The sequence below is a fragment of the Mucilaginibacter sp. genome, assembly GCF_036568825.1.
GTDB lineage: Bacteria > Bacteroidota > Bacteroidia > Sphingobacteriales > Sphingobacteriaceae > Mucilaginibacter.
The window spans coordinates 1-95,961 of record NZ_DATCRU010000095.1 but is presented as its reverse complement, the minus strand read 5'-3'; the positions used below and the strand labels follow the sequence as shown (position 1 = coordinate 95,961).

Annotated in this window: 96 protein-coding genes; 35 read left to right on the top strand and 61 right to left on the bottom strand. The window is 42.2% G+C overall.

What is annotated here, in order from left to right; genetic code table 11:
- Nucleotides 1-264 precede the first annotated feature (264 nt).
- Nucleotides 265-744, bottom strand: a complete 480-nt coding sequence (locus VIM89_RS21565; protein WP_488158260.1) for a nuclear transport factor 2 family protein — start codon at nt 742-744, stop codon at nt 265-267.
- Nucleotides 745-928: 184 nt separating this feature from the next.
- A complete protein-coding gene (locus VIM89_RS21560) occupies nt 929-1,717 on the bottom strand; it encodes an alpha/beta hydrolase (RefSeq protein ID WP_488158259.1) in 789 nt (262 codons plus the stop codon).
- 160 nt (nt 1,718-1,877) lie between these two features.
- On the opposite strand from VIM89_RS21560, the gene VIM89_RS21555 reads away from it, so the two are divergent.
- The 6 genes from VIM89_RS21555 (at nt 1,878) to VIM89_RS21530 (ending at nt 10,948) form a co-directional block, all read left to right on the top strand.
- Nucleotides 1,878-2,585, top strand: coding sequence for an esterase family protein (locus tag VIM89_RS21555; protein ID WP_488158258.1), 708 nt, complete (start codon nt 1,878-1,880; stop codon nt 2,583-2,585).
- A 160-nt stretch (nt 2,586-2,745) separates the two neighbouring features.
- Nucleotides 2,746-3,855: an ATP-grasp domain-containing protein gene (locus VIM89_RS21550; RefSeq protein WP_488158257.1), complete on the top strand. Its 1,110-nt coding sequence runs from the start codon at nt 2,746-2,748 to the stop codon at nt 3,853-3,855.
- Nucleotides 3,856-3,953: 98 nt separating this feature from the next.
- Nucleotides 3,954-5,051: a carboxylate-amine ligase gene (locus VIM89_RS21545; RefSeq protein ID WP_488158256.1), complete on the top strand. Its 1,098-nt coding sequence runs from the start codon at nt 3,954-3,956 to the stop codon at nt 5,049-5,051.
- A gap of 93 nt (nt 5,052-5,144) precedes the next feature.
- A complete protein-coding gene (locus VIM89_RS21540; protein WP_488158255.1) occupies nt 5,145-5,972 on the top strand; it encodes a type 1 glutamine amidotransferase in 828 nt (275 codons plus the stop codon).
- Nucleotides 5,973-6,105: 133 nt separating this feature from the next.
- Nucleotides 6,106-7,299, top strand: coding sequence for a hypothetical protein (locus VIM89_RS21535; protein ID WP_488158254.1), 1,194 nt, complete (start codon nt 6,106-6,108; stop codon nt 7,297-7,299).
- A 271-nt stretch (nt 7,300-7,570) separates the two neighbouring features.
- A complete protein-coding gene (locus VIM89_RS21530) occupies nt 7,571-10,948 on the top strand; it encodes a trifunctional glycoside hydrolase family 18/polysaccharide deacetylase/glycosyltransferase family 2 protein (RefSeq protein WP_488158253.1) in 3,378 nt (1,125 codons plus the stop codon).
- Here VIM89_RS21530 and ispF read toward each other — a convergent pair whose 3' ends face one another.
- Together ispF and porV are read right to left on the bottom strand one after the other, a co-directional pair.
- The gene (gene ispF, locus VIM89_RS21525; RefSeq protein ID WP_488158252.1) at nt 10,949-11,431 is read right to left on the bottom strand and encodes a 2-C-methyl-D-erythritol 2,4-cyclodiphosphate synthase; all 483 of its coding nucleotides are present in this window, start codon (nt 11,429-11,431) and stop codon (nt 10,949-10,951) included. It abuts the gene before it with no gap.
- Nucleotides 11,432-12,559, bottom strand: coding sequence for a type IX secretion system outer membrane channel protein PorV (gene porV, locus VIM89_RS21520; RefSeq protein WP_488158251.1), 1,128 nt, complete (start codon nt 12,557-12,559; stop codon nt 11,432-11,434).
- A gap of 272 nt (nt 12,560-12,831) precedes the next feature.
- Between porV and VIM89_RS21515 the strand changes: the two genes are divergently transcribed.
- Nucleotides 12,832-14,544 carry an SUMF1/EgtB/PvdO family nonheme iron enzyme gene (locus VIM89_RS21515; protein WP_488158250.1) on the top strand — a complete coding sequence of 571 codons (1,713 nt, stop codon included), beginning with the start codon at nt 12,832-12,834 and terminating at the stop codon, nt 14,542-14,544.
- A 106-nt stretch (nt 14,545-14,650) separates the two neighbouring features.
- Here VIM89_RS21515 and VIM89_RS21510 read toward each other — a convergent pair whose 3' ends face one another.
- From VIM89_RS21510 to VIM89_RS21365, 30 genes are all read right to left on the bottom strand, one after another.
- Nucleotides 14,651-15,151, bottom strand: a complete 501-nt coding sequence (locus VIM89_RS21510; RefSeq protein WP_488158249.1) for an acyl-CoA carboxylase biotin carboxyl carrier protein subunit — start codon at nt 15,149-15,151, stop codon at nt 14,651-14,653.
- Nucleotides 15,152-15,281: 130 nt separating this feature from the next.
- Nucleotides 15,282-15,941, bottom strand: coding sequence for a DUF4159 domain-containing protein (locus VIM89_RS21505; protein WP_488158248.1), 660 nt, complete (start codon nt 15,939-15,941; stop codon nt 15,282-15,284).
- Entirely contained in the window at nt 15,938-16,648 is a 711-nt protein-coding gene (locus VIM89_RS21500; protein WP_488158247.1) for a 16S rRNA (uracil(1498)-N(3))-methyltransferase, read from the bottom strand. Before VIM89_RS21500 ends, VIM89_RS21505 begins: the two co-directional genes overlap by 4 nt.
- 11 nt (nt 16,649-16,659) lie before the next feature.
- Entirely contained in the window at nt 16,660-18,000 is a 1,341-nt protein-coding gene (locus VIM89_RS21495; RefSeq protein ID WP_488158246.1) for a hemolysin family protein, read from the bottom strand.
- Between the two features lie 7 nt (nt 18,001-18,007).
- Nucleotides 18,008-18,553, bottom strand: coding sequence for an inorganic diphosphatase (locus VIM89_RS21490; RefSeq protein ID WP_488158245.1), 546 nt, complete (start codon nt 18,551-18,553; stop codon nt 18,008-18,010).
- Between the two features lie 23 nt (nt 18,554-18,576).
- The gene (locus VIM89_RS21485) at nt 18,577-19,218 is read right to left on the bottom strand and encodes a DedA family protein (RefSeq protein ID WP_488158244.1); all 642 of its coding nucleotides are present in this window, start codon (nt 19,216-19,218) and stop codon (nt 18,577-18,579) included.
- A gap of 57 nt (nt 19,219-19,275) precedes the next feature.
- The gene (locus tag VIM89_RS21480) at nt 19,276-20,655 is read right to left on the bottom strand and encodes an NADH-quinone oxidoreductase subunit N (protein WP_488158243.1); all 1,380 of its coding nucleotides are present in this window, start codon (nt 20,653-20,655) and stop codon (nt 19,276-19,278) included.
- Between the two features lie 14 nt (nt 20,656-20,669).
- On the bottom strand, nt 20,670-22,160 hold the full coding sequence (locus VIM89_RS21475) for a complex I subunit 4 family protein (RefSeq protein ID WP_488158242.1): 1,491 nt from the start codon (nt 22,158-22,160) through the stop codon (nt 20,670-20,672).
- Between the two features lie 15 nt (nt 22,161-22,175).
- On the bottom strand, nt 22,176-24,077 hold the full coding sequence (gene nuoL, locus VIM89_RS21470; RefSeq protein ID WP_488158241.1) for an NADH-quinone oxidoreductase subunit L: 1,902 nt from the start codon (nt 24,075-24,077) through the stop codon (nt 22,176-22,178).
- Between the two features lie 90 nt (nt 24,078-24,167).
- Entirely contained in the window at nt 24,168-24,497 is a 330-nt protein-coding gene (nuoK, locus tag VIM89_RS21465; protein ID WP_488158240.1) for an NADH-quinone oxidoreductase subunit NuoK, read from the bottom strand.
- Entirely contained in the window at nt 24,497-24,994 is a 498-nt protein-coding gene (locus VIM89_RS21460; RefSeq protein WP_488158239.1) for an NADH-quinone oxidoreductase subunit J family protein, read from the bottom strand. The genes nuoK and VIM89_RS21460 overlap by 1 nt, the downstream gene beginning before the upstream one ends.
- A 58-nt stretch (nt 24,995-25,052) precedes the next feature.
- The gene (locus VIM89_RS21455; RefSeq protein WP_488158238.1) at nt 25,053-25,553 is read right to left on the bottom strand and encodes a NuoI/complex I 23 kDa subunit family protein; all 501 of its coding nucleotides are present in this window, start codon (nt 25,551-25,553) and stop codon (nt 25,053-25,055) included.
- A gap of 17 nt (nt 25,554-25,570) precedes the next feature.
- On the bottom strand, nt 25,571-26,602 hold the full coding sequence (gene nuoH / locus VIM89_RS21450; protein WP_488158237.1) for an NADH-quinone oxidoreductase subunit NuoH: 1,032 nt from the start codon (nt 26,600-26,602) through the stop codon (nt 25,571-25,573).
- Entirely contained in the window at nt 26,602-27,612 is a 1,011-nt protein-coding gene (locus VIM89_RS21445; protein ID WP_488158236.1) for an NADH-quinone oxidoreductase subunit G, read from the bottom strand. The genes nuoH and VIM89_RS21445 overlap by 1 nt, the downstream gene beginning before the upstream one ends.
- Nucleotides 27,613-27,744: 132 nt before the next feature.
- Nucleotides 27,745-29,106: an NADH-quinone oxidoreductase subunit NuoF gene (gene nuoF, locus VIM89_RS21440; protein ID WP_488158235.1), complete on the bottom strand. Its 1,362-nt coding sequence runs from the start codon at nt 29,104-29,106 to the stop codon at nt 27,745-27,747.
- Nucleotides 29,107-29,295: 189 nt separating this feature from the next.
- Complete coding sequence (locus VIM89_RS21435) at nt 29,296-29,484, bottom strand: hypothetical protein (RefSeq protein ID WP_488158234.1); 189 nt, start codon at nt 29,482-29,484, stop codon at nt 29,296-29,298.
- Complete coding sequence (locus VIM89_RS21430; RefSeq protein WP_488158233.1) at nt 29,484-30,008, bottom strand: NADH-quinone oxidoreductase subunit NuoE family protein; 525 nt, start codon at nt 30,006-30,008, stop codon at nt 29,484-29,486. The genes VIM89_RS21435 and VIM89_RS21430 overlap by 1 nt, the downstream gene beginning before the upstream one ends.
- A complete protein-coding gene (locus VIM89_RS21425; protein ID WP_488158232.1) occupies nt 30,001-31,212 on the bottom strand; it encodes an NADH-quinone oxidoreductase subunit D in 1,212 nt (403 codons plus the stop codon). The genes VIM89_RS21430 and VIM89_RS21425 overlap by 8 nt, the downstream gene beginning before the upstream one ends.
- Nucleotides 31,213-31,218: 6 nt before the next feature.
- A complete protein-coding gene (locus tag VIM89_RS21420) occupies nt 31,219-31,722 on the bottom strand; it encodes an NADH-quinone oxidoreductase subunit C (RefSeq protein WP_488158231.1) in 504 nt (167 codons plus the stop codon).
- Nucleotides 31,722-32,264, bottom strand: a complete 543-nt coding sequence (locus VIM89_RS21415; protein ID WP_488158230.1) for an NADH-quinone oxidoreductase subunit B — start codon at nt 32,262-32,264, stop codon at nt 31,722-31,724. Before VIM89_RS21415 ends, VIM89_RS21420 begins: the two co-directional genes overlap by 1 nt.
- A 195-nt stretch (nt 32,265-32,459) precedes the next feature.
- Nucleotides 32,460-32,831 carry an NADH-quinone oxidoreductase subunit A gene (locus tag VIM89_RS21410; RefSeq protein ID WP_488158229.1) on the bottom strand — a complete coding sequence of 124 codons (372 nt, stop codon included), beginning with the start codon at nt 32,829-32,831 and terminating at the stop codon, nt 32,460-32,462.
- A gap of 83 nt (nt 32,832-32,914) precedes the next feature.
- Nucleotides 32,915-34,672 (bottom strand): tetratricopeptide repeat protein, encoded by a 1,758-nt coding sequence (locus VIM89_RS21405; RefSeq protein ID WP_488158228.1) that lies wholly within the window; start codon nt 34,670-34,672, stop codon nt 32,915-32,917.
- Nucleotides 34,673-34,854: 182 nt separating this feature from the next.
- A complete protein-coding gene (locus VIM89_RS21400; protein ID WP_488158227.1) occupies nt 34,855-35,775 on the bottom strand; it encodes a PstS family phosphate ABC transporter substrate-binding protein in 921 nt (306 codons plus the stop codon).
- 234 nt (nt 35,776-36,009) lie between these two features.
- Entirely contained in the window at nt 36,010-36,837 is an 828-nt protein-coding gene (locus VIM89_RS21395) for an energy transducer TonB (RefSeq protein WP_488158226.1), read from the bottom strand.
- Between the two features lie 41 nt (nt 36,838-36,878).
- Nucleotides 36,879-37,418, bottom strand: coding sequence for an ExbD/TolR family protein (locus VIM89_RS21390; RefSeq protein WP_488158225.1), 540 nt, complete (start codon nt 37,416-37,418; stop codon nt 36,879-36,881).
- A gap of 9 nt (nt 37,419-37,427) precedes the next feature.
- Entirely contained in the window at nt 37,428-38,036 is a 609-nt protein-coding gene (locus VIM89_RS21385) for an ExbD/TolR family protein (protein ID WP_488158224.1), read from the bottom strand.
- A gap of 102 nt (nt 38,037-38,138) precedes the next feature.
- On the bottom strand, nt 38,139-38,978 hold the full coding sequence (locus VIM89_RS21380; protein WP_488158223.1) for a MotA/TolQ/ExbB proton channel family protein: 840 nt from the start codon (nt 38,976-38,978) through the stop codon (nt 38,139-38,141).
- Nucleotides 38,979-39,249: 271 nt separating this feature from the next.
- Nucleotides 39,250-40,854, bottom strand: a complete 1,605-nt coding sequence (gene pckA / locus VIM89_RS21375) for a phosphoenolpyruvate carboxykinase (ATP) (RefSeq protein WP_488158222.1) — start codon at nt 40,852-40,854, stop codon at nt 39,250-39,252.
- Nucleotides 40,855-41,008: 154 nt separating this feature from the next.
- Nucleotides 41,009-41,350 carry a translation initiation factor gene (locus VIM89_RS21370; RefSeq protein WP_488158221.1) on the bottom strand — a complete coding sequence of 114 codons (342 nt, stop codon included), beginning with the start codon at nt 41,348-41,350 and terminating at the stop codon, nt 41,009-41,011.
- Between the two features lie 83 nt (nt 41,351-41,433).
- The gene (locus VIM89_RS21365) at nt 41,434-42,333 is read right to left on the bottom strand and encodes a diacylglycerol/lipid kinase family protein (protein ID WP_488158220.1); all 900 of its coding nucleotides are present in this window, start codon (nt 42,331-42,333) and stop codon (nt 41,434-41,436) included.
- 232 nt (nt 42,334-42,565) lie between these two features.
- Here VIM89_RS21365 and metK point away from each other — a divergent pair, with 232 nt between their 5' ends.
- Nucleotides 42,566-43,816 (top strand): methionine adenosyltransferase, encoded by a 1,251-nt coding sequence (gene metK / locus VIM89_RS21360; RefSeq protein ID WP_488158219.1) that lies wholly within the window; start codon nt 42,566-42,568, stop codon nt 43,814-43,816.
- Nucleotides 43,817-43,878: 62 nt separating this feature from the next.
- On the opposite strand, the gene VIM89_RS21355 is transcribed toward metK, so the two are convergent.
- Complete coding sequence (locus VIM89_RS21355) at nt 43,879-44,079, bottom strand: YqaE/Pmp3 family membrane protein (protein ID WP_488158218.1); 201 nt, start codon at nt 44,077-44,079, stop codon at nt 43,879-43,881.
- 72 nt (nt 44,080-44,151) lie between these two features.
- On the opposite strand from VIM89_RS21355, the gene VIM89_RS21350 reads away from it, so the two are divergent.
- The 4 genes from VIM89_RS21350 (at nt 44,152) to VIM89_RS21335 (ending at nt 48,337) form a co-directional block, all read left to right on the top strand.
- On the top strand, nt 44,152-44,712 hold the full coding sequence (locus tag VIM89_RS21350) for an NUDIX domain-containing protein (RefSeq protein ID WP_488158217.1): 561 nt from the start codon (nt 44,152-44,154) through the stop codon (nt 44,710-44,712).
- A gap of 330 nt (nt 44,713-45,042) precedes the next feature.
- Nucleotides 45,043-45,699 (top strand): ABC transporter permease, encoded by a 657-nt coding sequence (locus tag VIM89_RS21345; RefSeq protein ID WP_488158216.1) that lies wholly within the window; start codon nt 45,043-45,045, stop codon nt 45,697-45,699.
- A gap of 123 nt (nt 45,700-45,822) precedes the next feature.
- Nucleotides 45,823-47,463, top strand: coding sequence for an FtsX-like permease family protein (locus VIM89_RS21340; RefSeq protein WP_488158215.1), 1,641 nt, complete (start codon nt 45,823-45,825; stop codon nt 47,461-47,463).
- Between the two features lie 139 nt (nt 47,464-47,602).
- A complete protein-coding gene (locus tag VIM89_RS21335; protein WP_488158214.1) occupies nt 47,603-48,337 on the top strand; it encodes a lysophospholipid acyltransferase family protein in 735 nt (244 codons plus the stop codon).
- Between the two features lie 224 nt (nt 48,338-48,561).
- On the opposite strand, the gene VIM89_RS21330 is transcribed toward VIM89_RS21335, so the two are convergent.
- On the bottom strand, nt 48,562-49,287 hold the full coding sequence (locus VIM89_RS21330) for a LytR/AlgR family response regulator transcription factor (RefSeq protein ID WP_488158213.1): 726 nt from the start codon (nt 49,285-49,287) through the stop codon (nt 48,562-48,564).
- Between the two features lies 1 nt (nt 49,288).
- Nucleotides 49,289-50,299 carry a sensor histidine kinase gene (locus tag VIM89_RS21325; RefSeq protein WP_488158212.1) on the bottom strand — a complete coding sequence of 337 codons (1,011 nt, stop codon included), beginning with the start codon at nt 50,297-50,299 and terminating at the stop codon, nt 49,289-49,291.
- 202 nt (nt 50,300-50,501) lie between these two features.
- Here VIM89_RS21325 and VIM89_RS21320 point away from each other — a divergent pair, with 202 nt between their 5' ends.
- The 3 genes from VIM89_RS21320 to VIM89_RS21310 are packed head-to-tail and all read left to right on the top strand — an operon-like array spanning nt 50,502 to nt 52,415.
- Nucleotides 50,502-50,711, top strand: coding sequence for a hypothetical protein (locus VIM89_RS21320; protein ID WP_488158211.1), 210 nt, complete (start codon nt 50,502-50,504; stop codon nt 50,709-50,711).
- On the top strand, nt 50,705-51,604 hold the full coding sequence (locus VIM89_RS21315; protein ID WP_488158210.1) for an ABC transporter ATP-binding protein: 900 nt from the start codon (nt 50,705-50,707) through the stop codon (nt 51,602-51,604). Before VIM89_RS21320 ends, VIM89_RS21315 begins: the two co-directional genes overlap by 7 nt.
- 4 nt (nt 51,605-51,608) lie before the next feature.
- On the top strand, nt 51,609-52,415 hold the full coding sequence (locus VIM89_RS21310; protein WP_488158209.1) for an ABC transporter permease: 807 nt from the start codon (nt 51,609-51,611) through the stop codon (nt 52,413-52,415).
- Between the two features lie 39 nt (nt 52,416-52,454).
- Here VIM89_RS21310 and VIM89_RS21305 read toward each other — a convergent pair whose 3' ends face one another.
- The 3 genes from VIM89_RS21305 to VIM89_RS21295 are packed head-to-tail and all read right to left on the bottom strand — an operon-like array spanning nt 52,455 to nt 57,640.
- A complete protein-coding gene (locus VIM89_RS21305) occupies nt 52,455-53,021 on the bottom strand; it encodes a hypothetical protein (RefSeq protein WP_488158208.1) in 567 nt (188 codons plus the stop codon).
- Nucleotides 53,022-53,065: 44 nt separating this feature from the next.
- Complete coding sequence (locus VIM89_RS21300) at nt 53,066-54,418, bottom strand: M28 family peptidase (RefSeq protein WP_488158207.1); 1,353 nt, start codon at nt 54,416-54,418, stop codon at nt 53,066-53,068.
- Nucleotides 54,419-54,469: 51 nt separating this feature from the next.
- The gene (locus tag VIM89_RS21295; RefSeq protein ID WP_488158206.1) at nt 54,470-57,640 is read right to left on the bottom strand and encodes an ATP-dependent DNA helicase; all 3,171 of its coding nucleotides are present in this window, start codon (nt 57,638-57,640) and stop codon (nt 54,470-54,472) included.
- 81 nt (nt 57,641-57,721) lie between these two features.
- Between VIM89_RS21295 and VIM89_RS21290 the strand changes: the two genes are divergently transcribed.
- Together VIM89_RS21290 and VIM89_RS21285 are read left to right on the top strand one after the other, a co-directional pair.
- Nucleotides 57,722-57,970: an addiction module protein gene (locus tag VIM89_RS21290; protein ID WP_488158205.1), complete on the top strand. Its 249-nt coding sequence runs from the start codon at nt 57,722-57,724 to the stop codon at nt 57,968-57,970.
- Nucleotides 57,967-58,269 (top strand): type II toxin-antitoxin system RelE/ParE family toxin, encoded by a 303-nt coding sequence (locus VIM89_RS21285; RefSeq protein ID WP_488158204.1) that lies wholly within the window; start codon nt 57,967-57,969, stop codon nt 58,267-58,269. Before VIM89_RS21290 ends, VIM89_RS21285 begins: the two co-directional genes overlap by 4 nt.
- Here the strand turns inward: VIM89_RS21285 and VIM89_RS21280 are convergent, their stop codons facing one another.
- Complete coding sequence (locus VIM89_RS21280) at nt 58,270-58,944, bottom strand: NAD-dependent epimerase/dehydratase family protein (protein WP_488158203.1); 675 nt, start codon at nt 58,942-58,944, stop codon at nt 58,270-58,272. It lies immediately after the preceding gene.
- Nucleotides 58,945-58,954: 10 nt separating this feature from the next.
- Nucleotides 58,955-60,685 (bottom strand): glycoside hydrolase family 3 protein, encoded by a 1,731-nt coding sequence (locus VIM89_RS21275; protein ID WP_488158202.1) that lies wholly within the window; start codon nt 60,683-60,685, stop codon nt 58,955-58,957.
- A 248-nt stretch (nt 60,686-60,933) separates the two neighbouring features.
- Between VIM89_RS21275 and VIM89_RS21270 the strand changes: the two genes are divergently transcribed.
- Complete coding sequence (locus tag VIM89_RS21270) at nt 60,934-61,602, top strand: porin family protein (protein ID WP_488158201.1); 669 nt, start codon at nt 60,934-60,936, stop codon at nt 61,600-61,602.
- A gap of 50 nt (nt 61,603-61,652) precedes the next feature.
- On the opposite strand, the gene VIM89_RS21265 is transcribed toward VIM89_RS21270, so the two are convergent.
- Nucleotides 61,653-62,636 (bottom strand): glycosyltransferase family protein, encoded by a 984-nt coding sequence (locus tag VIM89_RS21265; protein ID WP_488158200.1) that lies wholly within the window; start codon nt 62,634-62,636, stop codon nt 61,653-61,655.
- 152 nt (nt 62,637-62,788) lie between these two features.
- On the opposite strand from VIM89_RS21265, the gene VIM89_RS21260 reads away from it, so the two are divergent.
- Nucleotides 62,789-63,670 carry a glycosyltransferase gene (locus VIM89_RS21260; protein WP_488158199.1) on the top strand — a complete coding sequence of 294 codons (882 nt, stop codon included), beginning with the start codon at nt 62,789-62,791 and terminating at the stop codon, nt 63,668-63,670.
- 25 nt (nt 63,671-63,695) lie between these two features.
- On the opposite strand, the gene VIM89_RS21255 is transcribed toward VIM89_RS21260, so the two are convergent.
- From VIM89_RS21255 to VIM89_RS21230, 6 genes are read right to left on the bottom strand one after another with little or no spacing between them, the layout of a single operon-like run.
- Complete coding sequence (locus tag VIM89_RS21255; protein ID WP_488158198.1) at nt 63,696-64,622, bottom strand: glycosyltransferase; 927 nt, start codon at nt 64,620-64,622, stop codon at nt 63,696-63,698.
- Between the two features lie 13 nt (nt 64,623-64,635).
- The gene (locus VIM89_RS21250; RefSeq protein ID WP_488158197.1) at nt 64,636-65,526 is read right to left on the bottom strand and encodes a glycosyltransferase family 2 protein; all 891 of its coding nucleotides are present in this window, start codon (nt 65,524-65,526) and stop codon (nt 64,636-64,638) included.
- A 10-nt stretch (nt 65,527-65,536) separates the two neighbouring features.
- Nucleotides 65,537-66,355 carry a hypothetical protein gene (locus VIM89_RS21245; RefSeq protein ID WP_488158196.1) on the bottom strand — a complete coding sequence of 273 codons (819 nt, stop codon included), beginning with the start codon at nt 66,353-66,355 and terminating at the stop codon, nt 65,537-65,539.
- A gap of 29 nt (nt 66,356-66,384) precedes the next feature.
- A complete protein-coding gene (locus VIM89_RS21240; RefSeq protein ID WP_488158195.1) occupies nt 66,385-68,211 on the bottom strand; it encodes an ABC transporter ATP-binding protein in 1,827 nt (608 codons plus the stop codon).
- Between the two features lie 59 nt (nt 68,212-68,270).
- On the bottom strand, nt 68,271-69,194 hold the full coding sequence (locus VIM89_RS21235) for a glycosyltransferase family 2 protein (RefSeq protein ID WP_488158194.1): 924 nt from the start codon (nt 69,192-69,194) through the stop codon (nt 68,271-68,273).
- A 9-nt stretch (nt 69,195-69,203) separates the two neighbouring features.
- Nucleotides 69,204-70,199, bottom strand: coding sequence for a glycosyltransferase family 2 protein (locus VIM89_RS21230; protein WP_488158193.1), 996 nt, complete (start codon nt 70,197-70,199; stop codon nt 69,204-69,206).
- A 121-nt stretch (nt 70,200-70,320) separates the two neighbouring features.
- On the opposite strand from VIM89_RS21230, the gene meaB reads away from it, so the two are divergent.
- Nucleotides 70,321-71,235 (top strand): methylmalonyl Co-A mutase-associated GTPase MeaB, encoded by a 915-nt coding sequence (gene meaB / locus VIM89_RS21225; protein WP_488158192.1) that lies wholly within the window; start codon nt 70,321-70,323, stop codon nt 71,233-71,235.
- Nucleotides 71,236-71,246: 11 nt separating this feature from the next.
- On the opposite strand, the gene VIM89_RS21220 is transcribed toward meaB, so the two are convergent.
- Nucleotides 71,247-72,536 (bottom strand): aminopeptidase P N-terminal domain-containing protein, encoded by a 1,290-nt coding sequence (locus tag VIM89_RS21220; protein WP_488158191.1) that lies wholly within the window; start codon nt 72,534-72,536, stop codon nt 71,247-71,249.
- A gap of 152 nt (nt 72,537-72,688) precedes the next feature.
- Between VIM89_RS21220 and VIM89_RS21215 the strand changes: the two genes are divergently transcribed.
- The 6 genes from VIM89_RS21215 (at nt 72,689) to VIM89_RS21190 (ending at nt 79,812) form a co-directional block, all read left to right on the top strand.
- Entirely contained in the window at nt 72,689-74,101 is a 1,413-nt protein-coding gene (locus VIM89_RS21215) for an OmpA family protein (RefSeq protein ID WP_488158190.1), read from the top strand.
- Between the two features lie 16 nt (nt 74,102-74,117).
- Nucleotides 74,118-74,315 carry a DUF6728 family protein gene (locus VIM89_RS21210; protein ID WP_488158189.1) on the top strand — a complete coding sequence of 66 codons (198 nt, stop codon included), beginning with the start codon at nt 74,118-74,120 and terminating at the stop codon, nt 74,313-74,315.
- Between the two features lie 129 nt (nt 74,316-74,444).
- A complete protein-coding gene (locus tag VIM89_RS21205; RefSeq protein ID WP_488158188.1) occupies nt 74,445-74,825 on the top strand; it encodes a RidA family protein in 381 nt (126 codons plus the stop codon).
- Between the two features lie 9 nt (nt 74,826-74,834).
- Nucleotides 74,835-76,943: an ATP-dependent DNA helicase RecG gene (gene recG / locus VIM89_RS21200; RefSeq protein ID WP_488158187.1), complete on the top strand. Its 2,109-nt coding sequence runs from the start codon at nt 74,835-74,837 to the stop codon at nt 76,941-76,943.
- Between the two features lie 54 nt (nt 76,944-76,997).
- A complete protein-coding gene (locus VIM89_RS21195; RefSeq protein ID WP_488158186.1) occupies nt 76,998-78,380 on the top strand; it encodes a M20/M25/M40 family metallo-hydrolase in 1,383 nt (460 codons plus the stop codon).
- 127 nt (nt 78,381-78,507) lie between these two features.
- Entirely contained in the window at nt 78,508-79,812 is a 1,305-nt protein-coding gene (locus tag VIM89_RS21190) for an MFS transporter (RefSeq protein WP_488158185.1), read from the top strand.
- Here VIM89_RS21190 and VIM89_RS21185 read toward each other — a convergent pair.
- The 3 genes from VIM89_RS21185 to frr all read right to left on the bottom strand — a co-directional run bounded on the left by VIM89_RS21185 (nt 79,809) and on the right by frr (nt 82,426).
- Entirely contained in the window at nt 79,809-80,018 is a 210-nt protein-coding gene (locus VIM89_RS21185; RefSeq protein ID WP_488158184.1) for a PLDc N-terminal domain-containing protein, read from the bottom strand. The two genes, VIM89_RS21190 and VIM89_RS21185, sit on opposite strands and share 4 nt — an antisense overlap.
- Before the next feature lie 17 nt (nt 80,019-80,035).
- Nucleotides 80,036-81,790, bottom strand: a complete 1,755-nt coding sequence (locus VIM89_RS21180) for an ABC transporter ATP-binding protein (protein WP_488158183.1) — start codon at nt 81,788-81,790, stop codon at nt 80,036-80,038.
- A 72-nt stretch (nt 81,791-81,862) separates the two neighbouring features.
- Nucleotides 81,863-82,426: a ribosome recycling factor gene (gene frr / locus VIM89_RS21175; protein ID WP_488158182.1), complete on the bottom strand. Its 564-nt coding sequence runs from the start codon at nt 82,424-82,426 to the stop codon at nt 81,863-81,865.
- Nucleotides 82,427-82,584: 158 nt separating this feature from the next.
- Here frr and VIM89_RS21170 point away from each other — a divergent pair, with 158 nt between their 5' ends.
- Nucleotides 82,585-82,794: a hypothetical protein gene (locus VIM89_RS21170; protein ID WP_488158181.1), complete on the top strand. Its 210-nt coding sequence runs from the start codon at nt 82,585-82,587 to the stop codon at nt 82,792-82,794.
- A gap of 3 nt (nt 82,795-82,797) precedes the next feature.
- Nucleotides 82,798-83,094: a type II toxin-antitoxin system RelE/ParE family toxin gene (locus VIM89_RS21165; protein ID WP_488158180.1), complete on the top strand. Its 297-nt coding sequence runs from the start codon at nt 82,798-82,800 to the stop codon at nt 83,092-83,094.
- Nucleotides 83,095-83,107: 13 nt separating this feature from the next.
- Here the strand turns inward: VIM89_RS21165 and pyrH are convergent, their stop codons facing one another.
- The 7 genes from pyrH to rplM all read right to left on the bottom strand — a co-directional run bounded on the left by pyrH (nt 83,108) and on the right by rplM (nt 88,432).
- Complete coding sequence (gene pyrH / locus VIM89_RS21160; protein ID WP_488158179.1) at nt 83,108-83,812, bottom strand: UMP kinase; 705 nt, start codon at nt 83,810-83,812, stop codon at nt 83,108-83,110.
- A 55-nt stretch (nt 83,813-83,867) separates the two neighbouring features.
- Nucleotides 83,868-84,524 carry an ankyrin repeat domain-containing protein gene (locus tag VIM89_RS21155; protein ID WP_488158178.1) on the bottom strand — a complete coding sequence of 219 codons (657 nt, stop codon included), beginning with the start codon at nt 84,522-84,524 and terminating at the stop codon, nt 83,868-83,870.
- A 6-nt stretch (nt 84,525-84,530) separates the two neighbouring features.
- The gene (nagA, locus tag VIM89_RS21150; protein WP_488158177.1) at nt 84,531-85,640 is read right to left on the bottom strand and encodes an N-acetylglucosamine-6-phosphate deacetylase; all 1,110 of its coding nucleotides are present in this window, start codon (nt 85,638-85,640) and stop codon (nt 84,531-84,533) included.
- A gap of 103 nt (nt 85,641-85,743) precedes the next feature.
- A complete protein-coding gene (gene tsf / locus VIM89_RS21145) occupies nt 85,744-86,595 on the bottom strand; it encodes a translation elongation factor Ts (RefSeq protein ID WP_488158176.1) in 852 nt (283 codons plus the stop codon).
- 98 nt (nt 86,596-86,693) lie between these two features.
- Nucleotides 86,694-87,563, bottom strand: coding sequence for a 30S ribosomal protein S2 (gene rpsB / locus VIM89_RS21140; RefSeq protein ID WP_488158175.1), 870 nt, complete (start codon nt 87,561-87,563; stop codon nt 86,694-86,696).
- Nucleotides 87,564-87,583: 20 nt separating this feature from the next.
- Nucleotides 87,584-87,970: a 30S ribosomal protein S9 gene (gene rpsI / locus VIM89_RS21135; protein ID WP_488158174.1), complete on the bottom strand. Its 387-nt coding sequence runs from the start codon at nt 87,968-87,970 to the stop codon at nt 87,584-87,586.
- Between the two features lie 24 nt (nt 87,971-87,994).
- Nucleotides 87,995-88,432 carry a 50S ribosomal protein L13 gene (gene rplM / locus VIM89_RS21130; RefSeq protein ID WP_488158173.1) on the bottom strand — a complete coding sequence of 146 codons (438 nt, stop codon included), beginning with the start codon at nt 88,430-88,432 and terminating at the stop codon, nt 87,995-87,997.
- Nucleotides 88,433-88,655: 223 nt separating this feature from the next.
- Between rplM and VIM89_RS21125 the strand changes: the two genes are divergently transcribed.
- From VIM89_RS21125 to VIM89_RS21100, 6 genes are all read left to right on the top strand, one after another.
- Nucleotides 88,656-89,435, top strand: a complete 780-nt coding sequence (locus VIM89_RS21125) for a hypothetical protein (RefSeq protein WP_488158172.1) — start codon at nt 88,656-88,658, stop codon at nt 89,433-89,435.
- Nucleotides 89,436-89,589: 154 nt separating this feature from the next.
- Nucleotides 89,590-90,051 carry a MaoC family dehydratase gene (locus VIM89_RS21120; RefSeq protein ID WP_488158171.1) on the top strand — a complete coding sequence of 154 codons (462 nt, stop codon included), beginning with the start codon at nt 89,590-89,592 and terminating at the stop codon, nt 90,049-90,051.
- Nucleotides 90,052-90,206: 155 nt separating this feature from the next.
- Nucleotides 90,207-90,857, top strand: coding sequence for a hypothetical protein (locus VIM89_RS21115; protein ID WP_488158170.1), 651 nt, complete (start codon nt 90,207-90,209; stop codon nt 90,855-90,857).
- 197 nt (nt 90,858-91,054) lie between these two features.
- The gene (locus VIM89_RS21110) at nt 91,055-92,077 is read left to right on the top strand and encodes an LLM class flavin-dependent oxidoreductase (protein WP_488158169.1); all 1,023 of its coding nucleotides are present in this window, start codon (nt 91,055-91,057) and stop codon (nt 92,075-92,077) included.
- A 333-nt stretch (nt 92,078-92,410) separates the two neighbouring features.
- Nucleotides 92,411-92,872, top strand: a complete 462-nt coding sequence (locus VIM89_RS21105) for a ferritin-like domain-containing protein (RefSeq protein ID WP_488158168.1) — start codon at nt 92,411-92,413, stop codon at nt 92,870-92,872.
- Nucleotides 92,873-93,077: 205 nt separating this feature from the next.
- Nucleotides 93,078-94,334 (top strand): pyridoxal phosphate-dependent aminotransferase, encoded by a 1,257-nt coding sequence (locus tag VIM89_RS21100; RefSeq protein ID WP_488158167.1) that lies wholly within the window; start codon nt 93,078-93,080, stop codon nt 94,332-94,334.
- 38 nt (nt 94,335-94,372) lie between these two features.
- On the opposite strand, the gene VIM89_RS21095 is transcribed toward VIM89_RS21100, so the two are convergent.
- A complete protein-coding gene (locus VIM89_RS21095) occupies nt 94,373-95,071 on the bottom strand; it encodes a hypothetical protein (protein WP_488158166.1) in 699 nt (232 codons plus the stop codon).
- A 141-nt stretch (nt 95,072-95,212) separates the two neighbouring features.
- On the opposite strand from VIM89_RS21095, the gene VIM89_RS21090 reads away from it, so the two are divergent.
- Nucleotides 95,213-95,788, top strand: a complete 576-nt coding sequence (locus VIM89_RS21090) for an OmpH/Skp family outer membrane protein (RefSeq protein ID WP_488158165.1) — start codon at nt 95,213-95,215, stop codon at nt 95,786-95,788.
- Nucleotides 95,789-95,961: the final 173 nt, after the last annotated feature.

Sequence of the window (95,961 nt, the reverse complement as noted above, 5' to 3'; positions counted from 1 at the left end):
GAAAAGCTGTCCACCAACCTCCCATCTACCATTCAACTTAAAATAAGCGGCTTAGAGTCAGGGTTTGTAACGTAAACCACCATTCCAAGCTATAAGCGCATCTTTATTGACCTTCATCGATTTTTACCGGACAACAGTGAACTTGTTTCAGCACCCCATCATAAAAGTCTGCGATAAGGTAAGTCTGCTACATACAAACGTAGACCAAGCAAGCGTCGACCTGTACTGTGGGTTCCCGAAACAAGTTCGGGATGACGAGGGTGCCTAATGCAAACTAATCACCCTCGTCACCTGCCAGGTATCGCCTTTTTGCTGCCACACACAAATAAACTTATCCGGCTTGGATGGAGTTTCGCTTTCCTGATGATTAATAAAACGGTGCAAGCCTATCTCGACAGCTCCATAACCGGCTATAGGATAAACCTCTATGCTTCCTGGTACCAATACACGGGTCACTTTGCCACAGATATTTCTTTTAATAGCATCAAGCACATCTTTTTTGGAGGTAGATAAACCGCCTTTATCGTGGTAAAACTCCAGGTTATCTGAAAATATTTTGGCCTGCGTTTCCATGTCGCAGTTGTTGTAGGCGTTAAACAGCACGCTATCCATGTGTACGATTTTGGCGTATAGTTCTTTGGATTCGGGGACATATTTATAGCCATCCTGCGCATGTGCGGCCGACCAGGATGCGATAAAAGTAATTACCGCAAAAGCAGTTATGATTGGTTTTGACAGTTTCATTGCAATTTGATTAAACTGCAATATACCAATATTCTAAGATAAATTACTGCCTCACAAAGGGTGTCATGCTGAGGCACAAGCCTGTCCTGAGCCTTGTCGAAGGGAAGCATGGTGGGCAAAGGCCTCTACGCGCCGCACTTCGACTAGGCTCAGTGTGACACCCGATGTTTTGACACAAAGAAGATTACCTCCCAAATGCCCATACCAGGAACTTCGGCATAGCTTCAGCCCAGGTTTCCACATTGTGCGCACCGCCAACCATTTCCAGGTATTGAATATCCGTCGGGCGGGTGTAGCCTTTGTTTTCCAATTCTTTTATCAGGTCGATGGTGTCATCAATCGAGTCGATGATGCCGTTCATGTTTCTGTCGGCAGTTTCGTCTTTGGTGCCGGTTTGCAGCCAAATTTTCAAATCAGGTTTGCTTGCGGTATTGTGGATAATGCCGTGCATAATACGGTCGTTATCGGTATAGTTTTTACCCAGATCTTTGCTTCTCCACCAGAATGATCCTGAGAATACGCCCACCTTGTCAAACAACTCCGGATAGTGCCAGGTGATATCCATGGCAGATAATCCGCCTAAAGAGAATCCGGCAAAGGCAGTCGAATTAAAATCGGTTATACCGGTTTCCTTTTTTATGACAGGCAATAATTCAGTTACAATAAACTTGGTGTAAGCTGCTGCTTTAGAGCCGCGTTGTTTAAAGTCGGGAATTCCGGCAGTGCCGTATTCCTGTATGCGCTCGTCACCCGCATGGATAGCGGCAACCAGCACAGGTTTTATAGCGCCAATATTATATAAGCTTTCCAGGCTTTCTTTTATTTTTAGGTTATCGGCTTCCTGGCCATCATTCAGTAATAACAGGTTAACAGGTTCGCTTATTTCATTTTCTTCGGGTAGCAGCAATGTTATGGTAACCCCTCTTTTCAAAGCGTCAGAAGCAATGGTTATTTGGGTTTCTGTCAGGGTCATTTCGTTATCAATCCAGCTCAAATACATCTCTATCAAAATATTACAAGGTGGCAAAAATAGGTTTTATCTATTTATGAAATGACATGTACGGAATAATTTGACAGAATGTTGTCATTTTAAATCAAAGCACTTAACTTACACTTACTAAAGCAGCTATAGTTTGACAGAACAATATCACAAATGGTATTCGCACAACCTGGGCCTCGATGTAGAGATGCTGATCTTCGGCACGCGCGGCTACCCGGTTATCCTTTTCCCGACCTCTCAGGGCAGGTATTTTCAGAATAAAGATGAGGGGCTGATCGAGTCGGTACGATGGTTTGTAGAGGAAGGATTAGTAAAAATTTACTGTCCCGATAGCTTTGATTGGCTCACCTGGTACAACAAAGGCGTTCCCCCGGCGGATAGGGCCAGGAACTATAATTACTACGATAAAATGCTTTATGAGGAACTTGCTCCCTGGGCCATGCACGAAACCGGCGTAAGCAAAGTGGCCACAGCAGGATGCAGCTTTGGCGGCTACCATGCGGCTAACTTCGCGCTGAAGCACCCGGATAAAGTGGGGCACCTGTTCAGCATGAGCGGTGCGTTTGATGTGAAACAGTTTGTGGACGGGTATTATGACGATAATATATTTTATAACAATCCGCCAGACTACCTGCCGGGCAGTAATCAACCGGATTTATGGAATATGAATATCATCCTCGGCACAGCTGAACATGATATTTGCAGACCGGATAACGATCACCTGTCAAACATTTTACGGCAAAAGAACATTAATCATTGGCTGGATATCCGCGGCATAGGCGACCACGACTGGCCCATGTGGCGGGCGATGTTCCCGCATTATCTGTCCACTATCCCGTAGATGTGAGATTTGAGACGTGAGATTTGAGAATTGACTCTTTAGGATTTAGAAATTAGAGTTTAGAACTTCAAACAATATACCCATGAAACCATCATGAACTACAAATCAAATTAACACGGTTCATGATAGCTTCATTACCACTGAAAAACAAATTACGACAATGAAAAAAATAGGCATTCTTTTCGGTCAGGAAAATTCATTCCCCCATGCTTTTGTTGAACGGATCAACCAGAAGGCAGAAAAAAATATATCGGCAGAGTTTGTGCGCATCGATAAGGTGCTGCAGGCTGAGCCATTGAATTATGCGGTGATCATCGACCGTATATCGCAGGACGTTCCTTTTTACCGGGCCGCGCTTAAAAACGCTGCCATCTGCGGAACGGCGGTCATTAACAACCCGTTCTGGTGGAGCGCCGATGAGAAATTTTTTAATAATGCATTGGCGGTTAAGATCGGAGTGCCTGTTCCTAAAACGGTTATCCTGCCGTCAAAGGAATTGCCTCCTGATACAACAGATCAATCCTTCCGCAACCTGGCTTACCCATTGGATTGGGAAGGAATATTTAACTATGTAGGTTTCCCTGCTTATATGAAACCGTTCGATGGTGGCGGCTGGAAAGAGGTTTACCAGATCACCAGTTTGGAAGACTTGTGGCCAAAATACGATCAAACCAAACAATACGTAATGATGCTGCAGGAAGAGATCATCTTTGAGGATTACTTCCGCTGCTATTGCATTGGCGGCAAGCATGTGCGTATTATGCAGTACGAGCCTCGCAACCCGCATCACCTGCGTTATGAGCATGGCAAGGCTCCTGCTGAAAAGAAATTATTGGACCAGGTAAAAGAGTACGTAATCAAGCTGAATAAATACTTAGGGTACGATTTTAATACCGTTGAATTTGCCGTACGCAACGGTGTGCCTTATGCTATCGATTTCTGCAACCCGGCACCTGATGCTGAGGTTACCAGCGTAGGCCAGGAAAACTTCGACTGGGTAGTAGAAACTGCTGCCGATTACGCCATCGAGCGCGCCAAAAAGCAAAAAGACGGCATGGATAATTTAACCTGGGGCGAGTATGTGAAGACTGGTGCAGCTAAAGAGGATCTTTTATCATCAGAAAAGAAAATTGAGAAGAAGGCGAGTAAAAAAGATGCCGCTACAGGTAAGATAGATCACGAAATATTATCAGAGGGAACGATAAAGACTGTACCTAAAAAGACAGCAGCGAAAACAGCGGCAAAGCCAAAAGTAGTGACAAAAAAATAATACCTCATCCATTATAGCGATGGGTTTGAAACCCATCGCTATAATGGATATAGACATCTTTCCTTAAAGTAGGAGGATAACTAAACCAATTAACAATTATGAACGAGTTTACCTTAGGTGTTGAAGAAGAATTTATGGTGATTGACCCTGTGAGCAGGGAACTGACATCGCACGACCAGAAAATAGTTGATGGCGCCCAAAAGATACACGAGGACCAGGTAAAGGCCGAAATGCACCAGGCCGTGGTGGAAGTGGGTACGCACATTTGCCGCAACACCGCCGAGGCACGAAAGGAAGTGGGCAAACTACGCGGAACAGTGGCACAATTAGCCGGGGAACTTGGTTTGCGCATTGGCGCGGCTGGAACACACCCCTTCTCGCACTGGCAGCACCAGCTGATCACTGATCATCCCCGCTATTTTGAGATCGTGGATGAAATGCAGGAAGCCGCTCGTTCTAATTTGATCTTTGGGTTGCATGTGCACGTGGGTATCCAGTCTCGTGATCTGGCTATCCATATCGCTAACCAGGTACGTTACTTTTTGCCGCACGTTTATGCTTTGTCGACCAATTCCCCATTTTGGGAAGGGCGAAATACTGGCTTTAAGTCATTTCGGACTAAGGTATTCGACAAATTCCCTCGTACAGGCATTCCTGATTATTTCAGCAGCATCGAGGAATACGACCGTTATATCAAACTGCTGGTAAAAACCAACTGTATCGACAATGCCAAAAAAATATGGTGGGATATCCGGGTGCACCCATTTTTCGAGACCATCGAATTTCGTATATGCGATTGCCCGATGCTGATCGATGAGACGATGGCTTTTGTGGCCTTGTTCCAGGCTTTGTGCGCCAAATTGTATAAACTTCGCCAACAAAACATGTCGTTTATTACGTATAACCGGGCGTTGATCAACGAGAACAAATGGCGTGCTGCGCGCTATGGTATCGATGGTAAAATGATCGACTTTGGTAAGGAGCTGGAAGTAAATACCAGGGCGTTAGTACTTGAACTGCTGGATTTTGTAGATGACGTGGTTGATGAATTGGGCTGTCGCGAAGACCTGCAATATGTTCACAAAATACTGGAGCACGGTACTGGTGCCGACCGTCAGCTCGCGGTTTATCAGCAAAATAGTAACTTTGCAGACGTGGTGGATTATATTACGTCACAAACATTAAAAGGAATTTAGAAAAGATGTGAGATATGAGATTTGAGATATGAGACTTGACACTACACTTTTTGTCTCACATCTCAAATCTCACGTCTCAAATCCCAGCATAAAATGATGAATGAAATAAAAGTAGCCATACTAGATCTGTACGATGGGATACCCAATGAGGGTATGCGTGGGTTCCAGGATATTTTAAAACGCTATAGAACAAAAAATCAGCTCAACCTGAGCTACGAAATATTTGATGTGCGCGGCAAATGTGAGGCGCCAAATTATAAGGATTTTGATATTTACATCTCCAGCGGAGGTCCGGGTGATCCTTTGATCACCGAAGGTACCCCATGGGAAAAAGTATATTTTAACCTGATCGATAAACTGGAAGATCATAACCTGTCTAACAATCCGCAAAAGAAGCATGTGTTTTTCGTATGCCATTCTTTTCAGCTGATGTGCCGCAAATATCTATTGGGTGAAATTAACACTCGGCGCTCACCTTCATTTGGCGTGTTGCCGGTTCATCAAACCAAAGCCGGTTTAAATGACCCGATTTTTGATGGATTGGCTGATCCATTTTATGCGGTTGATTCGCGAAGCTGGCAGGTAATCCATCCAAATGAGAAACGTTTTGCCGACCTGGGCATGCAATTGCTGGCGATAGAAAAAGAGCGTCCATATGTTGATCTGCCGCGTGCGATGATGGCTATCCGTTTTAGTGATTATTTTATCTCGACACAGTTCCACCCTGAAGCAGATGCAATAGGCATGCAGGCCCATCTGTCAAAAGAAGAGAAGAAGAATGATGTGATAAGTGAGCACGGGCAGGACAAGTACAACGAGATGCTGGAGCGTTTGGAAGACCCGGATAAAATAATGCATACCCAAAACACCGTTATTCCAAATTTCTTAGATCAGGCGGTTTTGAGTTTGCAGGAAGCATAAAAAGGCGTAATAATAACTGTCATTGCGAGCGATAGCGTGGCAATCGCATACTATACAGGGCGAAGAAGCACAGTTCGCGATTGCTTCGTCCCTCGCAATGACATGAAGGCAACGATTTACAATTTCCCCCAATATGGATCCATCAGCCAGGAAAGCATTCAACGATAACTTTACGCCATTAAAGTACGAGCGCTTGTTGACCGCGCTGAATGATGGCCTGAAAGAAAAAATACCATTTCGCGTAGCAGAAACACCTATTTTCCTGACGGATGATTTTCGTGACAAGCTGTTAGCCGCAGGCGAAGATATCATCAATGTTATCCTTCAGCCTGATTTTAAACAGCTGACTGAAAGGGCTATTCCTAAAAAATGGCGTGTGGCCAATGAAAATGATCATCCGCATTTCATCGCGCTCGATTTTGGTGTTTGTAAGGATGAGAACGGGCAAATTGTTCCAAAACTGATCGAATTGCAGGGGTTTCCGTCGCTTTATGGCTTCCAGGTATATCAAGGTGATCAATATAAGGAGTCCTTTGATATCCCCGATAACTGGACCATCTACTTTAATGGCTTGGAGCGGGAAGAGTATCTTGATCTGCTTAGAAAAACTGTCGTCGGCCCATATCAGCCTGACGAAGTTGTTCTGATGGATGTAAACGCACCAGAGCAAAAAACAGCCGTTGATTTTTTCATCACCCAAAATTATATCGGTATACCGGTGGTATCCTTGAGTGATCTGATCGAAAAAGATGGCAAACTGTTTTATAATGTTAACGGCGAACTAAAATCCATCAAAAGAATATATAACCGCCTGATATTTGATGAGATAGAAAGTGACCCGGATATTTTCAATAAGGTTGTCGATATCCGCAAACCGCTTGATGTGGAGTGGATCACGCATCCTAACTGGTTCTATCGCATCAGCAAGTTCACTATGCCTTTTCTGAAGGGGGATTATGTACCAAAAACACAATTCCTAAATGAGGTAAAAGACATTCCGTCTGATCTTGAGAATTATGTATTGAAGCCTTTATTCTCTTTTGCCGGACAGGGTGTAATTATTGATGTGACCAGGGAAGACATCGAAAGAATAAAAGACCCCGAGAACTGGATATTGCAGCAGAAAGTGAATTATGAACCCGCTTTGCACTCACCGGATGGCGGTGTGAAGATCGAAATACGCTTGCTTTACCTGTGGCCAAATGGCGCGGATAAGCCTACGCTTGCCATCAACCTTGGTCGCCTGAGCAAAGGAAAAATGATCGGCGTACGCTATAATAAGGACTTTGACTGGGTGGGCGGCACCATTGCCTTCATGCGAAAGTAAAACCTTATACTTTTACACTTGTATATTCGTATATAGATTGTGAAAATGTATTAAATTTGTGACATGAATATTCAGTTAATCATAGTGATATTACTTTTTGTCGCAGCCATTTTTTATGTTTGCCGTTTGGTTTATAAAAGCCTTACTGCCAAAAAAGGTTGCGGAACAAATTGTAAGTGCGGGGTTGATTTTTCAAAAATTGAAGTACCTAAAGCAGATAAATAAGCTTTATCACAATACCAGTTATATAGTTCAAGATATATAAATCTTAATGGCCGAAAAACAGGTTTTTCAAGCTGATACCCCCGGCAGGTGGACGCGTTTTAAGTGGCTTAGCCGGTTCCTGCTCATTGTACTTGCTGCTGCTGTGGTAGCCGCGGCGGTTACTGTTACATCCAAGCAGTACCCCATTCTGCCCAATCTTAATCCCGCTCCAAAAAAACTTACCAAGGAGGAGTTAGAGCAGTTAAAGAAGTCGACCAAATTCAAAAGCTTCAAGATCGATACGGAAAAGATCGGAGCATTAAGGCGAAATTTAAAGAAACATCAGCTAAGGCACCCGAATAATAAGGACCGCATCAACGCGGCTTTTTACCGCGCATGGGAACCACAGGCCTATACTTCACTGGTTGATCATATAGGTCGATTGGATATGGTGGTGACGGAAGGTTTTACCGTTACTCCCGGTAAGGATACTATCACTGCTAAGATTGATACCGGTCTTACTAACCTGAACAAAAAATATAAGAAACCAGTCCTTGTATCTATCTCCAATTACATTAATTACAATGCGACTCAAGGCGGTTTTGACAGCAAGGATGTATACCGGATCATCAAAAACAAAGCGCTCCGCACTACTTTTATCAATAGTATTGCAAAACAATTAGCCAAATATCATTTCCAGGGAATCAACCTGGAGTTGGATAACATCAAGAACCGCAACGACAAGAATTTTATTGAGTTCCAAAAAGAAATATATGAAATACTTCATCCGCAGGGTTATACCATAACTACCAATGCATGGCCCGAAGATGACCAGTACGACCTGGCCAAACTGGCAAGTTTTAACGACTTCCTGTTCATTATGGCCATTGACGAGCATACAGAGGACAGTAACGCCGGAGATCTTTCAAACCAACACTGGGCCGAAGAAATACTGGATAATGTTTGCGCCAAAATCCCAAGCGAAAAAGTCATTTTCACCGTTCAGGGTGGTGGTTATGACTGGCCCGAAAGCAGCACAGGAAAGGCTATCAGCTATCAGCAGGCTATTTCTTTTGCACAGGAAAACAAAAGCAAGATCACCTTTGATCCTTCCTCTGCGAACTTACATTATACGTATTATGATCTTGATAGCTTAGAGCATACTGTTTATTTTACCGATGCAGCTACCAATTTCAACGTGATTCGCAAGGCAGACGATTGGGCAACAGGCGGTGTGGCATTATGGCGCTTAGGTTCTGAAGACCCTCGTCTATGGTCGTTCTTCCAGAAAAACCTGTCGATCGACTCATTGAAAAAAACCGGCGTTGACATCAAGCGTCTGCAAACAGTCGGTTTGAATAACCGTATTGACTATGCGGGTGAAGGTGAAGTTTTAGATTTGGTAACTACGCCAACTACCGGGCAGATCGATGTGGCAATGGACACCGTAAACTATGCCATTACCAATCAGCATTATATTAAGCTACCTACCAAATATGTGATCAGGCGCTACGGTTATGCTCCGGGGAAGATCGTTTTAACATTCGATGATGGCCCTGATCCGGACTATACGCCGCGCATTCTCGATATCTTAAAAAGAGAACATGTTCCTGCGGCCTTTTTCGTAGTGGGCTCAATGGCCGAAAAAAATATACCTATACTGAGGCGTGAGTTTGAGGAAGGTTATGAGATTGGCAACCACACTTTCTTCCATCCGGATATATCCACTATCGGTATTCCAAGGGTGAACCTGGAGCTGAATGCAACGCGTAAACTCATCGAGTCGGTTACAGGACGCAGCACTATCCTGTTCAGGCCACCGTTTAACGCAGATGCTGAGCCACAAACTCTGGCGGAAGTTATTCCGGTAGCCGAAAGCCGGAATCAAAGTTATATTACTATTGGTGAATCTATTGACCCCTGGGACTGGCAGCCTGGCGTAACAGCCGATAGTATCATCGCCCGTACCATAAGGCAAAAAGATGCCGGGACAATGCTATTGCTTCATGATGCAGGGGGTGATACCCGTGAGGAAACCGTAAAAGCATTACCTGAGATCATCCATTTCTTTAAAAGTCACGGTTATAAATTCACCACCATTGCCGATGTCTTGCATAAGGATAAAGCTGACCTGATGCCGCCTATAAGAGACGATGCCAATAGCGGCATCATGGGCACTTTTTATGACATCTTTATCCAGGGAATCTTCTTTGGTAACTGGTTCTTCCTTTACCTGTTCCTCACTGCTATTTTCCTGGCAATGGGGCGTATTCTGCTGATCGGCATATTGGCAATCCGTCAGTACTACGAGGATAAAAAAGAAAAAGCGGAACTGCTTCCGGCTGCCGATCTACCGCCGGTAAGTATTATCGTTCCGGCATATAACGAAGAGGTTACTGCTATCAAGACTATCCAAAGTTTATTAACGCTGGATTATCCTCACCTGGAGATCATTTTTGTTGACGACGGGTCAAAGGATAAAACTTATGAAATCGTTAACAACGCTTATGGCAATCACCCGGTAGTAAAAGTATTTACCAAACCAAATGGAGGTAAAGCTTCGGCACTAAATTTTGGAATCAGTCATTCGCAATATGATTACGCAGTTTGTATTGATGCTGATACACAGTTAAAAAATGATGCTATTTATCACCTGATGACTTACTTTACCGATGATGAAATTGGCGCAGTAGCGGGTACAGTAAAAGTTGGCAATGAAAATAACATCATTACTCGTTGGCAGTCAATCGAGTACATCACGGCTCAAAACATGGACCGCCGTGCCTTTGACCTGATCAACAGTATCACGGTAGTTCCCGGAGCAATAGGTGCATTCCGCAAAAAAGCAATTAAAAAAGCTGGTGGTTTTACTTCAGATACTCTGGCTGAAGATTGTGACCTGACCATGCGTATCCTAAAACAAGGCTATATCATTAAAAACTGTGCAGAGGCCATTGCTTATACCGAAGCGCCAGAAACTTTAGGAGCCTTGTTAAAACAGCGTTTCCGCTGGAGTTTTGGTGTGATTCAAAGCTTCTGGAAAAACCGCGACGCGCTGTTCAACAAAAAATATAAATTCTTCGGTATGGTGGGTATGCCTAACATCCTCATCTTCCAGATCATATTGCCATTATTCTCGCCACTTGCCGATCTGATGATGATTATCGGCCTGCTTGGTGATAAGCCTGGCAAAATACTTGCCTATTATGTCGCTTTTGTACTGATCGACTTCTTAGTGTCAATCATTGCTTTCCGCATGGAGCGCGAAGATTACAAGAAACTCGTCTACATTATTCCGCAACGTTTTATATGGCGCCAGCTGATGTATTACGTTTTGTTTAAATCGATACGAAAGGCGTTAAAGGGTGAACTAAGTGGCTGGGGTGTGTTGAAACGTACGGGTAGTGTGAGTGTGAAGGGAAAAACTGCTAAAGCAACAAAATAATCAAAGCTTTTCGATCAGGCAAACTGCATAAGCAACCACACCTTCTTCGCGGCCGATAAAGCCTAATTGCTCGTTGGTGGTAGCTTTTATGGAGATATCTTCCTCGTCTATACCGGCTGCTTTTGAAATGTGAATCTTCATAGCCGGGATATGTGGATTGATCTTTGGCGCTTCGAGGCATACCATAGCATCGATATTGCCTATAGACCAGCCTTTTTCGGCTAACAGTTTTACAACTTCCTGTAATAAGATCAGGCTGCTGATCCCTCTCCAGCGTTCATCTTTATTCGAAAAATGATAACCGATATCGCGCAGATTGGCAGCGCCGAGTAATGCATCACAAATAGCATGAAGCAGCACATCTGCATCAGAATGACCATATGCACCTGAATGGTGTTCGAGAGTTACACCACCAAGCACAAAAGGGTGGCCTTCTTTTAACTGATGTACGTCAAAGCCGAAACCTACCTTTATTTTAGCCATTTACTGTTTGGTGGTCGATCCGAAATTAGCTGATAAAGTAAATCTCAAAGTGTTTGCCAGCGGGCTGCTTTGCTGACTGGCTGCTATGTATGAGAAATCAAAAGCGAACTCTTCATATTTAAATCCTGTTCCCAGGGTTAAATAATGCAACCCGCCTTTATTAGGGTTTTGATACAGATAACCGACCCTTAAGGCGAATAACTTATTATACCAATATTCCAGACCCGGCGAAAAGCTTAATTCCTGAATTTCTTCGCTTAAAGGAGCATCAGAAAATGAACCAAAAAGACCTGATGGTACCGAAACATCGCTGTTAGGTCTCGTAGGCACCAATAGTTTATTGATATCAAATGCAAACGTAACAGAGTTAACATCGTCAAGATTAACCATGTCGGCAATACCGATCTTCAGGTTGGTAGGCAGAAAATATTTAGTACCGTCATTTGAGTAACTGATCTTGGTACCAATATTAGAAATATTAGCGCCGAATGAGAACAATGCGTCCTTGCCAAATTGTTGCGCCTCTGTTTTATAATACATGGATACATCTGCTGCCAAAGCATTACCGGGCTTTGCAGTTACGCCTGATGCAGAGTAACCGTTCGATAGGTTAGAACGGATGTATCTTGCGGTCAAACCAAGTGAAAACTCATCACCAAAAGTTCGTGCAAATGAAGCGTCGATTGAATATTCGCTGGATATAAAATTACCCTGGAAGTTTTGCAAATTATCATACGCCTGGATCGTACCCACATTAAAATAACGGATAGCGGCCCCTATTGTATTACGATCATCCAGCTTGTGTGCATAACCTAAATAGGAAAGTGTCACATCCGGGATAAGTGACCTGAGCCATGGGCTATAATTAACGGATACATTATCCGGAGATTCAATAAAAGCCAATTTTGACGGGTTCCAAAAGTTAGAGTTTGCATCCGGTGATAGTGCAACCCCGGCTTCACCCATACCACCCGAACGAGAGTCCGGAGTTATGAGTAAGAAAGGTACGGCAGTTTGTATAGCAGTAGCCTGGTTACTGCCGTTGGTATTTACTAATTGTGCAAAAGATAAGGACGGCAGTAAAAACAGTGCAAAAAAGAAAACTCTTTTTATTTTGAAAAAATTCATTTGGTGCAATATAGCTTATTATTTTATAATTAGTGTTAAAACTTCTACCACATCTATATCGCTCTACTTGGAAATATAATCAGAACAAAAGGGGCTAATATTTACAATTTAAAGCAAAAAAAATAGATTTGTGTAACTCAACGCGAATTTTTACGTTTAAAGTGACATAAAGGTTCATTCAGTTTTACATAATGTACCTGAGCTTATTTTAGTTACATTAATTATTAATATAATTTTTTAGATTTACCCACTTAATATCAAATAGTAAAAATATGAAAATACTTTTTACGAGAACTGCTTTAGTGCTGATGGGTTTTGGAGCCTTGTTAAGCAGCTGCAGCAAGCGTCCGCAATCGCAAAAAACCGGCATTACTTACAATGACAAGAACAATGGCGGTTATGAGCGATTCAAAAACGTGCACCCTGCACCCGGCCCTGGTCTTGTTCCGATTGAAGGTGGTACATTTGTAATGGGCGGAAGCGCTGACCAGGATGTTACTTATGATTACAATAACGTTCGCCGCAGAGTAACGGTTCCTTCATTTTATATGGATGAATCCGAAGTATCTAACCAGGATTGGCTGGATTACCTGCATTGGATAAGTATCACTTTCCCCGATGATCGTGAGCTTTATTATAATGCGCTGCCTGATACCCTGGTATGGCGCAGACCGTTATCTTATAATGAACCTTACGTCGATAATTATCTTCGCCACCCGGCTTTCCAGGATTATCCTGTTGTAGGTGTAACCTGGGACCAGGCGCAGGATTACTGCTCATGGAGAACCGACCGTATGAACGAAAATATTCTTCGTGAAACGGGAAGACTGGCCAGCTGGCAGGAAGCATCGGGCAACGGTCCGAAAAGCAAAGGCAAAGGCGGCGCTCAAACACAGGCTGCTATGACCAAAGATCCGTTCAACACTGACATTTACCTGAACGGTCAATATAAAGGCCCTGGCATCGACGGTAAAAACATGATGCCGGATCTTAGCCCTAATGCTAAACCAGCTACCGGTGCTAATGGTAAATCAACCGGCAAGGCTACAAGGCCGGTACGTATCGAAGATGGTATCATGAAACAAGCCTACCGTTTGCCTTCAGAAGCTGAATGGGAATATGCTGCATTAGGATTAATCGGCAACACCGAGTTTGAAAATATCAGCGAAAACAAAATTTACCCTTGGAACGGTTTAGGCGTACGTTCACCTAAAAAGAAAACCCGTGGTTTGATATTAGCCAACTTTAAACGTGCGTTAGGTGATAACATGGGTGTTGGTGGTTACCTGAATGATAAGGCGGATATTACTGCCCCAGTACGTTCATTCCCACCAAACGACTTCGGTTTGTATAACATGGCCGGTAACGTAAACGAGTGGGTTCAGGATACTTATCGCCAAACCTCATTTGAAGAGTTTGAAGACTTTAACCCATTCCGCGGTAACGAGTATACCAACAAACGTCTGGCTGATGCTACTAAAGGTTTGTATGCAAAGGATAAATATGGTAAACCGATCAAAGATCCTGCTAAATCTGGTAAAAAGATGAAATATGCTGATCTGATCGCTATGCAACAGGCACAGCAAGCACAACAGAGCGGCACTCAGCCAAATGGCACCCAGGCTAATGGTCAGCAACAGCCTGCTAATGGCAATGCAGCGTCTGCTACACCGGCACAAACAGGTGTAAAATACTCCGGCAAAGCTTACAATCCCGATATGCGTGGCGCTAATGACTCAGTTAACATGGCCCTGTATGGTACAACTACTTTGGTTAACGACCACTCAAAAGTTTACAAAGGCGGTTCATGGAATGACCTGGCTTACTGGTTAAACCCCGCTACCCGTCGTTTTATGGACGAAGATGAATCGAGCGCTGAAGTTGGTTTCCGCTGCGCAATGACGATGGTTGGTGCTCCTGAAATTAATCCATCAGGCAAGCCACACTATACTGTGAAAAAACCAAAAGACTTTAAAGCACACTAATTATCTAGATCGCTTCATAAAAAAAGGTGCGCCACTTACGGTGCACCTTTTTTTGTTTGGTATAATTGCAGATCAGAGACGCGATGCATCGTGTCTCTACAATTTTCTATTGGAACAATAACAAAACCTGTCCCTTTTCTACCTTATCCCCTGGTTTAATCTTAACCAATTTTACGGTAACATCAGCCGGAGATTTAATGATGTTCTCCATCTTCATTGCCTCCAATACAAACAGGTTTTCACCTTTCTTTACGTGGTCTCCTTCGGAAACAAAAAGTTTTAATACCAGCCCCGGCATAGGCGCTTTGATATCACTAACCTTATTGGCATTCATAGCGCTCATGCCTAATTGATCCAGGAGGATATCGAATTGATCCTGCGCAGTTACTGAATAAAGATTCCCGTTAACTTTTATTTGAGCTGTTTTGGTGGATTTGTCAAAATTAACGACCTCCGCATTGTAAGATCTCAGATCATTAATGAGGTGGTAGCTCACCTCATTCAATTGCTGTATATCAGCATTGATCTCTTTATCATTAATCAACAGCTTATCGCTGCTTTTCTCTACTTTATATTCTGAATTACCGTTTATCTTGAGTTTGTACATTTTTTTAGTGATCGGTTAACCGGTGATCAGTTAATCAGTTATTGGTGATTTTTAAAAGTCGGAAAATAAATTGAAATTCTTGCAAGTACCATCCCCCTGATTAACCGGTTAACTGATAACTAGTCACTAATCACTGCGTCAACGCGTATTGCACCAAGTTGGCTCCCATCTTTAACGCTTTTATACGAGTTTCCTGGGTATCGCCAGTATAAGTGCCGAAGTCTTCCCAGCCGTTGCCTAAATCGCACTCGTAATCATAAAAGCACACCAGCCGGCCTTTATAGATCAGGCCAAATCCTTGTGCCCTTCCGCCGTCGTGCTCGTGAACTTTTGGCAGGCCGTTCGGGAAATCGTATTTCTGATGATAGATAGGATAGTTGAGCGGCAATTCGACAAAATCAAGCTCAGGGAAAACCTTCTTCATTTGCGGACGAATAAATTTATCCAGGCCATAATTATCGCAAATATGCAGGAAGCCACCGCCGGTCAGGTATTTGCGCAAATTTTGCGCTTCCTGGTCGGAGAAGATCACGTTACCGTGGCCCGTCATAAAGATAAATGGATAATTGAATATCTCTGCGCTGCCAACTTCGACCACCTCATCTTCGGATTGAAAGTTGGTCTTTAGGTTTTCGTTGCAAAATTTTATGAGGTTGGGCAATGCTGTTCTATCACCGTACCAATCACCCCCGCCGTTATATTTAAGCTTGGCCATTTTATAAGTAGGCGGTGTATTGAAGCTGCTTAAGCTCAATAATGCCACTATAGCCAAAAATGAAAATGCTTTCATACCCTGTTCAAAAAATTCACCTCGAAACACGCTTCCAGTGCAGCGGTCTCTGTCCTCAAACGACTTTCTCCTAAAGTTATGGCTTTAAATCCATTATTTAACGCATCACCTATCTCTTTTGGTGTAAAGTCGCCTTCAGGGCCTATAAGAATTAAATATCTGCCAAAAGGTTTCAACTCATCTTTCAAATTGAACTTATCACCTTCCTCACAATGAGCAATGAATTTTTGCCCCTCAAAAGGAGTTGCAATCAGTTTATTCAGAGCGATAGGTTCGTTCAAAGTCGGGTGCCATGTTTTAATGGATTGTTTAATAGCTGAGGTAATGATTTTATCAAGGCGATCAGTTTTAGCCTCTTTACGTTCAGAGCGCTGGCAAATAATCAATGATATCTCATCAATACCTATTTCGGTAGCTTTCTCCAGGAACCACTCTAATCGCTCAATATTTTTTGTGGGAGCAATAGCGATGTGCAGGTAATGGTTTCGCTTATGAAAATCCTGTTGTACCGATATGATCCGTAATGATGTTCTTTTAGGGTGAGGGTCGGTAATAGCAGCCGTATAGAAATTCCCTTTCCCGTCTATCAGCTGTATTTTATCCCCGGTTTGTAAGCGAAGCACCCTTGCGCAATGCTTGCTTTCCTCTTCGTTTAATTGATAAGTGGTGGAATTAGTATCAATATCCGGTGTGTAAAAGAGTTGCATTTCCGGGAGGTTTAATGCAGGTCGACAGTATCCTCGGCGTTGAGTAGTAATTCAAGCTTTACTGATTCAATATTCTGATCGGATTTCTTCAATACCGTAATATTATATCCGTTCGCTTCCTTTTGCTCACCAACGTCAGGTATTTTACCAAATATATCACCTAACCAGCCTGAAACAGTATCGAAGTCCCCATCTTCAGGCAGATCATGCGGTAGGTGGCTATTTACGTCATAGATTGGCGCCAGGGCATTTACGATAAACTCCGTATCGTTCACCTTTTCTACGATTGGTTTTTCCTCATCATATTCATCCTGTATATCGCCAACCAATTCTTCTACAATATCTTCCAATGTCACCATACCCGCAGTTCCGCCAAACTCATCCAATACAATAGCTATCTGAATACGCTTCAGCTTCATTTCCGCCATCAGATCATTGATCTTTTTGGTTTCCGGCACGAAGTATGGTTTACGGATGATGTCTTTTAGCTCGAACTTAACCTTACGGGCAACCAGCGGCAGAATATCCTTTGCATGCGCAATACCCACAATTTTATCAATGGTTTCTTCATATACAGGCACACGTGAGTAACCTTCCGCTATCACTTCGTCGATCACCTCATTCTGTTCAGTATCGATCTCTATGCCGAATATTTTGGTACGCGGCACCATGATGTTTTTCACCACGCGCTCGTTAAAATCAAATACGTTTTGTATCAGCTCATGCTCAGTAGAATCGAGTGCCCCAGTTTCCTTACCCTGATCTAACAAATATTGCAGCTCTTCCGAACTATGATGAGCTTCTCCCTCAAATTCTTTAATTCCAAGCATCTTCAATATTACTCCTGCAAACCTGTTTAATACCCAAATAACGGGCCTGAAAACAATAAAGAATAACCGCAAAGGTGTTGACACCGCCAGCGCTGTACGTACCGAACGCTGGATAGCGATATTCTTTGGAGCAAGTTCGCCGAATACAATACTGAGAAAGGTAATAAGAATGAAAGCAATAACGCGGCTAAGCGTAATAACAAATCCTGAGGTAATAACTACGCCAAATGACTTGAATACAACCAGCATGATATCGGTAAAAACCTCCTCGCCAAATACACCTAAACCTAGTGAAGCTATGGTGATACCCAGTTGCGTTGCAGCCAGGTAACCGTCAAGGTTGGCCATGATACTGCGGGTGATCCTGGCTACTCTACTACCGGTCTTTATTTTCAGTTCAATTTGCGAGCCGCGTACGCGAACCAAAGCAAACTCAGCGGCCGTGAAAAAGCCGTTGAGCAGCACCAGCACGCCTGTAAGAAAAAGGTAAAAATAATTAACCGTTATGCCTGCAGGGTCCATTAATCAATTATTGGTACGACGGAAAAGTGGACTTATACAGTTCCAGACTTTCAGTTATTACTTTGTGAGCATAACGCACACCCAACAGGTGCTCGATGGTTACGTTCTTGCCTTCCAGCTTTTTATAGTCCTGGAAAAAGCGGACAATCTCTTTCATGGTATGCGGAGGCAACTCGTTCAGGTCGTTAATATAATTTACCGACATATCATTTTTTGCTACCGCGATGATCTTATCATCCTGTTCGCCGTTATCCACCATGTGCATCACTCCTACTACTTTAGCTTCTATGATCGACATAGGGAATACGTCAACAGAGCATAGTACAAGGATATCCAGCGGGTCATGATCATCGCAATAAGTTTGCGGGATAAAGCCATAGTTTGCAGGATACATTACTGAGGAGAAAAGAACGCGATCCAGTTTCAATAATCCAGACTCTTTATCTATTTCATATTTGGCTTTTGAGCCTTTTGGTATTTCAATTATAGCATTCACTACTTCAGGCATATTATCGCCTGGAGAAACCTGGTGCCAAGGGTGTTGTGTACTCATTATATTTTTATAGTTAGAAAATTCTATTCCGTGGTTTCTGTTTTAAAAGCTTTCTTCACATAAGCGATCAGCAACGGAATGGATGTAATTAAAATTAGTCCCAATATCACGTATTTAAGATAATATTTAATTTCGTCGGGATATTTCTTTCCTAAAAAATATCCTACTAAAGTTAAAATACATACCCATAATACGCTTCCAATAATGTTAAATATGGTGAACTTTCTGAAATTCACCTTAACCACACCGGCAAAGATAGGGGCAAAAGTTCTAATTATAGGGAAAAATCTACCTAAAACCAGAGCCATCCCTCCATATTTGGCGTAAAATTCTTCTGCCATTGTTACATAACGTTTCTTGAAAAACAAAGATTCGTTACGTTTAAAAAGCATGGGCCCGGTGCGGTAGCCAAACCAGTAACCCGCAAAATTGCCCAAAATACCCGCTGCTATCAGCGACAACAGCAATACAACGATACTTACGTCAAGTATGTTTGTAGCACATAGCAAACCTGCTAAAACCAGTAAATAATCGCCGGGTAAAAAAAAGCCGAAGAACAAACCCGTCTCGGCAAAAATAACAACAAGCAAGAGATAAAAGCCTCCCTTGCTTATAATGGATTGAGCGTCTGTTAAATTTTGAAGGTGTTCCCAGAATTGTTCCATTCACTATCACCGTAAAACTACTAATATAAAATCAATTAATAGTATCCTGATTACGGATTAAATGAGGTTTGAGATAAAAGCAGGATAAACACCTATAACGATGGTTACCAAAGCAGCTAATCCCAAAACGAAATTAAAGTAGCCTGGCACTGTAACTTCTTCGCGCTCGCTGCTGCGGAAATACATAGCAATGATCACCCGGAAATAGTAGAATATGCTGATGATTGCATTTACCACCGCCAGGATCACCAATGTAGTATGGTATTGTTCCAATGCTCCTGAGAACACAAAGAATTTACCAATAAAACCTGCAGTAAGCGGAATGCCTGCCAGTGACAACATCGAAATTGTCAGCACCAATGCCAGGAATGGATTCCTTTTTGCCAAACCGTTGAAGCTATCGAAGTTATCGCTGCCTGCCTGTTGCTGTACCAATATCAATGCACCAAAGGCAATGATAGAAGCGATAGAATAAGCTGTAGAATACATGAACACCGAATTTGCAGAGCTTGCACCAAGCGCTACTATGGCAAACAATAAATAACCGGCATGCGATATACTTGAGAAAGCCAGCATACGCTTAAAGCTTTGCTGGTACAGTGCGGTTATGTTACCAATGAACAGTGTGATAATTGTAATGACGAGCAATGCAGGCATCCAGAAATCAGACATCGGAGCAAAGCATTCTGAGAACAGCCGAAGGAATGCGGCGAAGCCTGCAGTTTTAACAACTGTCGACATGAAAGCAGTGATCAGCGTTGGTGAGCCTTCATATACATCCGGTGTCCAGAAATGGAACGGAGCGGCGCCTACTTTGAAACAAAGACCTACGATGATCAGCATGATGCCTGTACCCAGTAATGGATCAATACCTTTTGGATGAGCTACTACCCAATCGCGGATGGCTTGCAAATTGAATGAACCTGTAGCACCGTAAATCAATGTGATACCGAACAGTAAAAATCCTGTTGAGAATGCTCCCATCAGGAAGTATTTTAACGATGCTTCATTTGATGCAAAATCGCTCTTTTTGATACCAGCCAGGATATACAAACTCACCGACATAATTTCGAGGCCGATAAACAGCATCACTAAGTTATTGTATGAGAGCATGACAATTATCCCTGCCAGCGAGAACAGGATGATCGCATAGTATTCAGCTACGTGTGTGCTTATCTTCTCAAAATATTCTTTTGAAAGCAGTAATATTAATATGGTTGAAGCAATAGTGATTACAGAAAAGGCTATAGAGAAGTTATCAAACAACATCATGCCATGATAAATCGGCTGGATGCCTTTACCCCATTGCATTACTGCTGTTGCCAAAGCTCCCAGCAAACCAATGATCGTAACCGGCAATAAAGCGCCTTTAGCTTTATAAAGGCCTAAATACAAAAGCAGAATAGGTAAAACAGACAGAATTATTAAAGTATTCATTTCTCTTGTAAATATTATAACGGTTTAACCGGCATCAGTTTGCCTTGTACTAAATGTATTAATTTGTTTACGCTGAACTCAGATATATGCAGTATTGGCTGTGGATACACACCAATTATAATGATCAGCGAGCATATAATAACGAACACGAAAACTTCCGAACCGCTGATATCAGTAAATGTGGCGGTTAATGCGTTGGTTTCTCCTTGCATAACTCCCTTATACATTCTCAGCATATAAACAGCACCGAATATCATTGTCAAACCGGCCACAACTGCAATCCAAAGATTATACTGGAATACGCTATTTAATAACAGGAACTCACCGATGAAACCATTTGTTAATGGTAAAGCGACGGTACCTAAAGTTACGATCAAAAATGCTATTGCAAACTTAGGCGCTACTTTGGCGATGCCCCCCATTTCGCTAATATCACGAGTATTCAGACGGCGACTGATGATATCCCATACAAAGAATAAGCCTACTACGTTGATACCGTGATTCAGCATCTGGATCATAGCACCTTGTAATCCCTGTGAAGTCCAGATAAATGAACCGTCAGGGCGCATAAAGGTGAATAGTCCTGCAGCGATCAGACCAACGTGGGCGATAGACGAATAAGCCACCAGTCGTTTGCCATCTTTTTGTTTGAAAGCGATAATTGAAGCATATACAATGCCAATCACAGAAAGGATCAAAGCCATTGTTCCCCACTGCTGAACGCCAAGCGGAGCAATTGGAATCAGCCAACGTATCACGCCATAAATACCCATTTTCAGCATGATCCCTGATAACATCATCGTACCTGCGGACGGCGCTTCAGTATAAGTATCCGGCTGCCAGGTATGGAAAGGGAATATCGGCATCTTGATGGCAAATGCCAGGAAGAAAGCCCAGAATAGCCAGCTTTGCTGGTGAGCGTTCAGGTTAAGATCGTAAAATGCATGCAGGTCGTACAGTTTCGCCGGAGTTTGCATGTACAGGTAGATAATACCTAACAACATGCACAACGAACCTGCGAACGTATAAATAAAGAATTTGATATTAACACGGATACGGTTCTCGCCGCCCCACATGGCACATATAAAATAGATCGGGATCAGCGCAGCTTCCCAGCCAACGTAGAATAAAAATCCGTCGAGTGCTGTAAATACTACAAGCATGCCTGCCTGCATAAACAGGATCAGCGCATAAAATGTGCTTTTATATTGATGCTTAAAAGTAGTGAGGATGATCAAAGGTACAAGCAATGTGCTCAACAAAACCATGATCATGCTGATACCATCGATACCCGCATTAAACCATATACCGATTTTTGGCATCCACATAGCATTGACGCCGAATTGTATACTGCCGTCAGGAACAAACTTGCTTAAGAAATAGCCTGCAATAGCCAGTTCGGCTACAGAAAAGGTTAAAGCGGCATACTTCGCCACATCGCCCTTTAATAATAGAACAACAAGTGCTGCAACAATTGGCAAAAAAAGTAAAATACTAACTGTCATTTCTTATACTTATTGTTATATCTTAACCAAACTAAATATCAATATGGCAATAATGCCGGCCACCATCATAAAGATGTAGAAGCCCACATTACCAGACTGTAAAAGGCGCAAACCTTTGCTCGATTTTACAGGCAGCTTACCCAATCCGTTTACAATACCATCAATGGCTAACAGATCGACCACTTTATAGAAGAATACCGATAATGCATCCAGCGGCTTGCGGATCAGCCAATCGTATATCTCATCGATATAAAATTTGTGGTACGACAGGCTTACCGGTCCCGGACGCTCTTCTGAGTCGGCAGCAGGTACATGTGCATTTTTCACATATCTTACATAAGCATATGCTAACGCGATCAATGCAAGCACAACTGATGCCCCCATTAATAAATATTCTGTTGAAGCAACCGCTTCTTTATGTTGCAATACTGCTGCTGATGGCGCAAAAACCGGTGCCAGAAAATCAGCAAGCCAGTGATGGCCACCTAATATTTCTGGGACATTGATAAATCCACCGAATACAGATAATACAGCTAACACCACCAATGGGATAGTCATCGTTTTTGGCGACTCGTGTAAATGATGTTCCTGCTCTGAAGTGCCACGGAATTTACCGTAGAAAGTCAGGTATAACATGCGGAACATATAGAACGAAGTACACATTGCTGTCAGAGCTCCAATTACCCACATGGTTGTGCTGTGCTCAAATGCACCGGCCAATATTTCGTCTTTTGAGAAGAAGCCTGCAAACGGCGGAATACCTGATATGGCAATGGTAGCGATCAACATAGTCCAGAAGGTGACTGGTAATTTGCTCTTCAATCCCCCCATCATACGCATATCCTGCTCATTACTCATGGCATGGATAACAGAGCCTGCACCCAGGAATAATAACGCTTTGAAGAATGCATGGGTTAATACGTGGAAGAAAGCTCCTGTGTAAGCGCCAACGCCCAAACCTAAGAACATATAACCTAATTGGGATACTGTTGAATAAGCCAGTACTTTTTTAATATCCGTTTGTGAAAGAGCAATCAACGCTGCCAGAACCGCTGTAGCTAATCCAATCACCGCAATAATATTCATAGTGATTGGCGCCATGGAGAACAAAGCATTTGACCTTGCTACCATATAAACACCGGCGGTAACCATGGTTGCAGCGTGTATCAACGCCGAAACCGGGGTTGGACCCGCCATTGCATCAGGCAACCAGGTGAACAATGGAATTTGTGCCGATTTACCAACCGCACCTACAAACAGCAGGATGGTGATCAGTGTGAACGGCACCTCGCCAGCGCTCATATGAATAGCCTTTGGAAATATATCCGAGAAAGTAATACTTCCGAAATAAGAGATCAGTAGGAATAAACCGATAATGAAACCTAAGTCACCTATTCTGTTCATTACGAAAGCTTTTTTGGCCGCCTCAGCATAATCTGCGTTGGTATACCAGAAACCGATGAGCAGGTAAGAGCATAAACCTACGCCTTCCCAACCGATGAACATTACCAGGTAGTTTGAGCCTAAAACCAGTAGTAACATGAAGAACACGAACAGGTTCAGATAAGAGAAAAACTTACCGAAACCTTCGTCGTGGTGCATATATCCTACGGAATACAAATGGATAAGGAAACCTACCCCGGTTATGATCAGTAACATTAAAGCGCTCAGTTGATCCACCAAAAAGGCAAACTGCACTTTGAATGCATTAATGCTGAACCAATCGAATACGGTTACATTGATAGGGCCCGATGATTTTACCTGCAGGAATGCAACTACGCTCAGACCAAAAGAGACCAGAATAACTAAGCTGCCGATAACACCAATAACGCCTTTGGAGAAGGTGTTACGGCCGATACCGTTAATAAGGAAACCGGCTAAAGGTAATAAAGGAATAAGCCAGATGTATTTATCCATTGTTTAAGTTGTACGTAAGACGTATTCACGTCTATATTTATTAATTAAGGATCTAATTCCGAAATCGAACTTCCGACTTCCGAAATCAAACTACCATTTCAATCTGTTCAGCACCTTGATGTCTATCGAATTGGTATTCCGGTAGATCATTACAATTATTGCCAGGCCCACCGCTACTTCGGCAGCTGCCAGCGCCATAATAAAAAATACAAACACCTGCCCGGTCGCATCGCCGCGATAAACTGAAAATGCAGTCAGCAATAAGTTCACTGCATTAAGCATTAATTCGATCGACATAAAGATTACGATCGCATTACGGCGGATCAGCACTCCAATAACTCCGATAGAAAATATGATCGCGCTTAACAGGATGTAATGATTAAGCGGTACGGTTTGTGCAGTTTTAAAAAAGCTTTCCATTACGCAGTTTTTGGGTCTTTAGTAGCAAGCAACACCGCACCAACCATTGCCGACAGCAACAGCAGTGACGATATTTCAAATGGCAATAAAAATTCGTTGAACAATACTTTACCGAGGTTTTTTACCAAACCCAGGTTCGGGTCTTTAAACACTACCGGGTCGGATGCACCTATTGCTTTTAGCGCAGCCACTACTACCACCAGTAAGCAACCTCCTCCTAATACAGCAGCGATCTTCACCAGGCTGGTTTTCATCGGTTCAGCATCTTTATTTAGGTTGATGAGCATCAGCGTGTACAGGAATAACACCAGGATGGCCCCCATGTAAACAATAAAGTTTACGATTGCCACAAACTGAGCGTTCAGCAGTACGTATTGGATGGTAAAAGTGAAAAACGTTAGTACAAGGTAAAGTATACTGTGCACCGGGTTTTTTGCAGAGATAACCAGTACTGCGAACAGTATGGACAAAAATGCGATAAAGTAAAATATACTCATTTCTATTTTTTACAATATAACCTTGCCCCGAAAAGCGAGGCAAAGTTATAAACTTCTTTTATTGATTTAAGGGCGCCTCTACTAATTTGTCTTTGCCGTAAATAAAATCCTTACGCAGGTAATCGGCAGGGACAATATCTCCATCCAGGTAAATTGCTTCCTTAGGGCAAGCTTCTTCGCATAGCCCGCAGAAAATACAACGTAACATATTTATCTCATACACCGCAGCATATTTTTCTTCGCGGTACAGATGTTCTTCGCCTGGTTTACGCTCCGCAGCGATCATGGTGATCGCCTCTGCGGGGCATGATAAAGCGCAAAGTCCGCATGCGGTGCAACGCTCTTTACCATTTTCGTCGCGTTTCAGCGAATGCATACCACGGAAGTTCTCAGAAAACTCGCGTTTCTGCTCTGGATAACGCACGGTCACATCCTTCTTAAACAAGAAGTGCTTCAGGGTAATTGATAAGCCTTTTGCAATTGCAGGCAGATAGATCCGCTCCCAAAAATTGAGCGGTTTTGATTCAATTACCTTTCTTTTATTACTTAATGATTCCATTTAATCTCGTCCTCCGGTTATTTATAAAATGTAATCCAAAGTCCTGTTACAATAATATTGGCGATGGCGATAGGAATTAAACCTTTCCAGCCAAGGTCCATCAACTGGTCGTAGCGGAAACGCGGGATAGTCCAGCGCACCCACATAAAGAAGAAGATGAACAAGAATATTTTTGCAAATACTACTACTACGCCAATCAAAGGTGCGGCAACTGAGCCTAAATGTGCAGCCACCCAATCCATACCCGGATAATTGTAGCTACCCCAATACAAGGTAACCATCACTGCCGATGATACGAACATGTTGATATACTCAGCAAACAGGTAAAAGCCCAGTTTCATGGATGAATATTCGGTGTGATAACCACCAACCAGCTCTGTTTCGCACTCAGGCAAATCAAATGGTGAACGGTTGGTTTCGGCAAATGCACATACAATGAACAGGATAAAGCCTATTGGCTGATAAAGCACGTTCCAGTGCCAGCCATGCTGTTGTTCAGCAATTTCCTTCAGGCTTAACGTATTCCTGACCATCAACAAAGCGATGATGGACAAACCCATCGCAATTTCGTAGCTGATATTTTGGGATGCCGCGCGGATAGCGCCCAACAAAGAGTATTTATTGTTTGACGCCCAGCCACCGATCATGATGCCATATACACCCAATGATACCACGCCGAAGATGTATAATAAGCCAACGTTAATATCGGTAACCTGCAGATCATACAATTTGCCGCCTATCTGTATCTGTTGTCCCCATGGAATAACAGCTGAACCGATACAGGCTGTCATGATTGCCAGCGAAGGGCCAACAATGAACAGGAATTTGCTTGAATTGGTTGGAATGATCTCTTCTTTCAGGAACATCTTAGCGCCGTCAGCCAAAGGCTGAAAAATACCAGCCGGGCCTGCACGGTTAGGGCCAACCCTATCCTGGAAGAAAGCCGCGATCTTACGCTCGGCATAAGTTGAATACATGGCAATCACCAAACTGATCAGGAATATCACCACGATCAGTACTAGTCTTACTATTATTTCTCCGGTCTCCATTATAGTCGTGTCTCCCTTTCAAATTGTTCTTTGTTTGCTTCCTGCAATACGGGGTTGGTTTTTACAACCGGCAGAGGATGCAATGTGTCATATTTATTCGCACTGATCACTGACCAGTTCTCCACTTTGCGTGGACCTTCAATCACCCAATCGCTTGTTTTCTTTTTATCAAAACGACAGGTATTGCAGATGAATTCTTCTACTTCGCCATATACATCTTTACGTGCAGTTACGCGCAATACGTCTTCGCCTTTGTACCACAGGGTAACTTTGCCATTGCATTTTTCATGATCACAATCGCGGTGTGCCTCAACAGGTTTGGTGAACCAAACACGGTTGCGGAAACGGAAAGTCTTATCGGTTAATGCACCTACCGGGCAAACATCGATCACGTTTCCTGAGAAATCGTTGTCAACAGCAGCCTGGATATAGGTAGATATTTCAGAATGATCGCCGCGGTTCAAAATACCATGGATACGATGATCGGTGATCTGATCGGCAGTGAACACACAACGGTAGCATAGGATACAGCGGGTCATGTGCAGCTGTATCTTATCACCAATATCAATTTTATGGAAAGTACGGCGGTCAAACTCATAACGGGTTTTAGCTGCGCCGTGGTCAAAGCCTAAATTTTGCAGATCGCACTCACCTGCCTGGTCGCAAATAGGACAATCCAGCGGATGGTTGATCAATAACATTTCTACTACTCCCTTGCGTGCTTCAATTACTTCCGGCGAAGTAATATTTTGCACCTCCATTCCATCCATCACTGTGGTACGGCACGATGCTACCAGCTTAGGCATAGGGCGGGGATCTTTTTCAGATCCTTTGCTCACTTTTACCAAACAGGTGCGGCATTTACCACCACTACCCTGTAATTTAGAGTAATAGCACATTGCCGGCGGAACAATATCACCACCTATCTGCCTTGCAGCATTTAGGATGGTTGTTCCCGGGTCCACTTCAACGGGAATACCGTCTATCGTTACTTTTAATTTATCTGACATTATAGTAAGTCAAAAATTTTATCCTTGTCATGCTGAGGGACGAAGCATCTTCTTCGCCTTGCCTCTCTGCGATGCCTGTCGCAGAAGATTCTTCGCTATCGCTCAGAATGACAATTCTTTTTATTCAGAGGCTTACGCCACTTTTGGTTCTACTTTTGGCAGCGGATCAGCATAATGTGCTAATCCGAAATTTCTTGCTGTTGCTTCGCCTGGGTTGGTCACATGCCATTCAAACTCATCACGGAAGTGACGGATAGCGCTGGCTACCGGCCATGCTGCTGCATCACCAAGCGGACAAATGGTATTACCTTCTATCTTCTTCGACACATCCACCAGCAAATCCATGTCGCTCATTTTGCCATGGCCATATTCCAAACGGTGCAATACTTTTTCCATCCAGCCTGTACCTTCACGGCATGGCGAACATTGTCCGCAGCTTTCATGGTGATAGAAACGGGTAAAGTTCCAGGTGTTGCGAACGATACATTGATCTTCGTCATAAGCGATAAAGCCTCCTGACCCCATCATCGTTCCGCTCACAAAGCCCCCGTCAGCTAATGATTCATAGCTCATCAGGCGGGCATCGCCATTAACTGTTTTCATGAACAGGTTAGCAGGAAGGATCGGCACTGATGATCCACCGGCAACAACCGCTTTCAGTCGTTTGCCATTGGCTATACCGCCGCAATATTCATCTGAGTATAAAAACTCTTCAACAGGCAAGCCCAAGTCGATCTCGTAAACACCTGGCTTCTTTACGTTACCACCTGCAGAGATCAGTTTAGTACCTGTACTACGACCGATACCGATCTTTGCATATTCTTCGCCACCATCATTAATGATAGGCACTACAGCAGCAATTGACTCAACGTTATTTACTACGGTAGGACAGCCGTACAAACCAGCAATAGCCGGGAATGGTGGCTTAATGCGCGGGTTACCGCGTTTACCTTCCAGTGATTCCAGCAAAGCAGTTTCTTCTCCGCAGATGTAAGCGCCGCCACCAGGTTGAACATACAGTTCAAGATCGTAGCCGCTGCCTAATATATTTTTACCAAGAAATCCCTTATTTTTTGCTTCGGCAATGGCTTTTTCAAGGATGCGTATCTGCGGCATCATTTCGCCGCGAACATAGATGTAAGATACATTGGCACCCAAAGCAAAACTCGAAACGATCATACCCTCGATCAATAAGTGAGGGATATAAGTCATTAAATAACGGTCCTTAAAAGTTCCGGGTTCCGACTCGTCGGCATTGCAAACCAGGTAACGGGGAACGCCTTCGGGTTTAGCCAAAAAGCTCCATTTCATCCCGGTAGGGAAACCTGCACCGCCTCGGCCGCGTAAACCCGATTTCTTTACCTCCTCCACAATATCGTTCGGGGCCATTTTCAAGGCCTTTTCAACAGAAGCATAACCGCCTTTTGACCGGTATACATCAAAGGTGTTGATGCCGGGTACGTTTATATGTTCTAATAATAATTTGCGTCCCATTGCTATTAATAAATCTTTTTGGTGCGGTTATAATATTCAGCATGTTGCTTTATACATGCAGCAAATGCAAAAATAATCATGAATAAAAACACGCCCATTGACTTCTTGAATCCATCTGTAGCGTACCAGATTAGTATTGTACTAACAAAAAATACAGCATCCGTAAAAATTAATTTTCCCCGGCTCATCTTAGTAAATTTTACCTGTTGCCTTGTACCAGTTGACATGCCAGAAAATGCTCCGGCCAACTAACAGTAATATGATCAAACTCATCGCCAGCACATTCTCGGTCAACTGTTTGGTCAGAAAGTAAAATGCAAGCAGCGCGATCACCAGGATCACATCGCCGTATATTACTCTCGCTTTAGTTACTATCATTAATTATTTGCTTTTGCCCTCAGATCGCCGATCAGCTGATCAACCGATTCATTGGTCAGTTTTTCATAAAAAGTATATTCAGGGCCAATCTGCAATACCGGACCAAATCCGCATGCTGCCAGGCATTCTACCCCTCTCCAGCTAAATAAGCCGTCGGCAGTCACTTCACCTTCTTTTACGCCCAGTTTTTCCTCGATATGATCCATTATCTTATCGGCGCCTACTATACCACAAGGCCCTGTGCGACAAACTTCCAGCACATATTTCCCTTGCGGGCGCATAAAATACATCGTATAGAAAGTAGCTACTTCGTATACTTCTATCGGCTGTATATCCAGGTACTCTGCTACTTTATCCATAGCAGGGGTGCTAACCCAGCCGTACTCAGCCTGTACCAAATGCAGGATAGGCAATAAGCCTGATTTCTGTTTTCCTTTCGGATAACGGCTTACTATCTCATCGAACTTTTTTATCAGTTCCGGCGAAAATGTAACCGGAACGCCAGTGTCTTCAACTCTAAGCATCTAATTCTCCGGCTATAATATTTAAACTACTCATGTTTATGATCGCATCCGATAACAACATACCACGGCTCATTGGCGCATACATCTGGTAATTGATGAAGCTTGGCCTGCGGAAATGCAAGCGGTAAGGCGAACGCCCGCCATCGTTTACCAGGTAAAAGCCTAACTCGCCGTTAGCGCCTTCCACTGCGTGGTAAACTTCGGTAGTAGGGGTTGGTATTTCACCCATCACAATTTTAAAGTGATAGATAAGCGCTTCCATATTATTGTAAACTTCCTCTTTTGGAGGCAGATAGAATTCAGGCACGTCTGCATGGAATATATCCGAAGGTTCTTTTTCTATTTTCTTTAAAGCCTGTTCAATCAGGCGAAGGCTCTGCCACATTTCTTCGTTACGAACCAGGAAACGGTTATAAACATCGCCATTGCTGCCTACCGGAACTTCAAAATCGAACTCCTCGTATGAGCTGTATGGCTCCATTGCCCTTACATCGTAGTCAACGCCGGCTGCACGCAACAAAGGACCGCTCCAGCTATAGCTCAAAGCATCCTCTGCGGTAACGGCAGCAACATCTGTAGTACGATCTATGAAAATTCTGTTGCGGTTAAACAGCGCTTCGAATTCTTTTAGTGCGGCTGGAAATTCTTTTAAAAACTTACGTGTTTTTTCAAAAAGAATAGGATTAAAGTTGCGTTCAAAGCCGCCTATACGGCCAACATTGGTAGTAAGGCGCGATCCGCATATCTCCTCGTATATTTCGTAAATGTCTTCACGGAATTTCATCATATAGAGGAAACCGGTGAAGGCACCCGTATCCACACCCAATACACCATTACAAATAATATGATCTGATATACGGGCAAGCTCCATAATGACGATGCGCATATAATCTACACGTTTAGGCATTTTTATACCTAAAAGTTTTTCCACCGTCATGTGCCAGCCCATGTTATTGATGGGCGACGAACAATAGTTCATCCTGTCGGTCAGCGGAGTGATCTGGTAGAATGGCCTGTGTTCGGCAATTTTTTCAAAAGCCCGGTGGATATAACCTATGGTCGATACACCACTTACAATACGCTCGCCATCCAGGGTCAACACATTCTGGAACACACCATGTGTGGCCGGATGCGTTGGCCCGAGATTCAGGGTCGAGTACTCGGTTTGCGGGTCGTTATCAGTATATACAGGATGAGTTCTCATCTTCTATTATCTTCCAAAAAAGTAATCTCGTTTATCAACACGGTTTGGATCCTCCAGCGGATATTCCTTCCTCATCGGGAAAACCGTCATATCATCCACGTTCAATATCCTGCGCAGATCAGGGTGCCCCTCGAAAACAACGCCGAATAAATCGTAAGTTTCGCGTTCCATCCAGTTGGCGCCGTTCCAAAGTACAGTTGCCGTAGGCATTTTTACATCGCCATCAGCAACAAACACCTTTATGCGGATACGGATATTATTTACCAAACTATGCAGATGGTAAATAATACCAATAGGCTTCTCCGTTTCGGGGTAATGGATTGCGGTGATGTCCGTCAGATATATAAACTGAAGCGCAGCGTCTGTCTTTAAAAAGGTCAGCAGGTCGATGATCTTTTCGCGGCTGGTTTCAAGGGTTAGTAGTCCAAAAGGTTCGCTGATATTGGTTACATCAGTGTCGAATTTGGCCTTGATGCTGTTCAGCAACTCTTCGTTGGTTATCTTGCTCATTATTGAATACCGTATGAAGCTAGTAATTTTTGATATTCAGGTGTATTTCTTCTGCGCAACGACTCCGTCTGCACCAGTTTCTGGATCTGCATAAAGCCATCAATAACAGCTTCGGGACGCGGCGGGCAACCCGGTATGTAAACATCCACAGGAATGATCTCATCAATACCCTGCAACACCGAATAGGTATCAAATATGCCACCGCTCGAAGCACAGGCTCCCATAGCCAATACCCAGCGGGGTTCGGCCATTTGCAAATACACCTGTCTCAAAACAGGACCCATTTTTTTTGAAATTGTACCCATCACCATCAGCAGGTCTGCCTGGCGTGGGGAAAAACTTAATCGCTCTGCACCAAATCTCGACAAATCGTAAGTAGAAGCCATTGTAGCCATAAATTCGATACCACAACAAGAAGTGGCAAAGGGAAGTGGCCACAATGAGTAGGAACGCGCTAAGCCGATTGCTTTATCAAGCGACGTGGCAAAAAAGCCTGCGCCTTCTACGCCTGGAGGAGCTTCAACAATTTGAATTTCACTCATGATCTATAAATAGAATAAACGTTACCATAGATTGATAACATTTGCAAATTTACTAATAATAAAGCTGTAAAATGTACACTAAAACGATAGTATTTTATTTAGAATTAATCTAAAGTGGTGAGTAGTGAATAGTCAATGGTGAGTGGTGAGTAAATTCTTATCGAGCTACTCTATTCACTATTCACTATTCACCAATCAATCCCAATCCAATGCGCCTTTTTTGATAACGTATATAAAGCCCAGTAATAACGTACCCATAAAAATGAACATTTCTATCATGCCATCTTTACCAAGCTCCCTGAAATTAACCGCCCATGGATACATAAATATTACTTCCACGTCGAACAATACGAACAGGATAGCCACCAGGAAGTATTTGATCGACATGGGTGTACGGGCATTACCGATTACTTCGATACCCGATTCAAACGGGGTCAGCTTATCGCTGGTAACACGCTTAGGACCAATTTTATGCGTTACAAACATAGTGGTAACCACGAAACCTACAGCCACTACCATCTGGAAAATGATAGGCAGATAATTTATGGGCAAACTTTGTACTTCCATGGTGCAAATATAGTAATGGATAAATAATTATAAACAAAAAAAGCCTCCCGGAATCCGGAAGGCCTGTATTTTCTTTTTTACAATTACTTGCTCTTGCCGCCACCTTTGCGCTTGAAGTAGTCAAGCGCCGGTTTATCGGTCGGAACAAGGTCGCGTGCTTTACCAAAGTTTTCAGCAGCTTTTGCTTCGTCTTTTTCCTTGAACTCAGCGTAAGTGCCTAAATAATCGTAAGCTTCAGCCATATTTGTTTTAGTTCTGTCATCACCTATAGCGCCTTTTGCCAAAGTAAGTTCGATAAACTTCTCATAATATGGTTTTGCTAATCCTTTAATATTATTACGGTCATTTTCATGTAAGTCAGCAATTCTTGCTCTGTAAATATAAGCCAGTGCAAATGGATTGCTTCCTGTTTTTTGGATCACATAGCTGAATGCGGTATCAGCTTTAACAAGCAGATCGCTATCACTTCTTGCAGCTTTAGGATCTTTGTATTTGGCTGCATCTTCAACAGTAAAACCAAAGTAATAGTAAAGTCCTGCATAGAAACGATCTGTCAACTTAGCATTTCTTGATTTAGTGCTATAAATATCATATGCCACCGCAGCTTCCTTGTATTTCTTTTGATTTACATAGGCTTTTGCGATATCCTGATAGGCGTCAACAAAACTGCTATCCAGTTGCAAAGCTTTTTGCAAAGATTGAACACCTAATGAGTCTTGGCCACTGCCTATTTGTGCACGCCCCAGATACATATAGTCACGAGGGATAACGCGTTTAGGGTCAGCTTTCGTAATCCAGGTATTTCCGGCAGTTATAGCAGCCGGGTAATCTTTATTTTCTACGGCTGCATACAACTCGTATCTGTATGCCCTCAAATTGGCATTTGCATTTTTAGCAATGTCTCCTGCCACTTGTTGTAAAGTTTTGAAATCACCTGCGTTGATCAGGAAGTCCGCATAGCGCATTTGAGATTCAGGAGAGTAGTCGGTTAAGCTTATATATTTTTTATACTGCTCAGCAGCTTCTTTTACTTTTGCTGAAGCCACGCTTGGGTTGCTTTGTGCCCAGCGTAGGTCTGTTTCAGCCCACTCACGGTAAGCAGGGCCATAATTAGGGTCAATAGCTAAAGCTGCCTGGAATTGCTTTTGAGCGTCTTCAAAGTTATCGGCATATTTCCATAGTACACCCAAACCAACGTCAGCAGCAGCTGATTTCGGATCAAGGGTTAAGGCAGTTGATAAATTGGTGTATGCATCATTACTCTTCAGCAATACACGGTCAGCCTCACCCATGGTAATGAACAACTCAGGATCATTTGACTGAGGAGTTGCATTTTTATCCTTGCTTTTTGTAGCGCTCGCAGTGTTGCCTTTGGTTAATATATCCAAAGCTGCTGTTGCATCAGCAGGGGCAACTTTGCCATTTGCATCCGGTAACAGGTAACCTTTAGCAATATATACATAAGGCTTACTGTCTTTACCTGCTAAAGTTGTAGCCTGGGCAAATTGAGCTTGCGCACCAGCTTTATCTTTATCCAAACGGGCAACTATACCCAAACCTACATGGTTCAATGCCGAGTTAGCGTTTACTCCTAACCCCTTTTGGAACACCGTTTTTGCTGAATCCGGATAGTCCTGCTTTATATAAACCCAACCCAGGTAAAAATAATTTTCATCCTTGGTTGATTGGGTGTTCACCAAATTTTTAAGCATCGATTTGGCTTTCTGGAATTGCTCCGCATCAATAGCTTTTTTAGCATCGGCAAGGCTTTGTCCGAAAACCGATGTCCCCGCGAATACCAGGCCCAGTCCGGCTGCAGCTATTTTACTGATAATCTTCATCTGTTAATTAGTTTTTAATGGTAATGTGGTGTGTGTGTAAAGGTTATCGCAAATAACGATAACTCATTATTGATATTATAGTTTATTTATTGTTTTTCAATCTGTATATAAATTTGCATTTTTTGTGTTTGACCCTGTATATAAATTAAGGTTTATTAACAATTTATAACAGTAATGCAATATTAAAATTTATTATGAATCGTAACATTTCTTTCAGGAATATTAACCGGTAATAAACCCGAGCGCAATATAATACGTTGGCCCTTATCATCACGAATAAATAATTCAAAACCTGTTGCCAAACCTTTCCTTCCAGAACAATTTATAATATATAAATCACGTTTAAGGGGGTACTGATTTTTATATAATGTTTCTTGCGAAGGTCTGAAGTAAGTATTCGGGTCGGTTTTACTGCTCTCATCCTTTATCGAAACTATCTTCACTTTTTGAGCTGCCGGTGCATAGTCGGCATCCGGGTCGTTCAACCAGCTAAAACCGATGATACCGATAGCCTCCGGATGTTTACTAACATATTCAATAACTTCCTTGTTTGACTTCAGCGCGTAAATATTTTTCTGTTTAAGTTCCTTTTCTCCGGAAAAATCTTTCAAATACCTTACCAAACTCGAGTTCGGGTTATCAAATACGATACTCTTATCAGTTTTATACTGACCGGCTAACATTCTTTTGATCTCGTTAACCGAGATCAGTGTATCATTTGAGGCCTGGTTCACTATAACTGCCACAGCATCTTTAGCAAAAACGTTCTCTATTACCGGCAAATTATGCGATTGCAATGTTTGCACCTCACTTGCGTCCAGTTTTCTGCTTAAAAATGCGCATCTGGAGCTATCACTCAACAAGTATTTTACTGCCTCATTTTCAGGTTTGTAAACTATTTTAGGATCGGCCTTGGTGTTGTCGTTCTTGAAAATATAGATCTCCTGGTCGAGTATGGGTGCAAAAGATTCGTCAGACACGAATTGTATCGAACCGCTTTTGTAGGTATCTGTGTAAACAGGAACATTACTTTTTCTTTTACACGACTCAAAAGCAGCCAGTAAAAATAAGGTTAGGACGATAGCACCGAATTTACTTTTCATTGTCAGGATCCTCTCTGAATAAACGGATAAAACGAAGTATTCCGTATATTAAAAAAACTGAACCAAAAAGCCATCTTTGAGAGCCTTCAAGGTTCAGACTGGTATATAGCTTGCTCCAAAACATGATCATCAGCCCTACAGTGAAGCAGGCGACGAAGGTGGCTAAGCCTAAAATAAGCAAAAACCGCCTTTTGGGCGATTTTTGCTTGAAATTAAATTTGTATGGCATCAGACCTATTGATCTTCTGTTTGTAGTGTAAAGCTGATCGGCATAGTGTATTGAACACGTACCGGGCGGCCGTTCTGGATACCAGGTGTCCATTTCGGAGAGTTCCTCAACACGCGTGTTGCTTCTTCGTCGCAACCGCTGCCGATACCACGAACAACCTTAATATCAGTAAGTGATCCGTCTTTTTCAACCACGAAGGTCACGAATACTTTACCCTGAACATTGTTTTCCTTAGCTACTGCCGGATAACGAATGTTGTTTTGCAGGTATTTATAAAACTTCTCGATACCGCCTACAAATCCAGGTTCTTTCTCAACCGCGGTAAAGATCTTGTTAGGGTCTTCCTCGGTTACTTGTTTTACGTCTGAATTACCTACAGGCTCATCGATCTTGATCTCAGCATTCGGGTCACCCTTGATGTTTTTCTGACCTGGGTCAGCAACCTCAAGTTCTTTCACCGTTGGTGGTTGTTCCTTCACTTCATTATCCGGTTTTACTACCGGAGGAGGGAACTTCACCTGGTCAACCTTCGGTTTTGGTGGTTCCGGTGGCGGCGGAGGTGGTTTCTTTTGGTTTACTGGGGGTGGTGGTTGCAGCACCACATTGGTGATTTTCACTTTTTCAGAGGCTTTTGGAATAAAACCTTCAATAAAGTTTAAGATGGTTTGAAATGATATAATAAATACAAACAACAGCACACCTATTATAAGGGCCTTATTGGTTGTTTTTGGATTTTGCTTCCTCAGATCATACGCACCGTACGCTTTATTCCTGTCAGAGAAAACCACATCAATCCACTCGGGCTTCAAGATATCTAATTTTGATCCTAACATGATTTTTGTGGGTTTTATTTAATAACGTTTAATATTGTTTTTTAGTTTAAACCGTCTTTGGTTAACAGAGCAGTTTCCTGAGGTGTAATATCTACAACACCGTAGCTTTTGATCCCGGTAATATTGATCTCGTCCATTATGTTTACAAAGTCTTTGTAAGTTGACTTGGCGCTTGGTTTAACCAGCACGATCATAAAATTATCCGGACCAGCATGTGTTGCTTCTACTTCCTTGTTTTTCTCTATTAACGTTTTACGGATTCCGTTTTTGCCGAAGTTATCGACAGTTGGGGCCGATTTACCCGGCGCACCGATATACCATTCCATTTTGTTGTTAGAACCTAAAAGAATGGTCATAGTACGGCTTTCAGGTACCGGCAATTGCACATCTTTCACACTTTTATCAGGCATTACCATGTCCATAGCTTTTGGCTTGGCCAGTGTTGTAGTCATGATAAAGAATGTGATCAATAAGAAAGCCAGGTCAACCATCGCTGTAAGGTCGATACGGGTAGAAGCTTTCTTACTTCTAATCTTTCCGCCTTTTTTCCCTCCGCCCCCGGAGGTATCTAATTCTGCCATAGCTTTATATTATTTTGATTTAAGCGTTGTAATTAAACTAAACTTATTTACTCCTTGTTTTTGAAGGATATCCACTACGTTTTTGTAGTCCGGGTATTTATCCGGTGCATCTCCTTTAATTGCGACACGAAGCTGTATGTTGTGCAAGCTGGCATTAACAACCCTTGCCTCATGTATCCAGTTGAACAACTCGCTATTATTAGTTGAGTCTGTAGGGATGCCAGATTGAGGAAATTTCTTTCTTCCTTCTTCATCCAGGGCAATGTATTGTTTTAACTGCGCCAATGGCACACCAAAGGTTGGGATTACCGCAAATCTATTTGTTTCCTCGGGTGTAAAGGGGATATTATACTTTTTACCCATCTCTGTAAGCAACGCCTTGCGAATATCTGTACCTTCTATACCAAAGAACACTTTGCCTTTACCTATGGATATGGTTGCAAGGTTATCGTCTGGTACCAGCTGGGTGATGGTAGAAGCCGGCACGTCAACGTGCAGCGGGTCTTCCTGCCTCAACTTTGCTGTTAATATGAAGAAGGTAAGCAAAAGAAACGCCACGTCGCACATAGCCGTCATATCCAACGCCGTGCTCTTCCTGGGAATTTTTACTCTCGCCATAATTAATAAATCTTTTAAAAATATCTAGTGTATAATGTTGTTAACTACCGCTATGTTTATTTAGTATAGCACACCGCGGAAAACTATTTCACTAATATTTCCTTATCTTTTGTTAGCGTGAGAAGCAGCAAATGTTTGCACGATGCTGAAACCAGTCTCATCGATAGCATAAGTCAGCTTATCAATTTTTGATGTGAAGAAGTTGTACAGGATAATAGATGAAGCCGAGGTTGTGATACCTAACGCTGTGTTGATCAAAGCTTCAGAGATACTTGAAGACAGCTCAGATGTATTTGGAGCACCTGAAGCAGCAAGTGTAGCGAACGCTCTGATCATACCCACAACCGTACCTAACAGACCCATCAGGGTACCGATTGATACTAATGTTGCGATAATAGTCAGGTTTTGTTCAAGCATTGGCATTTCTAATGCGGTAGCTTCTTCGATCTCTTTCTGGATTGCCAGTGTTTTCTGATCGATGGTTAACGATGCGTCAGCTTCCATTTCACGGTATTTTTTCAGACCTGATTTGATTACGTTAGCTACTGAACCTTTTTGTTTGTCGCACTCTGCGTTAGCTGCATCAATGTTACCTGCATTTAACAAAGAAGTGATTTTTCTCACAAAAGAATCAACGCTACCTGTACCTGATGCTCTGCCGATCACGATTGCTCTTTCGATAGAGAATACGATTACCATCATTACGAATGACATAATTACCGGTACGATCGGACCACCTCTGTGTACAGTACCAAATACGTCACCAGGGTTTCCGTGTTCTACGTCGCCGCCTGCATAGTGGCTTGGATCACCAAGTATAAAGATGAAAATCAGGATCGCTACGATCAAACAGATTGGAATAGTTAGTACTGCAAACATGCTCGATGCGCCTGAGCCTTCTTTTTTTACCGGAGCTGTTGGTTTTGTTGGTGCGGTTGCCATTACTTTAGTTTTTAGTTTTAGTTTTTGTTTATAATAAAGTTAATTAATGTGCATGTATTAAAAGCGGATAACAAAATTAGAATTTTACTGAAATAAAAAAACTTTTTCTGATAATCTTTATAATTATTTAATACTATTGATGTTATTCGCATGCAAACTGTGATTTACATAACGCCACCAAATAAAAAAATTGTCTTGTTACAGACAATCTTTTTGCAATGAAAACTATTTTTTTTGTTAATAGCAAGCGATCACCTATAAAAATATGTAACTATACTGCTATAGTTACCCGGGGCCCGGCATTTATTATGTCTGAATTACTGTGATTTACATATTGTTCGAAATTTTTTATAAATGCCATAGCCAGATTATTTGCTTTTTCGTCATAACTATCCTTATCGGCCCAGGTATTACGCGGATTTAATATACTATCCGGCACATCAGGACAACTTACGGGCATATTTAAATTAAATACCGGGTGCTTTCTGTAATGTACATGATCCAGCTGACCGTTTATAGCGGCAGTTATCATGGAGCGGGTGTACTGAAGCCTCATTCTTTTTCCCACTCCGTAAGGGCCGCCCGTCCAACCGGTATTTACCAGCCATACATTTACATTATGGTCTTTTAACTTATTTCCCAGCAGCCTGGCGTATTCAACCGGGTTCAGTGGTAAAAATGCCTGGCCAAAACACGCTGAAAAGGTTGTTTTAGGTTCGTTTATACCAGCTTCCGTCCCGGCAACCTTGGCGGTATAGCCTGAAATGAAATAATACATTGCTTGCGCATCGGTCAGTTTTGATATCGGGGGCAATACACCAAACGCGTCGGCAGTTAAAAAGAAAATATTTTTGGGCGATGAGCCTAACGATGGGATAACTGCATTGTTTACATAATACATCGGATAAGCTACACGCGTATTCTCAGTCTTATCAATATTGGAGAAATTGACTTCACGCGTGCCATCATTAAAATTGATGTTTTCCAGCAATGCACCAAACTTGATGGCGCTGAATATCTGCGGCTCTTTTTCAGGAGTCAGATCGGCGCATTTGGCATAACAGCCGCCTTCGAAGTTAAATATGGTATAATCACTCCAACCGTGTTCATCATCGCCAATCAGGCTGCGTTCCGGGTCAGCAGAGAGTGTGGTTTTCCCGGTTCCCGACAAGCCAAAGAATATTGCAGTATCGCCTTTTGCCCCTGTATTAGCTGAGCAGTGCATGGAAAGCACCTTCCTTTCGTGCGGCAAAACAAAGTTCAATACAGAGAATATGCCCTTTTTGATCTCGCCGGTATACCCTGTGCCGCCTATCAGAACGATTTTTTTGCTAAAATTCAGGATAGAAAAATTATGCTGCCGTGTGCCATCCACTGCCGGGTCAGCCTTAAAACCAGGTGCGGCAATTACGGTCCATTCAGGTGTTGATGTAGGGTTTGCCACCTCGGGGCGGCGGAATAAGTGGTGAACAAAGAGGTTCTGATAGGCGGTCTCTGTAATCACTCTTATATCTATATGGTATTTCTCATTTGCGCAGGCCGACGAATCGCGTACGAATATTTCGCGTTCGCGCAGGTAGTCGGTTACCTTATTATATAAGGTATCAAATTTTTTGGCATCAAATTTAATATTCACCTCACCCCACCAAACGGTATCCCGGGTGATATCATCTTCAACAATAAATCTGTCTTTGGGAGAGCGGCCGGTAAATTCACCGGTATCTATAGCCAGTGCACCTGTATCTGACAGTACGCCCTCATGTCTTAACAAGGCGGCTTCAACAAGCTCCGCCGGCGTTAATTGATAAAAAATAGCATTTGCCCGATCCAGATTCAAATAACCCAGACCAGGTAGGTTTTTAGAAGCATTTCTCATTAATTCGGTATAAATTGGTTTGTGCAAAAATACCGCTTTTAAGAAGTAACAAACAAGAAAATTTGAATAATTATTTACATTATGTAAGTTTTACACTTATATAAATAATTTATTTTCAATAATTTAAGTTAGTGTTTTAAAAAATTTCAATACACTAACCACCCGCCTTTTTTGCCTTATACCCGTCGGCCTGTAATAAAGTCAGCACCCTTTCGCGAAAGTCGCCTTGCAACAATATTTCACCGTCTTTTACTGAGCCGCCAACCCCGCATTTTGTCTTTAATTGTTTGCCTATTGCTTCCAAATCGGTTTCTTTGCCCACAAAGCCTACGATTCTTGTCACTACCTTACCACCGCCCTTGCGATCAAGGTGAATCCTGAGGTCTTGCTGTTGCGGTGGCAGCGTTGATGCTGCAAACCCGGTATCGCCATTATATTGATAGTCGGGATCGGTAGAATAAACGATCTGCGAAAAGTCTTTGAATTTCTTTGACATGATTTTTGATTAAATGCTAAACACTAAATTCTAAATCCTAAATTCTAAAAAGTTACTAATCAAAATTATTTAGAGTTTAGAAATTAGATATTAGAGTTTTTGCCAAACCCCTCCCCTGTTATTATCCTTAACGATGCAGGAACTATCTGTATACTTACTTCCTTTCCCATCATCTGCGGCTCGCCATCCAAATGAACAGGGCCATCAGTTGAACGCCTGATCTTAATGTTTTTTCCACGGATTATCTCTACATATTTTGATTTATCAGCGGTTTTTGCGAACATCCTGACACCCATTTCAATAAAACTCCAGAGCGGAAATTGTTTGATGACGCATATATCAAGCAATCCATCCTGCACCGAAGCATGCGGCGAAACATGTGCATTATTACCGAATTGGGAAGAATTGGCTATGCTGAGCATGAAAGCATCGCGTACATATTCAGTCCCGTCTATGTTGATATGGTAAGTTTCGGCCTTGTACCTGGATATTTCACGCAAGGATGATTTCACATAGGCCCAAAATCCGCGGTTTTTATCGTGCGAGAAGACCTCCGCAATGCGGGCATCAAACCCCATACCTGCGAGGTTGAAAAACCTTTGTCCATTTAGTTGGGCTGAATCAATTGCCTCAACGCGCTCGCCATTAATAGTTTCAATAGATTTGGCTGTATCCATTGGGATGTTCAGGAAGCGTGCAAGTCCATTACCCGAGCCAAAAGGGATAATACCCAAAGCGATATTAGTTCCCACTATAGCTGAGGCTATTTCATTAACAGTGCCGTCCCCTCCAACTGCGATCACATAATCATAAACACCAACGGCCTCCTTTGCCAGATCACTGCCATGCATTGCCCGTTCTGTATAAACAATAGTGGCTTCAAACTGCGTGTGATCCAATATATTCTTTATCAGGGCAGGAACCTGGTCTTTCGTTTTTCCTCCTGAGATCGGGTTTATGATAAATAAGGCTTTCCTTTTCAACTAATATAATTTGACCGTCAAAAGTAACCGGATTTTCGGCTTTGTAAAAAATTGTTTTATTTTTGCCCTTCGAAAGTGGACTGATTTGTTGTTCTTGTACCTTTAATATTTACGTACAGAACTGGATTGCAACCACGTAAAAAAGTGCTAAACCCAGTTTCCTTTTTTAAACCGCGATCCCGTTAGATTTCCTGCTTTTAATTAATTAATTTGTTGCTTAACAAAATTTTTTATGCCCTATTTATTCACTTCAGAATCCGTATCAGAGGGACATCCGGATAAAGTTGCAGACCAGATATCGGATGCATTAATTGACAATTTTTTAGCTTTTGACCCCGAATCAAAAGTAGCCTGCGAGACTCTGGTTACAACTGGCCAGGTCTTTTTGGCGGGCGAGGTAAAATCAAAAGCATATCTGGACGTGCAGAAAATTGCGCGGGATGTGATCAACAAGATCGGCTATAACAAGAGCGAATATATGTTTGATGGCAACTCCTGCGGGGTGCTATCAGCCATACACGAGCAATCTCCGGACATCAACCAAGGTGTTGACCGTAAGGAAAAACAGGAACAAGGCGCGGGCGACCAGGGGATGATGTTTGGTTATGCTACTGTGGAGACAGCTAACTACATGCCATTGGCTTTGGATATTGCACACGCTTTATTGATCGAGTTGGCAGCTATCCGTCGCGAAAACCAGGAGATCAAATACCTTCGCCCGGATGCAAAATCGCAGGTTACGTTAGAATACAATGATAACAGCCAGCCTACACGCATCGATGCGATAGTAATATCCACTCAGCATGATGATTTTGGTGAAGAAAAAGTAATGCTGAAAAAGATCAGCGATGATATTATCAACATCCTGATCCCGCGTGTAAAGGCTAAGTATCCAAAATATGCGCATTTATTTAATGACGATATTAAATATCACATTAACCCTACAGGTAAATTTGTGATCGGCGGTCCGCATGGAGATACAGGTTTAACCGGTCGTAAGATCATTGTAGATACTTATGGAGGTAAAGGTGCACACGGTGGTGGCGCATTCTCGGGCAAAGACCCATCAAAAGTGGACCGTTCGGCAGCTTATGCAACACGTCACATTGCTAAAAACCTGGTTGCTGCCGGTGTTTGCGATGAAGTATTGGTACAGGTATCTTACGCTATCGGTGTAGCACAGCCAATGGGTATTTATGTAAATACCTATGGTAGCGGAAAAGTAGGCTTAAGCGATGGCGAGATCGCCAAAAAAGTAGAAGGCATTTTTGATATGACCCCTTATGCTATCGAAACCCGTTTTAAACTGCGTCACCCGATATACAGCGAAACTGCGGCCTATGGCCACTTTGGAAAACCAAGCCAGAAAGTAGTAAAAAGCTTTTACAGCCCTAACGGTGAAGAACTGAAAGTAGAAGTTGAACTGTTTACCTGGGAAAAACTGGATTACGTTGATAAGGTAAAAGCAGCATTTGGGCTGTAATACCTGGCATATAAAAAGAAAAGCGGCTTGATTATCGGGCCGCTTTTTTATTTGTATATATTTTAATATCTGTTCCTTCTGACAGCACGCATTAACTGACGATGTCTTCTCGCTTCGTAAAAATCATTGGTAACCAACACAGCATGAATAACACCGGGTATCCAAAAGCAAAGCGTAAGCAGGCAGCTTAGGATAAACGCACCAATTCTGCCGGTTGTTAAAACCGCAGCCGGTGGAAATAATATGCAAAGGAAGTAACGCATAGTATCAATAAGACGGTTAACGTGGCGTTAAGTTACAAAGCAATGTTTATTTTTACAAAATAACATCACCCTATGCAGCAAACTGAAGAAAACCCCTGGCAAATAACCTCAGAAAAAGTAGTATATGATAATCCCTGGATTGGTGTAACCGAATACAAGGTAATCAACCCTTCTGGGAATCCGGGTATTTATGGCAAAGTGCATTTTAAAGGATTTGCGATGGGGATTGTTCCGCTGGATGAAGACATGAATACTTATTTAGTAGGGCAATATCGTTTTGTGCTAAACCAATATAGCTGGGAAATACCTGAAGGCGGAGGAGCCTTTGATGTTGACCCGCTTGAATCAGCAAAACGTGAACTACTGGAAGAGACCGGCCTCAAAGCCTCCCGTTGGACAGAGATACAACGCATGCATCTTTCCAATTCAGTAACCGATGAGCTATCGATCATCTATCTTGCACAAGATCTTCAGCAATTTGAACCGGAACCTGAGGATACCGAGCAATTGGTTATTAAGAAAGTACCTTTTGATGAGGTATACCGTATGGTTTGTGGTGGTGAGATTACTGACTCAGTGACAGTTGGAGCGATATTGAAAATAAAATTGATGCTATTGGAAGGAAGAATCTAGTTTAATAATTGCAAATCGCAGAGTCTACTCACCCCCTGCCCCCTCTCTGCTACGCAAAGAGGGGGTATTTTAATCAAATCCTTCTTTCCGCAAAGCGGAGAGAAGGGGGTCGAGCGTAGCAATGACCGGATGAGTCAACTCTGCGCCTTCACATCCGCACACTTGCTGTATCAAAAGCGAACAAATTTTTCACGCAAATCAACACAAATACCTTATATACAATCAAATAACTATTTGGCATCGTCTTAGTACAACTTGCTGTAACCTACTGAATTCTGTAATCGTCTCAGTATTTCAGACAGTTAGTTGTACAACAAAACCCTGGTAGTCATGATCAAAAGTTACCTTAAAACTGCTTTTCGCTTTTTGCTGAAGAATAAGACCTTCAGCTTTATCAATATTTTCGGTCTTGCCGTGGGCACGCTTTGCTGCTTGTACATATTGCTTTATGTGCAGGACCAGTTCAGCTATGATAAACATCATAAAAACGCTGAAAATATCTACCGGATCACCACAGACCTGGCTCTTACCGGTGACAAACATCACAACGCTACTACCTCACCACCAATAGCGCCTGCCATCAAACGCGATTTTCCTGAAGTGCTGCAGTTTACCCGCCATGTAGGTACAGGTGGTAAAAATCTGCTTAAATACAAAGAGCAGTCATTTTATGAAGAAAACCTCGCTTATGTCGATTCTACCTTTTTCGACGTATTCAGCTATCATTTCGTAGCCGGGAAAAATACACCTGGACTATTGGCTCAGCCTTATTCCATTGTTCTTCTAAAATCTGTGTCTGATAAGCTGTTCGGCAATGCCGACCCAATAAATAAAGTGATCACCATCAGCAACGGTGACGGTAAGCATGATTTCAGGGTAGCTGCTGTAGTTGATAACAGCCTGGGCAAGTCGGTTCTCGAAGACCATATATTCGTAACCATGCGTAGTGGTGGTACAGGGCAATTTGTTCTGGATAATACTGCATAGGCAGGCTACAACTTTACCGATTCCTTTATTAAGTTACGTCCTGATGCAGATGCTGCGGCTTTAGAGAAGAAGTTTCCCGATTTCCTTAACAAATATGGCGCACAACAGCTAAAACAGCTGGGCATGACCAAGCAATTGCACCTGCAGCCGGTTGCATCCATTCATACCACAACCGGATTTGAAAATGAACCGGGCAAAACCATTAGTCCTACGCTACTATACATATTAGCTGGTATAGCAATTATGATACAGCTGATAGCTTGTATCAATTTCATGAATTTAAGCACGGCCCGTGCATCTAAGCGCGCTAAAGAAGTGGGCGTTCGCAAAGTTGTTGGCGCAGGCCGACGCGATTTGGTAAAGCAATTCTTAGGCGAATCGTTTCTGCTTACGCTTATCGGTGTATTATTAGCCCTGCCGCTTCTATACCTGTTGTTACCATTCTTTAACCAGATCACACAAACTGATATACATCTTTCGTTATTAAGCAATGGCAGTGTTTGGCTGATGTTGGTGGCAATTGTTGTAATAACAGGCGTACTGGCAGGCAGCTACCCGGCATTCTATTTGTCGGCTTTTGAGGCGATCAAAGTAATGAAGGGTAATTTTACCAGTCAAATATCAGCTTCAGGCATACGACGGTCACTGGTTGTTTTCCAGTTTGTACTTTCTATTATACTGATAACCGGGATCATCATTATTTATAGCCAGCTCAATTTTATTAAAAATAAAGACCTCGGCTTTGATAAAAATCAAAAGTTGGTTTTCAAATTTTATACCGATGATCAGCAGGCCAGGATGACCGGCCTTGCGACTGATTTTCAGCAACTATCTGAAGTAAAAGGTGTTACTATGGCCAACAATTACCTGAGCCATTTTGTAGGTCGCGACCATGGCGTTTACCTTGGAGGCGGTAGTCCTACTGCAGCTATTGACGCCCAAAACATGGATACGGATGATAAATTTATCAAAACCAATGGAATAAAGCTTATCAGCGGCCGCGATTTCCACGTTAAAGACTCACTGAAAACACTCATCAACGAAACCCTTTGCAAAAGGCTGGGCCTCGACCCGATGAAAGCGCCTGGAACAAGACTTTATAGTAAATACCTGGACGGTCCGGTAAACTATGTTGACGTGGTCGGCGTGATGAAGGATTTTAACTATAACTCGCTGCACGGAGAAGTGCGACCATTTATGCTGTTTTATAACGGCGACCCTCGTGCCTTCGGATATATGACAGTTTCGGTAAGCAGCGATAATTATAAATCGGTGTTAAACAAAATGCAAAACATCTGGCAAAAGAATCTGCCGGGAACTCCATTTGAATACTCCTTCCTCGACCAGGAAGTGCAAAAGCAATATGAAGCCGAGATCACTTTATCACAGATCATCAACTCGTTCACTATTATGGCTATTTTGATCTCCTGTCTCGGCTTGTTCGGCTTAGCCGCCTTCAGCGCTGAACAGCGCCAAAAAGAAATTGGCATACGCAAAGTACTTGGAGCCAGCGTAGCAGGAGTTGTAGCGCTCCTTTCCAAAGAATTTATAAGATTGGTGAGCATATCATTCATCATCGCCACACCTATAGCCTGGTGGGCTATGAACAAATGGCTGCAGGCCTTTGCCTATAAGATAAACATTAGCTGGTGGATGTTTGCCATAGCAGGGATAATGTCTATAGTGATCGCATTAGCAACTGTAAGCTTCCAAGCCATAAAGGCAGCTTTGGTGAATCCGGTGAAGAGTCTCAAATCTGAGTGATCAGTTAACCGGTGATTAGTTAATCAGGATACGTCTTTCTAATAGCTATGGATTTGAAACCCATAGCTATTAGAAACCAGGGAACCTTACAACATTCCAACTTTACAACCTTACAACTAAACACTACCTTTGCCTCTCTATGAGGAAATTTTTAGGCTACATTTTAACCCCTATTCATTATCTGCTGTTTGGTTTGTCGCTGGTGGCTTTTCACCCTATCCAGTGGATTTGCTTTAACTGGTTTGGCTACAAAGCGCATAAGCGGGCGGTTGATGCATTAAATTTCTGCCTGGAAAGTTCCTATTATGCCTTGGGTGATATGGTCACCTTTATCAATAAACAAAATCTGCCCGTTGGTCGGCCAATGATCTTCGTGGCCAATCACCAAAGTTTGTATGATATCCCGGTATTGATATGGCATCTGCGTAAATATCACGCCAAGTTTATCTCTAAAATAGAGTTAACCAAAGGCATCCCCTCGGTATCTTATAACCTGCGTCATGGTGGCGCTGCCAATATCGACCGTAAAGACGCACGTCAATCCATAATGGAGATATCCAAGCTGGGCACACGGATGAAAGAAAACAAGTGGTCGGCAGTGATATTCCCGGAAGGAACCCGCTCAAAAGACGGCACCATGCGCAGCTTCCAGCCGGCCGGGGTAGCCACATTACTTAAAAAATGTCCAGAAGCGCTGATCGTCCCTATTGCAATTAATAATGCATGGAAAATGCAACGCTATGGCAGTTTCCCACTCAATACTTTTATCCGAATGACCTGGGAAGTGTTATCCCCCATCGAACCAGAAAAAAGACCGGTTGATGAAGTAGTTGCTGAGGCGGAGTCGGCCATACGCAAGGCCATTGCTCAGTGATTAGTTGGCAGTTCTCAGTGTGCAGTTGGCATAATTTAAGATCAAAAAGGGTGTCATGCTGAGGCACTCGAAGCACGAGCGTTGGGCATTTTGAACTATACATTAGCGCTTATGTATGGCGTAAAGGCCTTTGCGCACATACTTCGAGTGCCTCAGTATGACACCTTGCGCAATGTTTTCGCTAAAAAATTGTCTCTGCAAACTGACTACTGAAAACCGCAAACTCAAATATTCTTCCCGTCAACAATCTTAAAGAAATCCTCACGGTAAGTATCACCCACAGGGATGATCTTATCGCCAATAAAAATCCGGCTGCGTTCAATACTGTCGATCTTATTGATAGAAACGATGTAGGATTTGTGCACCCGGATAAAATGTTTTTCGGGTAAGGCGTCTTCCATTTTCTTCATATTCTGCAAAGTGATAATGCGCTCGGCAGGCGTAAAAATGGAGATATAATCCTTCAGTCCTTCTATGAACAAAATATCGTTCAGGTATACTTTTTGGATCTTGTGTTCGGTTTTTACAAAGATAAAATCACTTAGAAAATCATTTTGCGGAGCGGCTTCAACCTTTATTTCCGGTTTGGCAGATGGCTGTATAATGGCTTGCGCTTTTTGAACTGATTTGAAGAAACGGTCAAACGCGATAGGCTTCAATAGGTAGTCGATCACGTCCAGTTCATAGCCTTCCAAGGCATATTGCGGATAAGCGGTGGTCAATATCACTTTTGATTTACCATTAGCAATACGCAGGAATTGGATACCGGTTAGCTCCGGCATTTGAACATCCAGGAATACCAGGTCGATATTTCCTTCCTGCACCAGTTGCAGCGCCTCAATAGGATTGGTAGTTACCTTCACCAATTGCAAAAAGGGCATCTTGGAGATGTAATCTTCCAATATATGGAGTGCCAAGGGCTCATCATCTACTACAAGGCATCTGATCATATTATAAAACTAATGATAATTCGCAGGTATAGATTGTGGCTTCATCCTGTATAGTTAACTTATATTTCCCGGAATAAAGCAGATCGAGCCTTCTTTTAACATTATTTAACCCGATTCCGCCTTCAGTGTCCCGGTTCATCATATGCTTTTTGTTCTCCATAAAAAAATGAAGATGGGTACCATCCAGGTTTATCCGTAAACATATAGGCGAAGACGGGTCATTGGCTACCCCGTGTTTAAAGGCATTCTCTATAAATGCGATCAGCAGCAAAGGTACAATCTTTTGGTTACCAACCTCACCGGTTATTTTAAAGTCGACAAAGGCTTTATTGCCAAACCTGATCTTTTGCAGATCGATATAATTTTGCAGGTATTGCAGCTCCTTGGCCAGGTCAACCTTATTATCATTACTCTCATAAAGCATATAGCGCATAATCTCCGAGAGTTTCAGGATAGCCTCCGGTGTGGTATCCGACTTCTGGTAAGCCAGCGAATAAATACTATTGAGCGAGTTGAATAAAAAATGCGGATTGATCTGTGATTTAAGAAAAGCAAGTTCAGCAGTCAGCCGCTGATTCTCCAGATCGCGTTGCACGCGTTCGTTCAAAAACCAATCGACACTAAATTTAAGCGCTGTGCTGAAGAAAAGGAAGAAGATATTAGTTAAACACGAACTGATCATGTATGATCCGAACGAGGTCTGCTTATGCCCATCCATCAGGATATAAGCTTTGTAGATATTGGCCAGTCCATATTTTCCCAGAGCAAAAACGATGATGACTACAATTAGCGCCATGCTGTAATCCCTGTATTTTTTTTTGTCTAAGAACTTAGGGATCAGGAACAGATAATTCAGGTAAAAGAGACCAATATTCACGACTGCAAAAAGGCCGAATATGACCGCTAATTGAGCAGCTGTCATTTTGCTGTTGCTATGGGCCAGAAACACGAAATAGGAGACGATACTTACCCAAAAAACAACATGCCAGAATATTTGCCAGTTACGCTTCATTGCATCTAATGTAATATATTCAGTGCTTTATCGGCTATATATTTATATATAGACCCCGTTTTTGCCGATAAACCCGGCAAAATTTCCGATGAACGCCAAATCACAGCAAAATGTCCGTTCATCTACAATTCCCGTCAGTTGGTCTAATAGATTTTAGCAGGTTAAACTTTCGCTTTAAAATTGTATCATAATCAATCACACAATGAAAAAGCTAGTCTCTAATTCGAATCCATTTATCTTACTGCTGTTACCTGTAGTATTTGCCTTGGTGATGGGGATAGGTTATCAATTTCAACAAAAAAAGGTTTATGCCGAAGGCTCATCTGCTGCAGTACATGCAACTTCGCTGTTTTATAAAGGCGTAACCTTAGTTAAAACTGTTTGCTCTGTTGCCAAAGAAAAACTATGGTAATCAGCACCGAGGGTTTGAGCTTTAATTTTGGCAGCCAGCAGGTTGTCAGGTCGCTATCCCTCCAGGTGCCCGAAGGCAGTATTTACGGTTTCCTTGGCCCAAACGGCGCCGGAAAAACCACTACGATAAAATTGCTGCTCAATCTGCTAAAAACAGATCAGGGCAGCATTCATGTTTTTGATAAGGAGCTGCAAAGCAACCGCATCTCCATTCTTTCGCAAATTGGCTCGCTGATAGAGCAACCTGCCATTTATCTCCATCTTTCCGGCAGGGAAAACCTGGTAAACCGCGCTCTGTTGTTACAAGTACCCGAAAAGCGCGTGGATGAAATGCTTGATCTGGTTCACCTGAAAGATGCCGCAAACAAAAAAGCAGGCAAGTATTCTTTAGGGATGAAGCAGCGGTTAGGTATTGCACTCGCTTTATTATCTGACCCCAAACTTTTGATATTGGACGAGCCCACCAACGGTCTTGATCCAAATGGTATCATCGAAATACGGGAATTATTGATCCGGTTAGTTACCCAGCATAAAAAAACGGTTTTTGTATCGAGCCATTTACTGGCGGAAGTAGAACGTATGGCCACCCACGTGGGAATCATTCATAAAGGTGAAATGCTTTTCCAGGGAAGTATAAAGGATCTGGAAGCGATCAGCCAGCCGCAAATACAGGTTGAAGTAAATGACACGGTTGATGCGGCCAATTTTTTAAAGAAGCAAGGCCTTACCGTAAATGAGGTGAATGACGAGCACGTATCCGTTCCCTTTGCATCAAAAACGCAAATGGGAGAGATTAATACCCTGTTGAACCGGAACGGCTATACCGTTTACAGTATCCGCAAGGTAAATAAGGACCTGGAGAAATTATTTTTAGATATCACCCAAAACGCCTGAGCAGATGAAGGGATTTTTACTATCGTTCCGGTCGGAGTTTTATAAAACGCGCAAAACCATGGGGTTTTGGAGCGCTGTTTTGTTGCCCTTATTCATTTGCACGCTGTTGTTCATTGGCTTCTTCAACAAAAGTGACCATTTAGCCAACATGCCCGGCTTTATGGCCTGGCTTCAATTTGCGGGTGCTATCCTGGCTGTGATGGGCTCATTATTGCTACCTATGCTGATCGTATTCATCGCTTATTCCGTTAACAATATTGAGCATAAATCTGAAACCTGGAAATCGTTGTTCAGCCTACCTATTGCCAAATGGTCTATCTACTCTGCTAAATATTTCTATGCGCTTTTCCTTGTTTTTCTTTGCCTGACGCTGTTTGTTCTTCTCACAATCGGTTTCGGCAATTTCTTAAGCATGTTAAAGCCTGCGTTAAAGTTCAATGAATACCATATTGAAAAGCTGCTGGCGCAGATCTACTTCAAGTTGTTCTTAGCTTCATTAGGCATATTATCAATACAATTTTTGCTGAGCCTGCTTTTTCGCGATTTCTTAAAACCGATGGGTATCGGCTTTGTTGCAACCATCGCCGGGGTGATCTTCGCCAACGTAAATTGGCAGTATGCTCACCTGTACCCTTACAGTCACCCAATGCTGACGATAAAAGGATTGGTTAATAGCAAGATGAATAACAGTCCGACCATGCCGGAAATCACAGTAGATATATTTACTAAGGATACATTTGTGAGTTTGGCTGTAGCGGTGGGGGTGTTTGCTTTGGGGTACTTTATTGTGCTGAAGAAGAGCGTGAAATAAAACATTTGTTGTAGAGACGCGATGCATCGCGTCTAATAACTAGAGATTAGTTGAAGTCGTTTCCAATCGACGTTCCCGCCGTGACAAAATCATGTAGACTCCTATAAGTATTGGTAAATAAATTAAGATGCTTGTTAAGTAATCAATAATTATTGCACCCCATGTATAGTGCATTGACCAATTAGCTTTTGTACCTGGAAATAAAATCCCTTCAAATAAATACAATAATCTTGGTATAAATAAAATCACAGATAAGGTAATCAAACTTGATCTTAACCTTTTGATCCATAATAATTGAGGTAAGAGGATATAAGGGATAAAGCTTGAAACCGATACCACCGCCCAATAAGGACCTAATACACGGTTGGATACTGCATATTGTTCATACTCGCCTCCTGAAAAAAAGGCTACATAGAATTCTATTACAAATTTGAATATATACAATATTGAACCCAAGAGTAATGTGCAGCTAACTGAATTGACAAGTGTTTTATATTTTATTAGGGAGATATTGATCTTAAAAAAATTGATAATTAATAAACACACAAGCAAAACAAATGCACCATTGAAAATGGCGTTAACTATTGGATTTAATATATCAGTCATATGGTGTTCTCGGTTAGAGACGCGATGCATCTCGTCTCTACAATTTATTTAATCGGTTTCGGGTAAATTGGCAAACTTTCATGCCCTTCAGCATCCACCGATTGCACCGCAAAAAAGTAATTATCCTTTGAGTAAGCCAGGTCAGCCTTGGTATCGGTCACATAAAATTTCTTCTCCCAATACGGACCGGTGGTTTCGCGCATCAGTACATAATAACCTACAGGCTTTTTGCCATTTGCAGGTGCATCCCACTTTAATTGCGTGCGATTGGTTAAACCACTGGTCACCATCCCTACATTTTGCGGTTCAGCTGGTGCCAATGCCAGGTTAGCTAACACCGAAAGATTCATCCGGGCTACTTTTTGTACGTAATTGAAGTCGACATAATCGGGCAAGTCGCCGTAGCTTATGCCGTTTTCGGTGCGAATGGTTTGGTGCTGGCGGGTGTAATCTTCATTCATTTCGGTGATGCGCACAGCTGTAAATCCCTCTTGCTGAAAAGGGGTATGGTCGCCGCCGCGCAGGTAGCGGTCGCGCCGGTAGATCAGCTTTACATCCAGTTGGTCAACATAGCGCTCTCCGATTTCTTTAATATATCGTGATAACTCACGTGAGGGGCTATCATTCTCGCCCCCCAACGCTATCAGGCTTGCGATATTCTTTTCATTGCGGCTATCAATGGTCGGCACACCCTCGCTGAATATGCGCACACTGCGGTTATCTTTCAGATCGGTTTCCATACCGTGACTATTTCCAACGATATCATTATTCAGCATGGCATCGGTGTCCCAATTTTCAGCCTTAGCACGTTTTGCCACATGAGCAGAACCTAATAATCCTTGTTCTTCACCTGCCACAGCCATAAAAATGATCGTTGCGGGAAATGGGTGTTTAGACATTACCCTTGCCAACTCCATCGAAACTGCCGTGCCTGACGCATCATCATTGGCCCCGGGTTCATCACCATTAGGATCCATTATATCAGATTTGCGCGAATCGTAATGCCCGGAAACAATATAAACACGGGTATCCTTTGGATCGGTGCCTTTAAGAATAGCCAGTACATTTTTCAGTTTAACAGGCGCATTTACCCGTTCGCCTTTAGGCTGGGTAGAGGTATCAAACTTTACGCTCAGCCGGCCGTGGGAGTCAGCAGCATAGCGTTCATATTCTGATTTTATCCAGTTCCGGGCGGCGCCTATGCCTGTTGTTTTGCTGGTTGTATCGGCAAGTGTATGTCGCGATTTAAAACTCACCAATTTTCGGATGATCGTCTCGATATTGCTGGATGAGACCTCGTCCACCATTTGTTTGATGGCTGCGTCCTGTTTAATGGTGGTTTGTGCCATTGCAGAGGTGCAGAAAAATAACGGCAAAATGTATTTCAGGTACTTCATGGTAATATTGGGTTCATTTGGAGACGCGATGCATCGCGTCTCTATAAGGTTTTAATTTGCATCTGCTTCTTCGGCCTCTTCCATAATATTCCCGGTCTGTTTAAAATTACTGCGCACAAAATGGCACCAGTCGCATTCCTCTTTACCGCAACCGGTATTAAAATCATGCGCCTGTATCTTAGCATAAACCGTACTGATCTGCTCCCTCACAATCTCCACATCTTCCGGACTGATCAGTATTTTCTCCGTAACATATTCACCTTCGCTTACCGGTTCAATAAAATCAAACTGCGTACTTATCACCTGCCAGTCTTTAGAACGATCGTTCTCGATCAGCAGCTTATAAAACACCGCCTGCCGCCAGTAATCGCCGCCATTAGGTTTCTCATTAGTTGGCCGTTGTAGTTTCTCTTTTGCATTACGAAATTTACCGGTTTTGTAATCGACAACTGTAACTTGCTTTCCCGTAAACTCTACCTTATCCAGGCTACCTTTTACCGGTACGCCATCTACCTCGATGTTTTTGATCGATAGTTCTACTAAGGCAATTTTATTCCAGCTTAGGGTGTTCAACTCGTAATAAGGAGGTAATATCTTATCGCCATAATCCAACCGCAGCTTGAATTCGTCTTTTGTAAATGAATCCCGGTTGCGGTACATATAGGTGCGGAAATCTTTCATGAACAGTTCCGTCGATGGGAACTCATCGCCGTTCTCTTTCAAAGTCCGAAAAGCTCGTTTCAAAGCATCATGTGCTGCAGAACCAAATGTTGCTGAAGGGCTTTTGCCCGATGGCACCCGTATCAAACACTGGAAATAAAACCGCAATGGGCAATCCAGGTAATTACTTAAATGGGTGACCGACAGCGTATAATTTTGCAATAATTGGTTGATATAATTTTTGTCGATCAGCTCTACCTTTGGCTTGTCCTCTTCACTAAACTGGGTGGCATAAAAATCCAGCATATCTTCCTCGGCGGGCTTCGGATAATCTATCCTCAAATGAGTTGCCGCTAGTATTTCACCTACGAACTGTGAAGCTTCCTGATCTTTTCCATTCTTATCTCTTGCAGCATAAGAAACGCTGAGATGCTGCTTGGCGCGGGTCAATGCCACATAAAATAAACGGCGTGATTCTTCCCGCTGAGCGATCTCATCATCCGGTGCCTGTGTTAACGTATCCGGTAAGCTAAACCCGTTATTTCTTCCTTTGCTATCCCATGTTTTTTTATCACAACCTATCAAAAACACATGCTCAAATTCAAGACCTTTTGAGCCGTGCGCTGTCAGGAAATTGACGCCGTTTTCGGAGTAGATCACTTGGGTCAAGGGCAGCCTGATATTGTTATCCCGCATCAGGTCGATAGTTTTAACTAAATCGCCGGCACTGATATCCGGATTTTTGCGGCTCTCGTCTTTCAGGAAGTCGAAGAAATTAGTCAGCACCTGTATGTACCAGCCTTTATCCGGCTGTTTCATGATATACCTTAAGATACCCATCTTCGAGATCAGGTCCTGGAAAAGCTGCTGTAGGGTAACGCTGACTGACGCCTTCAACAGATCATCAATATAAGTCATCAGGTATTTCATCTCCTGGTTAGAGGGCGCATCGAATAAGGTCTGCTGTGCAGGCGTTTTTAACTCGCTGATATATCTTCTGATGGACGTCTTCGGGTCACCATTATTCGACGTTTTGTAGTTTTGGCTTGATACCGCAATGCTTGCTTTAGCGATCTCTATCGGTGGGATCTCAAAAAAATCATAGTGCATGATCTCGAACAGCAATTCATCGCCGCTATAAGGCGAGTCCATTTCCATCGCGAGATAACGCAGTATATTGATGATCTTTTCGCCAAAAGGCAAAGTCAGGATATCGATCTTTCGCCGTGTATTTACCGCTATTTTTTTTGAATCGAGATATTGCAGCAATTCCTCCACCTGGCTGTGATTGCGATAGATTACTGCTATTTCGGCAGGAGCTGTTCCCCCATCGATTAATTGTTTTATCTGGCGAGCTGTATGCACCATTTCCTGAGCAGGGTTTTCGTATTCCCTTATCATGGGTTCATGCGCCAGTTCTTTAAACCGTGCACCCGCAGCCATCAGGTTCTTATCTAATTGCAGTTGCTCGGTTAACCGTATATGGTTATTGCCAATCAAAACTTTTGAAACATCAAGTATGTGCTGGTTGGAGCGATAGTTTTGCGTTAGCACAACCGTTTTCAGGGCCTTGCTATAATCACCGGCAAAGTCCAGAATGTTCTGCATGTTTGCACCCTGGAATTTAAAGATCGATTGATCGTCATCACCCACTACAAATACGTTCGGCGTATCCCAATAATTCAGCAAGAGCTTAAGCAATTCGCTTTGCGAACCGCTGGTATCCTGGAACTCATCCACCAAAATATATTGGTAACGTTCCTGGTACTTTCGTAGCATTTCTTCATTCTCGCGGAAGGCCTTCAACACCCAGATGATCATGTCGTCATAATCATAATAGCCGCCCGTTTTCATCTTGGCGTCATAGCGCTGATATTCGCTCACTGCAGCCAACAGTTTGGCCATTACCTCCTTCGCTGCGTCAATATCTTTCTGTTTCGGGTCACCTATTTTGATTCCTTTGGCAGCATTGGCCCGCTTATAAATAAATTCTTCACGGTTTGGAATATCTTCCAAATATTCAGTCACGGCTCTGCGGATCATGTCCTCGTCCCAGTTTTCCCTTTTCATTACTGAAAACAGGTTTTTCAGGCGGGGTACATCGTAATAGATATCCCCGGTAAAACGCTTCAATAAATGGTCGTTCGGAAAATCATCCACCAATTCCTGGAAGAGAGCTACTGAATCCAGGTCAGATAATGGCTCCAAATTCAGTTTACCAAAATAGTCCAGGTTTTCCTGGATCACCTCGTTACAAAAAGCGTGGAAAGTATAAATATTTACCCGGTAAGCATCCGGACCAATAAACTCAAACAAACGCTTGCGCATGGCCACCGCTCCGGCATCAGTATAGGTTAAACAAAGTATCTCATGGGCACTGGCATCGGTCTCTAATAAAATTTTACCAATGCGTGCCGCCAGTATCTGTGTTTTACCCGTCCCCGGACCAGCAACAACCAGCACGGGGCCCTCAATCTGGTCTACAGCTGCGCGCTGTTCCGGGTTTAATCGGTCTAAAGCTTCCTGAAATTTCTCGTTATATTTATTGGGAGTAGATTGCATAATTTATTATAGAAATATATTGAAAATATATCTGTAAAAATCGCAAAAATAATTTCTTTAAATTTGTAAAAAAGGCATTCCATGAGTACGGCACAAATAAGGCAACGTTTGCACGATTACATCGATATTGCGGAAGATAAGAAGCTAAAAGCTATCTATACACTTTTGCAAGATGATATCGACGATGGGTATCAGCTTACTAAAGAACAAAAAGCTGAACTGGATAGGCGCTTACATGATTATAAAAATGGCATAGGCAGAACTTATTCCTGGGATGAAACAGTAGCTATTATCGATCAGTCATTACTCAATCGCAAAGGCGATAAATGAAATATTCATTTGACCTGCGTCAGGAAGCCGTTATGGAATTACTTAATTCTGTGATCTGGTATGAAGAGCAGCAAGAAGGTTTAGGAAAAAGATTTCGAGCGGCTTTTCAATGTAGACTTGAGCAAATCTGTAACGATCCGCATCTGTATAAAAAAGTTCACAGAAATTTTCATGAAGCCTTAACTGATACATTTCCATTTCTTATAGTTTATTACATAGATGATGAACAGCAAAAGGTTATAGTGATCTCCATATTTCATACCAGCCGAAATCCTAAAAAGAAATTCAAAAAGAGGTAATTAGCCTACGTTCTTCGCCGCCTCCACTATATCCCTTACCTCTAAAACCCGTGTTGGGTAACCATGCAAAGTCACATTGATCATCGCCTGACCAACTTCTGCCAGATCACATGATTTGGATGGGAAAAGCGCGTGAAGTACCGGATACAGCCAGCTAAGGTATTTATAGATTGAAGGTACGTTTTTAGCTCCTCTGGCCGCTTTCATCAATCCGGGCCTAAAGTTAAATTCTTGTTTAAAGGGCAGTTTCGCCAAGTCATTTTCTGTTTTGCCTTTTATCCGCGCCCACATCTGGCTTCCTTTTTCGCTGCTATCGGTGCTTGCTCCTGATACATAGCAGAACGTCATATCCGGATTAAGGCGGTTTAAAGTCTCAGCCACATGCATCGTTAAAGTGTAGGTGAGTTTATAATACTCCGGCTCTTTCTTGCCAACAGAGGTTACGCCAAGACAAAAATAGCAGGCGTTGTACCCTTTCAATTGATCTGCAATTGGCGAAATATCAAAAAAATCAGCATGAATGATCTCTTTCAGTTTAGGGTGACTAAAACCTGAGGGCTTACGGTTCACTATCAGCACCGCTTCTACCTGCGGATGCGATAAGCATTCCTGCAATACGCCTTCGCCTACCATCCCCGTAGCTCCGGTAACAATCGCCCTGATCTTTGTTTCCATGCTGTCGAATTTACTTTAAAATCACGCCCGTTCCATAAGGAAAAACAGTGCTTACCCGCACAGGCAATTTCCCTTTCGGGTTGATGATACGGTTGATCACTTTAACCGCCGAGCGCTGCATCTCATCACTCATCTGGTAACCGGCGATCAATGCACTAGCATTTTCAATTCCCGGTAAACCTGCCATGGTATACGGGTTGGCAAAAACACAAACTACCGAATGCGGATGCGCGGCTATCTGTGCAATAAATATCTTAACACCGTTACTATAATCCAGTTTGCTTGCGGGGCGGGCACGGGTATCATTGATGCTGACGATCACCTGGTCGTAACCGCGCAGCTTATCTAACAATGCCAACAGATCGTCTGCCGGTGTTGCTTTACCCACAGTAAAGGTGTCATTATTCAAGTACCATTGGGCTATCTCGTTCTGAAACAAAGTAGGTTGCGTAACACCGATGCTTACGATGGCTGTCTTGGCTATCGGGTTCAATTGCACAGTCGAGGCATCGCCTTTCAAGAGAGTAACTGAAGCATCAGTCAACTGCTGCACTAATGATTTGGCACTTTGCCTGCTCAGATCTTCAACCAACCCCTCAGGTATTGCCTCGTGATAATGATTTAGTCCGGCCCAGTATTTAGCAGCCAATACTTTCTTCACTTTGGTTCCAAATTCCAGCTTGGTTATTTTTTTCTGGCGAACTGCTTTCTTTATGATGTCGATTGCTCTTTCTGAGTTTTCTGATAACTCGATAATGTCATTTCCTGCCAGAAAAGCTCTTAAATCAGCCTCGCCTTCCGGAAAATATTTTACCACAGCTTTCATCTCCATCGCATCCGACATTACCAGGCCCTTAAAGCCAAGTGAATCTTTTAAAGTTCCGGTTACAATGGGCCTTGATAAGGTAGACGGCAGATTCTTGGTTGAATCCAGTGCAGGGATATCCATATGAGCAATCATTACGCCGCTTATACCTGCTTTTATCGCCTGGCGGAAAGGATATTCTTCCAGCGTATCCAATCTTTCACGGGTGAATGGCAGTAGAGGCAGATCAAAATGTGAGTCCACATTGGTATCGCCGTGCCCTGGAAAATGCTTGGCCGTGGTAAGCAAACCCGCATCCTGCATGCCCTTCATATAGGCAATTCCCTTGGCGGCGACGTTGTATTTATTATCCCCAAATGAACGGTAATTGATCACCGGGTTATTGGGGTTATTATTCACATCCATATCCGGCGCCAGGTTGATCTGCATGCCCAAGCGTTTAAAATCGTAGGCTACAAACTGGCCCATTTTGTAGATCAGGGTGTTATCCTGTATGGCGCCCAAAGTCATTTGATACGGATAAGATATTGTCGAATCCAGGCGCATGCCTACGCCCCATTCACCGTCCATGGCTACAAGCAAGGGGACTTTGGCCAGTTTCTGATATTTATTGATCAGGTTTAATTGCCTTACCGGTCCGCCCTGGAAAAATACCAAGCCGCCGATCTGCTGATCCTTGATCACATTGCCTACAGAATCCTCATAAGCCTGACCACGATCTGTATGCGCCCTCACAAAGAATAATTGTGCCACCCGTTGTTTACGGTTCAGCTTTTTATAAACCGAATCGACCCAATGATTTTGCCGGTTCAGTAAATTGATGTAACTGGTTTTTTGCTGCGAGAAGGCATCAACGCTGCCGATTATTAAAACAAACAGGAAAGTAACTTTCAGTCCTTTTTTAAATTGATCCATAGCGGTTTCAAATGTAGCAGATTAGTTGGAAAGGTTGGAAAGGTTAAAAAAGTTGGAAAGGTTATGGACTTAGCTGCTTTCATAATCAACGGCCAATAATGAGCCGACTCCAACCATTACAACCTCTACAACTACTTCAACTTAACCCCACCCAACTTAAACCCTAATTAAAAAAATTTCTGCAAACAACTAAACCTATCCGTTTTGTTTCGCTCTAAAGGTCAACAACTATTAAAAAACTTACTCTAATGAAGCACATTTTTATTTTAGCTATATGCCTGCTGGTGGCAGGATCTGTAAGCGCCCAGACTTATTATTATGGCCCTCGCCGTGTTGTTCACCGTCGTCCGGTGCAGCGCCAGCAGGATGATTTTAACCGCCCAAGTGTTGGCATCGAGGGTGGTGTCAGTTTGGCCAATACCGTATCTTCTTACAATACAGGATACAGTACCAATGGTATCGTAGGATTTAATGCCGGTTTAGTTGCAAATATTCCTCTGGTATACCCATTGTCTTTTGAGCCTGAGGTTTTATTCTCCCAGAAAGGTTACCAGGCTTATACTACCGATGGTACTTTAACCCAGCGCAACAACTATATCGATATTCCATTGCTGGCGAAATTCCGTATCGTCCGTGGCTTCAATTTCCTGATAGGTCCTCAGATCAATATACCAATATCCAGCACTACTACTTTTGATAATGGGTTTACTACCAGTCGCGAAAGTTATTATGATGATGCAACCAATAAAAGCTATATATCAGGCGCATTTGGCTTAAGTGTAGATCTTAACCAGAATGTTGACATACACGCCCGTTACCTGATCGATCTTTCATCAAATACATACGACCAGAACTCGCCGATTCCTAACTACCGCAACCAGGTTTGGCAGTTTGGTATAGGCATAAAATTTCAGTAATTAATTAAGTATTATTAAAACAGAAGAGCCGCTCGGTTGAGTGGCTCTTTTTATACATATACGGTTTGCTTGTTGTTAGAAACCAGTGAATCGACAAGGTACTCGAAATGCTTCTGAAAATAAAAATCATACCCATTTTCACCTTCGGGAATAACATTGGGTACACGGTGATATACTTCCAGCAAACGGACTGTCTTTAATCCTTCAGCAACGGAAAAAGGGAAGGACTGGTTTCCTATAAATAACTTACTCCCGCTGATAACTTTTGCCAGTTCGAGAAAATCATTCACCTTATGCCAATATAGTTTAGGCAGACTTTTCTTCATTCTATCATATTCCTGTTTCACACCTACAAAAACTACCTCATCATGATCGGCCAGGAACGAATAGTTGATCAATGGATTATTATAACGGGAACTACGGGCCAAAACGATTGAATCTTTAAATTCCTGATCAGGCTGTACATTGATCCAGGGTTTGCTTAAATCAGCATTAATGCCGGTAGTATAAAAATTCCATCTTGCTATATTTCCTTTGTCAAGCTCCAAACCTGCCTCTCTGAAAAGTGACAGGTTAAGATGGATTTGCTGACCATTATAAATTTCCGCTTCATTAATATAGTGTTGTGATTTTAGTAATGGTATGAGGTTTGACGACATTGCCTGGTTGAGCATGACATTATTGAGCGGATGCGAATCCCCAGGCGGAAGATGCATACGTTCATCCAGTTTTAACAAAAAATTCACCGGCTTGGACGTCATTTCTGACAACTTTTTTGCTATAGGCAGGCTATAAATAATATCCCCCGAATTACCGCTATGAATCAGGTTGATCTCGAAACTATTCCGGGTCTTATCTAATATTTCGTTTACCGTTAAATCTTTATTCTCTGATACAAACTTATTAATGAGCGCATATGCATTGTTGTATTCGGTATAATATTTAACCAGGGATTTATAATTGATATACGCTTTTCTGTCTGTATATTTCAGCCAGGCCTTCTGAAACCAATTCTTTTTATGTGGCAGATGCATATCAGACCTTACGCATCTTAACTATTGGTTGATACACGCCATTTGAAATTTTTTTAGCTTGCAGCTATACTATAACATATTGAATTGTGCCATTATCCATTAAACTGAATGATATTTATTCAACTTATTTAGCTTTGTCATTATTTATATCTATGATCTCTGTAATCATCTCATCTGTTAACCCTGAACATTTAAAAGCCGTAAGCAACAATATTCAAAATACTATCGGTGCACCATATGAGCTTGTAACGTTTGAAAATAGCTCGGGCAAAAAAGGCATTTGTGAGATCTACAACCTTGGTATTGATAAGGCACAATATGATATACTTTGTTTTATGCACGAGGATCTGGAGATCAGAACTGAAAACTGGGGGAAAGCAGTGATCGGGCATTTCACTTCCGTGCCGGATTTGGGCTTGCTGGGTGTTGCCGGAAGTACCTATAAAACAATAACACCAACGGGCTGGCACAGCGCAGGATCAGGTACATCGCGTGCTAATTTTATTCAAAGCCACAAAAGGTCCGATACTCCGCCTATACACTATTACGCCAACCCTAACAATGAGGAGATTTCGCAAGTTGCATGTTTAGATGGTGTCTGGCTATGCACTACAAAAAAAATAGCCTCAGAATTCGGCTTTGATGCAGCTACTTTCAAACGCTTTCATGGATACGACCTCGACTTTTCCCTGGCGATAGGCCAGAAATATAAGGTTGCCGTTACCTTTAAGGTTTTGCTTGATCACTTTTCAGAAGGTAATTATGACAGCACGTGGATGGGGGAAAGCCTGAAATTGCACGAGAAATGGAATAAAATTTTACCTGTAAATACAGACGCTACACCACTTGAAGCTACATTGAAAATCGAAAAAACGGTTTTTAAAATATTTATCGACGAATTGGTTCAGCTAAAATATCCTGCAAAAACAGCGTTGACCGCATTAGCCAATTGCAGAAAGTATTTCAGGCATAAGCCATTCCTAACCATTAAATTGAAGTATTATATATTTTCTAAATATCTTTTTAAGAAGTGAGAAGATTAACGCAAAAAAGGGAAGCTTAGCTAAAACATAATTTTCTTACGTAGTTAATTCTGCTAAAAAGACCTCTTTTTTTATACCCAATATTATAAAACAGCAGGTCGAAATGCTTCATCATAAAAAAGAAACAAGGTATTTTATCTTTCCCATCAAGCAGGTTTAAAAACAGCAGGCAGGCCTTATCTACCAGCGCTTCGTCCCTTTTATTTTTAAATTCCAGGCAATAGTGGAGCCAATTGGCATTAACCGGTAACCTTCGTAAACCTGCGCCCTTATTTTTGTCACCGGCCTTCTCTTTCTGCTCTAAAATGTCGGTCACACTGTTTTGATGCTGGCGGTAATGCACTAAAACTTTATCCAGGTATTTCACTTTTCCAATATTAAAGGCTGCAAAGGCAATAACCCAGTCATGCGAAACTTCTGCTTTAAACGGGAAAATGTAATTCTTCAGTTTGCTATCAAATAACATGGTATGTCCATGTATGCTGTTAGCCAATATTACAGGCAAACAGCTATCACCGTCATACATCCTGTTTTTTGATGCCAGCGTTTGGTTGCCAATGCGCTTATCCTGTTCATCGATAAAATCCGAATCGTGATAAACCATTATATGGCTTTCTGCATATCCCATCATTAACGCGATCTTATCCTTTTCCCAGATATCGTCCTGATCAGCAACAGCGATATAATCACCTTTGCAAAGTTTTATCGCCTTTTCAAAATTGGCGCTATGGCCCAGATTATTTTCATTTAGATTAATGCGCAGCCGCTTATCTTTAGCTGCATAATCATTCAGAATTTCCCATGTTTTGTCACTTGATCGGTCATCCACCGCTACCACTTCGATTTCAGTATAGCTCTGAGCGAGCAAACTATCTAATTGCTTAGCCAGGAATTGCTCTCCGTTGTACGTACATAATGCTATTGAAACTAATGGCTCGCTCATCAGGCAGTCAATATTAAATTCCTTTTGAAAATTTGCGTGCAAAGCTTTGTTTTGTAAGTACCTTCCAGGGTTTCCGGTTGGGGAAAAGCTCGCGGTAATTATATGCAACTATTTTTTCAAGCGGGGCGGATTGCGCTTCAGTTCCCCGCAGTTGATAAGCATCTTTTAGTTGGCTGATGAATATCTTATCCTCAGGCTTCAGATTTTTATATTCCGAAAAGGCCACCAGCATTTTCAAGGTATTTTCAAATTCCTGCTTTTTGATATTGCCTGCATCCAACCGGCTTTGAACCACTGAACCTGAGTGCACCCGGTATAATGTAAGTACCTTATCCAGGAAAGCTATTTTATTATGATAAGATGCTACAAAGCCCATCCACCAGTCATAATAACCATCTTGAGGAAATGGCAAAACGACGTTCAAAAAATCCCGGTGCATAAGAGAAGTATGCCCTGTTACATGATTACGGAGTAATATGCCCTTATAATTTTTTGGCAACTTAAAATTATTTAATAGCCTGCCTTGTTTTATATCTCCGAGATAACTGGAGTTCGAAAATATTAGCCAGTTGTCTTTGATATTATTCAGTAATGATTGCAATTTTTCAGGCTTCCAGATATCATCCTGGTCACTTACCGCTATATACCCGCCGGATGTTAATCTGAGCGCCTTTTCAAAGTTTTTATTGAAGCCGAGGTTGACTTCATTTCGAAATAGTTTTATCCTGTTATCTTTTTCTGCGTAAGCATTAATAATGCTGACTGTTTTATCTGTTGAACAGTCGTCAACAACAATGATCTCGAGATTTTTATAGGTTTGAGCAAGGATACTGTCCATCTGCTCCGGCAGGAACTTTTCACCGTTATAGGTGCAAAGTGCTACTGATATCAACGGTTCCTGCATAATTATGAGCTTAATATTTCCCGGACGATTTATATTTCATCTTATAAAACACACGCACGGCACTTTTGATCAGCGAAATGTTCATAAAGGACCGCCATACATTGTTCGGGCTCAGGTAAAAACGGGTAACTGTAGTTTTTATATACCTGCTCCTGAAAAACCGGGAGTACTTTTTCTCCAGCTTATGCGACAGGTCATAAAATGATGCATCCATTTTACCTTTGCTCAAATGCAGCAGGTTAAACTCAATTGCATAGGCAGTATATCCTAAACATTCCGCCACTAAACAAATATCTGTACCATACATGTGAAAACCCGAAAGGTCCCTGGATAAAGCCAGGTTGGCCGATTTTTTAATCAGCAAAAAGTTCTCATCAAGCGAACGGACTTTTGACGGCAGAACCCCTTTTTCTACACAGATCATATCCGCGTGGGTGATCTTCATTGATTCGAGATAGAGATTGTTCGTGCCTGCATTACCAACTACTGCCCAGTTATTGTCCAAAGAATCAAGTTCAGCAAGGCGGCGGTCAAGATCAGCCCGCTTATCGAATTTTAGCAAAATATCCTGGTGACAGATGATGATATATTTTGCATCTGCATTTTGCAAAAATTGGTTAATCCCCTGGTAGGCATCGAAACTGTTGCCATTGGTATTATCGGCATAGCGGTATTCGCAATCATCTTTAGTAAAACCCGCCTCAATAAACGAATCGAGCATTCGGCCATATTCATCCCAATTTGTTACTAAAGTACAAATGGCATACTGGAATTTATAGGGCTGCAATACTTCCTTCCGGGCGATATTTACAACAGGCGGTATGGACATTAATTGCTATTATGCGATTGTGACACAAGCTACTGAAAAGTTTGCATATCGATAAGCCTTTTGTACAGGCCGTTTTTGGCGATCAGTTGTTGATGGGTTCCCTGTTCAACAATCTCGCCGCTTTCCAACACGATAATATTATCCGCGTTTTGAATGGTGCTTAAACGGTGGGCTATGATGAGCGATGTTCGGTTCTTCATCAGGTTATTCAAAGCTTCCTGCACCAGTTTTTCTGATTCGGTATCTAATGCTGATGTGGCTTCATCCAATAACATGATTGGCGGGTTATTTAATACAGCGCGCGCTATACAAATACGCTGGCGCTGGCCGCCTGAAAGTTTTGTGCCGCGGTCGCCGATATTGGTATTGTATCCATTTTCGGTTTCTATTATAAAATTATGGGCGTTGGCTATACGAGCCGCCGCTTCCACTTCTTCCTGGGTGACATTCGTCTTACCGAAGGCAATGTTATTATAAATAGAATCATTAAACAGGATCGATTCCTGGTTTACAACACCCATCAATGAACGAAGAGAATTCATCGTTACACCCTGAATATTATGATCATCGATCAATATCTCACCTGATTGCGGCTCTATAAACCTCGGGATCAAATCCATTAGTGTTGATTTGCCACCGCCCGAAGGCCCAACCAGGGCCACCGTCTTTCCTTTTGGAACAGTAAGATTGATGCCTTTTAAAACTTCCCTGCCCGGATAGGAAAAAGATACATTATTAAAATGGATACCTTCGTTAAATTCTTTTATATCGGTAGCATTTGGAGCATCATTAATCAGTGGTTTTTCATCAATAAGTGCTAAAACGCGTTCACCGGCAGCTATGCCTGAATGTATATTGCTGAATGAATCGGAAATTGACTTTGCCGGGCGCATGATCTGGGAAAAAATGGCAATATAAGCTATAAACTGTCCGCCATTAAGATCTGATCTTTTGTTTAAAATAAGATATCCGCCATATAACACGATAAATGAGATCATCGTTACGGCCAGAATTTCAGAAACAGGCGAAGCTGATTGCTGACGCTTGGCCATAGAGCGCATGATTTTTGAATATCGCTTGTTTTCGGAATGAAAACGTTGTTTTATAAAGTCGGTAGCATTAAAGGCCTTAATGATTTTGACCCCGGATAGCGCTTCGTCAAGGTAACTTATCATATTGCCATAACTTTGCTGCGCTGCTATAGCCTGGGACTTTAATCGCTTTACTATTCGTGAGATAATAAATGCCGATACAGGAACAACCAGCAAGGACCATAATGTCAACTTTACTGAGATTAAAAAAAGCATTATCATGAAGACGATCAACTGCACCGGGTCTTTAAAAACAACCTGCAAAGTAGCAGTTACAGAGAATTGAACTACCTGCACATCTGAAGCAATTTTAGAGATGATATCTCCCTTGCGTTCATTGCTGAAATAGCCAAGGTGAAGATCCATCACATTGTCAAAAACCCGCTTACGCATATTCAATAAGGTATGTATCCTTAGGTTTTCCATAGTCCGGGCAGAGAGGTACCGGAATAGGTTCCCCAGGAATATGGTAATGATAATGGTGATGCATACAAACTGCAGTGCTCCCCACGCCCCATGAACACTTATAAAGTAATCCATATAATATTTAAACCATCCCTGTACATTAAGCAAACTGTTCGGCTTTACAGCAACAATGGCTTTCACGGCACCGGCATTGTTATCAAAAAGGGTATTAAGCAATGGGATAAGCAATGGAAATACCAATGAGCTAAGTATTACATAGAGCAGCGTATATATCAGATATGGTATTGCAAATTTCTCAATTGGCTTTGCAAAAGAAAGTAATCTAAAATAGGTTTTCATTATTCGTCAAAAGTACTGCTAATTATTTATTTAGGTGTACACCCTTTTGTAATAGACCGTTAAGCATATTTCCTGGCCTTGCGGGCATACTTAAAAGCAAAGTTCAGCAAAGAGAGCCCTTGTCTTGCTTTATGATCATAAAAAAGTTCCTTATAGTTTTTTAATATGATGCTAACTAAAGGCCATGATTTTTTCTGAGAAAAATTTAACCGGTAAGCGTCCCTTAAGCCGCCGATAAATGCCGCATCTTCGCTGTTCAATCGTTTATACTCAGCGAAAATGAACAGCGTTTGATCAATCGTCTTTATCACCTCACGTTTTCCCTGACCTGAATTGTTCCTTTTTTGAATTACCGAAGCATCGTGAATACGGTATTTTGTAAGCACTTTATCAAGAAATGCTATTTTATGGTGGTATAATGCAATGAACCCCATCCACCAATCATAAAAACCTTTATCCGGGAACGGCAAAAAATAACTGATAAACTCCCGCTTAAAAAGTGTGGTATGCCCGGTAACATAATTAGTAAGAAGCAGGCTTTTATAGTTGACGGATGCCGGATCTAAACCCATCACCAGAGTTCTTTCTTCTCTTATTCTTTCGTCCCTCTCGTTAATATAACAGGAGTTGGAAAATATTAACCAGTTATCGTTAATGTTTTCCAACAATGATGCTATTTTCTCTGGCAACCAAATATCATCCTGATCACTTATGGCAATGTAATTACCAGTTGTCAGACTGATAGCTTTCTCAAAATTCTTATTATATCCTTGATTAACTTCATTTTTATAACACCTTATCCGGTCATCCTTACTAGAGTAATCACTTATAATTTCATAGGTATCGTCAGTGGAACAATCATCCACCACCACAATCTCTAAATTTTTATGTGTTTGATGTAGGATACTATCAAGTTGTTTGCGGATAAATTTCGCACCATTATAAGTACACAATGCAATCGAAACTAATGGCTCCTCTCTCATCTTCAGCGATTAAGGCTTAAAACGGGTGATGTTTTTATTTATTACTGAGGCCTTTATATTGGCAACTACATCAAAAATAGAGGTATGGCTTTGATGTTTGTTCATTAACTTTTTGAACTCGGCCCTACGCTGGCTGATTATGCCACGGTTTTTGAATAACTCCGCATAGCTCTTCCACAACCAAAATTGCCCGACCAGTAATTTAGGCAGAAGATCGATGAGCGTGATCTGGCAATAATAGAAGAATGATGCGAGAGCATTAAAATGGATAACATGAAAGTAAAACCGGTTGCGGAAATAAACGCGTTTTACCCATTGCGGCGTTTTATAATTTTTTGTTGTTGCCGATAGTCTGTGCCTGCAAATAGATTGGTGCTCATAATAGCATTTCCAATTCAATCGCCACGCCCGGATACTGAGCTCCATATCCTCGCTGTAAAAAGGGGAGAATATTTCGTCAAAACCTCCAAGCTCTTTCAATTTTTTAGCATCAACCAAAGCATTGGCTCCGGAAAGATACATAGTATATAACCTGTCATCCGGGTTATCGGTGTAATAGAAATACCCGGTCTTTAATTTCAAACCGTTAAACTTCGGCATACGGGCGGCATCCTGTATATGGTCGCCTTCCATATCGATGATACGGCCCATCACTCCAAATGTATCCGGTTCGGAAAAGTATTTCCACTGATTCTCAAAATAATCAGGCGTGAGCTTTACATCTGAATTCAAAAGAAAGATCAGTTCATATTGTGCCTCCTCAATACCGCAATTACAGGTGTGAGAAAATCCCCTGTTCTGATGGTTCGCTATCAGCGTTATTTGCGGAAATTCTCTTTTAACAAACTCAACCGAGTCATCTGTAGAGCAATCATCCACCACAATGATCTCGTAAGTAGTATCAGTGTTTTTAATAGCATTGATGGCGAAAGGCAGATATTCCTTTAATAAATGCTTGCCATTATAATTAGGTATAACTATTGAAACGCTTTTTTTAAGACCCATCCGGATGCTTGCCTTTTTTGAATGCCAAATATAGACATATCCTGTATCTTAATATTTTATTCTGCCAATCTACCGATTGATCAAATACCTTATATTTTTGCTACCTTAATTGCCAGCACCAATGTCATCAACCCGTAACAATATCAAACCTGACTGTCATGATTTCAAATCAGTGGCCCGGGCATTGACTGTTGTGGAGAATGATCTTGCCGGCGCTGATCAACTGCTGAAAAGCCTGACACTTAACCAAACTACACCTGTAATCGGCATAACAGGACCTCCGGGAGCAGGCAAGAGCACTTTAGTTAATGCGCTGATCACCAAACTCGCAGGCCAGGATAAAAAAATAGCCGTGTTAGCGATCGATCCCACCTCACCTTTTAACCTCGGTTCACTTCTGGGCGACAGGATACGAATGTCATCGCATTTTAATCACCCAAATGTGTTCATCCGGTCATTGGCTACGCGCGGGTCTTTGGGTGGGCTGTCAGCAAAAACCATTGAGATGACCGACGTTCTTAAAGCAGCGGGCTTTGATTATGTATTGGTAGAAACTGTTGGCGTAGGGCAATCGGAAGTAGAAATAGCAGGACTGGCAGATATCACCTTTGTTGTACTTGTTCCTGAAGGAGGTGATGAAATACAAAGTATCAAATCCGGGTTAATGGAAATTGCCGATGCCTTCATCGTCAACAAAGCCGACAGGAATGGGGCTGATCTGTTCGCCAATAACCTCAAAAAAATGGTTCAGCAAAAAGGAACGGAGATACCTGTTTTTAAAACGATAGCTTCTGAAAATAGCGGTATCGATGACATTGCTGATTTTATCCACACCTCCGCTGAAAAAAGCAACAGTCGCAAAGAATACCTGCTGGCAGAAAAAGCCTATAAGCTGATCCAACAAAAACGGATGGGCAATATCAATAAAATAGAATTATACCAATCGGTTTTAAAAGCTGTGAAGGAGCCCGGATTCAATATTTATTCCTTCTCAGAAAAATTCGCTGGCTTCGGACTCCCGACTTCCGACCTCTAACTTCCGGATTCCTAACTGTTCATTATCTCTTCAATGTGATCTGCTTCCAATGGAATATCAGCCATCAGGTCGATATTACCATCTTTAGTGATCAGGATATCATTCTCCAGTCGTATACCCAATCCTTCTGCAGGAATGTAGATACCGGGTTCGCAGGTTAAGATATTACCAACTTCAAACGGATTATACCGGTTGGCGAAATCGTGCACATCAATACCTAAATGGTGAGAGGTGCCATGCATAAAATACTTTTTATACAATGGCATTTTAGGATCCTGTTTTTCTACATCATGCTTATCCAGCAATTTTAAACCAATCAGTTCGCTGGTCATTATTTTGCCAACCTCTTCCTGGTACTGGGTTAATACTGCTCCGGCTTTTATCATAGCTGTCGCACCTTTCATCACACGCAACACGGCATCGTATACCTCGCGCTGACGTTTGGTAAAGCGGCCATTTACCGGTATCGAACGGGTCATGTCGGCATTATAGTTGGCATATTCGGCCCCAAAATCAAGTAATATAACGTCACCGTCTTTACAAACCTGGTTGTTATCTACATAATGCAGCACATTCGCATTTGGTCCCGAAGCAATGATCGGACTGTAACCATGGCCGGTAGCCCGTTGACGTAAGAACTCATGGGTGGTCTCCGCTTCAATTTCATATTCAGTAACGCCGGGCTTTACAAATTTCAGCACACGTACAAATGCATCCCGGGTAATTTCGCAGGCTTTTTTGGTTAACTCAACTTCGATATCTGATTTCACCGACCTCAGATCGCGCAAAATAACCGCAGAGCGCTCATAGTTGTGCAAAGGATATTTTTGGCGCAACTGCTCATACATCCTTACATCCCTGTATGGCACTGAGTAACTATACCGGTCGTTCTCATTTGTATTAATGTAGATGTTATCCGCATAGTTAATTATACTATGCAGTATGGCATCATATTCGCTAAGCCACTGTACGTTTTCAATACCGGATGCAGCCCTGGCTTCCTCTTTGGTATATTTATGACCTTCCCATACAGCGATGTGCTCGTTGGTTTGTCTTAAAAAAAGTACTTCTTTGTATAAAGGATTAGGACAATCCGGGTATAAAACCAGTATGCTTTGTTCCTGGTCTATACCTGTTAAGTAAAAAAAGTCTGCATTTTGTTTAAATGCAAAAGTTTGATCGCCGTTTCTGGGAAATTCATCATTGGAGTGAAAAACAGCTATCGAATTACCTTTTGTTCTTTTAACGAAATTTTTTCTATTAGAAGTAAATAATTCCTTACTTATTGGTAGATATTTCATTATTCTGAGTATTATTAATTTTTTGCAAACAATTATTTTTATTTATTTGTATTACCAAAAGACAAATTTTGGAACAATGTTTGGTAATGAAGTCAAACATAATTACTAATTTTGAAAAAAAAATCACAATTAAATTGTTTAATCTTAAAACTATGAACTATTCTACATTAAAAAAAACAGTCGCCCTTTCATTCGCGTCTCTGTTGGCTGTCAGTGTGGTAAATGCACAAACTGATGCAGCAAAAACAGATTCGACGAAGGCATCCGCAGCAACAGGTACTGCCAAAGTATTTGGCGGAACCAAACAGTACAACACATGGAGTGTTGGCGTAAACGTTGGAGTTACCGCTCCTTCTGTTGCAACAGGTGGTGTAAACGTATTTAACCACAATCAGCCAAGCTTAGGCTACGGTATTAGCTTAAGAGATCAATTATCACACACTATCGGCTTACAGTTAGATGTAAGAGGTGGTGATGTAAAAGGAAGTGAAAACGCTAAATTCAGCAACCCGGGATACGTTGTTGATAACCAAACTGGTCTTCAGGTTGGTAGCTTTAAAACTTCATTCTACCAGGCTACTTTAAGCGGTGTTGTTAACGTAGGTTCTTTGAGCTTCTTACACCGTACCAACGCTGTTAACTTCTACGTAAACGGTGGTGCAGGTTTAGCATGGTATGCTCCAAAACTGTATTCTGACAATTCGCAAGGTAATCTGATTTTTGATTACAACGGCCATACTGGTCAGGATGGTACAGGATCACGCATTAAAGAATTAGTAATTCCAGTTGGTGCCGGTGTTAAATTCAAATTGTCTGATGCATTTGGTTTAAACGTTGGCTATACTGAAAACTTCATCGATGGATTTAACTTCACCGGTGTTCATGCTGACTACCCTGCTTCTAACAAATACTCTTACGGCTATGTAGGCTTAGAGTATACTTTCGGTCCTAAATCAAAACCAAACCTGGATTGGGTAAACCCAGTGGCTATGATGTATGACGAACTGTATGATGCAGCTCTTCGTCAGGAAGTAGAAGCTTTAAAAGGCCGTGTTGGCAATGTTGAAAATGCAGTTAACGACCTGAAGAAAGATTCTGACGGTGACGGTGTTGCTGATCAATTCGACAAATGTCCAAACACTCCTGCCGGTACTGTTGTTGACGGTTCTGGTTGTCCAATTGTATTCCCTAAAATTGACACTTCATTATTCGTAATGAAACCAAAACCAGGTGAAGCAAAAGCTTACTCTAACATCCAGTTCGAATTCGATAGCTCAGTATTGAGAACTTCTTCTTACCCAGTACTTGACGCTACTTCAGCTGATCTGCGTTCTAACGCTGGTTCAAGAATCGAATTAGACGGTTTCGCTTCATCAGAAGGTACTGCTGCTCACAACATGCGTCTGTCAAGAGACCGTGCTAACTCAGTAAAAACTTACCTGGTTAACTCTGGTGTTGATGCAAAACGTATCAAAGTAAAAGCATTCGGTGAAACTCACCCAATCGCTGATAACTCAACCGAAGACGGCCGTATCCTGAACCGTCGTGTTGAATTCAAAAAATAATTATTCATTGTGATAATTGCAGAAGGCTCTCCGGTTTCGGAGAGCCTTCTTTTTTTTCTTAAATTTGTTCATGTATTTTTTCAGAAAGAAAGATCCAAACCGGCCTACCAGTTTTAACCTGAAGGTGATGCATGCCATCAATGCGATTGCCATCATCATGTTCCTGGCCGGCATCATATGGAAATTGATCGATTGGTTTATTTTGAAGAAATGATTTGGGGAAGTTGAAGATGTTGCAGACGTTAAAAAAGTTGTAAAGGTTAGATATCAATTTTTACAACCACTCCAACAATTACAACCTTTACAACTTCTACAACCCTTTTATAACTATTACACAAGACCTATGAAAAAAGTGATCAATACCAATAATGCCCCGGCTCCGATAGGCCCCTACAGCCAGGCTGTTGCAGCTAATGGTTTCCTGTTTGTTTCAGGGCAAATACCCAGCAACCCGGCTACCGGAGAAATAGTTTCGGGCGGTATTAAATCAGAAGCGAAACAGGTAATGGAAAACATTAAAGCTATATTGACCGAAGCCGGTCTTAGTTTCGGCAACGTGGTAAAGACAAGCATCTTCCTGACTGACATGGGAAACTTTGCACAGGTGAATGAAGTATATGGCACTTACTTTACAGATCTATTCCCCGCTCGTGAAACGGTGCAGGTTGCTGCATTACCTAAAAATGTAAACGTCGAAGTTTCAGTTATCGCAATAAATTCCTGATAGATAAAATTGAACAGGCAGATATTTCAAACTCCTATTGAATATTTAAAGGGCGTCGGTACATCGCGTGCAGACATCCTTAAAAAGGAATTAGGAATATTTACGTTTGAAGACCTGCTGCGTCACTTCCCTTATAAGCATATCGACCGCACCCGGTTTTATAAAATCAGGGAAGTAAATCCAGACCTGCCTTATGTACAGGTTTTAGCCCGGTTAACACACAAGGAGATTCTTGGCGAGAAGCATACTAAACGGTTGGTAGCGCAAGTACAGGACGATACCGGCATAATGGAATTGGTTTGGTTTCAAGGAGTGCGATGGATAGAAAAATACCTGCAACCGGGAAAGGTTTATATCCTATTTGGAAAGCCGGGCTCATTTAATGGGAAGCCGCAAATGGCTCATCCTGAAACAGAGCTCTACTCTCCTGCAACAATGAAGCAAAAGGGCAACATGACCCTTCAACCGGCTTACAGTTCGACAGAAAAATTAAAGCAGTTTGGACTAGACAGTAAGGGTATCCAAAAGCTCACCGAGCCTTTGCTGGATCAGCATGCGAAGGATATTCATGAGAACCTGCCTTTATATATTCTGAATCAATTCAAACTGATGAGCCGTGCCGACGCCTATCGCAACATGCATTTCCCGGAAGATGCAAATATGCTCAATGAGGCTATCCGGCGTCTAAAATTTGAAGAGCTATTTTTAATTCAGCTCAAACTGCTTAAAAATAAACTCCTCCGGATACAAAAGTTCAGGGGGCATATATTTGAAACGGTTGGTGATTATTTTAATGAATTTTATCACCATAAGCTACCGTTCGAGCTAACCAACTCTCAAAAGAAAGTCTTAAAGGAAATACGGTTAGATACGCAAAAGGGCGTGCAAATGAACCGATTGCTGCAAGGCGACGTGGGCAGTGGTAAAACCGTGGTTGCGCTGATGAGTATGCTGATCGCTATTGATAATGGGTTTCAGACCTGTATTATGGCTCCAACCGAGATACTGGCTAATCAGCATTACCAAACCATAAAGAGCCTGGTAGGAGACGGATTTCTCGAAGTGGCTTTATTGACGGGATCAACAAAAAAGAAGGAAAGAAATATACTCCATGAGCGGCTGGAAAGCGGTGATTTAAAAATACTAATCGGTACTCACGCACTAATTGAAGATAAGGTGCAATTTCAGAATTTGGGATTTGTGGTGATCGATGAACAGCACCGCTTTGGTGTAGAGCAACGTGCAAAGCTTTGGCGAAAGAACAATATCCCGCCACATGTTTTGGTGATGACCGCTACACCTATCCCTAGAACATTAGCAATGACACTTTATGGTGATCTGGATGTATCAGTAATTGACGAGCTACCTGCCGGAAGAAAGCCTATACAAACACTTCATTTTTATGAAAATCAGCGCCTCCGGATGTTCGGCTTTATGAAGCAGGAGATTGCCAAAGGTCGACAGATTTACGTAGTATATCCGCTGATACAGGAAAGCGAAAAACTCGACCTGAAAAACCTGGAAGATGGTATAGGAACCATGCGTCATGAGTTTCCGATGCCACAATACCAGATCAGTATAGTTCATGGTAAAATGCCGGCAAAGGATAAGGATTTTGAGATGCAGCGCTTTGTGAAACACGAGACGCAGATCATGGTGGCGACTACTGTTATCGAAGTTGGTGTAAACATCCCTAACGCTTCTGTAATGATCATTGAAAATGCTGAGCGTTTCGGTCTTTCGCAATTACACCAATTACGTGGGCGTGTGGGCAGGGGGGCAGAGCAATCTTTTTGTATCCTGATGAGCAGTCATAAACTAAGCTATGATGGTAAGATCAGGCTGGATACAATGGTGAAGACCAATAATGGCTTTGAAATATCTGAGATCGACCTGCAATTGCGCGGCCCTGGCAATATAGAAGGCACACAACAAAGCGGTGTAGTCGACTTGAAAGTTGCTGATCTAACCACAGATCAGGCTTTACTATTGCAGGCCCGCAAATGCGTAGAGGAAATATTTGCGAAAGATCCGGCATTGGCTCATCCCGAAAATCAAACTCTGCAACTGGCATTCCAGGCAAAAAATGCTGGCTTAAGCTGGGATAAAATTTCCTGAACGGACAATATTCCTTCAAAATATTAAATTTGTTTAAAAGCACGCTTCTCAACCATGAAACTGAAATTTTTTACCATCCTGTCACTTGTCTTATCGACTACCTTACTCAAAGCCCAGGACTCATTAATGCTTCGCAGAATTTATGATGAAGCCCTGGTAAACGGTCAATGCTACAGCAATTTGCATTATTTATGTAAGAACATCGGCGCACGTTTAAGTGGTTCGCCGAATGCTCAAAAAGCAGTGGAATGGAGTAAAAAGTTGATGGAAAACTATGGCCTCGACCATGTTTTCCTGCAGGAAGTAATGGTGCCGCATTGGGTACGCGGAGCAAAGGAAGTCGGAATGATCGTTGATGGTAACAATAAAATTTCTGTGCCAATTGCAGCCTTAGGTATGTCTGTCGCTACTTCAAAAGAAGGCATCACTGCTGATGTGATCGAAGTGCATAGCCTGAAAGAACTGGACACTTTAGGAGCGACGGCCATAAAAGGTAAAATTGTTTTCTTTAACCGTCCTTTTGATCCCCGCTTTATTGAAACTTTACGCGCTTACAGCACTGCGGGAGATCAGAGAAATGCAGGTCCGGCAGCGGCAGCTAAATATGGTGCTGTTGGAGTTATTGTCCGCTCGTTAACGGAAAGTCTGGACGACTTCCCGCATACAGGTGCAACACGTTATTCACCAGGCGGTTTGAATATTCCGTCCGCTGCAATATCAACCAAAGGTGCTAACCAATTGAGTGCTTTGTTAAAAGAAAAGAAATCACCGCAGATCAAATTCTATTTCAAACAAAACTGCGAATTGAGGCCAGATACGCTATCATACAATGTGATAGGTGAGTTGAAAGGCTCCGAGAATCCAAATAAGTTTATCACAGTAGGCGGTCACCTGGATTCATGGGATCTGGCTGAAGGCGCGCATGATGATGGTACCGGTGTGATGGGTTCATTAGAAGCAGTTCGTATTTTAAAAGCGATGGGCTATCAGCCTAAAAACACTATCCGCGTAGTGTTCTTTATGAACGAAGAAAACGGCGATAAAGGCGGTCTCAAGTATGCAGAGCTTGCTGCCAAAAATAAGGAACAACACATCGCAGCCATCGAATCTGATTTAGGTGGGTTCACACCACGTGGCTTTGGATTCTCTGGATTGACAACTGATCAATTCAAAAACCTGGCGCCATGGAAACAACTTTTCGATCCGTACGGCTCCGGCAGATTTGTTGTCGGTGGTGGTGGCAGTGACATCGGTCCCCTGAGAGAAAAAACACCGGGTGTTGTTTTGATAGGATTTGACCCGGATTCGCAACGCTATTTTGATGTGCACCATACACCAAACGATGTGTTTGAGAACGTTAACAAACGCGAACTGGAACTAGGCTCAGCCTCTATGGCGGCATTGATCTATCTGATCGATCAACACGGGTTTAATTAAATAATCTTTCCGTAGAGACGCGATGCATCGCGTCTCTTTCTACATTATTGCATAATTATGTAAATCAGCAATCAGAATTTTGATGCATAATTGTAAATTGCGGAGCATTAACCTATAAACAGTAATAGTGTCCGACGAAGGTCATAGTCAGCCCCAAAAAGATTCTTTCGCAGCATTGCGATTTAAGGATTTCCGTATTTACCTGGCCCAACGGTTCTGCTTCACATTTGCTTACCAGATGCAAACTGCTGCATTGGGGTACTATATTTATGATATTACGCACAGCAAACTTGCCCTTGCCTGGATTGGGCTAAGTGAAGCAATCCCGGCCATCGGCCTCGCACTTTATGGTGGTTATATCGCCGATAAGTACGAAAAGCGAAAAATGCTGTTGTTGATTTTTAGCGGGGTTTTCATTTCGTCACTGGTTATGTTCATTGCCACCCTTAAAAGCATGGGTGGCTATATTCATACAGGCTGGATACTGCCGATACTTTATGGCATGATATTCTGCAATGGGGTCGCCCGCGCATTTTTCGGACCGGCAATATTTACAGTATATGCCAACAGTATTCCCCGCGAAATTTATCCGAACGCAAGTACCTGGAGCAGCACCAGCTGGCAAATTGCATCTATTTTAGGGCCTCTAGCAGGTGGTTTTATTTATGCATTCGGCGGCGGCATTACCGGAAATTTCGTGGTTATCCTGATCTTCATGCTTGTCACTGTCGTGTTAGTGTTAACCCTTAGAAAGTACCCTGCGGTTTTTGTGCCAAAAGAAAGTATATGGAAAAGCCTGTCCGAAGGCATCAACTTTGTATTTAAAACCAAGATGATGGTGGGCGCCATGACGCTGGATTTATTTTCTGTTTTCTTCGGCGGGTCAGTAGCATTGCTCCCCGTATTCGCACTGGACATCCTACACGTTGGTGCCGAAGGATTCGGTGTAATGAAAATGGCGTCATCACTAGGCGCAGCCTTGACCATGGTAATAATGGTCCGTTACTCTCCATTAAACAAGCCATGGCGCAATCTTCTAATTGCTGTAACCGGCTTTGGACTTTGCATCATCGGCTTTGGATTATCACGAAGTTTCTTGCTGACAGTTTTTTTCCTATTTGGCCAGGGTGCTTTTGATAGTATAAGCGTGATCATCCGCGGAACATTAGTCCAACTGTTAACTCCTGACCACATGCGTGGACGCGTATCAGCGGTGAATTCTATGTTTATCGGCTCCTCTAATGAGATCGGTGACTTTGAATCAGGCTTAATGGCTAACTGGCTCGGAACGGTACCCGCTGTGCTGGTAGGGGGCAGCATAACCTTACTGATCGTCACGATTACCTATTTCAAAACGACGAGCCTTCTGCCGTTGGGCGTAGGCGATATCCATACGGTTGAAGTAACTGAGGAAAACCCGGCTACAGCTTAAAGTGTCTTCAAACTTCTCAAGAATAAGTAGGTTGTCGAACCCAGGATGGGTACCACCGCAATGATGATGAGCCACAACAGTTTGGCACCGTTATTAATATTCTTATTGCTGAGTATATTGAAGAAGGCAAAAATACCCAGTAAAACCCATAAAAACAGGAATATTAAACCGAAGGTCCCTCCGATAGTGGATGTGATCAGATACATGGCAGCAGTTTTTAAAATCAATAATCAGCAGTTACTTTCTCACCGATCTGCTGGCGCCACATGGCATAATACAAACCTTTTTGAAGTAACAATTCCTCATGCCTGCCGGACTCAACGATATGCCCTTTTTCAAGAACATAAATCGTATCGGCGTGCATGATAGTAGATAAACGGTGGGCGATCAAAATAGTTACATGATCTTTTAATACTGACACATCCCTGATAGTTTCAGTAATTTCTTCTTCAGTTATCGAGTCGAGGGAAGAGGTAGCTTCGTCAAATACAAGCAGATCGGGTCTTCGGAGCAAAGCCCGGGCAATAGACAGGCGTTGTTTTTCACCACCGGAAACTTTTACACCACCTTCGCCGATCACCGTACTCAAACCCTGAGGTGCGCGTGCCAATAAAGTCTGGCAGGCTGCTCTCTGCAAAGCCTCCATACACTCCTCATCCGTAGCATCCGGACGAACGAACAAAAGGTTCTCACGAATTGTGCCTGAGAACAGCTGTGTATCCTGTGTTACAAAGCCGACCTTTTCCCTAAGTTCATCCAGGTCGATCTCTTTACTTGGTATGTTGTTATATAGTATATCCCCTTCTAATGGCTGATATAATCCGACCAATAGTTTTACCAAAGTCGTTTTCCCTGAGCCTGATGGACCGACAAATGCAATAGTTTCACCAACTCTTGTCTCAAAACTGATATTATTGAGCGCGTTCCGGTTTGCTGTAAGATGTTTGAAGCTTACATTGTTGAAAGACAGTTTCTGTACATTTTCCAACAGTACCGGTTTTTCAGGTTTGGCATCAATCGGAATGCTTAAAATACGTTTGAAGTTGCCTAAGGAAACTTCTGCCTCACGCCATGAAAGGATGACATTGCCCAACTCTTGCAATGGGTTGAACAGGAAGAATGAATAAAATAAAAAGCTAAAATATTGTCCTGGTGAAATAGTTTGATGAAAGATCAGAATAAGTAATACCACGACCATCACACTACGCACAAAATTCACTGTGGTACCTTGCACAAAGCTCATACTGCGTACATATTTTACTTTGCGAAGCTCCAGATCGAGGATCTTATAGGTGGTTTTATTTAGGCGCTCGATCTCTTGTTTAGCAAGACCTAAACTTTTAACCAGCTCGATATTTCTTAATGACTCAGTAGTTGATCCGGCTAAAGCAGTGGTTTCAGCTACGATAGTCTTTTGGATACGTTTGATCTTCCGGCTCATGAGCGAGCTTACTAAAGCAATAATAGGGATGGAGGCAAAATAAACCAGCGTCACCTTATAACTTACAGATATAGAATAAATGGTAACGAACACCATACCCACCAGGCTCACGAACAATATTCCGATGAATGAGGTGACGAATTTTTCGCAGTCCAGCCTTACCTTCTGCAGGATACCTAATGTTTCTCCGCTACGCTGGTCTTCAAAAACCTGGTAAGGGAGCTCTAAAGAATGCTTAAGCCCGTCAGCATACATCTCAGCACCCACTTTTTGGGTGATGATATTAGTATAATAATCCTGGAAATTTTTTGCTATACGCGACACCATTGCAACTCCAATCGCCAGGCCGATCAGTTTAAGAACAGTGCTTATGTATTCGTTATATTGAAGTTTGTCCCGCTGTTCGATCACCCTATCCACTATTCTCCCGGTGATATAGGGGTCAAGCAAGGAAAAGCCAATATTAGTTGCTGCCAGAAACAGGGCGGTCACTACCACCCATTTGTGTTTTTTGAGGTACGAGGTTAGAACATTCATGCCGGGATAAAAATAAAAAAAGGGAATGGCTCTAAATAGCTCATTCCCTTTAATTTGACAATACTCTGGTCGTTATACTGTCATGATATCTTTTTCCTTGGCTTCAGACAGCACATCAACTTTTGCAATATGAACATCGGTTAACTTCTGAATTTCAGCCTCTCCGGTTTTCATTTCATCCTCAGAAACACCTTCCGATTTCAGTTTCCTGATCTTTTCATTCGCATCCTTACGGATATTACGGATTGCTACCTTCCCATTTTCTACTTCGGCTTTTGCCTTCTTCACCAGGTCGCGACGACGCTCTTCTGTCAGCGGCGGAACATTGATGCGGATGATCACGCCATCATTTTGAGGATTAACCCCCAGGTTTGCCTCCATAATGGCCTTTTCAATGGCACCTAATAATGATTTTTCCCAGGGCTGTACCACGATGGTACGGGCATCTGGCGTATTTACGCTGCCTACCTGGTTCAAAGGTGTTGGCGTACCATAGTATTCAACCAATATATCATCCAGCATGCTTGGATTTGCTTTGCCGGCACGTATTTTTTGTAATTCACCGTCGCAGTGCTCAATGGCTTTATCCATCAAAGCCTTTGCTTCAGAAATTTGTTTTTTAACGAGTTCGCTCATCGTTTCTAAAATTTGCTGTCAAAAATAGTAAAATCTGTCGTTTTACATTAATAAAAATAAATGCTTCAAAGTCTAAATAATAACAATGTTAACTTTTAAGCCGATTAAGATTATTCACTACTAAATTTATAATTTTGTAATTATCAATAGCTAGTTATATGACAACAATAGACTCTACTTTAGATGATATTATGAAGCTGGATTTTGCTTCCAGGGAAATGCTATTGGAAATTCTTCAAAAGCGACAAAGCGAATACCGCCGTAATGAAATAGCCAAAACGGCAAAGAAAACTTTAAAAGAATATCAGGCGGGCAAAATCACTGCTGAGACTGCCGAAGATGTTATTAAAAAGTTAAACTCGCTTTAGTTAATGCCTGCAGAACGAAAACTTGTATTATCAAAAGCTTTCGAAAAAGCTTATCAAAAATTTACAGGTAAAAACCAGGCACTAAAATCTTCGATAGCTAAAGCCTTGCTCAAACTGCAACAGGATGCTTTCGACCCGGCATTAAGAACCCATAAATTGAGTGGGAATCTTGCATCTTACCTTGCCTGCTCATGCGGTTATGATTGCAGGATCATCTTTACGATAGAAAAGGATGTTAACGACCCGAAGATAGAAAACATCCTTTTACTGGATATCGGTACACATGATGATGTGTATTAAAATCTGAAGATATTTATCGTACCAAAGTACCTATATGTTCACCTTCCGCAATCTTCATAAAATTGCCCGGTTTATTCATGTCGAATACGATGATCGGCAATTTATTTTCATGACAAAGTGTAAAGGCAGTCATGTCCATTACATTTAAACCTTTATCAAATACTTCCTGGAAAGTGATCTCGTCATAACGTGTCGCTGTTGGATCTTTCTCCGGATCGGCGGTATAGATGCCATCCACACGGGTGCCTTTCAATACTACATCAGCTTTGATCTCGATAGCACGTAATGAAGCAGCTGTATCAGTAGTAAAATATGGGTTACCAGTACCAGCACCGAAAATTACGATCTTGCCTAATTCGAGGTGATGCATAGCGCGGCGACGGATATATGGTTCGCAGATCTGCTCCATTTTGATAGCTGATTGAAGGCGGGTTTCAACGCCAATACTTTCCAGTGCATTTTGAAGCGCCATGCAGTTGATCACTGTTGCCAGCATACCCATGTAATCGGCTTGAGCGCGGTCCATACCTGATTTTTCAGCGCTTAACCCTCTGAAGATGTTGCCTCCGCCCACTACAATGGCTATCTCTATTCCTTTGTCATAAACGGCTTTAATATCCTTTGCATATTGTAAAACCTGGTTATTATCAATGCCGTATTGCCTGTCGCCCATTAGCGACTCGCCACTTAATTTGAGAAGAATGCGTTTATATTTCATTGAGGGTAGTTTGTCAAAAGTATCAATTTTAAATTAGTGTTAAAAATATCCCCGCTTATTCTAATAATGTTTTTAATTCCGGGTCATTTTGAGCAGTTTTTTGCAAATATTCCAAAGAACCGGGATATAATAAGCTTTTATCGGTACCTGCTTTAAGTAATAACTTAATACAGGCTAATTGGTTGCGAAGGTTATTGGTTTCACCTGATTCCAGAACGTGTATTGCCCATCCGCACGGTGTGCTGTGGTAATTGGTATCCAACTGGTTAATATTGCCACCCTTTTCAATCAGCTTTTCAACTAATCGATCTCTACCGCAAAATGCAGCCCAATGCAGTGCGGTCCCACCATCACCTGGAGGTGAATAAAGAATATTTGCTCCTTTTTCAATATAAAACAGACCAAGTTGTTCAGCATTTAAACTGGCTGCGGCTATCAAAGGAGTATTCAAATCGTTCCGGGCTATAAAGCCATCGATGTCAGCGCCATATTCCAAAAATATTTTGGCTATCTCTATGGCCTGACCGTCTGATATTTTATTTGCAAAAACTGCATCAGAGATTCGATGCAACGGATGCCCTTTAGCCGGATTTATTTTACCATCTATTTTCCATGCAACACCTTCATTGGCTAATTCAGGATTTACTGCCAAAGCTGCTCTTATGCCATCAAGGTCGTTGTTAACGATTAGATCAAATAAATCAGTTTGCATAGTGCTTTAATTTATCTGTTTACCGGCCATGTATGTTCCCTTCAGCGTGTAGTTCTCATCAAAGAAGGTCAGATCAGCATCGTAACCTGCTTCAATTTTGCCTTTGTTCAATTTCGCCAACTGAGCTGGATATAAAGTCGCCATGTTAACAGATTCCGGCAGACTAACACCAAAATGCTTAACGCCGTTTTCAATACATTTCAACATTGTAAGACATGATCCTGATAAAGTCCCATCAGGCAATACATACCGGTCGCCGGTAAACTTATGCTGGTATGGGCCGTGGTCGCTTGCTGTAACAGAATCCGTAATAAAGAAAAGTTTATCGCCTAGTTCGCGTTTTGCCAATCTTGCCATCACAAAATCCACGTGGATACCGTCAGGTACGATACTGGTATAAGGCCTTTCTTCAAAAATAGCAGGAATATATCCCGGATCGCGATGATGCATTTGCGGCATCGCGTTGTAAATGTGGGTTACTGCCGGGATAGGTTTATTTAAAAAACGCTTGCCTTCAGCATATGTAGCATTGCTATGTCCTGACGATAAGATCACACCATTATTGTGCAGGTAATCGATCACTTTCTGATCCTGCAACTCAGGAGCTATGGTCATCATCGTGATTACACCATCAGCCATATCCAGCCATTTTTTTACAAGGTCGAGCGATGCTTTCTTAATAAAGTCCTTGTTGTGTGCGCCGCGACGAATTGCATTCAAAAATGGGCCTTCCAGATGCAAGCCTAAGAAATTACCCTTACGTTTTTCCCTGTAGGATCTGCATACACGGATCGTTTCTTCTATCACCTCATCCGTATTGGTTGAAATGGTTGGAAAAAAGCCTATCGTACCTTGAGCGAGCAAATCCGTTTCCATCTGAAGCAAAGTAGCTTCATCAGTATCGATACTCAACAATCTGCCTCCACTACCATACAATTGCAAATCGATCAAACCCGGAGCCGCATAAGCGCCATGCATATCTTTTCTTTCAGCATCCTGCGAAATAGCGTTCTCCGCGACTAGGCCGGTAATTTTTCCGTCTGAAATTAAAATTGCTTGGTTTTTGATAATCTGACCATCTGAAATGATCTGTAAGTTGTGGAGTGCTGTTGTCATAGTTACAATATTACGGAGAGAGACGCAATGCATTGCGTCTCTACGGTGAAAAAATATTATTGCAAAAAAAATCCCCCTCGTTAATACGAGGGGGATTTAATAATTAAGCTCCTAAGGCTACCCGTTTAAATGCGGTAACGGTTAATCCTTTATCAACGCCGCTCAGGAACTGAGCAACGCTCTTGGATGAATCTTTTACAAACTCCTGGTTCAACAGGGTTGAGTCTTTGTAGAATTTGTTCAGCTTACCGGCAGCGATTTTCTCAACCATTTCTTCCGGTTTGCCTTCAGCGCGTATCTGCTCTTTAGCAATTTCCAATTCGCGTTGGATAGTTGTAGCATCAACACCATCCTTATCAACGGCAATTGGGTTCATAGCTGCAATTTGCATTGCTACGTCCTTGCCTGCTTCGTCAGCACCGGCAACGTTAGCGCTTAAGCCAACCAATACACCTAAACGGAAGTTACCGTGGATGTATGCGATCACTTTTTCGCCTTCTACTATTTCGTATTTAGATACCCCGATCTTCTCGCCGATCTTACCTGTTTTTTCAGTAATTGCTTCAGCGATAGTTACACGGTCAACATCAGTATCAACTTGTAGTTGAGTCAAAGCAGCTAAGTCAGCAGGTTTTTCTTCAACAGCAACGTTTGCGATCTGGTTAGCGAAAGCAATGAATTCAGCGTTTTTAGCCACGAAATCAGTTTCGCAGTTCAGCTCGATGATCACGCCACGTTTGCCATCTTCAGAAGTACGTGCAATAACAACGCCTTCGTTCGACTCACGGTCCTGGCGGCTTGCAGCCACTTTAGCACCTTTTTTTCTTAAGTAGTCAATTGCAGCTTCAAAATCACCGTTTGTTTCGGTCAAAGCTTTTTTGCAATCCATCATACCTGCACCGGTTTGCTGGCGCAGTTTGTTAACGTCAGATGCGCTAATTTGTAATGTTGACATTTTGATATATGTTTTAAATGTTGTAGAAGTTGTAAAGGTTGCAGAGGTTGTAAATGACATTAACCATTACAACCTCTACAACCCTTACAACCAAAATATTACTCTTCTGTTTTTTCAGCAGCAGGAGCAGCAGGCGCTTCAGCCTCTGCTTCAGCAGCTACTCTTTTTCTTTTACCGCCTTCTGCAGGGGCGCCAGATGCAGCCGGAGCTTCAGCCTTAGGGCTATCAGCTTTTGCTTTTGCAGCAGCAGCTTCTTTTTCTGCTTCGTCTTCTTTCTCGCGTTTGCGCTCATCCAAGCCTTCTTCGATAGCTTTGATGATGATACCGGTGATCAATGAGATTGATTTGGTAGCGTCATCATTAGCCGGGATAGGGAAATCGATGTTTGAAGGATCAGAGTTGGTATCCACCATTGCAAAGGTTGGGATATTCAACTTTAAAGCTTCTGAAACCGCGATGTGCTCTTTCTTAACGTCGATCAGGAACAGTGCAGCCGGTAAACGGTTCAGGTCGGCAATACCGCCTAATAAAGTTTCCAGTTTTACACGCTCACGCTGGATCATCAGTCTTTCTTTTTTAGAAAGGTTGCTGTAAGTACCGTCTTTAGTCAATTTATCGATGTTTGACATCTTTTTGATCGACTTACGCACGGTAGCGAAGTTAGTTAACATACCACCTAACCAACGCTCGGTTACGAAAGGCATGTTTACTGATTTTGCATAATCAGCTACGATATCTTTCGCTTGTTTCTTTGTAGCTACGAATAATACCTTACGGCCTGATTTTACAATTTGTTTTATAGCTGAAGCAGCTTCTTCAACTTTAGTTAAAGTTTTATTAAGATCGATAATGTGGATACCGTTGCGCTCCATGAAAATGTACTGAGACATTTTCGGATCCCATTTGCGGGTAAGGTGACCAAAGTGTACACCTGCATCCAGTAAATCCTGATATGTTGTTCTTGCCATTTTGTTGTCCTCCTTGATGATTAACGTTTACTGAATTGGAATCTCTTGCGTGCTTTCTTGCGTCCTGGTTTTTTACGCTCAACCATACGGTCGTCGCGGGTCATTAAACCTTTAGCGCGCAATGCCGGTTTCTTTTCAGCATCAAGTTCAACAATAGCTTTAGCAATAGCTAAACGAACGGCTTCTGCCTGTCCTTTTACACCACCACCTGCTACGTTTACCTGTACATCATATTTACCTGCAGAACCAGATACTTCGGTTGACTGGGTAACGATGTATTGTAAAGGTAAGGTAGGGAAGTACTCTTTGTAATCTTTACCGTTAACGGTAATGTTGCCATTGCCCTCGCTCAAGTAGATGCGTGCAACAGCGGTTTTTCTTCTGCCTGAAGTGTTAGTTGTTGGCATTTCTTTTTTCCTTTAAATGGTTAATTAAATGGCTTTAGGGTTTTGTGCTGCATGAGGATGCTCGGCACCTGCATATACATGCAGATTGCCAAATAAGGCGCGGCCCAAACGATTTTTAGGTAACATACCGCGTACGGCTTTTTCTACCACACGCTCAGGATGTTTTGCCATTAACTCCTTAGGAGAAATGAAACGCTGACCACCTGGGTAACCAGTATAAGAAACATATTGCTTAGCGCCAAATTTGTTTCCGGTCAGTTTTACCTTGTCTGCATTAATAACTATTACATTATCGCCGCAGTCTACGTGTGGGGTGTACCCTGGCTTGTGTTTTCCTCTAATGATCATTGCGATCTTAGAAGACAAGCGCCCCAAAATCTCGCCCTGAGCGTCAACAACAACCCATTCTTTGTTAACGGTCTTTTTATTGGCTGAGACAGTTTTGTAACTTAACGTATTCACTTGCTTAAAATTAAATTTATTAAACGTTTACTTTACCCCGCAAAATCGGGACTGCAAAGATACGGGTTTTGGTGTTATTTGCAAATAGAATTTGCGTTTAGTTGATTGGGTTGGAATAGGTTGACTGGATTAGTGGTTTAGCCTTCGGTCTTTCGGCAAATACGAGTATAATTTATAAGGTAAAAACAGCAACGTATTCAATCAATATTCTATAATTTTACTTATGCGCTCAATAATCTTAACCTTATTTTCATTCATCATTTTTCCAATACTTGGTAATGCCCAAATAAAGATTCAACTAAATGATATTAAAAAAATAAATCTATCGGAATTGGAAGACGGTGTAGCAGGATTCAGATTTTCACGAGATTATGAAATAATCCGAAAAAAAAATAAATGGTTTTGCTATCAGGTTGATCAAGATTATCAGCCTCCGCATTATATAAAAAGAGATAGGCATATCAAGGAATTCAAAGTTCAGCGTAGCTTGATAAAACAGGTAAATATTCAAACTATAGACAGTTTACTGAATTCCGTGTCTAAACTTAAATCTGATTATAGTTGGAAAATGTATCGTGTCGATTTAGAGCTTCTTAAAAAAGGCATGAGCAGTTACTATCGCTTTTGGAAAGAATATCCTCTGAAGCCATCAAAACGCAAAATTATTTTAGCTCTTTACAAAAATCCAACAAGTTTAAAAGCGGCAGTGGACTCTGTTCAACATATATCCCCGGTAGATGCAATCACTGAATGCAGCATAGATATTATTAAAAAGAATAATGATACTGTAAAGATTCATACTTCACATATGCGGCCTTTTATGCAGCCGTGGCAGGTTAATGGACAGAAAACCTACGATTTAAATATTAATCATTTTTTTGTTGCTGTTATGACTACCAATTCTATTTCAAATAAGGATTTTCTCATGGGTGAAGAATTTTATAACGACATAATAAATGAAATTGAGATACAATATATGGATCAGCATCCTCGGACTCCATAAAATACACAAATGTTAATATGCTTTCCATTCATTCTGACAATTGATAAATTCTGAAAATTCTGATTCAGGCAACTGTTTGATTTCATAATACCCCTCCATTTATTATTTTTACCCCACGCTAACGCAGCCATTCACTCAAACGCAACAACCAATTATGATTATTATTAAAGATCATGCTGAATTTGAATCTTATTTAGGCCAGGAACTGGGCATATCCGACTGGCATACGATAACTCAGGAGCAGATCAACGAGTTTGCCGATGCAACGCTCGACCATCAATGGATACACACCGACGAGGAAAAAGCTAAAAATATCGGCCCATTCGGCGCTACCATCGCCCACGGATATTTAACAGTATCGCTGTTGCCTTACTTCTGGCATCAGATTGCCGACGTGCAAAACCTGAAGATGCAGATCAATTACGGTGTTGAAAATATCAAATTCGGGCAGGCGGTGCTGGTGAACAGTCGTGTAAGGTTAAAGGCAAAACTCTCCAACATTATCAATCTGCGGGGTATCACGAAAGCAACTATCGGCGTTGAAATGGAAATCGAAGGCCAGAAAAAATCAGCTTATACCGGCGAGGTGGTTTTCCTTTATCATTTTAATTCATGAAGATAGTTGCAAGGTTGGAAGGTTGTAAAATTGAAAAGTTATCATCAAAAGAATAGTTAAATCCCCAAAATCCAACCCAATCATTTAATCGTGTATTGTGAATAAGTGGAAAGATTACAACCCTTTCCAAAGTTCAGTTAAACTACCTTCGGAGCATGAAGAAAATCTTACCAATTCTAATCCTTGGCGGAGCTATGTTGATAGCAGGCTGTAGCAAGAAGAGCAATCCAGGACCATCAGCATCAGCTGACAGCTATTTACCGGTTAGTTCCGGAAGCACCTGGACGTATAATGATGTAGTGGGAGGCAGCACCAGTCAGCTTACCATAACAATGACCGGAGGCACAAGCGTAATTGGTGGAAAAACTTATTATGCCGGTACATCAGCCTCATCAACAAAGGGCACAAGCACAGGCTATTTTTACGCCGGCAATCACTTCTATTCATTCCGTGCTACCTCGGCAACTGCTGGTATTACCATAGAATTACAAATGGGTAACGACGAGCAAAATGTTGGTTACAGCTGGACCACCAACCCAACCGACGACGGCACCGTTAATGGTATACCTGCAAAAACCGTGAATACCATAAAAGAGAAAAACATTTCAAGAACTGTAAACGGTAAAACTTTTAACAATGTGATCCACACACAGGTTGATCTTCAATATGACCTGGGTACAGGCTTTCAAAGTATCGCTATCTACGATATTTACCTGGCAAAAGGTGTCGGCATGATCGAAAACGATACCAGTGTTTCAGGATCGCCTTATGAAATAGAAACCATTACTGGTTATACTGTTAAATAAGCAGGGCACAAGAAACATGCAAATGCAATATCGAATCATGAATTTCGAATGTCCAACATCGAAGTTTTTACCTTCATCATTCGGAATTCATTATTCGATATTCAATATTTTTCGTTCTCTTTAATAGTCTTTGTCCTACTCTAAATCTTTACATTCCATCCACAACCCCTTCTGTAGTTTTGTGTTTTTATTGATCTATGAGCACAAAACATATTCGCTTGAGCGTGTTGGACCAATCGCCCGTACGTAAAGGCGTCACTGCCGAACGGGCTATACAGGAAACCGCCGAGCTTGCCCGCTATACCGACCTGTTAGGCTATACCCGTTTTTGGGTATCTGAACATCATAATACAGGCAGTCTTGCAGGATCAACTCCCGAAGTATTGCTGGCTTATTTGGGCAGTCAAACTAAAAACATTCGCATAGGCTCGGGTGGGGTGATGATGCCTAATCATAGCGCATTAAAAGTTGCTGAGAATTTCCGGATACTGGAGGCTTTATTTCCTGGTCGTGTTGATCTGGGCATGGGACGTGCACCTGGCACCGACCGGCTTACGGCAGCTATGCTGAATCCGTCCAACCAATTCCGCGAACAGGATTTCATCAATCAGTTGTATGATCTGAATAATTACTTTCATGACCGCGGTGATCCGGGAACACCATTGTCTAAGATCAGGGCTATTCCTCAAATACAAACGGTTCCGGATATGTGGCTGCTAAGCTCCAGCGGCGAAAGCGGCCTGTTTGCTGCTCATTTTGGCATGGGCTTATCCTTTGCGCACTTTATTAATCCTATCGGCGGACCGGAAGCTGTTGCCCGCTATCGCGAACGTTTCCAACCTTCCGAAGACCGTGCAGAACCTGCTGCCAGCGTAGCCATCTTTGTTTTCTGTTCGGAAGATGAGGAGAAAATACGGCAGCATCAGGCATTGATGGAGTTTCGCTTTAATCAACTGGAACAGGGCAAGGGTATTTTACCGGTAACTTATGATGATATTAAGCATATAGACTATACCGTGTATGAGTTAGAACGCATGATACATCACCGTAAACGAATGATCACCGGGAAACCTGCTGAAATAAAGCAAAAGCTGACTAAACTGGCTGATGATTATGATGTGGATGAAATCATCGCTGTGACCATTGCAGAGGATTTTGACGACAGGCTGAAATCGTATCAATATCTGGCTGAACAGTTCCAGTTAGTGACCAGCGATTAGAGATCAGTGATTAGTTTATTTCGTATAGCTTGAAGGCTTTCCAACTACTCTATAGTTCCGTTTTGACTCACCCGAATACGCTACGCTGTTCGACCTCTCTTTGGCAAGCCATAAAGAGGTTGAAAAAGAGATAAAAAATTCCTTCTTTACCGCTTGCGGTAGAGAAGGTGGTCGAGCGCAGCAATGACCGGATGAATCGACTGGGCGATTTGCATTGAACGTTACCCAACCAGGATTGCATTAAAAAAGAAAATAAATTATTTACAAATTAATTTATCAAACCATAATGATAATCAGGTGTTCTTTGATTGAACACTTATTAAATCAATCATTATGGAAACCATAGAAAAATCAGTTGAAGTTTTAAATGATCTGATAGAGATCAATAACGACCGCGCAGAGGGTTTTGGTAAGGCGGCACAGGACCTTGACCCGACCGATATGGACCTGCAGGGCATCTTTTTGAACTGCTCACTGGAAAGCAAACAATTTGCCCAGCAATTGCGCGATGAAATAAACCAACTAGGGGGTCATGCAGATATTAATGATACCAGCAGCTCAGGTGCCCTCCACCGGGCATGGATAGATGTAAAAGCAACATTCACCGGGCATGACCGCAAAGGCATCCTGGCAGAATGCGAACGCGGCGAAGATGCTATCAAAAAAGCTTACCGCGATGCCTTATCACCTGAAAACGATTTATCTGCCGAAGTGATCCCTATCCTGCTTCGTCAGCAAACAAGCATTGAATCATCACACGACCGAATTAAATCACTGCGCGACAGCGCGAGTTAAATGTGCGGATGTGCAGATGCGAGGATGTGCGGATTGGATAATTATAGAGATTATTTTGATTGCCAAATATGGAAGGTCTATGTAATTGCATAGGCCTTTTTATTTGCACATTTACATATCCGCACATTTGCACATTTTCAAATTATAATCTGCACATTTGCACATCAAAAAATTTGCACATCCGCACAATTTGCACATCAATAAAATGACCGTTTCTAAACTGGCCCAAAACTTAAGGGGCTCCGAAATTATCAAGATCGCAGGCGAGATCAACGAGTTAAAAAGACAGGGACAAAACATTGCCAACCTCACCATCGGCGATTTTGATTCAAACATCTACCCTATACCTGCACCATTAAAAGCAGGTATTGTAGAAGCTTATAACGCCAACCAGACCAACTACCCTGCGGCTGATGGCATGCTGAACCTGCGCGAAAGTGTTTCGGAGTTTTTAAAGAAACGGTACGATTTAGATTATAAGCCAAACCAGATATTGATCTCAGGCGGCTCGCGCCCGTTGATCTATTCCATTTACCTGGCGGTAGTGAACCCCGGTGAGAAGGTGGTTTTCCCTACTCCATCGTGGAACAATAATCATTACTGTGATTTGTTGAATGCTGAATCAGTAGTTGTTGAAACCAAGCCGGAGAACAATTTTATGCCTACAGCTGATGAGCTTCGTCCACATCTGAAAGGCGCTGCTTTGCTGGCTTTATGTTCGCCATTGAACCCAACGGGTACCATGTTCAATAAAAAGGATCTGGAAGAAATTTGCGACCTGGTAATTGCCGAAAATAAAAGCCGTGCAGCAGGTGAGAAACCGTTGTATCTGCTTTATGATCAGATCTACTCTCAACTCACTTTCGGCAAGCACGAGCACTTTAACCCGGTTAGCCTGCGCCCTGAGCTGAAAGACTACGTGATATTTGTTGATGGCGCATCTAAATGTTTTGCCTCGACAGGTGTACGTGTGGGTTGGGGCTTCGGCCCGGCAGAGGTGATCAACAACATGAAAGCCATCGTTGGTCACATGGGCGCCTGGTCGCCAAAGGCAGAGCAGATGGCAATGGCTAACTTCCTGAAAAACGAAAACGAGGTGGATGCCTACCTGTCTGACATTAAAACAAAACTACAAAACAGCCTGAATACACTTCACGAAGGTTTCCAGCAACTGAAATCAGAAGGTTTCAACGTCGACTCCATCGAGCCAATGGGCGCTATTTACCTTACTGTTAAGGTCGATTATGCCGGTAAAACTACACCTGATGGTACTTTACTGAAAACATCAACTGACATTAACTTCTACCTGATTAAAGAAGCCAAAGTTGCCTTAGTACCTTTTGCAGCATTTGGAAATGAGGACGATGTAAACTGGTTCAGAGTATCTGTTGGTGCAAGTACATTGGAGGATAATCAGGGCGTGGTGCCGAGGGTAAAAGAGGCGTTGGCGAAGCTGAAGTAAATTTTCCAGGGGCGTAGGCAGCGATAGATTTTAATAATCTACCGTCGCCCTATATATTTTATTAAAGCATAAATGCCCCATGCAAGCAGCGCTATTGGAATCCATTTAACAATAAGATGGGCCAGCATGCTGGATGAGCGACTTGAGCTGTCTGAATCATATTGCCACCAGTCGGTATCTTTCCCGTGAAGTTTAAAGGAATTAAAGAAGAAGTTTTTCTTTTCCATAGCCAGTGATGAACTTTCTCCCCGTGTGCCAATTTGAATAGTGATAGCGTCCTCATTGATTATTAGAAACCTGACAAACCGGCGTTCCAAAAAGCCTGAGGGGTGATGAAATGTAAACTCCATTTCCGCTCCTTTGATATCTTTTATAAAAAATTCATTTACGTGTATCATGTCTCCATGATATCTCAGAAGCATCTGTTTTATTTCACCTCTATAAAATTCATTTACATCATCCTTGCTTGCTGGTTGGAAACCTAATAAGTCTTTTAAGTCGGTAACTGTCACGAGGTAAATCGCGTCCTTATCCAGACTTGTAAAGGTAGTTTGAGCAGTTGTATCAACAAGTTTGGGTACAGACGGGAATTTAATGCTAATATTTTCGTCTATGCGCTGCCTGTACCATTCCTGGGCCTTTAGGCTGAGTGCTGTCATTTGAAGGCATACTATTAGAATAATGTATTTCTTCAAATCAGAGATAATATTAATAACTGCTGTTTTATCCTTTTTCATCGATTAGGAATAGGTCATTTTACATCAATATTACTAAAATTTTTCATCTCTTGAACGCCAACAAATGCCCCGCTATGTCCAAACTCACTTGCTCATTTATTTTAAAACTGTAAATTCGCAGCTTTACCAAACGCACATAATATGAGATCATTAATCATCACATTATCTATCATATTAGCTACTTCTGCAGCTAATGCGCAGACTGCCCCCGCTACTGCAGTGCCTGCTCAAAGCACTGACAATAAAGGCGGTATTGTATATATCAACTCCGATACGCTGCTAAGCAAATACGCTTACTACGCGGCAATAAAAGCTAAATTGCAAACCTTGTCTCAAAGCGCACAAACCGAACTGGCGGCTAAAGGACAGGCCTTTCAAAAGAAAGTAGCCGCATACCAGAAAAGTGTGAACACACTTAACCTTGCTCAGCGTACTGCAACCGAAAAACGCCTGCAAAAAGAACAGCAGGATTTACAGGAATTGAGTCAAAATACTGCTAAGCAGTTGCAGGACGAGCAAGAAGGCCAAAACTCTAAGCTATACGATAAACTGGCTGCTTACCTTAAAACCTACTGCAAAACAAAAGGCTATAAAATTGTGCTTACCTATTCAAAAGCTAACCCGGCTATGCTTTATGGCGATGAAAGCCTGGATGTAACCAACGATGTGCTTGTTGGATTGAATGAGGAGTATAAGAAAGAGAATCCGGGGAAATAAGAGCATTTAAAGAAAACGTCATGCCGAATTTATTTCACTGTTGTCCGGTAAAAATCGATGAAGGTCAATAAAGATGCGCTTATAGCTTGGAATGGTGGTTTACGTTACAAACCCTGACTCTAAGCCGCTTATTTTAAGTTGAATGGTAGATGGGAGGTTGGTGGACAGCTTTT

Coding starts and splice junctions, on each gene's coding strand:
- rpsB (WP_488158175.1), bottom strand. CDS start 87,563: ATGGCAAGAACAACATATCAGGATTTACTGGATGCAGGTGTACACTTT.
- VIM89_RS21165 (WP_488158180.1), top strand. CDS start 82,798: ATGCCTGCAGAACGAAAACTTGTATTATCAAAAGCTTTCGAAAAAGCT.
- VIM89_RS21235 (WP_488158194.1), bottom strand. CDS start 69,194: ATGAGAGAGGAGCCATTAGTTTCGATTGCATTGTGTACTTATAATGGT.
- VIM89_RS21430 (WP_488158233.1), bottom strand. CDS start 30,008: ATGCTTAGAGTTGAAGACACTGGCGTTCCGGTTACATTTTCGCCGGAA.
- VIM89_RS21110 (WP_488158169.1), top strand. CDS start 91,055: ATGAGCACAAAACATATTCGCTTGAGCGTGTTGGACCAATCGCCCGTA.
- VIM89_RS21115 (WP_488158170.1), top strand. CDS start 90,207: ATGAAGAAAATCTTACCAATTCTAATCCTTGGCGGAGCTATGTTGATA.
- VIM89_RS21540 (WP_488158255.1), top strand. CDS start 5,145: ATGATGAATGAAATAAAAGTAGCCATACTAGATCTGTACGATGGGATA.
- VIM89_RS21220 (WP_488158191.1), bottom strand. CDS start 72,536: ATGAAATATCTACCAATAAGTAAGGAATTATTTACTTCTAATAGAAAA.
- VIM89_RS21240 (WP_488158195.1), bottom strand. CDS start 68,211: ATGAAAACCTATTTTAGATTACTTTCTTTTGCAAAGCCAATTGAGAAA.
- VIM89_RS21120 (WP_488158171.1), top strand. CDS start 89,590: ATGATTATTATTAAAGATCATGCTGAATTTGAATCTTATTTAGGCCAG.
- VIM89_RS21185 (WP_488158184.1), bottom strand. CDS start 80,018: ATGTATCTGATCACATCCACTATCGGAGGGACCTTCGGTTTAATATTC.
- VIM89_RS21330 (WP_488158213.1), bottom strand. CDS start 49,287: ATGATCAGATGCCTTGTAGTAGATGATGAGCCCTTGGCACTCCATATA.
- VIM89_RS21290 (WP_488158205.1), top strand. CDS start 57,722: ATGAGTACGGCACAAATAAGGCAACGTTTGCACGATTACATCGATATT.
- VIM89_RS21095 (WP_488158166.1), bottom strand. CDS start 95,071: ATGAAAAAGGATAAAACAGCAGTTATTAATATTATCTCTGATTTGAAG.
- VIM89_RS21390 (WP_488158225.1), bottom strand. CDS start 37,418: ATGGCAGAATTAGATACCTCCGGGGGCGGAGGGAAAAAAGGCGGAAAG.
- VIM89_RS21320 (WP_488158211.1), top strand. CDS start 50,502: ATGAAAAAGCTAGTCTCTAATTCGAATCCATTTATCTTACTGCTGTTA.
- VIM89_RS21565 (WP_488158260.1), bottom strand. CDS start 744: ATGAAACTGTCAAAACCAATCATAACTGCTTTTGCGGTAATTACTTTT.
- VIM89_RS21325 (WP_488158212.1), bottom strand. CDS start 50,299: ATGAAGCGTAACTGGCAAATATTCTGGCATGTTGTTTTTTGGGTAAGT.
- VIM89_RS21535 (WP_488158254.1), top strand. CDS start 6,106: ATGGATCCATCAGCCAGGAAAGCATTCAACGATAACTTTACGCCATTA.
- VIM89_RS21550 (WP_488158257.1), top strand. CDS start 2,746: ATGAAAAAAATAGGCATTCTTTTCGGTCAGGAAAATTCATTCCCCCAT.
- VIM89_RS21100 (WP_488158167.1), top strand. CDS start 93,078: ATGACCGTTTCTAAACTGGCCCAAAACTTAAGGGGCTCCGAAATTATC.
- VIM89_RS21495 (WP_488158246.1), bottom strand. CDS start 18,000: ATGGACCCTGCAGGCATAACGGTTAATTATTTTTACCTTTTTCTTACA.
- VIM89_RS21530 (WP_488158253.1), top strand. CDS start 7,571: ATGGCCGAAAAACAGGTTTTTCAAGCTGATACCCCCGGCAGGTGGACG.
- VIM89_RS21460 (WP_488158239.1), bottom strand. CDS start 24,994: ATGAGTATATTTTACTTTATCGCATTTTTGTCCATACTGTTCGCAGTA.
- VIM89_RS21270 (WP_488158201.1), top strand. CDS start 60,934: ATGAAGCACATTTTTATTTTAGCTATATGCCTGCTGGTGGCAGGATCT.
- VIM89_RS21385 (WP_488158224.1), bottom strand. CDS start 38,036: ATGGCGAGAGTAAAAATTCCCAGGAAGAGCACGGCGTTGGATATGACG.
- VIM89_RS21300 (WP_488158207.1), bottom strand. CDS start 54,418: ATGAAGTACCTGAAATACATTTTGCCGTTATTTTTCTGCACCTCTGCA.
- VIM89_RS21170 (WP_488158181.1), top strand. CDS start 82,585: ATGACAACAATAGACTCTACTTTAGATGATATTATGAAGCTGGATTTT.
- nuoL (WP_488158241.1), bottom strand. CDS start 24,077: ATGGATAAATACATCTGGCTTATTCCTTTATTACCTTTAGCCGGTTTC.
- VIM89_RS21285 (WP_488158204.1), top strand. CDS start 57,967: ATGAAATATTCATTTGACCTGCGTCAGGAAGCCGTTATGGAATTACTT.
- VIM89_RS21335 (WP_488158214.1), top strand. CDS start 47,603: ATGAGGAAATTTTTAGGCTACATTTTAACCCCTATTCATTATCTGCTG.
- VIM89_RS21395 (WP_488158226.1), bottom strand. CDS start 36,837: ATGTTAGGATCAAAATTAGATATCTTGAAGCCCGAGTGGATTGATGTG.
- VIM89_RS21275 (WP_488158202.1), bottom strand. CDS start 60,685: ATGGATCAATTTAAAAAAGGACTGAAAGTTACTTTCCTGTTTGTTTTA.
- ispF (WP_488158252.1), bottom strand. CDS start 11,431: ATGGCTAAAATAAAGGTAGGTTTCGGCTTTGACGTACATCAGTTAAAA.
- VIM89_RS21125 (WP_488158172.1), top strand. CDS start 88,656: ATGCGCTCAATAATCTTAACCTTATTTTCATTCATCATTTTTCCAATA.
- VIM89_RS21340 (WP_488158215.1), top strand. CDS start 45,823: ATGACCAAGCAATTGCACCTGCAGCCGGTTGCATCCATTCATACCACA.
- VIM89_RS21315 (WP_488158210.1), top strand. CDS start 50,705: ATGGTAATCAGCACCGAGGGTTTGAGCTTTAATTTTGGCAGCCAGCAG.
- VIM89_RS21155 (WP_488158178.1), bottom strand. CDS start 84,524: ATGCAAACTGATTTATTTGATCTAATCGTTAACAACGACCTTGATGGC.
- VIM89_RS21560 (WP_488158259.1), bottom strand. CDS start 1,717: ATGACCCTGACAGAAACCCAAATAACCATTGCTTCTGACGCTTTGAAA.
- VIM89_RS21265 (WP_488158200.1), bottom strand. CDS start 62,636: ATGCATCTGCCACATAAAAAGAATTGGTTTCAGAAGGCCTGGCTGAAA.
- VIM89_RS21405 (WP_488158228.1), bottom strand. CDS start 34,672: ATGAAGATTATCAGTAAAATAGCTGCAGCCGGACTGGGCCTGGTATTC.
- tsf (WP_488158176.1), bottom strand. CDS start 86,595: ATGTCAACATTACAAATTAGCGCATCTGACGTTAACAAACTGCGCCAG.
- VIM89_RS21105 (WP_488158168.1), top strand. CDS start 92,411: ATGGAAACCATAGAAAAATCAGTTGAAGTTTTAAATGATCTGATAGAG.
- porV (WP_488158251.1), bottom strand. CDS start 12,559: ATGAATTTTTTCAAAATAAAAAGAGTTTTCTTTTTTGCACTGTTTTTA.
- VIM89_RS21485 (WP_488158244.1), bottom strand. CDS start 19,218: ATGGAACAATTCTGGGAACACCTTCAAAATTTAACAGACGCTCAATCC.
- VIM89_RS21420 (WP_488158231.1), bottom strand. CDS start 31,722: ATGAGCAAGATAACCAACGAAGAGTTGCTGAACAGCATCAAGGCCAAA.
- VIM89_RS21505 (WP_488158248.1), bottom strand. CDS start 15,941: ATGAAAGCATTTTCATTTTTGGCTATAGTGGCATTATTGAGCTTAAGC.
- VIM89_RS21455 (WP_488158238.1), bottom strand. CDS start 25,553: ATGGAATCATTAAGTAATAAAAGAAAGGTAATTGAATCAAAACCGCTC.
- VIM89_RS21230 (WP_488158193.1), bottom strand. CDS start 70,199: ATGGGTCTTAAAAAAAGCGTTTCAATAGTTATACCTAATTATAATGGC.
- VIM89_RS21400 (WP_488158227.1), bottom strand. CDS start 35,775: ATGAAAAGTAAATTCGGTGCTATCGTCCTAACCTTATTTTTACTGGCT.
- metK (WP_488158219.1), top strand. CDS start 42,566: ATGCCCTATTTATTCACTTCAGAATCCGTATCAGAGGGACATCCGGAT.
- VIM89_RS21500 (WP_488158247.1), bottom strand. CDS start 16,648: ATGCAACTCTTTTACACACCGGATATTGATACTAATTCCACCACTTAT.
- meaB (WP_488158192.1), top strand. CDS start 70,321: ATGTCATCAACCCGTAACAATATCAAACCTGACTGTCATGATTTCAAA.
- VIM89_RS21475 (WP_488158242.1), bottom strand. CDS start 22,160: ATGACAGTTAGTATTTTACTTTTTTTGCCAATTGTTGCAGCACTTGTT.
- VIM89_RS21445 (WP_488158236.1), bottom strand. CDS start 27,612: ATGTCAGATAAATTAAAAGTAACGATAGACGGTATTCCCGTTGAAGTG.
- VIM89_RS21090 (WP_488158165.1), top strand. CDS start 95,213: ATGAGATCATTAATCATCACATTATCTATCATATTAGCTACTTCTGCA.
- VIM89_RS21545 (WP_488158256.1), top strand. CDS start 3,954: ATGAACGAGTTTACCTTAGGTGTTGAAGAAGAATTTATGGTGATTGAC.
- VIM89_RS21255 (WP_488158198.1), bottom strand. CDS start 64,622: ATGAGCGAGCCATTAGTTTCAATAGCATTATGTACGTACAACGGAGAG.
- VIM89_RS21215 (WP_488158190.1), top strand. CDS start 72,689: ATGAACTATTCTACATTAAAAAAAACAGTCGCCCTTTCATTCGCGTCT.
- nuoH (WP_488158237.1), bottom strand. CDS start 26,602: ATGGAGACCGGAGAAATAATAGTAAGACTAGTACTGATCGTGGTGATA.
- VIM89_RS21435 (WP_488158234.1), bottom strand. CDS start 29,484: ATGATAGTAACTAAAGCGAGAGTAATATACGGCGATGTGATCCTGGTG.
- VIM89_RS21180 (WP_488158183.1), bottom strand. CDS start 81,790: ATGAATGTTCTAACCTCGTACCTCAAAAAACACAAATGGGTGGTAGTG.
- pckA (WP_488158222.1), bottom strand. CDS start 40,854: ATGAGAAATGCTTCTAAAAACCTACCTGGTCTGGGTTATTTGAATCTG.
- VIM89_RS21345 (WP_488158216.1), top strand. CDS start 45,043: ATGATCAAAAGTTACCTTAAAACTGCTTTTCGCTTTTTGCTGAAGAAT.
- VIM89_RS21415 (WP_488158230.1), bottom strand. CDS start 32,264: ATGAGTGAAATTCAAATTGTTGAAGCTCCTCCAGGCGTAGAAGGCGCA.
- nuoF (WP_488158235.1), bottom strand. CDS start 29,106: ATGGGACGCAAATTATTATTAGAACATATAAACGTACCCGGCATCAAC.
- VIM89_RS21490 (WP_488158245.1), bottom strand. CDS start 18,553: ATGAGTACACAACACCCTTGGCACCAGGTTTCTCCAGGCGATAATATG.
- VIM89_RS21310 (WP_488158209.1), top strand. CDS start 51,609: ATGAAGGGATTTTTACTATCGTTCCGGTCGGAGTTTTATAAAACGCGC.
- VIM89_RS21260 (WP_488158199.1), top strand. CDS start 62,789: ATGATCTCTGTAATCATCTCATCTGTTAACCCTGAACATTTAAAAGCC.
- VIM89_RS21480 (WP_488158243.1), bottom strand. CDS start 20,655: ATGAATACTTTAATAATTCTGTCTGTTTTACCTATTCTGCTTTTGTAT.
- VIM89_RS21515 (WP_488158250.1), top strand. CDS start 12,832: ATGAAAATACTTTTTACGAGAACTGCTTTAGTGCTGATGGGTTTTGGA.
- VIM89_RS21380 (WP_488158223.1), bottom strand. CDS start 38,978: ATGGCAACCGCACCAACAAAACCAACAGCTCCGGTAAAAAAAGAAGGC.
- VIM89_RS21245 (WP_488158196.1), bottom strand. CDS start 66,355: ATGTCCATACCGCCTGTTGTAAATATCGCCCGGAAGGAAGTATTGCAG.
- VIM89_RS21280 (WP_488158203.1), bottom strand. CDS start 58,944: ATGGAAACAAAGATCAGGGCGATTGTTACCGGAGCTACGGGGATGGTA.
- nuoK (WP_488158240.1), bottom strand. CDS start 24,497: ATGGAAAGCTTTTTTAAAACTGCACAAACCGTACCGCTTAATCATTAC.
- VIM89_RS21370 (WP_488158221.1), bottom strand. CDS start 41,350: ATGTCAAAGAAATTCAAAGACTTTTCGCAGATCGTTTATTCTACCGAT.
- pyrH (WP_488158179.1), bottom strand. CDS start 83,812: ATGAAATATAAACGCATTCTTCTCAAATTAAGTGGCGAGTCGCTAATG.
- frr (WP_488158182.1), bottom strand. CDS start 82,426: ATGAGCGAACTCGTTAAAAAACAAATTTCTGAAGCAAAGGCTTTGATG.
- VIM89_RS21195 (WP_488158186.1), top strand. CDS start 76,998: ATGAAACTGAAATTTTTTACCATCCTGTCACTTGTCTTATCGACTACC.
- VIM89_RS21410 (WP_488158229.1), bottom strand. CDS start 32,831: ATGGAAGTACAAAGTTTGCCCATAAATTATCTGCCTATCATTTTCCAG.
- VIM89_RS21305 (WP_488158208.1), bottom strand. CDS start 53,021: ATGACTGATATATTAAATCCAATAGTTAACGCCATTTTCAATGGTGCA.
- VIM89_RS21355 (WP_488158218.1), bottom strand. CDS start 44,079: ATGCGTTACTTCCTTTGCATATTATTTCCACCGGCTGCGGTTTTAACA.
- VIM89_RS21205 (WP_488158188.1), top strand. CDS start 74,445: ATGAAAAAAGTGATCAATACCAATAATGCCCCGGCTCCGATAGGCCCC.
- VIM89_RS21295 (WP_488158206.1), bottom strand. CDS start 57,640: ATGCAATCTACTCCCAATAAATATAACGAGAAATTTCAGGAAGCTTTA.
- rpsI (WP_488158174.1), bottom strand. CDS start 87,970: ATGCCAACAACTAACACTTCAGGCAGAAGAAAAACCGCTGTTGCACGC.
- VIM89_RS21350 (WP_488158217.1), top strand. CDS start 44,152: ATGCAGCAAACTGAAGAAAACCCCTGGCAAATAACCTCAGAAAAAGTA.
- nagA (WP_488158177.1), bottom strand. CDS start 85,640: ATGACAACAGCACTCCACAACTTACAGATCATTTCAGATGGTCAGATT.
- VIM89_RS21510 (WP_488158249.1), bottom strand. CDS start 15,151: ATGTACAAACTCAAGATAAACGGTAATTCAGAATATAAAGTAGAGAAA.
- VIM89_RS21250 (WP_488158197.1), bottom strand. CDS start 65,526: ATGCAGGAACCGTTGATATCAGTAGCACTTTGCACCTATAACGGTGAA.
- VIM89_RS21425 (WP_488158232.1), bottom strand. CDS start 31,212: ATGAGAACTCATCCTGTATATACTGATAACGACCCGCAAACCGAGTAC.